The 115343-nt window shown below is 34.4% G+C and carries 107 protein-coding genes, 11 tRNA genes, 1 other RNA gene, 3 pseudogenes and 3 other annotated features (2 of these 125 only partly in view); of the genes and pseudogenes, 106 read left to right on the top strand and 16 right to left on the bottom strand.

From position 1 onward, the window contains the following. The 21 genes from EB239_RS11305 to pepV all read left to right on the top strand — a co-directional run. Nucleotides 1-296, top strand: the end of a protein-coding gene (locus tag EB239_RS11305; protein ID WP_003870201.1) for a sugar-binding transcriptional regulator. 727 nt of this gene lie to the left of the window's left edge; the window shows 296 of its 1023 coding nt (coding positions 728-1023); its start codon lies beyond the left edge, outside the window; the stop codon is at nt 294-296. A gap of 48 nt (nt 297-344) precedes the next feature. Continuing rightward, nucleotides 345-1352, top strand: a complete 1008-nt coding sequence (gene gap / locus EB239_RS11300) for a type I glyceraldehyde-3-phosphate dehydrogenase (RefSeq protein ID WP_003870200.1) — start codon at nt 345-347, stop codon at nt 1350-1352. A 65-nt stretch (nt 1353-1417) separates the two neighbouring features. Next, nucleotides 1418-2599 carry a phosphoglycerate kinase gene (locus tag EB239_RS11295; RefSeq protein WP_003870199.1) on the top strand — a complete coding sequence of 394 codons (1182 nt, stop codon included), beginning with the start codon at nt 1418-1420 and terminating at the stop codon, nt 2597-2599. 13 nt (nt 2600-2612) lie between these two features. Next, on the top strand, nt 2613-3359 hold the full coding sequence (gene tpiA, locus EB239_RS11290) for a triose-phosphate isomerase (protein WP_012269154.1): 747 nt from the start codon (nt 2613-2615) through the stop codon (nt 3357-3359). A 12-nt stretch (nt 3360-3371) separates the two neighbouring features. After that, a complete protein-coding gene (gene gpmI / locus EB239_RS11285; protein WP_003870197.1) occupies nt 3372-4916 on the top strand; it encodes a 2,3-bisphosphoglycerate-independent phosphoglycerate mutase in 1545 nt (514 codons plus the stop codon). Nucleotides 4917-4954: 38 nt separating this feature from the next. Next, the gene (eno, locus tag EB239_RS11280; RefSeq protein ID WP_003870196.1) at nt 4955-6244 is read left to right on the top strand and encodes a phosphopyruvate hydratase; all 1290 of its coding nucleotides are present in this window, start codon (nt 4955-4957) and stop codon (nt 6242-6244) included. A 358-nt stretch (nt 6245-6602) separates the two neighbouring features. Continuing rightward, nucleotides 6603-6842: a preprotein translocase subunit SecG gene (gene secG / locus EB239_RS11275; RefSeq protein WP_003870195.1), complete on the top strand. Its 240-nt coding sequence runs from the start codon at nt 6603-6605 to the stop codon at nt 6840-6842. 80 nt (nt 6843-6922) lie between these two features. Then, on the top strand, nt 6923-7936 hold the full coding sequence (locus tag EB239_RS11270) for a deoxyguanosinetriphosphate triphosphohydrolase (RefSeq protein ID WP_003870194.1): 1014 nt from the start codon (nt 6923-6925) through the stop codon (nt 7934-7936). 136 nt (nt 7937-8072) lie between these two features. Continuing rightward, entirely contained in the window at nt 8073-9863 is a 1791-nt protein-coding gene (gene dnaG / locus EB239_RS11265; protein WP_003870193.1) for a DNA primase, read from the top strand. Between the two features lie 31 nt (nt 9864-9894). Next, on the top strand, nt 9895-10968 hold the full coding sequence (rpoD, locus tag EB239_RS11260) for an RNA polymerase sigma factor RpoD (RefSeq protein WP_003867211.1): 1074 nt from the start codon (nt 9895-9897) through the stop codon (nt 10966-10968). 48 nt (nt 10969-11016) lie between these two features. Then, nucleotides 11017-11091 (top strand) — tRNA-Asn (locus EB239_RS11255). A gap of 6 nt (nt 11092-11097) precedes the next feature. Continuing rightward, a tRNA-Ile gene (locus tag EB239_RS11250) sits at nt 11098-11173 on the top strand. Between the two features lie 64 nt (nt 11174-11237). Continuing rightward, on the top strand, nt 11238-11942 hold the full coding sequence (locus EB239_RS11245) for a tRNA (adenine(22)-N(1))-methyltransferase (protein ID WP_003870192.1): 705 nt from the start codon (nt 11238-11240) through the stop codon (nt 11940-11942). Further along, complete coding sequence (locus EB239_RS11240; RefSeq protein WP_003870191.1) at nt 11902-13017, top strand: Nif3-like dinuclear metal center hexameric protein; 1116 nt, start codon at nt 11902-11904, stop codon at nt 13015-13017. The genes EB239_RS11245 and EB239_RS11240 overlap by 41 nt, the downstream gene beginning before the upstream one ends. A 77-nt stretch (nt 13018-13094) precedes the next feature. After that, an RNA gene (gene rnpB / locus EB239_RS11235) (RNase P RNA component class A) lies at nt 13095-13443 on the top strand. Between the two features lie 150 nt (nt 13444-13593). Further along, entirely contained in the window at nt 13594-14295 is a 702-nt protein-coding gene (gene deoD / locus EB239_RS11230; RefSeq protein ID WP_003870190.1) for a purine-nucleoside phosphorylase, read from the top strand. A gap of 65 nt (nt 14296-14360) precedes the next feature. After that, nucleotides 14361-15317, top strand: coding sequence for a mannose-6-phosphate isomerase, class I (gene manA, locus EB239_RS11225; protein WP_003870189.1), 957 nt, complete (start codon nt 14361-14363; stop codon nt 15315-15317). Between the two features lie 56 nt (nt 15318-15373). After that, a tRNA-Val gene (locus tag EB239_RS11220) sits at nt 15374-15450 on the top strand. Nucleotides 15451-15470: 20 nt separating this feature from the next. Then, nucleotides 15471-15546: transfer RNA gene (locus EB239_RS11215), tRNA-Ala, on the top strand. Nucleotides 15547-15635: 89 nt separating this feature from the next. Continuing rightward, the gene (locus EB239_RS11210; protein ID WP_003870188.1) at nt 15636-16721 is read left to right on the top strand and encodes a glycosyl hydrolase family 18 protein; all 1086 of its coding nucleotides are present in this window, start codon (nt 15636-15638) and stop codon (nt 16719-16721) included. Nucleotides 16722-16792: 71 nt separating this feature from the next. Continuing rightward, nucleotides 16793-18187, top strand: a complete 1395-nt coding sequence (gene pepV, locus EB239_RS11205; protein WP_003870187.1) for a dipeptidase PepV — start codon at nt 16793-16795, stop codon at nt 18185-18187. 20 nt (nt 18188-18207) lie between these two features. Here pepV and EB239_RS11200 read toward each other — a convergent pair whose 3' ends face one another. Further along, entirely contained in the window at nt 18208-18639 is a 432-nt protein-coding gene (locus EB239_RS11200) for a hypothetical protein (protein ID WP_003870186.1), read from the bottom strand. Nucleotides 18640-18823: 184 nt separating this feature from the next. Here EB239_RS11200 and EB239_RS11195 point away from each other — a divergent pair. The 21 genes from EB239_RS11195 (at nt 18824) to ytxC (ending at nt 31834) form a co-directional block, all read left to right on the top strand. Next, a tRNA-Val gene (locus tag EB239_RS11195) sits at nt 18824-18900 on the top strand. Between the two features lie 466 nt (nt 18901-19366). Next, a complete protein-coding gene (gene ltrA, locus EB239_RS11190) occupies nt 19367-20779 on the top strand; it encodes a group II intron reverse transcriptase/maturase (RefSeq protein ID WP_129545075.1) in 1413 nt (470 codons plus the stop codon). 443 nt (nt 20780-21222) lie between these two features. Then, nucleotides 21223-21654, top strand: a complete 432-nt coding sequence (locus EB239_RS15365) for a zinc-binding metallopeptidase family protein (protein ID WP_003870184.1) — start codon at nt 21223-21225, stop codon at nt 21652-21654. Nucleotide 21655: 1 nt separating this feature from the next. Next, nucleotides 21656-22396 carry a peptidase dimerization domain-containing protein gene (locus tag EB239_RS15360; protein ID WP_318261373.1) on the top strand — a complete coding sequence of 247 codons (741 nt, stop codon included), beginning with the start codon at nt 21656-21658 and terminating at the stop codon, nt 22394-22396. A gap of 253 nt (nt 22397-22649) precedes the next feature. After that, nucleotides 22650-23423: a prolipoprotein diacylglyceryl transferase gene (locus EB239_RS11180; RefSeq protein WP_003870182.1), complete on the top strand. Its 774-nt coding sequence runs from the start codon at nt 22650-22652 to the stop codon at nt 23421-23423. A gap of 142 nt (nt 23424-23565) precedes the next feature. Beyond that, nucleotides 23566-24030 (top strand): GAF domain-containing protein, encoded by a 465-nt coding sequence (locus EB239_RS11175; protein ID WP_003870181.1) that lies wholly within the window; start codon nt 23566-23568, stop codon nt 24028-24030. 52 nt (nt 24031-24082) lie between these two features. Further along, nucleotides 24083-24304 (top strand): NifU family protein, encoded by a 222-nt coding sequence (locus EB239_RS11170; protein ID WP_003870180.1) that lies wholly within the window; start codon nt 24083-24085, stop codon nt 24302-24304. Nucleotides 24305-24400: 96 nt separating this feature from the next. Continuing rightward, the gene (locus EB239_RS11165) at nt 24401-25882 is read left to right on the top strand and encodes a hypothetical protein (RefSeq protein ID WP_003870179.1); all 1482 of its coding nucleotides are present in this window, start codon (nt 24401-24403) and stop codon (nt 25880-25882) included. Nucleotides 25883-25885: 3 nt separating this feature from the next. Next, entirely contained in the window at nt 25886-26056 is a 171-nt protein-coding gene (locus tag EB239_RS11160) for a small, acid-soluble spore protein, alpha/beta type (RefSeq protein WP_003870178.1), read from the top strand. A gap of 25 nt (nt 26057-26081) precedes the next feature. Continuing rightward, nucleotides 26082-26828: an NAD-dependent protein deacylase gene (locus EB239_RS11155; RefSeq protein WP_003870177.1), complete on the top strand. Its 747-nt coding sequence runs from the start codon at nt 26082-26084 to the stop codon at nt 26826-26828. A 74-nt stretch (nt 26829-26902) separates the two neighbouring features. Beyond that, entirely contained in the window at nt 26903-27106 is a 204-nt protein-coding gene (locus tag EB239_RS11150; protein WP_003867228.1) for a cold-shock protein, read from the top strand. A gap of 60 nt (nt 27107-27166) precedes the next feature. Further along, nucleotides 27167-28051, top strand: a complete 885-nt coding sequence (gene hslO, locus EB239_RS11145; protein ID WP_003870176.1) for an Hsp33 family molecular chaperone HslO — start codon at nt 27167-27169, stop codon at nt 28049-28051. 125 nt (nt 28052-28176) lie between these two features. Then, a tRNA-Val gene (locus tag EB239_RS11140) sits at nt 28177-28252 on the top strand. Nucleotide 28253: 1 nt separating this feature from the next. Next, nucleotides 28254-28330: transfer RNA gene (locus tag EB239_RS11135), tRNA-Asp, on the top strand. Nucleotides 28331-28335: 5 nt separating this feature from the next. Beyond that, a tRNA-Phe gene (locus EB239_RS11130) sits at nt 28336-28411 on the top strand. A gap of 4 nt (nt 28412-28415) precedes the next feature. Next, nucleotides 28416-28491 (top strand) — tRNA-Gly (locus EB239_RS11125). 4 nt (nt 28492-28495) lie between these two features. Next, nucleotides 28496-28570: transfer RNA gene (locus EB239_RS11120), tRNA-Cys, on the top strand. Nucleotides 28571-28680: 110 nt separating this feature from the next. Beyond that, nucleotides 28681-29016, top strand: a complete 336-nt coding sequence (locus EB239_RS11115; RefSeq protein WP_003870175.1) for a thioredoxin family protein — start codon at nt 28681-28683, stop codon at nt 29014-29016. A 122-nt stretch (nt 29017-29138) separates the two neighbouring features. Next, nucleotides 29139-30071 (top strand): GGDEF domain-containing response regulator, encoded by a 933-nt coding sequence (locus tag EB239_RS11110; RefSeq protein WP_003867231.1) that lies wholly within the window; start codon nt 29139-29141, stop codon nt 30069-30071. 94 nt (nt 30072-30165) lie between these two features. Further along, a complete protein-coding gene (locus EB239_RS11105; RefSeq protein WP_003867232.1) occupies nt 30166-30900 on the top strand; it encodes a DUF6873 family GME fold protein in 735 nt (244 codons plus the stop codon). A 55-nt stretch (nt 30901-30955) separates the two neighbouring features. Continuing rightward, the gene (gene ytxC / locus EB239_RS11100) at nt 30956-31834 is read left to right on the top strand and encodes a putative sporulation protein YtxC (RefSeq protein ID WP_003870174.1); all 879 of its coding nucleotides are present in this window, start codon (nt 30956-30958) and stop codon (nt 31832-31834) included. Nucleotides 31835-32102: 268 nt separating this feature from the next. Here the strand turns inward: ytxC and EB239_RS11095 are convergent, their stop codons facing one another. Next, the gene (locus EB239_RS11095) at nt 32103-33380 is read right to left on the bottom strand and encodes a transposase (protein WP_003869069.1); all 1278 of its coding nucleotides are present in this window, start codon (nt 33378-33380) and stop codon (nt 32103-32105) included. Between the two features lie 191 nt (nt 33381-33571). Here EB239_RS11095 and EB239_RS11090 point away from each other — a divergent pair, with 191 nt between their 5' ends. The 19 genes from EB239_RS11090 (at nt 33572) to EB239_RS11000 (ending at nt 54420) form a co-directional block, all read left to right on the top strand. Next, nucleotides 33572-34171 (top strand): DUF445 domain-containing protein, encoded by a 600-nt coding sequence (locus EB239_RS11090; RefSeq protein WP_003871462.1) that lies wholly within the window; start codon nt 33572-33574, stop codon nt 34169-34171. A gap of 52 nt (nt 34172-34223) precedes the next feature. Beyond that, nucleotides 34224-34415: a binding site (T-box leader), on the top strand. A 53-nt stretch (nt 34416-34468) separates the two neighbouring features. Continuing rightward, entirely contained in the window at nt 34469-36373 is a 1905-nt protein-coding gene (gene thrS / locus EB239_RS11085) for a threonine--tRNA ligase (protein WP_003871461.1), read from the top strand. A 97-nt stretch (nt 36374-36470) separates the two neighbouring features. After that, nucleotides 36471-37715: an MFS transporter gene (locus EB239_RS11080; RefSeq protein ID WP_003871460.1), complete on the top strand. Its 1245-nt coding sequence runs from the start codon at nt 36471-36473 to the stop codon at nt 37713-37715. Nucleotides 37716-37726: 11 nt separating this feature from the next. Continuing rightward, nucleotides 37727-38779: a chorismate synthase gene (locus EB239_RS11075; protein WP_003871459.1), complete on the top strand. Its 1053-nt coding sequence runs from the start codon at nt 37727-37729 to the stop codon at nt 38777-38779. A gap of 108 nt (nt 38780-38887) precedes the next feature. Next, nucleotides 38888-39931: an IS30 family transposase gene (locus EB239_RS11070; RefSeq protein ID WP_129545147.1), complete on the top strand. Its 1044-nt coding sequence runs from the start codon at nt 38888-38890 to the stop codon at nt 39929-39931. 264 nt (nt 39932-40195) lie between these two features. After that, nucleotides 40196-40318 (top strand) — a sequence feature (ribosomal protein L20 leader region). Further along, nucleotides 40299-40850: a translation initiation factor IF-3 gene (gene infC, locus EB239_RS11065; RefSeq protein WP_004401900.1), complete on the top strand. Its 552-nt coding sequence runs from the start codon at nt 40299-40301 to the stop codon at nt 40848-40850. Its footprint overlaps the feature before it by 20 nt. Nucleotides 40851-40877: 27 nt before the next feature. Beyond that, nucleotides 40878-41075, top strand: a complete 198-nt coding sequence (gene rpmI, locus EB239_RS11060; RefSeq protein WP_003871006.1) for a 50S ribosomal protein L35 — start codon at nt 40878-40880, stop codon at nt 41073-41075. A 20-nt stretch (nt 41076-41095) separates the two neighbouring features. Then, nucleotides 41096-41455, top strand: coding sequence for a 50S ribosomal protein L20 (rplT, locus tag EB239_RS11055; RefSeq protein ID WP_003871005.1), 360 nt, complete (start codon nt 41096-41098; stop codon nt 41453-41455). A gap of 53 nt (nt 41456-41508) precedes the next feature. After that, nucleotides 41509-42273, top strand: a complete 765-nt coding sequence (locus EB239_RS11050; RefSeq protein WP_003871004.1) for a TrmH family RNA methyltransferase — start codon at nt 41509-41511, stop codon at nt 42271-42273. 26 nt (nt 42274-42299) lie between these two features. Next, nucleotides 42300-42515, top strand: a binding site (T-box leader). Between the two features lie 52 nt (nt 42516-42567). Further along, nucleotides 42568-43587, top strand: coding sequence for a phenylalanine--tRNA ligase subunit alpha (gene pheS / locus EB239_RS11045; protein ID WP_003871003.1), 1020 nt, complete (start codon nt 42568-42570; stop codon nt 43585-43587). A 12-nt stretch (nt 43588-43599) separates the two neighbouring features. Next, entirely contained in the window at nt 43600-45984 is a 2385-nt protein-coding gene (gene pheT, locus EB239_RS11040) for a phenylalanine--tRNA ligase subunit beta (protein WP_042835587.1), read from the top strand. 105 nt (nt 45985-46089) lie between these two features. Continuing rightward, the gene (zapA, locus tag EB239_RS11035; protein WP_003867245.1) at nt 46090-46464 is read left to right on the top strand and encodes a cell division protein ZapA; all 375 of its coding nucleotides are present in this window, start codon (nt 46090-46092) and stop codon (nt 46462-46464) included. Nucleotides 46465-46474: 10 nt separating this feature from the next. Further along, the gene (locus EB239_RS11030; protein WP_003871001.1) at nt 46475-48826 is read left to right on the top strand and encodes a DUF3656 domain-containing U32 family peptidase; all 2352 of its coding nucleotides are present in this window, start codon (nt 46475-46477) and stop codon (nt 48824-48826) included. Next, nucleotides 48826-51201 carry an endonuclease MutS2 gene (locus tag EB239_RS11025; protein ID WP_003871000.1) on the top strand — a complete coding sequence of 792 codons (2376 nt, stop codon included), beginning with the start codon at nt 48826-48828 and terminating at the stop codon, nt 51199-51201. Before EB239_RS11030 ends, EB239_RS11025 begins: the two co-directional genes overlap by 1 nt. A gap of 11 nt (nt 51202-51212) precedes the next feature. Beyond that, nucleotides 51213-51647 carry a DUF523 domain-containing protein gene (locus tag EB239_RS11020; protein WP_003870999.1) on the top strand — a complete coding sequence of 145 codons (435 nt, stop codon included), beginning with the start codon at nt 51213-51215 and terminating at the stop codon, nt 51645-51647. Nucleotides 51648-51691: 44 nt separating this feature from the next. Next, a complete protein-coding gene (yunB, locus tag EB239_RS11015; protein WP_003870998.1) occupies nt 51692-52387 on the top strand; it encodes a sporulation protein YunB in 696 nt (231 codons plus the stop codon). A gap of 49 nt (nt 52388-52436) precedes the next feature. Continuing rightward, nucleotides 52437-52512 (top strand) — tRNA-Ala (locus EB239_RS11010). A gap of 137 nt (nt 52513-52649) precedes the next feature. Then, the gene (locus tag EB239_RS11005; RefSeq protein WP_003870997.1) at nt 52650-53816 is read left to right on the top strand and encodes a sensor histidine kinase; all 1167 of its coding nucleotides are present in this window, start codon (nt 52650-52652) and stop codon (nt 53814-53816) included. Then, nucleotides 53794-54420 carry a response regulator gene (locus EB239_RS11000; RefSeq protein WP_003870996.1) on the top strand — a complete coding sequence of 209 codons (627 nt, stop codon included), beginning with the start codon at nt 53794-53796 and terminating at the stop codon, nt 54418-54420. The genes EB239_RS11005 and EB239_RS11000 overlap by 23 nt, the downstream gene beginning before the upstream one ends. 189 nt (nt 54421-54609) lie before the next feature. On the opposite strand, the gene EB239_RS10995 is transcribed toward EB239_RS11000, so the two are convergent. Further along, nucleotides 54610-55653: an IS30 family transposase gene (locus EB239_RS10995; protein ID WP_129545120.1), complete on the bottom strand. Its 1044-nt coding sequence runs from the start codon at nt 55651-55653 to the stop codon at nt 54610-54612. A 222-nt stretch (nt 55654-55875) separates the two neighbouring features. On the opposite strand from EB239_RS10995, the gene EB239_RS10990 reads away from it, so the two are divergent. Beyond that, nucleotides 55876-57279, top strand: coding sequence for an aminopeptidase (locus EB239_RS10990; protein ID WP_003871497.1), 1404 nt, complete (start codon nt 55876-55878; stop codon nt 57277-57279). Nucleotides 57280-57298: 19 nt separating this feature from the next. Here EB239_RS10990 and EB239_RS10985 read toward each other — a convergent pair whose 3' ends face one another. Beyond that, a complete protein-coding gene (locus EB239_RS10985) occupies nt 57299-57979 on the bottom strand; it encodes a CAP domain-containing protein (protein ID WP_003871498.1) in 681 nt (226 codons plus the stop codon). A gap of 128 nt (nt 57980-58107) precedes the next feature. Here EB239_RS10985 and EB239_RS10980 point away from each other — a divergent pair, with 128 nt between their 5' ends. Next, nucleotides 58108-58365, top strand: a complete 258-nt coding sequence (locus EB239_RS10980) for a DUF3343 domain-containing protein (RefSeq protein WP_003871499.1) — start codon at nt 58108-58110, stop codon at nt 58363-58365. Here EB239_RS10980 and EB239_RS10975 read toward each other — a convergent pair. Both EB239_RS10975 and EB239_RS10970 read right to left on the bottom strand, forming a co-directional pair. Further along, nucleotides 58362-59747 carry a coiled-coil domain-containing protein gene (locus EB239_RS10975; RefSeq protein WP_003871500.1) on the bottom strand — a complete coding sequence of 462 codons (1386 nt, stop codon included), beginning with the start codon at nt 59745-59747 and terminating at the stop codon, nt 58362-58364. The two genes, EB239_RS10980 and EB239_RS10975, sit on opposite strands and share 4 nt — an antisense overlap. Before the next feature lie 286 nt (nt 59748-60033). Beyond that, nucleotides 60034-61272, bottom strand: coding sequence for an IS110 family RNA-guided transposase (locus EB239_RS10970; RefSeq protein WP_201035670.1), 1239 nt, complete (start codon nt 61270-61272; stop codon nt 60034-60036). A 507-nt stretch (nt 61273-61779) separates the two neighbouring features. Between EB239_RS10970 and lpdA the strand changes: the two genes are divergently transcribed. After that, complete coding sequence (gene lpdA, locus EB239_RS10960; protein ID WP_003871640.1) at nt 61780-63132, top strand: dihydrolipoyl dehydrogenase; 1353 nt, start codon at nt 61780-61782, stop codon at nt 63130-63132. 204 nt (nt 63133-63336) lie between these two features. Here the strand turns inward: lpdA and EB239_RS10955 are convergent, their stop codons facing one another. Further along, nucleotides 63337-64614, bottom strand: coding sequence for a transposase (locus EB239_RS10955; RefSeq protein ID WP_129545146.1), 1278 nt, complete (start codon nt 64612-64614; stop codon nt 63337-63339). A 193-nt stretch (nt 64615-64807) separates the two neighbouring features. Between EB239_RS10955 and lipB the strand changes: the two genes are divergently transcribed. The 6 genes and pseudogenes from lipB to EB239_RS10925 all read left to right on the top strand — a co-directional run. Further along, nucleotides 64808-65494 carry a lipoyl(octanoyl) transferase LipB gene (gene lipB, locus EB239_RS10950; protein ID WP_042835477.1) on the top strand — a complete coding sequence of 229 codons (687 nt, stop codon included), beginning with the start codon at nt 64808-64810 and terminating at the stop codon, nt 65492-65494. Further along, a complete protein-coding gene (gene lipA / locus EB239_RS10945; protein ID WP_003870171.1) occupies nt 65481-66329 on the top strand; it encodes a lipoyl synthase in 849 nt (282 codons plus the stop codon). Before lipB ends, lipA begins: the two co-directional genes overlap by 14 nt. 58 nt (nt 66330-66387) lie before the next feature. Further along, complete coding sequence (locus EB239_RS10940) at nt 66388-68355, top strand: sigma-54-dependent Fis family transcriptional regulator (protein WP_003870170.1); 1968 nt, start codon at nt 66388-66390, stop codon at nt 68353-68355. Between the two features lie 144 nt (nt 68356-68499). Continuing rightward, nucleotides 68500-68865, top strand: a complete 366-nt coding sequence (locus EB239_RS10935) for a Lin0512 family protein (RefSeq protein ID WP_003867261.1) — start codon at nt 68500-68502, stop codon at nt 68863-68865. A 17-nt stretch (nt 68866-68882) separates the two neighbouring features. Next, nucleotides 68883-69869, top strand: a complete 987-nt coding sequence (pdhA, locus tag EB239_RS10930) for a pyruvate dehydrogenase (acetyl-transferring) E1 component subunit alpha (protein WP_003870169.1) — start codon at nt 68883-68885, stop codon at nt 69867-69869. After that, nucleotides 69866-70120: pseudogene (locus EB239_RS10925) on the top strand (hypothetical protein); the annotation flags it as partial. The gene pdhA and the pseudogene EB239_RS10925, both read left to right, overlap by 4 nt. 2 nt (nt 70121-70122) lie before the next feature. Here EB239_RS10925 and EB239_RS10920 read toward each other — a convergent pair. The 3 genes and pseudogenes from EB239_RS10920 to EB239_RS10910 all read right to left on the bottom strand — a co-directional run. Further along, nucleotides 70123-70536 (bottom strand): annotated as a pseudogene (locus EB239_RS10920) (alpha-ketoacid dehydrogenase subunit beta); the annotation flags it as partial. After that, entirely contained in the window at nt 70532-70783 is a 252-nt protein-coding gene (locus tag EB239_RS10915; protein WP_003870167.1) for a hypothetical protein, read from the bottom strand. The gene EB239_RS10915 and the pseudogene EB239_RS10920, both read right to left, overlap by 5 nt. Nucleotides 70784-70823: 40 nt before the next feature. Beyond that, nucleotides 70824-70982, bottom strand: a pseudogene (locus EB239_RS10910) (alpha-ketoacid dehydrogenase subunit beta); the annotation flags it as partial. A 31-nt stretch (nt 70983-71013) separates the two neighbouring features. On the opposite strand from EB239_RS10910, the gene EB239_RS10905 reads away from it, so the two are divergent. The 12 genes from EB239_RS10905 to EB239_RS10840 all read left to right on the top strand — a co-directional run bounded on the left by EB239_RS10905 (nt 71014) and on the right by EB239_RS10840 (nt 82457). Next, nucleotides 71014-71631 (top strand): hypothetical protein, encoded by a 618-nt coding sequence (locus tag EB239_RS10905; protein WP_003870166.1) that lies wholly within the window; start codon nt 71014-71016, stop codon nt 71629-71631. A gap of 4 nt (nt 71632-71635) precedes the next feature. Next, entirely contained in the window at nt 71636-72784 is a 1149-nt protein-coding gene (locus EB239_RS10900) for a dihydrolipoamide acetyltransferase family protein (protein ID WP_003870165.1), read from the top strand. A 175-nt stretch (nt 72785-72959) separates the two neighbouring features. Next, nucleotides 72960-73271, top strand: a complete 312-nt coding sequence (locus EB239_RS10895; RefSeq protein WP_003870164.1) for a ferritin family protein — start codon at nt 72960-72962, stop codon at nt 73269-73271. Between the two features lie 190 nt (nt 73272-73461). Continuing rightward, nucleotides 73462-74133: a hypothetical protein gene (locus EB239_RS10890; protein WP_003870163.1), complete on the top strand. Its 672-nt coding sequence runs from the start codon at nt 73462-73464 to the stop codon at nt 74131-74133. Between the two features lie 448 nt (nt 74134-74581). Next, nucleotides 74582-75994 carry a group II intron reverse transcriptase/maturase gene (gene ltrA / locus EB239_RS10880; protein WP_129545145.1) on the top strand — a complete coding sequence of 471 codons (1413 nt, stop codon included), beginning with the start codon at nt 74582-74584 and terminating at the stop codon, nt 75992-75994. Nucleotides 75995-76493: 499 nt separating this feature from the next. Further along, nucleotides 76494-77663 (top strand): group II intron reverse transcriptase/maturase, encoded by a 1170-nt coding sequence (locus EB239_RS10870; RefSeq protein ID WP_129545144.1) that lies wholly within the window; start codon nt 76494-76496, stop codon nt 77661-77663. Nucleotides 77664-77818: 155 nt separating this feature from the next. Further along, the gene (locus EB239_RS10865) at nt 77819-78085 is read left to right on the top strand and encodes a metal-sensitive transcriptional regulator (protein ID WP_003870161.1); all 267 of its coding nucleotides are present in this window, start codon (nt 77819-77821) and stop codon (nt 78083-78085) included. 18 nt (nt 78086-78103) lie between these two features. After that, nucleotides 78104-79255, top strand: a complete 1152-nt coding sequence (locus tag EB239_RS10860) for a cysteine desulfurase family protein (protein ID WP_003870160.1) — start codon at nt 78104-78106, stop codon at nt 79253-79255. 3 nt (nt 79256-79258) lie between these two features. Further along, nucleotides 79259-80401 carry a tRNA uracil 4-sulfurtransferase ThiI gene (gene thiI, locus EB239_RS10855; protein WP_003870159.1) on the top strand — a complete coding sequence of 381 codons (1143 nt, stop codon included), beginning with the start codon at nt 79259-79261 and terminating at the stop codon, nt 80399-80401. 177 nt (nt 80402-80578) lie between these two features. Then, the gene (locus EB239_RS10850) at nt 80579-80938 is read left to right on the top strand and encodes a DUF2089 domain-containing protein (RefSeq protein ID WP_003870158.1); all 360 of its coding nucleotides are present in this window, start codon (nt 80579-80581) and stop codon (nt 80936-80938) included. A gap of 22 nt (nt 80939-80960) precedes the next feature. Beyond that, nucleotides 80961-82061, top strand: coding sequence for a DUF4097 family beta strand repeat-containing protein (locus EB239_RS10845; protein WP_003870157.1), 1101 nt, complete (start codon nt 80961-80963; stop codon nt 82059-82061). 12 nt (nt 82062-82073) lie between these two features. Next, nucleotides 82074-82457: an SHOCT-like domain-containing protein gene (locus tag EB239_RS10840; RefSeq protein WP_003870156.1), complete on the top strand. Its 384-nt coding sequence runs from the start codon at nt 82074-82076 to the stop codon at nt 82455-82457. A 29-nt stretch (nt 82458-82486) separates the two neighbouring features. Here the strand turns inward: EB239_RS10840 and ychF are convergent, their stop codons facing one another. Further along, on the bottom strand, nt 82487-83578 hold the full coding sequence (gene ychF / locus EB239_RS10835) for a redox-regulated ATPase YchF (RefSeq protein ID WP_129545143.1): 1092 nt from the start codon (nt 83576-83578) through the stop codon (nt 82487-82489). Between the two features lie 142 nt (nt 83579-83720). Here ychF and EB239_RS10830 point away from each other — a divergent pair, with 142 nt between their 5' ends. Then, nucleotides 83721-84272 carry a YhcN/YlaJ family sporulation lipoprotein gene (locus EB239_RS10830; protein ID WP_003870154.1) on the top strand — a complete coding sequence of 184 codons (552 nt, stop codon included), beginning with the start codon at nt 83721-83723 and terminating at the stop codon, nt 84270-84272. 139 nt (nt 84273-84411) lie between these two features. Here the strand turns inward: EB239_RS10830 and EB239_RS15040 are convergent, their stop codons facing one another. From EB239_RS15040 to yfmF, 5 genes are all read right to left on the bottom strand, one after another. Next, nucleotides 84412-84795 carry a DUF6262 family protein gene (locus EB239_RS15040; RefSeq protein WP_129545142.1) on the bottom strand — a complete coding sequence of 128 codons (384 nt, stop codon included), beginning with the start codon at nt 84793-84795 and terminating at the stop codon, nt 84412-84414. Further along, on the bottom strand, nt 84785-86743 hold the full coding sequence (locus EB239_RS10820; RefSeq protein ID WP_003870888.1) for a tyrosine-type recombinase/integrase: 1959 nt from the start codon (nt 86741-86743) through the stop codon (nt 84785-84787). The genes EB239_RS15040 and EB239_RS10820 overlap by 11 nt, the downstream gene beginning before the upstream one ends. Continuing rightward, nucleotides 86740-87864, bottom strand: a complete 1125-nt coding sequence (locus EB239_RS10815) for a tyrosine-type recombinase/integrase (RefSeq protein ID WP_318261371.1) — start codon at nt 87862-87864, stop codon at nt 86740-86742. The genes EB239_RS10820 and EB239_RS10815 overlap by 4 nt, the downstream gene beginning before the upstream one ends. 173 nt (nt 87865-88037) lie before the next feature. Then, nucleotides 88038-89315, bottom strand: coding sequence for an EF-P 5-aminopentanol modification-associated protein YfmH (gene yfmH, locus EB239_RS10810; RefSeq protein WP_003871538.1), 1278 nt, complete (start codon nt 89313-89315; stop codon nt 88038-88040). A gap of 2 nt (nt 89316-89317) precedes the next feature. Then, nucleotides 89318-90583: an EF-P 5-aminopentanol modification-associated protein YfmF gene (gene yfmF, locus EB239_RS10805; RefSeq protein ID WP_003871537.1), complete on the bottom strand. Its 1266-nt coding sequence runs from the start codon at nt 90581-90583 to the stop codon at nt 89318-89320. Nucleotides 90584-90833: 250 nt separating this feature from the next. Between yfmF and EB239_RS10800 the strand changes: the two genes are divergently transcribed. From EB239_RS10800 to EB239_RS10690, 23 genes are all read left to right on the top strand, one after another. Continuing rightward, nucleotides 90834-91958, top strand: coding sequence for a tyrosine-type recombinase/integrase (locus EB239_RS10800; RefSeq protein ID WP_318261371.1), 1125 nt, complete (start codon nt 90834-90836; stop codon nt 91956-91958). Then, nucleotides 91955-93913 (top strand): tyrosine-type recombinase/integrase, encoded by a 1959-nt coding sequence (locus EB239_RS10795; RefSeq protein ID WP_003870888.1) that lies wholly within the window; start codon nt 91955-91957, stop codon nt 93911-93913. Before EB239_RS10800 ends, EB239_RS10795 begins: the two co-directional genes overlap by 4 nt. Beyond that, nucleotides 93903-94286 (top strand): DUF6262 family protein, encoded by a 384-nt coding sequence (locus EB239_RS15035; RefSeq protein ID WP_129545142.1) that lies wholly within the window; start codon nt 93903-93905, stop codon nt 94284-94286. The genes EB239_RS10795 and EB239_RS15035 overlap by 11 nt, the downstream gene beginning before the upstream one ends. Nucleotides 94287-94539: 253 nt before the next feature. Next, complete coding sequence (mraZ, locus tag EB239_RS10785; protein WP_019907797.1) at nt 94540-94971, top strand: division/cell wall cluster transcriptional repressor MraZ; 432 nt, start codon at nt 94540-94542, stop codon at nt 94969-94971. Nucleotides 94972-94983: 12 nt separating this feature from the next. Then, complete coding sequence (gene rsmH, locus EB239_RS10780) at nt 94984-95910, top strand: 16S rRNA (cytosine(1402)-N(4))-methyltransferase RsmH (RefSeq protein ID WP_003871198.1); 927 nt, start codon at nt 94984-94986, stop codon at nt 95908-95910. Between the two features lie 28 nt (nt 95911-95938). Further along, on the top strand, nt 95939-96382 hold the full coding sequence (ftsL, locus tag EB239_RS10775; RefSeq protein WP_003871199.1) for a cell division protein FtsL: 444 nt from the start codon (nt 95939-95941) through the stop codon (nt 96380-96382). A 12-nt stretch (nt 96383-96394) separates the two neighbouring features. After that, nucleotides 96395-98470 (top strand): stage V sporulation protein D, encoded by a 2076-nt coding sequence (locus EB239_RS10770; protein ID WP_042835619.1) that lies wholly within the window; start codon nt 96395-96397, stop codon nt 98468-98470. Between the two features lie 83 nt (nt 98471-98553). Then, complete coding sequence (locus tag EB239_RS10765; RefSeq protein ID WP_003871201.1) at nt 98554-100005, top strand: UDP-N-acetylmuramoyl-L-alanyl-D-glutamate--2,6-diaminopimelate ligase; 1452 nt, start codon at nt 98554-98556, stop codon at nt 100003-100005. Next, nucleotides 100002-101387 carry a UDP-N-acetylmuramoyl-tripeptide--D-alanyl-D-alanine ligase gene (locus EB239_RS10760; protein ID WP_003871202.1) on the top strand — a complete coding sequence of 462 codons (1386 nt, stop codon included), beginning with the start codon at nt 100002-100004 and terminating at the stop codon, nt 101385-101387. The genes EB239_RS10765 and EB239_RS10760 overlap by 4 nt, the downstream gene beginning before the upstream one ends. A gap of 1 nt (nt 101388) precedes the next feature. Beyond that, on the top strand, nt 101389-102339 hold the full coding sequence (gene mraY, locus EB239_RS10755) for a phospho-N-acetylmuramoyl-pentapeptide-transferase (protein ID WP_003871203.1): 951 nt from the start codon (nt 101389-101391) through the stop codon (nt 102337-102339). Nucleotides 102340-102351: 12 nt separating this feature from the next. Further along, nucleotides 102352-103716, top strand: coding sequence for a UDP-N-acetylmuramoyl-L-alanine--D-glutamate ligase (murD, locus tag EB239_RS10750; RefSeq protein ID WP_003871204.1), 1365 nt, complete (start codon nt 102352-102354; stop codon nt 103714-103716). A 4-nt stretch (nt 103717-103720) separates the two neighbouring features. After that, on the top strand, nt 103721-104827 hold the full coding sequence (gene spoVE / locus EB239_RS10745; protein WP_003871205.1) for a stage V sporulation protein E: 1107 nt from the start codon (nt 103721-103723) through the stop codon (nt 104825-104827). Nucleotides 104828-104833: 6 nt separating this feature from the next. Beyond that, a complete protein-coding gene (murG, locus tag EB239_RS10740) occupies nt 104834-105928 on the top strand; it encodes an undecaprenyldiphospho-muramoylpentapeptide beta-N-acetylglucosaminyltransferase (RefSeq protein WP_003871206.1) in 1095 nt (364 codons plus the stop codon). Nucleotides 105929-106001: 73 nt separating this feature from the next. Further along, a complete protein-coding gene (gene murA, locus EB239_RS10735) occupies nt 106002-107255 on the top strand; it encodes a UDP-N-acetylglucosamine 1-carboxyvinyltransferase (protein ID WP_003871207.1) in 1254 nt (417 codons plus the stop codon). A gap of 57 nt (nt 107256-107312) precedes the next feature. Beyond that, a complete protein-coding gene (locus EB239_RS10730; RefSeq protein ID WP_003871208.1) occupies nt 107313-108026 on the top strand; it encodes a cell division protein FtsQ/DivIB in 714 nt (237 codons plus the stop codon). Between the two features lie 15 nt (nt 108027-108041). Then, the gene (locus EB239_RS10725) at nt 108042-108764 is read left to right on the top strand and encodes a DUF881 domain-containing protein (RefSeq protein WP_003871209.1); all 723 of its coding nucleotides are present in this window, start codon (nt 108042-108044) and stop codon (nt 108762-108764) included. After that, nucleotides 108764-109108 carry a small basic family protein gene (locus tag EB239_RS10720; protein ID WP_003871210.1) on the top strand — a complete coding sequence of 115 codons (345 nt, stop codon included), beginning with the start codon at nt 108764-108766 and terminating at the stop codon, nt 109106-109108. Before EB239_RS10725 ends, EB239_RS10720 begins: the two co-directional genes overlap by 1 nt. A gap of 25 nt (nt 109109-109133) precedes the next feature. Further along, entirely contained in the window at nt 109134-110360 is a 1227-nt protein-coding gene (ftsA, locus tag EB239_RS10715) for a cell division protein FtsA (RefSeq protein WP_003871211.1), read from the top strand. Between the two features lie 15 nt (nt 110361-110375). Next, nucleotides 110376-111449, top strand: a complete 1074-nt coding sequence (gene ftsZ, locus EB239_RS10710; RefSeq protein ID WP_003871212.1) for a cell division protein FtsZ — start codon at nt 110376-110378, stop codon at nt 111447-111449. Between the two features lie 530 nt (nt 111450-111979). Then, nucleotides 111980-112810, top strand: coding sequence for a sigma-E processing peptidase SpoIIGA (gene spoIIGA, locus EB239_RS10705; protein WP_003871581.1), 831 nt, complete (start codon nt 111980-111982; stop codon nt 112808-112810). A 14-nt stretch (nt 112811-112824) separates the two neighbouring features. Next, a complete protein-coding gene (gene sigE, locus EB239_RS10700) occupies nt 112825-113550 on the top strand; it encodes an RNA polymerase sporulation sigma factor SigE (protein ID WP_003871580.1) in 726 nt (241 codons plus the stop codon). A gap of 69 nt (nt 113551-113619) precedes the next feature. Then, on the top strand, nt 113620-114390 hold the full coding sequence (gene sigG, locus EB239_RS10695) for an RNA polymerase sporulation sigma factor SigG (protein WP_003871579.1): 771 nt from the start codon (nt 113620-113622) through the stop codon (nt 114388-114390). Nucleotides 114391-114508: 118 nt separating this feature from the next. Then, a protein-coding gene (locus EB239_RS10690; RefSeq protein ID WP_129545141.1) for an IS1182 family transposase crosses the window boundary here: on the top strand, nt 114509-115343 show its 5' portion. Its footprint extends 659 nt past the window's final position; the window shows 835 of its 1494 coding nt (coding positions 1-835); its start codon is at nt 114509-114511; its stop codon lies beyond the right edge, outside the window.

The raw sequence follows: 115343 nt of genomic DNA, 5'->3' as shown, positions 1-115343 counted from the left end.
GCGCAGATATAATGGCAGAGAGAAGGAATTTACCACAAGATATTAGAGATTTTTTAGAAGCGAACAATGCTACAGCTGAAGCTTTAGGCTATTACTTTGATAAAGAAGGGAAAGTAGTCTATGCTACACCAAGTATTTTTCTGACTTTAGAAGACCTAAAGTTTGTTAAAAATTTAATAGCAGTATCTGGCGGAAAAGGTAAAGCAGAAGCTATTGTTTCTACTTGCAGAAGTGGCAATGTACAAGTGCTTGTCACTGATGAAGGAGCTGCTTTTGAGATTTTAAAAATTGTTTAAAACACCTTTTCAGGTGTTTATAAAATAAAAATCAAGGAGGAATACATAATGGGTGTTAAAGTTGCTATCAATGGTTTTGGAAGAATTGGAAGAAATGTATTCAGAGCTGCATTTAAGAAAAATGTTGACCTTGAATTTGTAGCTATCAACGATTTAACAGATGCAAAAACATTGGCTCATCTATTAAAATACGATTCTACTTTTGGTAAATTTGAAGGAGAAGTATCTTATACGGATGATGCGTTAATTGTAAATGGCAAGGAAATTAAAATTTTCAAAGAAACTGACCCTGCAAAGCTTCCATGGGGAGAATTAGGAGTAGACATTGTAATTGAATCCACAGGAAGATTTACAAACAAAGATGATGCTATAAAGCACATCCATGCTGGAGCTAAAAAAGTTATAATTTCTGCACCTGCTAAGAATGAGGACATAACAATTGTTATGGGTGTTAATGAAAACATGTATGACCCAGCTAACCATCATGTAATTTCAAATGCTTCTTGTACAACCAACTGCTTAGCACCAATAGCTAAGGTTATTAACGACAAATTCCGCATTAAAAAAGGTATGATGACAACAGTTCACTCTTACACAAATGACCAAAGAATACTTGACTTACCTCACAGCGATTTGAGAAGAGCAAGGTCTGCGGCTATGTCAATAATACCTACTACAACAGGTGCAGCAAAGGCTATTCACTTAGTAATTCCTGAATTAAAAGGAAAAATGAATGGTTTTGCGATGAGGGTTCCAACTCCAGACGTATCTGTTGTTGATCTTGTTGCAGAAGTTGAAGTACCTGTTACAGTTGAAGAGGTTAATGCAGCATTAAAAGAAGCTTCTGAAACATATATGAAAGGCATTTTAGGTTATTCTGAAGAGCCATTAGTTTCAATGGACTATAAAGGAGACGACAGATCTTCTATAGTTGATGCACCTCTTACAATGGTAATTGAAGGAACATTAGTGAAAGTTGTTTCTTGGTATGACAATGAATGGGGTTATTCCAACAGAGTTGTTGACCTTGCAAAATATATTGCTGACAGACTCTAAGTAGTAAAGGGTCCGTGTCCTTTGTGGACCGGACCTTTAAATCCTAATATAAGGAGGTTTTTGTGATGAAAAAGACAGTGCGTGATATAGATGTGGCAGGAAAAAGAGTTTTAGTGAGAGTAGATTTTAATGTGCCTATGGATGAAAACAAAAATATAACAGATGACACTCGTATAAAAGCAGCACTTCCTACTATTGAGTATTTAATAAATCACAATGCTAAAGTAATACTGGTATCCCATTTAGGAAGACCAAAGGGCAAAGTAAATCCAGAATATTCTTTAAAACCTGTTGCAAAAAGGTTGTCAGAGCTTTTAGGCAAACAAGTCATTATGGCAGAGGATGTAATTGGAGATGATGCTAAAACAAAAGCAGCTGCATTAAAAGAAGGAGAAGTATTGCTTTTAGAAAATGTGAGATTCCACGCAGAAGAAGAGAAAAATGACACTCAATTTGCAAAAGAGTTAGCTTCTTTAGCAGATATATATGTAAATGATGCTTTTGGCACAGCTCACAGGGCCCATGCTTCTACAGCAGGCGTTGCAGCTTATTTGCCGGCAGTATCAGGCTTTTTAATTGAAAAAGAACTTACTATTATGGGAGAAGCTTTAGAAAATCCAAAGAGACCATTTGTCGCTATATTAGGAGGAGCTAAAGTTTCTGACAAAATAGGGGTTATAACAAACCTATTAGAAAAAGTAGATAGCCTTTTAATTGGCGGTGGTATGGCTTACACCTTTATAAAAGCAAAAGGATATGAAATTGGTAAGTCGCTTTTAGAAGAGGATAAAATAGAGTTAGCTAAAGAATTAATGGAGAAGGCTAAGCAAAAAGGTGTTAATTTGATGCTTCCTGTTGATACAGTTATTGCTAAAGAATTGAAATCAGGCGTACCTTATGAAGTAGTCGATATAGACAAAATGCCTCAAGACCAAATAGGAGTAGACATTGGACCTAAGACTATTGAAGAATACTCAAAAGTGATAAAACACGCCATGACAGTAGTGTGGAATGGGCCTATGGGAGTTTTTGAAATTCCTGAGTTTGCAAAAGGTACAGAGGCTATTGCGAAAGCTTTGAGTGAATGCAAAGGTACTACTATAGTAGGCGGTGGTGATTCTGCAGCTGCTATAGAGCAATTAGGATATGCGGATAAAGTCACTCATATTTCTACTGGAGGAGGAGCTTCTCTAGAGTTTTTGGAAGGCAAAGTATTGCCAGGAATTGATGTTTTAAATGATAAGTAAAGGGGTGTTTGTTTTGAGAAGACCAATAATTGCAGGTAACTGGAAAATGCACATGACCCCTTCTGAAGCGGTGAAGTTAGTTGAGGAATTGATACCTCAAGTGAAAGACGCAAAAGCAGAAGTTGTAGTAATACCTCCTTTTGTTGACTTGACAGAGGTAAATAAAGTAATTCAAGGTACTAATATTCTTCTCGGAGCACAAGATATGTTTTGGGAAGAAAAGGGCGCATATACGGGGGAAATTTCACCTTTAATGCTTAAAGAGATTGGGGTGAAATATGTTGTAATAGGCCACTCTGAAAGAAGGCAGTATTTTGGTGAGACTGATGAAATGGTGAATAAAAAAGTTTTATCCGCTCTATCTCACGGCTTAAGTCCTATTGTGTGTGTAGGAGAATCTCTTTCTCAAAGAGAAGAAGGAAAAACTTTTGAAGTAGTTTTAAATCAAACTAAAGAGGCTTTAAAAGGTGTTTCCCACGATGATATTGTAAATGTAGTAATAGCTTATGAGCCAATTTGGGCTATAGGTACTGGCAAAACTGCTACAGCTAAAGATGCCAATGAAGTGATAAAAGCTTTAAGGAATACTATAGCTTCCCTTTATGGAAAAGAAAAAGCAAGTTTAGTTAGGATACAGTATGGGGGGAGTGTAAAGCCCGAGAACATTTCTGAACTCATGGCAGAGAGCGATATAGACGGGGCTTTAGTAGGGGGAGCAAGTCTTGTAGCATCAGATTTTGCAAAGATTGTCAATTATTAAGGAGAGGATTATATGCCTGAAAAATTAACCATGCTAGTTATACTGGATGGGTTTGGACTATCAGACAAAAAAGAAGGAAATGCAGTATATCAAGCTAATACTCCAAATTTAGATTTTTACTTTAAAAACTATCCCCATACGATTCTTTCCGCCAGTGGCCTTGCAGTAGGACTTCCTGAGGGACAAATGGGAAACTCAGAAGTAGGGCACTTAAATATTGGAGCGGGAAGAATAGTATATCAAGAACTTACGAGAATTAGTAAAGATATAAAAGAAGGTACTTTTTTTAAGAAAAAAGAATTTTTAGATGCGATAGAAAATGTAAAGAAAAACAACTCAAAACTACATCTTTTTGGCCTTTTGTCAGATGGAGGGGTTCACAGCCACATAACTCATTTATTTGCTTTAATGAAATTGGCAAAAGAACATGGGTTAAAAGAAATATATATTCATGCTTTCTTAGATGGAAGAGATGTTCCACCCGCCTGTGCAAAGGAATATATAAAGCAGTTTGAAGAAGAGTCAAACAGGATTGGCATAGGAAAAATTGCAACGATTTCTGGAAGATATTATGCAATGGATAGAGACAAAAGATGGGATAGAACTAAAAAGGCTTATGATGCAATAGTGTTGGGAAAAGGTGTTTATGCTAATTCACCAATGGAAGCAATAGATATAGCTTATTCAAAAGACCAAACTGACGAGTTTGTAGAACCAACGGTAATTTTAGAAAATGGAAAGCCAGTTGCTACGGTAGAAGCGGGGGATTCTATAATATTCTTCAATTTTAGACCTGACAGAGCAAGGCAACTTACCAGAGCTTTTATTGACGAGGTATTTAACCATTTTGAAAGAGAAAAAGGGTATTTGCCTGTATTCTTTGTGTCTATGACGCAATATGATGAAACCTTTGAAAACACACATGTGGCGTATAAGCCAGAAAGACTGGAGAATACTCTTGGTGAATACTTAAGTAAAAAAGGGATTAAACAGCTTAGAATTGCAGAAACAGAAAAATACGCCCATGTGACTTTCTTCTTCAACGGTGGCGTAGAAGAGCCAAATGAAGGGGAAGAAAGAATTTTAGTTCCTTCGCCTAAAGTAGCTACTTACGACCTAAAGCCAGAAATGAGCGCTTATGAGGTTACAGATACTGTAATACCTAAGATTATGTCAGATCAATATGGCTTTATTCTTTTAAACTTTGCAAATCCTGATATGGTAGGGCATACAGGAGTTTTAAATGCTGCAATAAAAGCGATTGAAGCAATAGATGAGTGCCTTGGAAGAATAGTAAATGCTGTTCAAAGTGTAGGAGGGACAATAATTATAACAGCTGACCATGGCAATGCGGAAGAGATGATTGACCCTGTGACAAAAGAGCCACAGACAGCTCATACTACAAACCCAGTTCCATTTATTGTTATAGGTGAGGGAGATATTGATTTAAGAAAAGATGGGATACTGGCTGACATTGCTCCTACAATTTTGGACATAATGAAACTACCAGTTCCTAAAGAGATGACGGGAAAATCTTTAATCATTGGAAGAAGATAAAATTTAAAATAAAATTTAAAAAGAAAGGAGAAATTGTCATGTCATCAATAATTGATATTTTTGCAAGAGAAATACTTGACTCCCGTGGAAATCCCACAGTTGAAGTAGAGGTAGAGTTAGATAGCGGTGCCGTAGGAAGAGCTGCTGTGCCTTCAGGGGCTTCTACAGGAGCTTTTGAAGCAGTTGAGTTACGAGATGGAGATAAATCAAGATATTTGGGAAAAGGAGTGCTAAAAGCTGTTCAAAATGTCAATGACATTATTGCTCCTGAGCTAATTGGCATGGAAGCACAAGACCAAGTAGCAATTGACAAAGCGATGATTGAACTAGATGGAACTCCCAATAAGAGCAAATTAGGAGCAAATGCTATCTTAGGGGTATCTTTGGCAGTGGCAAAGGCAGCAGCTGAGGAATGTGGTTTACCTTTGTATCAATACATTGGTGGAGTAAATGCAAAAACTCTTCCTGTGCCAATGATGAACATATTAAACGGTGGAAAACACGCTGATAACAATGTAGATATACAAGAGTTTATGATAATGCCTGTTGGTGCTCCAAACTTCCGTGAAGCATTAAGAATGTGTTCAGAAGTTTATCACAATTTGAAAAACGTGTTACATTCTAAAGGGTTAAGTACAACAGTTGGTGATGAAGGAGGTTTTGCTCCCAACCTTACCTCAAATGAAGAAGCTATACAAGTCATATTGGAAGCTATAGAAAAAGCGGGATATGTGCCAGGAGAAGATATAGTATTAGCATTAGATCCTGCTTCAACAGAGCTTTATAAAGAGGATGGGAAATATCATTTTGAAGGAGAAGGAATTGTAAGAACCCCCGAAGAAATGGTAGATTTTTGGGAACAACTTGTTAACAAATATCCTATTGTCTCTATTGAAGACGGTCTTGCAGAAGAAGACTGGAACGGATGGAAACTATTGACTGAAAGATTAGGCAAGAAGATACAGCTTGTAGGAGACGACTTATTTGTAACGAATACTCAAAGACTTTCAAAAGGTATAAGCATGGGAGTAGCAAATTCAATCCTTATAAAACTCAATCAAATAGGAACTTTAACAGAAACTCTTGATGCTATTGAAATGGCAAAAAGAGCAGGATATACAGCTGTTGTGTCTCACCGCTCAGGAGAGACAGAAGATTCAACAATTGCAGACCTTGTAGTTGGAGTAAATGCAGGGCAAATTAAAACTGGAGCACCTGCAAGAACTGACAGAGTCGTAAAATACAATCAGCTTTTAAGAATTGAAGAAGCTTTAGGAAGCACAGCTCAATATCTTGGCAAAAATGCTTTTTACAATGTAAAAAAGTAATTAAAAGGGGATCCAAATGGGTTCCCTTTTTTAATAGTCCGTGTAAAATTATAAGTTAGGTAATATTGCTGACATTTTGCACAAGAGAAGCGACTTGACAGCCCGGCACTCAACCGAAAATGTTAAAAAAGGAGAATAAGAGAAAGGACCAGCCCGTTCAGTTGAGTGCCGGGAAACTTAGCGAGACCGAAAGACGGAAGCGGGGCCGAAGCCAAGGATGGCGGAGGCGGGCAACTATTAACTTTTGACACACACTTTTTAATAAAACCTCTTGATTAAGAGATACATTATAGATATAATATAGTATGTGGTATTGTGTTTTTGACAGAGCAAAAATTAGAGATAAGGCGGTGTAAATATGCTAAAAACTGTACTTATGGTTATACAAATTTTGGTTAGCATTTTCTTAATAGTAGTTATACTTTTACAAAAGGGCAAAAGTGCAGGTATTTCTGGTGTAATTGCAGGAGGAGCAGAAACATTTTTTGGGAAAAATAAAGCTCGAACTATGGAGGGGACATTAGAAAGGCTTACAACTATAGCGGCGGCGTTGTTTATAATTTTGTCTATGGTATTGACTATAATGATGGCTAAATAAAAAAGACAGTGCATTTAGAAATTAAGAAACCCTTTATGGGTTTTTATTTTTACCACCATTAAAAAAGGCTAGGTGGTCAAATGAAAATTAGAGAAATTACAGAGGAATTAGAATATCAGCTGCTTTCTCCTTATGCGACAAAAAGCCGTGAAACTCGCGGCAGGGATAAAGAAGAGGAAAAATGCGATATAAGGACAGAATTTCAAAGAGATAGAGACAGGATTATTCATAGCAAAGCTTTTAGAAGATTGAGCCATAAAACACAAGTCTTTATTTCTCCAGAAGGTGACCATTATAGAACAAGGCTAACTCATACTTTAGAAGTAGCTCAGATTGCAAGAACAATTGCAAGAGCTTTGAGGTTAAACGAAGATTTGACAGAAGCTATTGCTTTAGGTCATGATTTAGGACATACTCCTTTTGGCCATTCTGGTGAGGAAGTTTTAAATAGACTTTTAAAAGATGGCTTTAGACATAATGAACAAAGCATTAGAGTGGTTGAGGTTTTAGAAAATGATGGAAAGGGTCTTAATTTGACTTGGGAAGTTAAGGATGGCATATGTAACCACTCTACCGCAGGAAATCCTCAGACTTTAGAGGGACAAGTAGTACAAATTTCTGATAAAATAGCATACATTAATCATGATATAGATGATGCAATAAGGGGAAAAGTTTTAAAGCCGGAGGATTTGCCAAAAGATTTAATAGGAATTTTGGGAGATAAGCATAGTAAGAGAATAGATACAATGGTAAAAGATGTTATAAATAATAGCTTAGGGAAGCCAAGAGTTTCAATGAGTAAAGAGATTTATGAGGCTACTTATAGCTTGAGGGATTTTTTATTCAAAAAAGTTTATATTGGGTCAAAAGCTAAAAAAGATGAGGAAAAAGCCAAAAGAGTAGTAGAGCAATTGTTTTATTACTTTTATGACAATATTGACAAGATGCCTCAAGAATTTATAAAACTTGCTGAGATTTATGGAAGAGAAAGAGCTGTTGCTGATTATATTGCTGGTATGACAGACAAATATGCTCTTTTAAAATACAAAGAGATTTTTTTGCCCAGTCCTTGGTTTGAGCAAAATATTTTTTGATTTTAATAAAAATTTAATAAAACCAAAGAAGGATTTTTAAATCTTTTGTCGAATATATATTGGTCGCTACTAATAAATTAATTTGGTAAAGAGGAATTTAACAATTTTTGTCGAATAGAATAATTAGGTGATATTGATGGCTTACTCAAGAGAAATGATTGAAAAGGTCATAGAAGCAAATGACATAGTAGATGTTATATCAGAGTATGTAGAACTAAAAAAAGCGGGAAAAGAATTTAAAGGTCTGTGTCCTTTTCATAGAGAAAAAACCCCATCTTTTATGGTCAGTCAAGAAAAACAGGTTTATCACTGTTTTGGCTGTAATGCCAGTGGAAATGTTGTTACTTTTATAATGGATATTGAAAATTTGACTTTTAAAGAAGCAATTGAATTTTTAGCAGATAGAGTGGGAATAACTCTTGAAGAAAGCCAACTAAGTGATCAGGAGTACCGAAGAAAGAAGCTTATTGACGAAATATATAAAATAAATAAATTAGCAGCTATGTATTTTTATAATAAGCTTTTTTCTGAAGAAGGTAGACAGGCTTTAGCTTATATAAGAAAAAGAGGTTTGACAGAAGCAACGATAAAAAAATTTGGAATAGGTTATTCACCACCTCAAGGAAATGGACTTTTAAATTTTTTAAAGGAAAAAGGCTATACAGAAAGTTTTCTGGTAAAGGCGGGACTTTTGTCTCAAAAAAATAACCGCTATTACGACAGGTTTAGAAATAGAGTAATGTTTCCTATTATAGATGTAAAGGGTAATGTTATAGGTTTTGGAGGCCGCTCTATTGATGATAGTTTGCCTAAATACTTAAACACTCCGGAGACAGAGGTCTTTAAAAAAGGCAAAACGCTATTTGCAATAAATTTTGCTAAAAAAACTCAACAAGACAAATTTATTATTGTAGAAGGATACATGGACGCTATTTCCTTACACCAAGCTGGAATAGATTGTGCTGTAGCATCTTTAGGAACCGCTTTGACAGGGGACCAAGCAAGACTCATAAAAAGGTATAAAGGAAATGTTGTAATTGCTTATGATGCGGATGAAGCTGGTATTAGTGCCGCATTAAGAGGACTTGACATTCTTGATGAATTGAATTTAAATATAAAAGTACTGACTATTCCTTATGGGAAAGACCCTGATGAGTTTATAAAAAAAGAAGGAGTAGAAGCATTTAATCAATTAATAGAAAATGCCGATAGTTTAATTGAGTTTAAAGCAAAGGTATATAGAAAAAATCTCGACCTTGATAACCCTCAAGATAGAATAATATATGTTAAAAAAATTGCAAAAGATATTGCAAAACTTTCTGATGAAGTGAAAAGGGAAGTCTATATTTCTTCAGTGGCTAAAGTTGCTCAAATATCTGAGAATGCAGTGAGAACAGAGGTTGCTCGTTTTGTCAATAGGGAAATTGAAAAAAATCAAAAAAATATGTATATGGCTGGCAAGATAAGGCATAATATATACAGTAGCAGTAGTAAAATATCACCAGAAAAGTACTTAATTGCATTGCTACTGTATGATAATAATCTTTACAAAAGGGTGAAAGAAACAATTACTGCCGATATGCTGGAGAATGTTAAATTAAAGCCAATTTTTGAAGAAATAATGTCAAGGTTGGAGGATGGGAAAAAAACTCAAATAAATGATATTGTTTATTTATTACAAGACGAAAATCTCATATCTGATTTTAACGATATTATTAAAGCTTTTTACGAGAGTGAAAATATTACTGAACAAGCTATTGATGATATTATAAACAAGATTCTCATTAACAGTTTGGCAGTTAAAAGAGAAAAGATTAAAAGAGCCATCAATGAAGCTCATATGTTGGGGGATATAGATAAAGAAAGGCAACTTTTAATAGAATTACAAAATTGTGAAAAGGAGATGCTAAAGATAAAAAATGGCTAAAAAGAAAGAAACCCATAGGGAGGGGAAACCTATGAACAACGAAGAATTGTCTAAAGAAGCCATTACAGAACTTATCAATAAAGGAAAAAAAACTGGGATGCTCACCTACAATGAGATAATGGATTCTTTAGAAGATATTGATTTAAATCCTGACCAAATTGAGAAGGTATATGATGCTTTTGAAGACATGGGAATTGAAATTGTTGGGGAAGAACCTCGTCAGGAAGAAATAACTGAAGAAGATTTAGACTTAGACCTTTCTCTTCCTGAAGGAATCAGTATAGATGACCCTGTGAGAATGTATTTGAAGGAGATAGGCAAGATTCCTCTTCTCACTCCTGAAGAAGAGATTGAATTGGCAAAAAGAATCGAACAAGGAGACGAAGAAGCTAAAAAAAGACTTATAGAAGCCAATTTAAGATTGGTTGTAAGCATAGCAAAAAGATACGTAGGAAGAGGAATGCTTTTCTTAGATTTGATACAAGAGGGAAATTTAGGGTTACTCAAAGCAGTTGAAAAATTTGACTATAGAAAAGGCTACAAATTCAGTACTTATGCCACATGGTGGATAAGACAGGCTATCACAAGAGCTATTGCAGACCAAGCAAGAACCATAAGAATCCCTGTACACATGGTAGAAACTATCAACAAATTGATAAGAGTTCAAAGGCAATTGCTGCAGGAATTAGGTCGCGAACCTACCCCTGAAGAGTTGGCAAAAGAGATGGGTATGCCAGAAGAAAAAGTAAGAGAGATAATGAAAATAGCGCAAGAACCTGTATCTTTAGAAACTCCTATTGGGGAAGAGGAAGACAGCCACTTAGGAGATTTTATACCCGATGAAGATGCACCAGCTCCAGCAGAAGCTGCTGCTTTTACAATGCTAAAAGAACAATTGATGGATGTTCTTGATACTCTAACGCCAAGGGAAGAGAAAGTACTAAGACTTAGATTTGGCCTTGATGACGGCCGAGCAAGAACTTTAGAGGAAGTAGGAAAAGAGTTTAATGTTACAAGAGAACGCATAAGACAAATTGAGGCAAAAGCATTAAGAAAATTGAGGCATCCCAGCAGAAGCAAAAAATTAAAAGATTTCCTTGATTAAATAAGCTTCTTGACAATGGGGCAAAAATCTGTATAATTATTATTGTATTCCTCAGTAGCTCAAGGGTAGAGCAACCGGCTGTTAACCGGTAGGTTGTAGGTTCGAATCCTACCTGAGGAGCCACTTTTTGGGCCTTTAGCTCAGCTGGCAGAGCGGTCGGCTCATAACTGATTGGTCCGGGGTTCAAATCCCTGAAGGCCCACCATTTTGATAAAAAAGCATTTAGCTTTAAATGCTTTTTTATTTTTTTATACTTTTAGGAGGATTACATGAAACTTACAGAGCGATTAGGGAAAATTGCTGAATATATTCCTCATGGGTCAAAAGTTGCAGACATAGGTACTGACCATGGTTTTATTCCTGTTTACCTTATTGAAAACAAAATAGCTACCTATGTCGTTGCTTCAGATTTAAATAAAGGTTCCTTAAATAAAGCTGTAAAAGAAGTTCAGAAGCGAAATTTGCAATCTTTGATAGACACAAGGTTAGGGAATGGTCTTAATGTTTTATCTCCAGGGGAAGTAGACGTAGTTGTCATTGCAGGTATGGGAGGAATTTTGATTACAAAAATATTAGAGGAAGGAAAAGATACTGCAAAAACTATTAAGAAATTTATACTTCAACCTATGAGAGATTCAACATATTTGAGGAAATACTTAATAGAAAATGGATATAAAATTTGTGATGAGGAATTAGTGAAGGAAAATCAAAAATATTATGAAATAATAGTAGCAGAACATGGTAGACAAAAAGTCAAAAATGACATATATTATCAAGTAGGGGAAAAACTCATACAAAAAAAACATCCACTGTTAAAAGAATTTTTGCAGTATAAAATCGACAAAATGAAGAAAATCATAAATAAACTTCCTGAAACCAATGAAAAGCGTAAGCAATTAGAGGAAAAAGTAAAGAAATTCGAGGTGTTGATAAATGGGCTTGAAATGCCAAGTAATAGCTTCCATAATGGATAAACTTGCACCGCGTAAATTTGCTGAAGAGTGGGATAACGTGGGATTATTAATAGGAGATGGTTCTAAAGATATCTCAAAAGTTTTAGTAGCTTTGGATGCTACTTCTGAAGTAATTAAAGAAGCGGTTGACAAAAAAGTAGATATGATTGTAACTCATCATCCGTTAATTTTTAAGCCAATAAAAAATGTCAGAGCTGATAATCCAGTGGGCTCATTGTTAATACAACTTATTAAAAATGATATCTCGCTTTATGCAGCCCATACCTCTTTTGATATAGCTCCAAATGGGGTGAATGATATTTTGTGTAATGTCTTAGGAATATACGATAGGGAAGTTTTGGATGTCACTTATTCCGAAGGATATAAAAAAATTGCAGTTTATGTGCCACAAGGATATGAAGAAGTGGTAAGAAATGCTATGTGCAGTGCAGGCGCTGGTTTTGTTGGGAATTATAGTGATGCTACTTTTCAGGCGCGAGGCATTGGAACTTATAGACCTTTAGAAGGAACAAACCCATTCATTGGTGAAACAGGGAAACTAGAAAAAACAGAAGAAGTAAAGATAGAAACTATAGTACCTCAGAGATATTTAGAAAAAGTGGTAACTGCAATGCTGAATGTTCATCCCTATGAAGAGGTTGCTTATGATATTTATTCTTTGGAAAATGTTAAAGAAGAATATGGGCTTGGAAGAATTGGAATTATTTCAGAAACTACTTTGCAAGAATTAGCTTTACAAGTAAAAGCAAAACTTAAAATTAATAATTTAAGAGTGGTAGGAGACCTAAATAAAAAGATCAGAAAAGTGGCTGTATGTGGTGGAAGCGGTGCAAGTCTTATTCACAAAGCTGTTTCTAAAGGAGCGGATGTTTTAATAACAGCAGATATTGGCTATCACGATGCAGTAGAAGCCCAACACCTCGGATTGGCTTTAATTGATGCTGGACATTTTGCTACGGAGAATATTGCAGTCAGGTTTATTGCAGAATATATAATCGATGAAACTCAGAAACAGGGACACGAAATAGAAGTATTAATTAGTGAAAGTCAAAAAGATCCTTTTATGTATCTATAATTAGGTTGACAAAAACAGATATATATGATAATATATACTCGACTGATATTAGAAAAATATATATGAAATAACGCATGTGAGTAAGTCGGATGGCCGCGTGCGATTTCGCACGAGGAAAGTCCGAGCTCCACAGGGCAGGGTGCCGGGTAACACCCGGTGGAGGCGACTCCAAGGAAAGTGCAACAGAGATATACCGCCTGGCACTCAACTTGTTTAGTGCCAGGTAAGGGTGGAAAGGTGAGGTAAGAGCTCACCAGGGACCAGGCGACTGGTCTGCTCTGCAAACCCCACCTGGAGCAAGGCGAATAGGAGGGAGTAGGTGGCCCGCCGTTTCCCTCGGGTTATGCCGCTAGAGGTGTCAGGCAACTGACCCCCTAGATAGATGGCCATCCTCGACAGAACTCGGCTTATAGACTTGCTCACATGCATTTAAAATACCATGATTTTGTGGTATTTTTTATTTTTTATTTATACAAAATTAAAAAATTGTTTGGTCCATAAATTTTTGTTTGATTTAAAAGCTGTTTTTTGCTAATATTATATATGGGCAAAACTATTATAGAAGGAGAGATTCAGATGAGCATACATATTGGGGCTAAAGAAAACGAAATCGCTCAAACAGTGTTATTGCCAGGAGATCCTTTAAGGGCTAAATACATAGCAGAAAATTTTCTTGAAGATGTAAAATGTTACAATGAAGTTAGAGGAATGTATGGTTTTACAGGATATTATAAAGGGAAAAGAGTGTCAGTTCAAGGGACAGGCATGGGAGTACCTTCTTTATCTATTTATGTAAATGAGCTTATAACCAGTTACAACGTGAAAAATCTTATAAGAATAGGTACTTGTGGTTCTTTGCAGCCAGATATCAAACTCAGAGATATAGTAATTGCCATGAGCTCTTCAACAGACTCTGCAATAAATAAGATTAGATTTAATGGCATGGATTATGCTCCTACAGCAAGTTTTAAATTATTGAAAAAAGCCTATGATAAAGCAATGGAGTTAGGAATACAACCTAAAGTAGGAAATATTCTTACAACGGATACTTTTTATAATGATGACCCAGACAGTTGGAAACTATGGGCGAAGTTTGGTGTTTTGGCAGTAGAAATGGAAACTGCAGGACTATATACTTTGGCTGCTAAGTACAATGTAGATGCTCTTACAATATTGACAGTGAGCGATAGCTTGGTTACCGGAGAAGCAACGACAGCTGAAGAAAGGCAAAAGACTTTTATGGACATGGTGAAAATTGCACTAGAAATAGCTGAATAATTTTTTAAAAGAGGATAACCTTGTTTATCCTCTTTTAAAATAATTGAAAAAGGAGCTGATAGTTGATGAAACCTTTAAAATTTAAGCCTATTTTTATGGAGAGAATATGGGGAGGTACTGCATTAAGAGATAAATTTGGATTTGATATTCCCGAGGGTAAAAAAATTGGAGAATTGTGGACAATATCTGACAATAGAACAGCTGTTAGTGTAATTGAAGGTGGAGAATTTAATGGCCAAAAACTAAGTGATATAGCCTACAAATTTTTTGAGGATATATACGGTAAAGGGGTAAATTATGAGAGATTTCCTTTACTTATCAAAATAATTGATGCACAAGACAAACTTTCTGTCCAAGTTCATCCAGATGATGAATATGCTTTTAAATACGAAAATGGCGATTCTGGAAAAACAGAGATGTGGTATATAATAGATGCAAAACCAGGGGCTAAACTTGTATGTGGTTTAAAGGAAGGAACTACAAAAGAAGAATTTAAAAGGCTATTGGAGGAAGAAAGATTAGAAGAATGTTTAAAAGAAATAGAAGTAAAGCCAGGAGATGTGGTTTACATACCTTCAGGGATGGTGCATGCTATAGGTGAAAGCATACTTATTTGTGAAATTCAACAAAATTCAGACCTCACCTATAGAGTATATGATTACAATAGAGTAGATGAATTCGGGAGGAAAAGGAAGTTACATATAGAAAAAGCATTAGATGTTATAGATTTTAATTTAAAAACAGATAAAATAATACCTGAATTTAAAGGAATACAAGGCGGACGCATATCTCATGTTGTTAAATCTCCATATTTTCAGGTAAGTATAATTGAAATAAATGAAGAAGTAAAAATAGATACAGAAGGAAAATTTAACACTTTAACAGCTGTAGAAGGAAATTGTAAAATTGACTATTATGAAGGTACTGTTGAATTAAAGGCAGGAGAAACTGTATTAATACCTGCTTCTATTCCAAGTTATACAATAGAGGGCAATTGCAAGGTGCTCAAAGCTTATATATAGAAAGCGTAAATATTGACAACCTTTTATTAAAATTGTATAATAAAAAAGCAAGAAGTGGGGTTATAGCTCAGCTGGTCAGAGCGCTACGTTGACATCGTAGAGGTCACAGGTTCGATCCCTGTTAACCCCACCATTTTTTTATATGGGTTACATGGGGATATAGCTCAGTAGGGAGAGCGCATGCCTCGCATGCATGAGGTCAGGGGTTCGAATCCCCTTATCTCCACCAAACTGAAAATAAAATATTTTTATACATAAAATTTATTTTTTATCAAAAGATATAACCGAATCATAAAAATGAGGAGGTTATATCTTTTTATGTGGAAAAAATTGAGATTGATATCAATCTTGATAATTTTGCTATTAACCATATCAATATCTTTGAGCGGATGTAAAAGTACAGCTCAAAAACCCTTTTTCAAACCTTTTAGTAAGATAGGAGTAAAAAAACTTCAAGTAGTAGGATTTTATGTTGATTCTGCTGGCCCAGATAATTCATATCAATCATTGGTAAAATATTCAAGATATATTGATACACTTTCTCCCTTGTGGCTTACTGTAGAAGGAGACGGGACAGTAAAAGATTCTACAAACCCTCAAGTGCTGGATTATGCGAAAAAACAAGGGATAAAAGTAGTTCCTCTTGTTAATGTGGCTAACAGCAAAGATGAAGTTCTTTTGGATCCAAATATCCGAGAAAAGGCTATTTCTCAATTAATGGCTTTATTAAAAAAACATGATTTTGACGGTTACAACATAGATTTTGAGTTTATTCCTCATGGAACTAAAAATTATGTTCAGGACAAAGATTATCTTACGGCTTTTATAAGCAAAATAAGACCGCTTATCAAAAAAGAAGGTAAAATTCTTGACATTTCCGTTATACCTCATTATCAGGTACCTAAAGAAATATCAGGTATATACGACTATCACGAATTAGCGCCTTTAGTGGACCATGTCACCTTGATGACCTATGATAGGCATAATGCTTCTTCACCGCCGGGACCTGTTTCTCCTGAGCAGTGGGTGGAGTACAACGTCAAAGATGCACTAAATGAAGGTTTTAAACCTGAACAAATATGTTTAGGAGTAGCTACTTATGGATATGATTGGCCTGCAAGTAAAAGTGGTGGTTTCTCTCGCCCTACAAAAGAAATACTTACAAAAGCACAAATTCAAGGAATTCAAATAAAGTGGAGCGACCAATACCAAGAGCCTTATTATGTCTATTATGACAAAAACACGGGAATAACGAGAGAGGTATGGTTTGAAAACTCTGCCACTTTAGCTGAGAAGATAGAAGTTGCTAAAAGGTATAATTTACATGGCATATGTGTGTGGAGGATTGGCTTTGAAACCCCTTCCTTTTGGAATGTTATAGGTAAGAAAATAGGAAGCAGATAGAAAAATATTGAAAACATTTAAGTAAAGGTATATAATAGAGATGTGATTACCAAATTATTGGGGGGATTTTTATGGATTTAAATTCCTACATAGACAATATGAGAGATGACATTATAAAATCTGTTCAAGAGTTAGTCAAGATAAAAAGCGTACAAGATGAACCGAAACCAGGAATGCCTTATGGAGAAGGTGTTGCTAAGGCATTGGACAAAGCTTTAGAGATTGCACAAAGTTTAGGCTTTAGGACTAAAAACGTGGATGGCTATGTAGGGTATGCAGAATACGGCGAAGGAGAAGAAATGATAGGAGTTTTGGGACATTTAGATGTAGTTCCAGAAGGTGATGGGTGGACTTATCCACCTTATGGTGCTGAAATACATGATGGAAAGATATATGGGAGAGGTACTGTAGATGATAAGGGCCCTATAATTGCTGCTTTATACGGGCTAAAGGCTATAAAAGACGCTGGGTTAAAGCTTTCTAAAAGAGTGAGAATTTTATTTGGAACAAATGAAGAGACAGGTTCTCACGAGATTGCTTATTATTTAAAACACGATGAAGCTCCTACAATGGGCTTTACTCCTGATGCTCAATATCCAATTATATATGCAGAAAAAGGAATAACAATGTTTAATGTGGTAAAAGACTTTAATAAAAAGTCCAGCAACATTGTTATAAAATACATCAAAGGTGGAGAAAGGCCTAATGTAGTACCAGGCTATTGTGAAGCTGGATTAGAGGTAAAAGAGGCAAATAAGAAGAAAGAAATTCAAGATAAGTTAGAAGCCTTCATAAAAGAGACTGGTTACAATTTGAAGGCTGAAGAAAAAGACGAAATGCTTGTAATCAAATCAGTAGGGGTTTCGGCTCATGGCAGCCTTCCACACTTAGGGAAAAATGCTATAATGCAGCTATTTCTCTTCCTTGACAGAATAGATTTAGAGGATAGCGATGTCAAAGATTTTATACATTTCTTTGCTACAAATGTGGGAATGGAAACAGATGGAAAAACTTTTGGGATATACTTAAAAGATGAAACAGGAGAATTGACTTTTAACGTTGGTACTATTCAATTAGATGAAAACAAAGGAGTATTAGGATTAAATATTCGATATCCTGTAAAATATAAATATGAGGATTGGATGAATATTTTTGAAGAAAAAATCAAAACTAATGGGATGAGAATAGAAGACATGCTCCATCAACCACCTTTGTATTTCCCACCAGACCATCCTTTGATAAAAACTTTGAGCAAAGTTTATGAAGAACAGACGGGACAGAAAGCAGAGCTTTTAGCAATAGGTGGAGGAACTTATGCGAAAGAGATGCCTAACACAGTAGCATTTGGGCCTGTTTTTCCAGGCAAGCCAGAGTTAGCACATCAAGCGGATGAATATATAGAAATTGAAGATTTGATATTAAATGCAAAAATTTATGCTCACGCTATATATGAATTAGCAAAATAAAATCCCTCTTTTGAGGGGTTTTATTTTAAACTAAAATATAATTTATTTTCTTCTAGCATAAATCCTAATTCTTCCCAAGGCAAAGATGTATTATTAGAATATACTGAAATGACACCAATATCGCGTAAAAACTCAGAAACAGTTTTTATAATTTGTTTTTCTAGTTCTTTTTTGTCAATTTCTTTTTCAAAAGACACAGAAAGTTCATTAATTATAATTCTATTAACTGGTTCATAAGAGTCTTGGAAAATTGTCAGCCAAAGTCGAAAGTTTTTTTCTATTCCATTTAGAAGAATAAACCATTCAGTATCGTCTTCATATTTTAGAATATGTTGTATCAAGTTAATTTGTAAAATTTTTTCTATTTCCCACTTCATGAGGGAAAGGTATTCGTCGCTAAGAATTTCGCTCAAAGTAATGTTTATGCATCTCAATGATAATAAGTCATTCATGATATCCCTCTTTTTATAAAATGATATTCTTATTTGGTGATTTTTACTATATAGTATATGTTATTATGCAAGTAAGTGGTTTTATATTATAAATTCTATTAAAACGTTTAAAGTCCTTCTTTGTATTAAAAAATTTGTGATTGACATATTTTAGAGAGATGTATATAATAAAAATATAGAAAGTGGGGTTATAGCTCAGCTGGTCAGAGCGCTACGCTCACATCGTAGAGGTCACAGGTTCGATCCCTGTTAACCCCACCAATAATATGAAGATTTTCCGGCATTGTATAGATGCCGGGATTTTTATGTGCGCCCGGCATGGGCGATAACTAGGCGGTGAAAGTCCGCTGTGGGCTTGGTAGTGGGAACCACTAGCCAAGAGCAAGGGTGTCCATCGTGAGGTGGAATCTGAAGGAAGCTTAAGGCAAAATCTCGGTCTGATGAACAAGAACCAGATAAGAGGCTGAATTGGGATGGATGAGTTTGCGTAACAAAACGAAGTCCAACACTACCCGAATCCCATACAGTAAATCTGGCAGATATATGAGATGAAAGTTATCGTTCTTACCCGGGGAGGTCTCAAGGATAAGTCATGGAAGTAAAATCTGAAGTGACAACCCATGCAGTGATGTATGGCTGAACCTTGAGAAGTCAGCAGAGGTCATAGTACTTATCTAGACATGAATAGATAAGGAAGGACCGAACGTTAGGAGGTTTTGGAAATCTTATGGACTCGAAAGATATGCAGAGACTGCAGACAACTCAACAAAGAGGCTATCCGTTGAATAGAGAAATGGAATTTCAAAAGACAACGGAAGTGCATAGTATATCATCGGCGTCGGAAGATGGAAGAAACGAAGTACAAAGATATACCAGCAAGATGCTTGAAATGATAGTAGAACGAGGAAACATGAGAGCAGCATACAAGCGCGTTGTTGCAAATAAAGGAAGCCATGGAGTCGATGGGATGGAAGTAGATGAACTTCTACCGTATCTCAAAGAAAACTGGCCAACCATAAAACAACAACTGCTGGAGGGGAAATACAAACCACAACCAGTGCGAAGAGTAGAAATTCCCAAACCAGATGGAGGAGTAAGACTACTAGGAATACCTACAGTACTAGACAGACTAATACAACAAGCAATAGCCCAAATACTGAATAAAGTCTACAACCATACATTTTCTGATAGCAGTTATGGATTCAGACCAGGACGCAGTGCAAAAGACGCAATAAAAGCCGCAGAAGCATACATAAATGAAGGATACACATGGGTTGTAGATATGGACTTAGAAAAGTTCTTTGACAGAGTAAACCACGACATAATAATGTCCAAACTAGAAAAGCGGATAGGAGACAAAAGAGTACTAAAGTTAATACGAAGATACCTAGAATCGGGAGTAATGATAAACGGAATCAAAGTATCAACAGAAGAAGGGACACCCCAAGGAGGGCCATTAAGTCCCCTATTAGCAAACATAATGTTGGATGAACTAGACAAAGAACTTGAAAAGAGAGGGCACAAATTCTGCCGATACGCAGATGACTGCAACATATATGTAAGAAGCAGGTCTGCAGGAAACAGAGTAATGAAGAGCATAAAGAAATTCATAGAAAGCAAATTAAAACTAAAAGTCAACGAAGCAAAAAGTGCTGTAGATAGACCATGGAGAAGAAAATTTCTTGGATTTTCATTCTATACAAAAGAAAACGAAGTAAGAATAAGAATCCATGAAAAATCCATCAAAAGGTTTAAGGAAAAAGTAAGAGAAATAACCAATCGGAACAAGGGAATAAGCATGGAAAACAGAATAAAAAGACTAAATCAAATAACAACAGGATGGGTCAACTATTTTGGATTAGCAGACGCGAAAAGCATAATGAAAACCCTTGACGAATGGATAAGGCGAAGACTAAGGGCATGTATATGGAAACAATGGAAGAAGATAAAAACGAAGCATGATAACTTAGTAAAACTAGGAGTAGAAGAACAAAAAGCCTGGGAATACGCCAATACAAGGAAAGGCTACTGGAGAATATCCAATAGCCCAATCCTAAATAAGACTCTTACAAATAAATACTTTGAAAGCATAGGTTATAAGAGTTTATCCCAAAGATATCTAATTGTACACAATTCCTAATGAACCGCCGTATACCGAACGGTACGTACGGTGGTGTGAGAGGACGCTGAATAAAATAATTATTCAGCTCCTACTCGATTTTTTGATGTTTATGCAGGAATGGTAATATTTTGCCCCTGTTGCCCAAGGAGGCAGCTCTATTCTTTTTATGTGTTTTCTTCTTCAATGTTTTTGTAATTATTCTCTAAGTGGTAAATATGTCTATACCTATTTGAGGGAGATACAAAAAGGTTCTTGACTTTACAGTTTTAAATTGATAACATAAATTACAACATGTTATACACAATAGTAATCATTACTTTCGTTATCCTTGGCTGGGATTATGGTTAAATCAACAGAACCGTAAATCCCCTTATTCTAAATGAAGAAATGCTTATAGACTGCTTAGTGATATTGATAAACATTTTTGTAAAATTCATATAGGTTAGGAAGGAGTTATAGGTGTGGAAGAATTGAAAAAGAAGGTCATTTCTTTTATCGATAGTATTAAGGGGGAGATTTTTGAAATTGCTGATGAGATATACAAAAATCCTGAGCTTGGAAATCAAGAATTTAAAGCTTCAAAACTATTAAAGGAAAAAATAAACGGTTATGGTTTTTTAGTAAATGAAGTCGAAGGCCTGCCAACTGCTTTTTTGGCACAGAAAAAAGGTAAAAAACCTGGTCCCAAGGTGGCGCTTTTGGCTGAGTATGATGCTCTTCCAGAAATAGGTCACGCTTGTGGTCATAACTTAATTGCAGCTGCAAGTTTTGGAGCTGCAGCAGCCTTAGGGGCATTAGATGAAGAGCTTTTCGGCGAAGTGATGTTAGTAGGTTCCCCTGCAGAAGAAACTGACGGTGCCAAGGTAATACTAGTAGAAAGAGGTATTTTTTGATGTGGATGCAGCTATGATGGTACATCCTGGCAATAGAACTACTGTATATACTACTTCCCTTGCCATAGAACCTCTGGAGTTTACATATACGGGTAAAGCAGCGCATGCCGCCGTTGCACCTCACCTAGGCATAAATGCTCTGGACGCGGTCATCCTTCTTTTCAACGGTATCAATGCCTTAAGGCAGCAGTTGAGACCTGATGCGAGAATCCATGGGATAATTACCGAAGGAGGATACACTCCCAATATTATTCCCGAAAGAGCTGTCGCCCGCTTTTACGTGAGGGCAAAAGAAAAAAAATACATGCTGGAGGTAAAGGAAAAAGTAATAGCCTGTGCCAAGGGTGCTGAGGTGGCAACTGGAGCAAAGCTTTCATATAGAAATTTTGAGCTTGGCTTTGACAACCTAATAACCAATAAAACTATGGTTGAGACATTTAAAGCTAATTTAAAGGAACTGGGTTATCATGATATAAGCGATAAGGAAGAGGGCGTTGGCTCAACGGACATGGGAAATGTAAGCCAGGTTGTGCCTTCTATCCATCCCCACATTGCCATAGCTGAAGAGGACATAGCACCTCATAGCTTGGAATTTTTGAAAGCTGCAGGTTCAGAGAGGGGAAAGGAGGCAGCCGTACTTGCAGCCAAAGCTCTGGCTATGACTGCGGTAGATATAATGACAAAAGAGGAATTGCTAAAGAAGATAAAAGAGGAGTTTAAAAAAACGGTTGAAATTTCTTAAATATTCCTCGCGAGCAATTTCTTATACCAATCAGAGTAGAAGGAAGCTTGCTGCCTTTATTTTTATGTAATTTAGGTTTGGTGCCAAAACTTTTTATGTTGAGGATAGATTTTTTTATTTCAGAGTCATATAAAAGCATTATAAGGAAATAAAAGTCACCTCTTGACATATTATCGAAATGCTGTAGAATGATATTATAATGAAAATCTTATCAGAGTTTTCTGTTTAAAAACTATTGTATGGAGGTTGTATGATGTACATTCCGACAATTAGCCCTTATGCTTTTAAAATTGGTCCAATTGCTGTTCATTGGTATGGAATTTTTATGGCTATTTCTATTGCTATTGGTGGATATTATTTGTACAAAGAGGCAATGAAATTAAATTACGATGAAGACTTTTTATTAAATCTATTAATGATTGTAGTAATTTCTGGTGTTATAGGTGCTCGATTGATGTTTGTATTGGCAAATTATCCTGAGTGGTTTATTAAAAATCCTATTCAAGTGTTAAAGATTTATGAAGGTGGACTTTCATGGCATGGTGCAGTTTTAGGTGGTTTTTTAGCAGGGCTTTATTATTGTCGTAAAAAAGGTGTGAGGATAAATCCTCTAGAGGATTTCGCAGTTTTAGGACTTTCAATTGGTAATATATTAGTCAGAATAGGAAATATATTTAACCAAGAAGTATTAGGAAGGCCGACTGAGTTTGCCTTTGGGAGATGGCCTGCGCAATTAGTAGGAGTTGCTATGGGAGTAATACTTCTCATAAGATATTTTTATATACAAAAAAAGCACATGCCTGATGGATATCAATTTTGGTCTTTTATATTTTATTATCAATTAATGAGAGGTTTAATTGAAGAAACCGTAAGGGACAATCCTTTAATATGGCCTGTATATTTAAATGAAAAATGGGGAATAGGATTTTTTACTTTAACTCAGTTAGTAACACCTTTTATTTTGATATTGGCATACTGGATGATTAGAAGGGTTTTAAATGACCCCAATAAACAATTTTACAATTAAACTGCCTTTGAGGCAGTTTTCTTATTTAAGGCAAATTGAATTAATCTTTAACTATTGATAAATCTAAAAGGGAACTACTTTATTTTATAACATTTTAATGGTAAAATTATATTGATAAATTTTTTACAGAGGAGCTGAAAAGATGGAAAAAAGAAAAGTTTTTGATGACTTATTAGTTAGGATTGACCAAAAGGCAAGAGAAATTGATGATATGGATGAATTTTATGGTGAAGTTGTTAAGATATTAGCAGACAATGTTCCTTACTATAATTGGACAGGTTTTTATTTCATGAAGGATGGAGAGTTAGTAATAGGACCTTATATTGGTAGACCTACAGAACATGTGAAAATTAAAGTAGGACAGGGGGTTTGTGGAAGAGCTGTTGCAGAAAAAAATACTATAATTGTAGATGATGTAACAAAAGAAGATAATTATTTGGCTTGTAGTCTTGAGACGAAATCGGAAATTGTAGTGCCAATATGGGTTAATGGCGACATAATAGGAGAAATAGATATTGACAGCGATGATTTAGCTGCTTTTGATGAAGAAGACAAAAGATTTTTAGAAAAAGTTGCAGAAATTATAAGTCGAAAACTCAAAAAATAGATTTCCATTGATTTTTGTGGTATAATAATTGTGTCAGGAAGGAGGATAGGCTATGAGAGAAAGAGTAGAAGAAGTATTAGAGCTTCTAAGACCATCTCTTCAAGCAGACGGAGGAAATGTGGAACTTATTGACGTTACAGAGGATGGAATTGTAAAGGTAAGGCTGACAGGTGCTTGTGGAGGATGCCCTTTTGCTACGTTGACGCTGAAAGAAGGCATTGAAAGGGCTATCAAAGAAGAAATTCCTGAAGTGAGGGAAGTAATAGCAGTTTAAAAATCCGGGTTATCCGGATTTTTTTGTTATATAAGCAGGAATTTTTAACCATACATAGAATAGTATATATGGGAATATTTTCAAGGAGGTCTATGTATGGTTAAAAAATTTTGTTTAGCAGGATTGATTGCCTTGATATTATTTTTAAATTTATCAAGTGCCTATTCAGAAGCTAATCCTTATTCAGAAGAAAAAATATTACAAGAAATAATAATGAAGGTACCTTTTACAAGGGGATTAAAATTGGTAGAACATAAGTTGCAAAATGGGTTATATAGCTTTAAATTTGAAGGAAGTAATCCCTTTAAGAATTTAAAAATTGTATACAATAGTGACAATGATAAATTGGAGTATATAGATTACTATGAAAATACTTTTACACCTTTTGACAAAAATTTATCAGCAAAATATTCAAAAAGTGAGTCGATAATTTTAGCCCACAATTTGATATCTTCAATTACAGGAGAAGAATATCAATTTGTAAAAAGCCTTTCAGATGATGAGTATATTGATGAAAGTTTAGAAAAACCATATATTTATAAGTTAATTTTTAAAAAAGTGATAAATCACCTGATAGTGGATAATAGAGAAATAGTTGTGTACATAGATTCTCATTCAGGAGAAGTTGTTAAATTTTTTGGTGAAAATCTTTCGGAAAAAGTGGAATATGAGGGGACAAAGGATATTAAAAGTATTGGCGAAATAAAAAGCCTATACCAAAGATATATTGTTCCTCAGCTTATGGCTTATAAAGAGGGCAAAAAGTATCAGTTAGTGTATATTTCCTCTTTGAATCCTTTGTTTTATGGGATTGATGCCAAAAGTGGTATTTTTATTGATTATAAGGGAAATGATATTAAAGAAGAAATGATTACACTGGATTTTGCAAAGTTAAAAGACGATTGTTTTAATTTAAAAAATCCAGAGACAATTGCTCAAGATATAGCAAAAAATTTAAAAATAGATAAAATTTCTTTACTCAAATCCGGTTATGTGAATAATTTTTATTTGACGGGTAAACCGGCTGTGACCTATGATTGGAATTTTACAAGTTTAAAAGACAAAATTTTAAATATAAATGTAGCAATTGATTCTCACGACCAAAATATTCTTCACTTAGGTTTTGGTTATTGGAATTATAATGAGAAAAATTTTAGAATACTTGATATTGAAGAGGCAAAGACATATGTGAAAGAACATCTTTATAATTATTTGTCTTGTGATTTTTTGGTAGCATATCCTATGAATTATCGAGATAATAAAATTTATACTTTTTATAGACAAACAAACAATACGATAATTTCTAATAATTATATAACCATTGAAACAAATGAGGAAGGAATAGTTAAAAAAATAATTTTTAATTGGGATTATATTGATTTTCCAAAGATAGACAATACTATCAATACACAAGTTGCTCAAAATATTTTTATAGATAGTGGTTTTAAACTGTACTATTTTATAACAGAGAATAAAAAAGGTAAATTAGTGTATATACCTAACTCTTTGGAGTTTATGATAGATGCCAGCACAGGGAAAAAGATATATTACAGTTCTTTAAATTGGGAGGAGCATTAGAGAATGGACAATGAAATTTTGAAACTTGAAGCGGCTGAAGAATTAGGACTTCTTGAAAAGGTAAAAAAAGTTGGATGGTCTAAGTTATCTGCCCAAGAAACTGGGAAGATAGGTTCAATAGTTAAGAAAAAGATGAAAATGCAACAGGAGGTAGGAAAAAAAGAAAAGTTGTGATATACTCTATTTGAGGTGAATTGCCATGGGGGATAAAAATTTGTTTGAAGAGGCTGCTCGCCTCATTAAGCAGTCAAGAAAAAATATTGTATTGACAGGAGCAGGTATATCAACGGAAAGTGGTATACCTGATTTTAGAAGCCCAGGAAGGGGTCTGTGGGAGAAGTTAGATCCAATGGAGGTTTTGTCAACGGGAGTATTGTACAATTTCCCGGAGGAATTTTATAAAGTTGGTTTCAAGATTTTGTCTTCAATGAGAAATGCTGAGCCTAATGAAGCTCATTACATATTAAGCGAAATGGAGAAAGAAGGTATAATTTTTGGAGTAATTACACAAAATATAGACAATCTTCATCAAAAAGCTGGTTCTAAAAATGTATTCGAAGTTCACGGCAATACGAGAGAAGGAAGTTGTTTACATTGTGGAAAAAAAGTCTCTTTTGAAGTTTTAGAGGAAAAAGTAAATAAAAAACAAATTCCTCCTCGCTGCGATGAGTGTGGTGGGTTACTGCGGCCTGATGTAGTACTATTTGGAGATCCTATGCCTTATGTTTTTGATTTGGCAGTAAAAGAAGTAAAGTCCAGCGATTTGTTAATAGTCATAGGTTCTTCTTTGGCAGTTTCGCCAGTGAACTTTTTGCCAGATATAGTAAGACATTTAATAATTATAAATGCGACAGAGACTCCTTATGACTATAAAGCTGATGTAGTTATAAGGGAAAAAGCAAGCTATGCGCTTAGAAATATATGGGATATTATAAAATTTCAATAAAAAATTTGACAATTTGATATATAAGTGCTATGATAGAGAAGTAAATTATTTATCAAGTTTGGAGGAAGATATAAATGGTAAGAGGTAAAGTAAAATGGTTTAATGCCGAGAAAGGCTATGGCTTTATTGAAAGGGAGGATGGCACAGACGTATTTGTCCATTACTCAGCAATTGAAGGTGATGGCTTTAAGACATTAGAGGAAGGACAAAAAGTTGAGTTCGAGGTAGTTGAAGCTGCAAAAGGACCACAAGCTTCTAAGGTAAGAAAGGTAAACTGACGTGAAATTAAACCCTAACATTAAATATGTTAGGGTTTTTTGATATAGGAGGTATTTACTATGAGTGATTACATTGTAAGAGCTACAGCTTATAATAATAAAATATTAGCTATTGCAGCTTTTTCAACACAAACTACCCAGAAGGCTAAAGAAATTCACAATCTCACACCTACCACTTGTGCAGCTTTAGGAAGAGCTTTGACAGCTGTCGCTATGATGCGAGTTATGATGAAGGATGAAAAAGACAAGGTCACTTTAGTTATAAAAGGTGATGGGCCTATAGGGAATATTGTTGCAGTGTCAAATTACCCGGGAATTGTCAAAGGGTATGTAGGAAATCCTACAGTGGATTTACCACTGTCTGAAAAAGGAAAATTAGATGTAGGCAAAGCTGTTGGTAAAAATGGATATGTGACTGTTATAAAAGATATAGGTTTAAAGGAACCTTACATTGGAACTGTAGAGCTTCAAACTGGGGAAATCGGGGAAGATATAGCCTATTATTTTTATGCCTCTGAGCAGGTACCTTCTGCTGTTGGGGTAGGAGTGTTAGTGGGAAAAGAAGGAAATGTTTTAGCTTCTGGAGGCTTTATTATACAGTTATTGCCTAATGTTGAAGAAGAAGTTGTAGCAAAGCTAGAGGAAGCACTCAGGAATATTTCTTCAGTTACAGAATTGTTAAGGAATGGATATCTGCCAGAAGATATATTGAACCATATATTAGGGGAGATGGGACTTAATATTTTAGAAAGAGTAGATTTAAAATATGAATGTGATTGTTCACAAGAAAGATTTGAAACTGCTATAATTGCTCTTGGAAAAGAGGAGATAGAAAAACTTATTTCAGAAGGACAATTTGTTGAAGCTGTATGCCATTTTTGTGGTAAAAAGTATTTGATAGAGGAAAGTAGGCTTAAAGAATTGCTGAGAATTGCAGAGGAATAAAGCAAATTTAAGAGAATCATCGATATTTTTTATTTTTAATTAGACATAAAGGCGAAAAAATCCTCAAAATAGTGTTGACTAATAGCAGTTTTTTATGTATACTATTACTTGCACGGCAGTAGAATGGTCGTATAGCTCAGCTGGGAGAGCACCTGCCTTACAAGCAGGGGGTCATAGGTTCGAGTCCTATTGCGACCACCACGGCCCAATAGCTCAGTTGGTTAGAGCGCCAGCCTGTCACGCTGGAGGTCGAGGGTTCAAGTCCCTTTTGGGTCGCCAGTTATGCCTCGATAGCTCAGTTGGTAGAGCAAGGGACTGAAAATCCCTGTGTCAGTGGTTCGATTCCACTTCGAGGCACCATTATGCGGACATAGCTCAGTTGGTAGAGCATCACCTTGCCAAGGTGAGGGTCGCGAGTTCGAGTCTCGTTGTCCGCTCCAATATGGCGACATAGCCAAGTGGTAAGGCAGAGGTCTGCAAAACCTTTATTCCCCGGTTCGAATCCGGGTGTCGCCTCCATAAAAATATGAAACTTTAGTGAATCAGGTTATGAAAAAGCCCTAGAAGGGGCTTATATTTTTTAATTTTAAAATCTAATCGTTTGTAGTCTTTTGGATAGGAGGGAAATTATGGATAAAATTAACGACATAGAAAATATAGAACAAATTATAAAGGAAAATGATATGGTATTTCTTTATTTTTCTACACAAGATTGCGGAATATGTACATCATTACTTCCTAAACTTGAAGAAATGCTAGTAAACTATCCAAAAATAAAAAGTTTTCACATTCCTATTGATGAGATTCCGCTGGCTTCTGGTAAGTTTTCTGTTTTTACTGTTCCTACTGTAATAGTTTATGTGGATGGAAAAGAGGCAATAAGAGAGGCTCGTTTTATAAGTATGGACACATTGGAAGAAAAAATTTCAAAATATTACTCTCTTTTCTTTGAAGAAACTGCATAAAATTTTATGTAAAATTTTTTCATTTTTAATTTAAATTTAATTTGCTAAAGTAGTAGTTTTTTTGCCAAAATTTTTATATAATATTATGGGGTTGTTAAATGTTTTTTTGTGGAGGAAGCATTGTGAAGGGGAGAAACATTCTTATTGTCGATGATAACAAACTTACAAGGAAAATTTTGAAAGATATTTTAGAAAATGCTGGGTATGGGGTGCTAGAGGCTAAAGATGGAGAAGAGGCTTTACAAATATACAGGAATAAACTACCTGATATGGTAATATTAGATATAGTTATGCCAGGCATGAATGGCTTTGACCTTTTAAGAATTTTGAGGAAAGAAGAAGAAAATTTGATGCTTCCTATAATACTTTTGACTTCACAGGACAATTTTGAAGAAAAAATTAAAGGGTTGGAATTGGGTGCAGATGATTATTTAGTGAAACCTTTTAATGACAAAGAACTTCTGTTTAAAGTCAATAATTTGTTTCAGCGGATAGAACACAACAGAATGGCCAACCCTCTTACTGGTCTTAGAGGAAATATTGACATTAAAGAAGAAATAAAAAGGCGAATTAAAGAAAACAAGCCTTATGCCATTTTGTATATTGATTTGGACAATTTTAAGTCTTATAATGATTACTATGGTTTTCTAAGAGGAGATAATGTAATAAAACTTACAGCCAAAATTTTATCAGATGCTGTAAATCTGATTGGAAATGAAAGAGATTTTTTGGGACACATAGGTGGAGATGATTTTGTGATAATTACTACTCCTGATAAAGCTGAAGAGATGTGTAAGTATATAATTTCTCGCTTTGATGAGGAAATAAAGTATTTATATGACGATGAAGATAGAAAACGGGGTTACATAGAGACAATTGGTAGGACTGGCGAAAAGATGATGTTTCCACTGGTATCAATTTCTATTGCTATTGTCACAAATGAATTTAGAGATTTTAAAAATGATTTGGAAATAAGTGCAGTAGCTGCTGAATTGAAAAAGAAATTAAAGACAATGGATGGAAGTTGTTATTTAAAAGATAGAAGAAAAGGTTAAAGAAAAGGTTAAAGAAAAGGTTAAAGAAAAGGTTAAAGAAAAGGTTAAGGGCATACAACAGTATGCCCTATCTTTGTATAAAAGAGGTGAAAAAATGTCTAATCCCTTTGTTCCCCATGGCAATTTTAAATGGGTTGTAATTGATGGAAGAGAGAGGGAAATTGGAGATAGTTTGTCTAAGTTAGGGATAAAAGTCTTATATACTGAAAAATGTGCAGATTTATACGATGCTATTTCTTTTCATCCCGATATACTTTTGCATCCCTTAGGAGACAGAGAAATCATTGTAGCTCCCAATGTGACACCAGAGTTTATACGCAAATTGAAATTAATAGGTTTAAAAGTAAAAATAGGACAAACTTTTTTGAAACGTAACTATCCTTATGATATCGCATATAATGTAGCAAGATTGGGAAACACAGCTTTTCACAATTTCAAGTACACAGATCCTGTTTTGAGAGAGTCCTTAGAAAAAAAAGGTGTCAAGTTTTTAAATGTAAAGCAAGGTTATACAAAATGTAATATGGCAATCATAGATGATAATAGCTTTATAACTTCAGACAAAGGAATATTTGAGGTAGCAGTTAGCAATGGTTTTGAAGCGCTTTTGATAGAACCCGGAGGTGTTTTTTTAAAGGGTTTTGAATACGGGTTTATTGGCGGTGCAATGGGGCTTATAGGAGAGAAAAAATTAGCAGTAACTGGTGTATTTAATTCACATAAAAATTATGAAAAAATTATTGAATTTTTAAATAAAAAAGGAATTGAAATTGTTTATCTTACTTTTAAACAAATAAAAGACATTGGTTCCATCATTCCACTGATTTAAAACAGATAAAAATGATAAAAAGACACATATACTATTAACGAAGGGAGTGAGAAAATTGCAACTATTTTCCATAGGTGTTTCAAAGGATTTAAAACTAGATGTAGAAAATTTAAAACATGGCTTAAAAAATTTAGCTGAAAATGGTATAAAGATTGCGATAAATTCTAATGTGTGTGGCTCAGTTACCTATTATAGCTTAAAAGTGGAGGATAAACAAGGCTTTAGCAATGTTGCGAGAATAAGAAATTATATAGCGGAAGCTATTTCAGATATAATTGTTAACCAAATTGACAAACGGATAATAAAAAAATTAATCAATAAATATTACCATTATTTTTCAGAAGATGAAAAGGAGGAAATAGAAAAAATCGCTTACAATATTTTAGAAGATGATGTGAATAAAGAGACATTTAAATTAGCAAAAAAAGAGCAAATTTTTGTATTGGTAAGAGATTTTTTAAAAGAGAGTGATTATATAGACTTAGAAGGGTTTGTGAACTTTAGACTGAGGGATTTTATTGGTGAACTTAGCGAAGTAACAGATAAGGCTGTTGATGAATTTTTAATGAAAAAAGAGTACAATGAGTTTATAGGTTTACTTAAATACTTCGTCGAATTACAGGATTCAAAAGTTGAAATATTGAATATCATTGTCGATAAAAATGGCAAATTTAAACTTTATGATGAAAATGACAAACCAATATCTAATGATTTTATTAATGAAATAGTTGCTGAATTAAAAGATGGTGTTATAAGTGATGAAGATGCTTTGATAAGCACGCTTATAACCATTGCTCCTAAAAAAATATTTTTTCATTCTATTAACAATATGAGAGATAATGAAATTCTAGAGACGGTTAAAAAAGTTTTTAATGACAAAGTAGAAATTTGCTATGGTTGTGAATTGTGTTCAAAGATTAAATGTGAAAAATAGCCCAGCTTAAGGCTGGGTTTTAAAATTCGTCAAAATCTGATATTATTATATTTGTGATTTTTTATAGGGATGTGCAAAATTAATTAAAATAATCATAATCAAAAACCAAAATATGTATTACATACAATATATAGTAATCAACACTGACAATCAAACATAAAGGAAGTGGTAAGGGAAAAGAAAAGACAAAAAGAGGAGCTAAAAAAGGGCATAAATATCCTGTAGAAGTCAAATGTTAAAAAATGGCATGAAATAGATTCAATAAAAATTAGGCCGATTGCATCAAAGCAACAAGAGATCTAAACTCATCATATTTGCCCAATTTAATAGCTACAATAGCGACAGTAAGCAAAGTAATATGGCCAAAAGTATTAAGGTTGCTCACAGAATTAATATTTCTAACATAAGCCTTTTCAAAATCCAGAGCTTTAAAGCGGGAATTATATCTTTCTGATTCAATTCTCAATTTGTAGACGGCCTTAAAATATAGGGAGTCTCTATTAATAGAGGACCTATAATCAGAAGATATAATAGCATACTTAGTACAGCCTCTATGCTTTTTGCCATTAAAATATTTAGGATGATTTATAGGGCAGGCAGAATCATCCTTAGAATTACAGAACTTGCAAACAAATTTTTGCTTAATAAAACCATCAAAATATTGCTTGCCATCTTTAAGCATTTTAATACCCGCTTCACAGACCATATAACCATCATCAGTCAGAGGGGGATTTTTAGAATTACGCTTGTTAAGAGGAATAAAGCAATGACCGTGGAGAATATTTCTAACATAATTATAAAGTTTCTTAACATCATAGCCTTTATCAGCAATAAAATTAACATACTTAAGGTTAAACCACTTATTAGTCTTCTCAAGCAAAGATAAAGCGGCTTCAAAATCAGGGGCATCAGCGGGGGTAGTAGTTTCAGCGATGGGTAAACCAGAGATAGCATCAACAATAATGTGATTTTTATAGCCCCAATAAAACTTATAGCGTTTATTAGAAGAATCGTTAGAAGCAGAATAAACGCCTAATTTACAATCCTTATCTGACTTAGGCTGATTATCTTTAGAGAATTTATTTTTAGAAAAAGACTTAGGGTTATTTAACTTAGTGTTAGCTTTAATAGGGGTAGAATCCATGGAAATAAACTCACCGGAGATAATACCCATATTTTTGAGGATATTGACCTGATTTTGAAAAATAGAGGTCAAATAATCATGAGAGAAGTCATTAATAAAACGGCGAAAAGTCCAATAAGAAGGAAGAGGTTTAGAAATGTCGAAGCCACAAAGATGAGCAATGATAAGATTATTGCGGAGATAATCTAAAAGGTCAGAAATTGTGCCGAATCTTTCAGCTTTCATGACAATAAAAGCTCTAAAAAGTGCATGGTGAGAATAACCCTTACGGCCAGGACTAGAGGAAGGGAATTCAGGTATTGAAGACAGGTCAAGATTTTCAAACATAGAAGAATAGAAATCAATTTTAGACTGAGAGGTAAAGAGTTCAGGTATATTTAAAAGCAATTGAAGCTGGTACATGTAGGATTTCCTCCTCCTTAAGAAATATTTTCATGCTGTATATATAATAATTCGACAAATGGGAGGTGAAATCCTACATAAAAGATAAAAAATTCAAGAGTGATAGGAAAAAAGTATGTCTGTAGAATGGCTTAAATTAAGGCTTCTGAATTTTGCACAAGTCTAATTTTTTAAAATTTAGAGGTGGTGGAATGCAATTTTTAACAAGGATGCTATTTTTAGCTTTTGTAGGAGCAGCTATTGGATGGCTTACGAATTTTGTCGCCGTTAAAATGCTATTTAAGCCTTTGAAACCTGTAAAAATTTTCGGTATTACGTTACAAGGACTTATCCCTAAAAGAAAATATGAAATTGCTAAATCAATAGGTGAAATTGTGGAAAGGGAATTGTTATCTTTTAATGATTTATGGGACAGGCTTTTAACAGAAGAAAATCGCAAGTTTCTATTATCGAATTTGGACTTAAAAGTTAAAGAAGTTACAGAAAATAAACTTCCTTCTTTTCTTCCCAAGGCTATAAAAGAGATGATATCAAACTACATTGGTGATATTATAAATAGAGAAGTAGAAGTATTTTTAAATTCTCCTTCTAATGAAGTGGTAGAGATTATTTCAAAAAAACTTAAAATATCAGAAATTGTAGAGGAAAAAATAAAAAGCTTCAAATTAGAAAAATTGGAGGAGGTGGTGATAAAAATTGCTCACAGTGAACTTTATATGATAGAGATTATGGGGGGAGTTTTAGGGTTTCTAATAGGAGTATTGCAAGCAATTGTGATACAATTTTTATAAATTATTATTGACAAATGTCCGAGAGGAAGATATAATGATTAAAAAATTAAATATTAAAGCAATGAGGGGGAAAGTAGATATTTAAAGAACATCACAGAGATTGAATGACATAGGCTGAGATCATTCAAATGTTCTGAATATCGAAGACCACCCCGGAGCTGCGGATGATGAATCCGAACGGTTATTCCGATATAATACCAGAGTATAAAAAAGAGTGGAACCGCAGATAACCTCTGCCTCTTTACGGGGTAAGAGGTTTTTTATTTAAGAGAAAAATTTTACAAAGGAGGTAATTGAATGATTATAACATTAAAGGATGGCACACAAAGAGAATTTGAAAAGGGTATGACAGTTTATGAAATAGCTAAAAGTATAAGTGAAAGGTTAGCAAAAGAAGCCGTCGGTGGAAAATTTAATGGCAAAGTGGTGGAACTTAATACAAAAATTGAGGAGGACGGAAAATTAGAAATTTTGACTTTTGATGATGAAGAAGGGAAAAAGATTTATTGGCACACTTCTTCCCATATTTTAGCACAGGCTGTAAAAAGGCTTTTTAAAGATGTGAAATTGGCAATTGGTCCGGCTATAGACAATGGTTTTTATTATGACTTTGATACAGAAAGGCCTTTTACCACAGAAGACTTTGAAGCTATAGAACAGGAAATGAATAGAATTATAAAAGAAGATTATAAGTTGGAAAGGTTTGTCCTTCCAAAAGATGAAGCGATAAAATTGATGAAAGAAAAAGATGAACCTTATAAAGTGGAGCTAATTGAAGAAATACCAGAAGGAGAGGAAATTTCTTTTTACAAGCAAGGAGAATTTACTGACCTTTGTGCTGGGCCCCATCTTATGTCAACAGGCATGGTAAAAACTATTAAATTGTTGTCAGTTGCTGGAGCCTACTGGAAAGGCGACGAAAAAAATAAAATGCTTCAAAGAATATATGGAATAAGCTTTCCCAAAAAAAGCATGTTAGATCAATATTTACATATGTTAGAGGAAGCTAAAAAGAGAGACCATAGAAAATTAGGGAAAGAGTTAGATTTGTTTAGTATCCACCCTGAAGGACCTGGTTTTCCTTTTTTCCATCCTAAGGGAATGATTATAAGAAACATTTTAGAAGATTTTTGGCGAAAAGAACATATAAAGCATGGTTATCAGGAAATAAAAACTCCCATAATTTTGAATGAAGAATTATGGCGTAGGTCAGGACACTGGGACCACTATAAAGAGAATATGTATTTCACTGAAATAGACGGAGAGACTTATGCAATAAAGCCTATGAATTGCCCTGGAGCAATGCTTGTTTACAAGTCTACAATGCACAGTTACAGGGATTTGCCTTTGAGACTTTGTGAATTGGGTTTAGTGCATAGACATGAACTCTCAGGAGTTTTGCATGGGCTTATGAGAGTAAGAAGTTTTACTCAGGATGATGCTCACTTGTTTATGACTCCTGAGCAGGTTGAAGATGAAATTTTAGGGGTTATAAATTTAGTGGATTATTTCTATAAAATTTTTGGCTTTGAGTATTTTGTTGAATTGTCTACACGTCCTGAAAATTCTATGGGGTCTGATGAAGACTGGGAATTGGCTACAAATGCTTTGATTTCTGCTTTAAATCGCGTGAATTTACCATATAAAGTTAATGAGGGGGATGGTGCATTTTACGGACCCAAAATAGATTTTCATTTAAAAGACAGCATAGGTCGTACATGGCAATGTGGAACTATCCAATTGGATTTCCAGATGCCTGAAAGGTTTGAACTGGAGTATATAGGCCCAGATGGAGAAAAACACAGACCTATAATGTTGCACAGGGTAATTTACGGAAGTATAGAAAGATTTATTGGAATTCTTACTGAACATTTTGCAGGGGCTTTCCCAACTTGGCTGGCGCCAGTACAAGTTAGAGTTTTGCCTATATCTGATAAACACTATGCTTATGCCCAAAATGTATACGGGCGTCTGTTGGAAAATGACATAAGAGCTGAATTAGACGACAGGAATGAAAAAATAGGATACAAAATACGAGAGGCACAACTTCAAAAGATTCCTTACATGCTGATTGTAGGGGATAAAGAAGTGGAACAAGGAACAGTATCTTTAAGGTCAAGAAAAGAAGGGGACTTAGGCGCTATTTCCTTAAATGAGTTTATAGAAAAAATTCTTAAAGAAATCGCTACAAAAGCTTTATAAAATCAAAATGCTCCTTTAAAGGGGCATTTTGATTTATTGAAAGAATTTAAAAAACGTGGTAATCTAAAATTAAAATATTAATTTTGAGGGAAGAGGTATGAAAAAGGACGCAGAAGTTTACAAATATTTAAGACATAACATAAAAATGAATATGATAAATGGTCTTGCATGGGCTATAGGCTTTAATATGGTCAACCCTTTTATTGGCATATATGCTATAAAATTAGGAGCAAATGACTTTCAAGTGTCTCTTTTAAATTCTTTACCTGCCCTTATGGTGGTAATTGGAGTTATTCCTGTAACATATTTGATTAATAAATTAAAAGAGGTTCACAAATTTTCTTATATTGTACTTTATATCGCAAGAACTTTTTATTTTTTACTTGCTCTTGCTCCGCTTTTTAGTAAACAACTTCAACCGTGGATTGTAGTTATATTAGTGGGAATAATGAATTTACCTTCTATGACAGTTGGCATGTGTTGGCAATCATTTATGAGTGAATTAATTCCTCCAGAATATAGAAGTAAAGTTTTCGCTGACAGAAATTTTTGGACGACAATTGTGGCAACAATTACAGTTTTGGTAACAGGATGGTTGCTTGATAAAATAGTTTTCCCTATTAATTATCAAGTAATATTTACTGTTGCATTTATTTTCGGATTAATAGAATCTTATTATTTTTCAAGGTTTCATGTGGTAAAAAGGGATTTGGATGAAGCCAAGTCCGGAAGTTTTTATGAAGCTTTTAGAAACATGTTTGAGTCTAAGAAATTTATATATTTTAATGTAACTTCTTTTATATATTATTTTGCATGGATGATGGCTTGGCCCATTTTTACCATATATAAGGTAAATTTTTTGCATGCTAACAATGCATGGATGAGTATATTTACTATTGTTTCCTCTATTGGGTCTATTTTAGCTTTTTATAAATGGGCTGACCTGTCCAACAAAAGGGGAAACGGATTTGCTGTTGCATTAAGTGCATTGCTTCTAGGATTTATTCCCCTCATGTGGGCTACAGCTAAAAACCTTTATGTTGGCGCTATTTTTGATTTTTTAGGGGGTATAGCTGTAGGAGGTTATAACATGTTGCTCTTAAATTGGTTGCTAGAGCTTTTACCTCCTACTTCAGAAAAAATGAGTTACATCGCCGTGTTTACATTAATTACTCAAATTTCCGCTTTTATTGCTCCTATGTTTGGAATGTGGCTTTATACACAAATGGGTTATGTAGCTTTTATGATTTTAACAGGTATTGCAAGAATAGTAGTAAGTATTTTGTACTTTTTAGTAGCTAATTATGAAGATGAGATTAAAGAAATTGAAGCAAAGCAGTGAGGAGGAAAAATATGAGGTATATTACTGCAGGGGAATCCCATGGAGAAGCTTTAATTGCTATTATTGAAGGCCTTCCATCAAATCTCTTTATTGACGTAGAATTTATAAATAATGAGCTTAAAAGAAGGCAAGGGGGTTATGGAAGAGGGGGAAGAATGGCTATTGAAAAAGATGAAGTACACATCTTGAGTGGAGTAAGACATGGCAAGACTATCGGAGCACCTCTTACATTGGAGATTATAAATAGAGATTATACAAATTGGAAAGATAAAGAAATTCCGCCTATAACAAGACCACGCCCTGGTCATGCAGACCTTGCTGGTGCTATTAAATACAATCAAAGAGATATTAGAAATATTTTAGAGCGTTCTAGTGCCCGTGAGACCGCGGCAAGAGTGGCTATAGGAAGTGTGGCAAAATTGCTTTTAAAAGAACTAAATGTTTCAGTAAAAAGCAAAGTATTAGAAATAGGTGGTGCAAAAACAGAGGAAGAGTGGATTAAAGTAATTGAAGAGGCAAAGGCTAAAGGCGATACTTTAGGAGGTATAATAGAAATAGTAATTGAAGGGGTGCCTATAGGATTAGGCAGCCATACTCAATGGGACAGGAAATTAGATGCTCTGCTTTCTTATCATATAATGAGTGTTCAAGCAATTAAGGGAGTAGAATTTGGTTTAGGCTTTGAGGCAGCCAAAAGACCCGGTTCCTTAGTCCATGATGAAATTTATTATGAGGGAGATAAAGGTTTTTACAGAAAGACAAATAATGCAGGAGGAATTGAAGGAGGAATATCTAACGGTAGCCCTATAGTGATAAGAGCTGCCATGAAACCAATTCCTACTCTTTTAAAACCCCTTACTTCTATTGACATAAATACTAAAGTGGAAGTAAAAGCTGCTTATGAGCGTTCAGATGTGACTGCTGTTGAAGCTGCTGCCTGTGTTTTAGAAGCAGTTTGTGCTTGGGTGATTGCTGATGAAAGCCTTAAAAAGTTTGGTGGAGACTCAATTGATGAGCTAAAAAGAAATTATATTTCTTACTTGGAGTATGTGAGAAATTTTTAGGGTGGTTAGTTGTATAATTAAATGCAACAGATAAAAAAATAGAAACCATAGTGAAAATCGTGTATGATATAGGTGTCAACTAAACATCATACAAGGAGGATTTTCACTATGGTTCATAATAATGATACCACAAAAAAGCGTTCTTTTAAACACTTAAGTAGCTATGAACGAGGAGAGATCTATGCATTACTCAAAGAAGGAAGAAGTATTCGGTATATTGCTAAAAAACTTAATCGATCTCCAAGCACTATAAGCCGTGAAATTAAACGTGGAACTACTACACAACTTAGAAGTGATTTATCTTCTTATACAAGCTATTTTCCTGAAACCGGTCAAGCTATCTACGAAAAAAATCGTTCAAATTGCGGAGCTAAATTTAAAGTAGCTAAAGCAGAAGATTTCTTGAAATATGCTGAAAATAAAATATTAAATGAAAAATGGTCACCAGATGCAGTTGTAGGCTATTGTAAAAAAGACCCAAGCTGGAATAATAAAACTATTGTTTGTACTAAAACACTGTACAACTATATAGATAGAGGATTATTAGAAGTTAAAAACATTGATTTACCTTTAAAACTACGTTTAAAACCAAGGAAGAAACAAAATCGTAAAAATAAACGTATTATGGGTAAAAGTATTGATTTTAGGCCTAAAGAAGTTGAAAGCCGTGAAGTTTTTGGGCATTGGGAAATAGATACGTTAATTGGCAAGAAATCTAATGACAAGGTCCTTTTAACATTAATAGAGCGTAAGACTCGCCATGAAATAATATTCTTATTAGATGCAAAAGACAATAAATCTGTTAAAGATGCACTATCAAAATTAAAAGATATGTTTGGTGACAATTTAAGCAAGGTCTTTAAAACAATAACATCTGATAATGGTACAGAGTTTAGTGATTTAGAAAGTGCTCTTTTAGAATATGGCGTAGAAGTATATTATACACATCCATATTCATCTTGGGAAAGAGCTACAAATGAACGACATAACGGTCTTATACGACGTTTCATCCCTAAAGGTAAAAGTATTAAAGATTTATCTATAGATACGATAAAGAGAGTAGAAAACTGGCTTAATAACCTTCCACGAAAATTGTTAAATTACAAAACGCCTAAGGAATACTTTTATGAAGAGCTGGCAAAAATCTGTTAAGCCCATCCCTTATAAAGTTTAGAGCTCGTTCGTGATTTGTCAAGGGGCAGGCTTCGCCTGACTTTAACCCTTGACAAATCACGACCTTCGCTCAATTTGTTAACTAAGATGGGCTTAAGGTTATATATGATTTGTTCCAAATCCTATATCTACATGATTTTCATTAGGTGTTGCATTTAATATTGCAATTTATAAAATTTTTAGGGTTTAGCAAACATAAAAATAAATATTGACAAAAAAATAAAATAATGATAAACTAAAAAAGCGAATAAGTAGAAGCGCCCGCTTCTCACCTTTCACCGAAGGTGCAAAGGTTTCTTCAAAAGTATTTATCTTTGTTTTATTGTAAAGAAGCGGGTATTTCTATATCCGCTTTTATTTTTTCATAATTTTTAGGAGGTGCGTATTTATTAACAAAGAGCTGCAGGTCAATGAGGAAATAAGGGACAAAGAGGTAAGGCTGATTGACCAAGACGGTAAGCAAATAGGTATAATGTCGGCAAAGGAAGCTTATAAAATTGCTCAAGAGCGACATCTTGATTTGGTTAAGATTGCCCCTCAAGCCAATCCGCCCGTGTGCAAATTGATGGATTTTGGTAAGTATAGGTATGAACTTAGTAAAAGAGAAAAAGAGGCAAAGAAAAAGCAAAAGATTATAAATGTAAAAGAAATAAGGATGTCCCCGACTATTGAAGACCATGACTTTGGTGTAAAGTTAAAAAGTGCTATTAAGTTTTTAAAAGAAGGTAATAAAGTAAAAGTTACTATAAGATTTAGAGGAAGGGAAGCAGCTCACACTTCGTTGGCAGAAGACCTTTTAAAAAGGTTTGCAAATGAGCTCAGTGAGTATGGCGTTATAGAAAAAGCTCCTAATATTGAGGGGCGAAATTTAATGATGGTATTAACACCAAAAAGTTAGCAAAAATTACAGAAGGAGGATATATTTATGCCTAAAATGAAAACACATAGAGGAGCAGCAAAAAGGTTTAAAGTGTTAAAGTCAGGAAAAGTTAAAAGGTCGAGAGCTTATAAAAGTCACCTTTTGACACATAAAAATGCAAAAAGAAAAAGAAGATTGAGAAAAGCTACTTATTTGATAGGTGCGGATGCTAAAAATATCAAACGCTTATTACCTTATTCATAATAGATTAGGAGGTTTTTAAAATGGCTAGAGTAAAATTTGGGAAAGTGACGAGGAGAAGACGCAAGAAAATATTGAAGCTTGCAAAAGGTTATTTTGGAGCTAAGAGCAAGCTTTTTAGAGTTGCCAATCAAGCAGTAATGAAATCTTTAATGTATGCTTATATTGGCAGAAAATTAAGAAAGAGAGATTTTAGAAAGCTTTGGATAACAAGAATAAATGCTGCTGCAAGAGCCCACGGAATTTCCTACAGCAGGTTTATAAATGGGCTTAAAAAGGCTGGAATAGAAATTAACAGGAAGATGCTTTCAGAAATGGCGATAAACGACGAAAAAGCCTTTGCAGAATTAGTAAATATAGCTAAGCAGCAGTTAAACGCATAAGGCCAGTTTGTATGGCCTTTTGCTTTAACTAATTTTGTAAAAGAGTGGTTGAAATGTTAATTACGAGTGAAAACAATGACCTTATAAAAAAAATAAAAAAGCTAAAAGACAAAAAGGGCCGATACGAAGAAGGACTGTTTTTTGTAGAGGGTACTACAAGTGTATTGGAGGCTTTAAAAAGTGACTTTGAAATAGAGTACATAGTTATGGGGGAAGGGGTTAAAATAGATATTCCCAAAGGTGATTTTGAAATTGCACATACTACTGAAAGAATCTTTAAGAAACTAAGTGATACAGTAACTCCACAAATGGTGATGGCGATTATAAAAATACCAAAATATGAAGAAAATACGTATATAAAAGAAAAGGGTGTATATGTTATAGCAGACAATATTCAAGACCCAGGAAATTTAGGTACTATAATACGTACGGCTGATGCGTTTGGGGTTAGTGCTATTTTTACTATAAACAACTGTGTGGATATTTTTAATCCAAAGGTTTTAAGAGCCTCTATGGGTTCTATTTTTCACATTCCTGTCATAGCTACTACTTCACAAATTTTGTTAAAACTTAAGCGAAGAGGAATAAAAGTTTTTGCAACTCACTTAAAAGCTCAAAAATTAGTTCATGAATGCAATATTTCGGATAAAATAGCTTTTGTTTTGGGAAATGAAGCAAAAGGTGTCAGTGTTGTAGATCTGGTTGATGACTTTGTGAAAATACCTATGACAGGGGAGGCAGAGTCTTTAAATGTTTCAATCGCTGCTAGTATATTTTTATACGAATCTCAAAGGCAGAGGTTGATAAAAAATAATTAGGATGGTATAATCTTAAAAAAATATTTCAAAATGCTATGAAGGAGTAAAGTACATTATCGAAAATCACAGGGAGATAACACCGTAGACTGAGAGTGTTATCGTTAGGTAGATAATGGAAAGTTCCCTCCGGAGCAGCGTGCTGAACTAATAGTAGGCATTGCCGGTCATACCGTTATCCAAATGAGTGAGCATTTTTTATAAAATGCTAATTTAGGTGGTACCGCGGATTCTTCGTCCTATTGACGGAGGATTTTTTATTTTAACTAATACACCAAAAGAGGGGTTGGTTTAAAGATGGAAGAATTGTTGCGCAAGCTTTATGAAGATGCACAAAAAGAAATTCTGTCAGCTGATAGTTTACAGCAAATTGAAAACTTAAGAGTTAAATACTTAGGTAAAAAAGGCGAATTGACGCAAATTTTAAGGGGAATGGGAAGCTTAAAGCCTGAAGAAAGACCTGTAATTGGTCAAATTGCCAATGAAATTAGAGAGAAAATTGAGGGTTTACTCACAGAAACAAAAAATAAAATTGCCCAATTAGAAAAAGAAAAGAGGATAAAAAATGAGTACATAGACATAACTATGCCGGGTAAACCTTATGAGTACGGTCACAAACATCCCATGACACAAGTATTGGATGAAATTAAAAAGATATTTTTAGGATTAGGCTTTTCTATTGCAGAAGGGCCAGAAATAGAGTTTACTTATTACAACTTTGAGGCATTAAATACTCCAGAGGACCATCCAGCTAGAGACTTACAGGATACCTTTTATGTGACTTCTGATATACTTTTGAGGACTCAAACATCCCCGGTACAAGTAAGGACTATGGAGAAAAATAAGCCTCCAATAAGGGTTATATCTCCTGGAAGGGTTTATAGGTCTGATGAGATAGATGCAACTCACTCTCCAGTATTTCATCAGATGGAAGGGCTTGTAGTAGATGAAGGAATAACTATGGGAGATTTAAAAGGAGTTTTGAATATATTTGCGAAAAAATTTTTTGGAGAAGACACTCAAACCAAATTTAGACCTCATTATTTTCCCTTTACAGAACCCAGTGCAGAAATGGACGTGAGCTGTTTTGCTTGCGGTGGAAAAGGTTGTAGAGTTTGCGGTTATACTGGTTGGATTGAAATTTTAGGTGCAGGCATGGTACATCCTAATGTTTTGAGAATGTCTGGTATTGATCCTGAAAAATACAGTGGATTTGCTTTTGGATTGGGGATAGATAGGATTACAATGCTGAAATACGGAATAGAAGATTTGAGACTTCTTTTTGAAAATGATTTAAGGTTTATACAACAGTTTTAAAGGGGTGGTCGTATGTTAGTGTCACTTTCGTGGTTGAAAGAGTTTGTTGACATAGATGAAGATGCGAAAGCTATTGCTGAAGGCCTTACTATGTCAGGGTCAAAGGTAGAGACTATAACAAGTTATGGGAAAGAAATTTCAAATGTGGTGGTAGGGAAAATTATTTCATTAGAAAAGCACCCTAATGCTGATAAATTGTTAGTTGGTATTGTAGATGTAGGCACTGAAAAACTACAAATTGTAACCGGAGCACAAAATATTAAAGTGGGGGATTACATACCAGTAGCACTTCATGGCGCAACTCTTCCTGGAGGAGTTAAGATAAAAAGAGGCAAATTAAGAGGAATAGAATCCAATGGCATGATGTGTTCTGCTGAAGAGCTAGGACTTGATGAAAGCCTGCTGCCAGAATATCAAAGAAACGGAATTTTTATATTACCACCTTTTCCATTAGGAATGGATATAAATGAAGCTCTTCAGCTAAAAGACGATGTATTGGAATTTGAGATAACGCCCAACAGACCTGATTGTTTGTCAATGGTAGGAATAGCGAGAGAGGTAGCTGCGACTTTTAAGAAAAAATTTAAAATGCCAGTGGTAGAAGTTAATGAAAGCGAAGAACAAAATCCTGCAAAAGTGACTATTGAGGCTACGGATTTGTGCTTTAGATATGTAGCAAGGGTCGTTAAGAATGTGAAGATAGGTCCTTCTCCTATGTGGATGCAGATGCGTCTTTTAAAAGCTGGAATAAGACCTATAAATAACGTGGTGGATGTTACAAACTATGTGATGTTAGAATTAGGTCAGCCCTTACACGCTTTTGATTTGGACAAAGTTGAAAACAAGCGTATAATTGTGAGAAGGGCAAAAGAAGGAGAAAAATTAGTTACATTGGATGGAAAAGAGAGAACTTTAGACAGCTCAATGTTGGTTATTGCTGATGAGAAGAAAGCTATAGGTTTGGCAGGTGTAATGGGAGGAGAAAATACGGAGATAACTGACACTACTGTAAATATTTTAATAGAAAGTGCTAATTTTAAAGGAAGCAATATAAGGCATACTTCTAAGAAATTGGGTTTAAGAAGTGAAGCTTCTTCAAGATTTGAAAAAGGTTTAGACCCAGAGATTACAGTTTTAGCTTGTGAAAGAGCAGCACAGCTTATGGAAAAATACTGTGGTGGTACAGTTTTAAAAGGGCTTGTGGACGAGTATCCAAAGCCAATTGAAAAAACAGTTTTAACTGTAAATCCTCACAGGATTAATAGATTTTTAGGCACAGAGCTTCCGACATCTCAAATGATTGAAATATTGGAGTCTTTAGAGTTTAAAGTTCTACAAAAAGGCGATGACCTTGAGATAACAGTTCCGCATTTTCGCAGAGATGTGACAATGGAGGCAGACATTGCAGAAGAAATAGCGAGGTTATTTGGATACAACAACATACAAGATAGCTTAATGAAAAACGCTCAAACGACATTGGGGGCAATGACAAAAGAACAGGAATTAGAGGAAAAAATAAAAGAAGTGCTGTTGGCTTGCGGATTGAATGAAATAGTTACGATATCTTTTATGGGAAGCAAAGACTTAGATAAAATCAATGTGCCTTTAGACAGTCCATTGAGGAAAGCAGTTAAAATTATAAATCCTTTGGGAGAAGACCAAAGCCTTATGAGAACTACTCTACTGCCTTTTATATTGAATGTAGCTTATACCAACTATAGTAGAAAAGTACAAGATTTCAAAGTTTTTGAAATATCTAAAGTCTTTATGCCAAAAGAATTACCCTTAAAAGAATTACCACAGGAAATAAAGACTATTGCAATAGGAATGTACGGGAAAGATGTGGATTTTTACTCATTAAAAGGAGTAATAGAAGCACTTTTTGAAGTAATGGGTATAAAAGGAGTAGAATATGTAAGGGCAGAAGATCCTTCCTATCATCCAGGAAGGTCTGCAAAAATTCTCCTAGGTGACGAAACATTAGGTATATTTGGAGAGATACACCCTGATGTTTTAGAAAATTACGACATACCTGTTAGAGTCTACGGTGGAGAAATAAACTTAGATAAAGTAATACAATATGCTAATGTAGAAAAGAGGTACATGCCTCTTCCCAAGTATCCAGCTGTAGAAAGGGATATAGCAGTTTTAGTAGATAGAGATATTTTTGTAAAAGATGTGGAAAAAGTTATACTTGAAACAGGAGGAAAACTTATAGATAAAGTCGAATTGTTTGACGTCTATAAAGGTCCTAACATCCCTGAAGGCAAAAAAAGCGTCGCTTTCTCTATCTGGTATAGGTCTTATGAAAGGACTTTGACAGATGAAGAGGTAAATGTAATTCACAACAACATTGTAGAGGCTCTTGACAAAAAATTAGGAGCCAAATTAAGATAAAAAAGGCTATTTTACAGCCTTTTTTATCTTTTATCTTAATTAAGAAGGAAATTGCACTTTAATGTAGAAGTAAATAAAATAACAAAAGATTAAGGGGATGTTTTTGTGGAGTTAAATAAAGTTACCGTGATTATCAATGGGAATGAATATATTTTAAAATCTGATTATCCTGAAGAGCATGTAATAAAACTTGCCAATTATGTAGACAATGTAATTAAAGAATTGCTCCAAAACTACGAAAAGTTATCACAAATGCAACTACTACTTTTGTCGTCTTTAAATATTGCAGATGAACTTTTTATTGCAAAAGAAGAAAATAATGCTATCAAAAAGGAATTGCTTTCTTTAAAAGCAGAATTAGAAGAAAAAAATCGCTATATAAAACAATTAGAGGAGGAGCTTACTAAAACTAAACAACAGCTTTTAGAGACAGAGGAAGAGTTTCGGCAGTTTATAGAAACTTTTGATGAAGAAAAGTAAAGGTGATTGGATGAAAAAAGTTGAATTATTAGCTCCAGCAGGAGATTATGAGGCTTTAACGAGTGCAGTTAATGCAGGATGCGATGCAGTGTATCTAGGAGGAAAAAATTTTGGTGCAAGAGCTTATGCAACCAATTTTGACTATGATGATTTAAAATCTGCTGTAGAATTCTGCCATTTAAGAGATGTCAAGGTATACGTTACTGTAAATACCCTTGTAGCGAATGAAGAATTTGAAAAGCTGGTGAACTATTTAGATTTTTTGTATTCTATAGGTGTTGATGCAGTTATAGTGCAGGATATGGGAGTATTAAAGTTTTTACGAGAAAATTATCCTGATTTAAAAGTTCATGCCAGTACTCAAATGACAGTTCATAATTTAGAAGGAGTACAGGAATTAGCTCAAAAGGGAGTTTCACGGGTTATTTTATCAAGAGAGCTTACATTAAAGGAAATAAAGGATATAGTTCAAAATTCTAACATTGAAATAGAAGTTTTTGTTCATGGAGCTCTCTGCGTCAGTTATTCCGGACAGTGCTTTATGAGTAGTATACTAGGAGGAAGAAGCGGAAACAGGGGAAGATGTGCACAACCCTGCCGTTTAAAGTATTCTCTTGTAGATAAAGAGGGAAAAGTTTTAGAAAAGGATTTACACCTTTTGAGTATGGCGGATTTATGTACTATAGAACATATACCAAAACTCATTGAGGCGGGAATCACTTCTTTTAAAATAGAAGGTAGGATGAAAAATGCCGAGTACGTCGCTTCGGTTGTAAAAGCCTACAGAGAAGCTATTGACAGTTTTTATGAGAGCAAAGCTTTTGATTCAGGTAAAGCTATAGAAGAGATGTCTCGAATTTTTAATAGAGGATTTTCTACTGGCTATCTTTTTGGAGTTAAACCCTCTAAAATGAGTTATATTTCCCCTAAAAACACGGGAGTTGCTGCTGCAGAAGTGATAAGTGTAACTTCAAAAACTTCAAAACTGAGGCTTTTAAGGGATATTGCAAAAGGTGATGGGATTTCTGATGAAAAAGGAGAAAAAGGACAAAAAGTTGAAATAATATTTAAAAATGGGAAGAAGGTAGATAGAGCTTATGAAGGAGACATAATAGAACTACCTCTTAAGTTTTATGTAAAAGAAGGAGAAATATTAAATAAAACTTATGATGCATTGTTAAATGACAAGCTGAAAAACTTACCTTCCAAAAAGATTCCTATAAAAATTTATGCGGAGTTAAAAAAAGGCAAACCTTTGTATATAAAGATACAAGAAGGAATTCGTACAGTAGAAGCTTATAGTGATGAAATAAGTCAGATAGCAGAAAAAGTTTCTATTGATGAAGATTTTTTGAAGGATAAACTTACTCAAATAAATGATACAGCCTTCTACGTAGAAGAAATAGAGGTAGTAGTTGAAAAAGGCCTTTACATGTCTGTAAAGGGAATAAAAGAGGCGCGAAGAAAAGCAATAGAAATGTTAGAAAAGAGAAAGTTAGACTATTATAAAAGAGAAGAAAAGCATACCTTTTTTATTCTGCCTTCTTTCAAGGAGAAAAAGGAAGAAGTAAGTTTAACTTTTTATACTGATAAGCTTGAACATTTGAAGATGGCCAGCCAATTGGGTATAGAATACGTCTATTTCAATTACAAGCTTGATATAAAACTTTTTAAAAAAGGTTTAGAACTGACAAAAGATTCAAAGACAACGGTTATAGCTGCTTTCCCTTCTATATTGAGGGAAGAGATAAAAAGAATAAAGCCTCAATTAGAATTTTTACAAGATATGGGGATAAACAAAATTTTGGTTTCAAATTTAGGGCTTTATCATATTGCAAAAAATTATGACTTTGAGATATTTATAGATTATCCTTTGAATATTTTCAACAATTTAGCTGTAGATTACTTTAAACCTTACGCTGTGACTTTATCTTATGAACTTACGCTGGAGCAGATTAAAGATATTGCCAAAAGAAGTGATGTAAAATTTGAAGCTTTAATATATGGTAGACTGCCTCTTATGACAATGGAATATTGTCCAATAAGAAATTTAGTAGGCTGTGACAGAGAAAGGTGTGAAAAAGGTTATTATTTTCTAAAAGACAGAAAAGGCAAATTAATGCCTCTTAAAAGCAATGGTTTTTGCAGGATGCAGATTTTAAACGCAGATGTGCTTTTAATGTTAAGCATAAAGGAGCTTAAACAAGCTGGACTTTCTTTTTTGAGGATACATGATACAATAGAAAAAGATGAAGAAATAGAGAAAGTTTTAAAAATGCATATTGAAGCTTTAAAAGGGAATGAAATTGAAATTTTAGAAGGAAAATATACAAAAGGACATTTTTACAGAGGAGTTTTGTGATGGTGAGAGGAATTAATAGTAGAGCAATAAAAAGTCTTGAATTTGACAAGATAGTGGAGTTTATTGTTGGCTATTGTGATTCGGATTTAGGCAAACAAAAAGCTTCAGATATTGTCATAAAAAAAGACATAGAGGAAATAGAGAGGGAATTAGATTTACTGAATGAGGCAATTAGCTTTATTTCCTCCTATGGAGGTATTTCTTTTGCTTTTGAGGACATAAGGGATTATATAAAAAAAGCACAAATAGATTCCGTGCTTTATAACCAAGAGCTTTTAAAGATAAAGAAATTTCTTAACTTGGTAAGCCAAATAAAAGGCTATTTTAAAAATCTTCAAGAAAGTGATAGATTTGTAAGGTTAAAAGAATATGATAAAAAAGTCTTACCGATAAAAAATTTGGAAAAAAGGATTGAAAATATAATAATTTCAGAAGATGAAATAGCAGATGATGCTTCTCCAATGCTTAAAGCTTTAAGAAGGCAGAAATTGAGCATAAATGAAAAAATAAGGGCGACATTGAATTCAATAATTTCTACACGTCAAAAAGAATTGCAAGAGCCTATTATAACTGTAAGACAGGGAAGATACGTTGTACCTGTAAAACAAGAATATCGCAGCACTTTTAAAGGTATCGTCCACGACCAATCCTCCAGTGGTGCTACTCTTTTTATTGAACCTATGCAAGTGGTTGACTTAAACAACGAATTGAGACAAGTGGAATTAAAAGAGAAGCAGGAGATACAGAGAATACTTTTTGAACTTTCTCAAGAGGTCAAAAAGTATTCACAAATTTTATTTGATGACATTGAAATAGTTTCAGACTTAGATTTTATATTTGCTAAGGCTAAATATTCTTTAAAGCTAAAAGCCGTAAGGCCAGAGCTAAACACAATGGGATATATTAATTTAAAAAAAGCAAGGCATCCTCTCATAAATCAGGAAGTAATTGTCCCTATAGATATATATATAGGAGACCAATTTAATACTTTAGTCATTACTGGCCCTAATACAGGTGGGAAAACTGTAACTTTAAAAACAGTGGGACTTTTAACTTTAATGGCAATGGCGGGGCTTAATATTCCTGCGGAAGAAAGGTCACAGGTTTCAATATTTGAGGAAGTTTTTGTGGATATAGGAGATGAGCAGAGTATTGAACAAAGCTTAAGCACTTTTTCTTCTCATATGACGAATATTGTAAGTATACTCCAAAAAGTAAACAAAAATTGCCTTGTTTTGTTAGATGAATTAGGGGCAGGTACAGACCCTATAGAAGGTGCTGCTTTGGCTATGAGTATTCTTGATACCTTGCATAAGATTGGTGCGAAGACAATAGCTACTACCCATTATAGTGAGCTAAAGCAGTATGCCTTAAAAGCACCAGGAGTAGAAAATGCCAGTGTGGAATTTGATGTTGAAACTTTAAAGCCTACCTATAAACTTATAATAGGTCTTCCTGGGAAAAGCAATGCCTTTGAAATATCTAAAAGATTAGGACTTCCTCAGCAAATAATAGAAAATGCGAGAAAGTATATTTCAGGAGAAGCTTTAAAATTTGAAGACATAATTGCAGACGTCGAAAGTAAAAGAAGGGAATTGGAAAAGGCAAATCAAGAAATAGCTTTTTTAAAGAAAGATGTAGAAATTTTAAAAGAGGAATTAGAAAAAGAAAAGAAAAAATTGCAAAGTGAAAGGGATAAAATATTAAAAGAGGCGAAAGAAAAGGCGAGAAAAATAATACAAGAGGCGAAATTTACCGCCGAGGAAATAATTAAAAAAATAAAAGAGGCAGAAGAAAGCACACAAAATAAAGACAGGATAATACAAGAAGTAAGAGAAGAATTAAAGAAAAATTTAGAAGAATTAGAAGAAGAAGTTTTAAAACCTAAAGAGGCTCACTACAGCAGAATCCCTGATAATTTAAAAGAGGGACAGACAGTCTATATAGTACCTTTGGACCAAAATGGGATTGTACTTTCTCTTCCTGACAAATCGGGAAATGTAGAAATACAGGCAGGAATTTTAAAGATGACAGTTCATATAAGTAATTTGAGGGTAGCAGAGGAGAAAGAAGATGAGGAAGTAAAAAAAGGCTACAGCAAATTTGTACACGAAAAGTCTCAATCTATAAGCACTTCCATAGATGTAAGAGGTAAAAACCTTGACGATGCTTTATTAGAGGTGGAAAAATATATAGACGATGCTTATTTAGCCGGACTTAAGGAGGTGACAATTATTCACGGACGTGGTACAGGGGTGTTAAGGACAGGGATATCACAATTTTTAAGAAGCAATAAGCATGTTAAATCTTTTAGATTAGGTAAATACGGTGAAGGAGGAGACGGCGTTACTATAGTAGAATTAGCTGATAAATAGGGGATGGTAAAATGTATTTGGTAAGTGCTTGTCTTGCCGGAGTTAACTGTAAATACGATGGGGGAAACAATGAAAAAGAAGAAATAAAAAGATTAGTAGAAGAAGGGAAGGCTATTTTAGTTTGTCCTGAGCAATTAGGTGGACTTCCAACTCCGCGTCTACCCTCTGAGATAAAAGGTGATAAGGTTTTTAACATTGAAGGAGAAGAGGTTACAGAAAATTTCTATAGAGGAGCCTATGAGACTTTAAAAATTGCTAAAATGTACAAGATAAATGAGGCAATTTTTAAGGCTAAAAGCCCTTCTTGCGGCTGTGGAGAAATTTACGATGGCACTTTTTCGGGAAATTTGATAGATGGAAATGGAATTACCACAAGGATTTTAAAGGAAAATGGGATATCTGTTATGACAGAACATGATTTTTATAAAAAAATAAAAAATGAGTAACCAAAACACCTCCTCTAACATAAAATATAGGGGAGGTGTTTTGCTTGAAAAGGAAAAAATGGGGACTGAGGCGCGTTAATTCGTTTTACATATATTTGATTTACATAGTTGTTTTATTTGCGATTTTATACTATTTTACAGAATATCGATTAAAACCGGCTATTATAGCAGTAAGTGAAACTTTAGCAAAAGAAACAGCTGTAAATACTATAAATGATGCTATAAATGAAAAAGTGTTAAAAGGAATAGAGTATAAAGATTTAATCTATGTGAGAACTGATAACAATGGCAAGGTATCTATGCTTCAAGCAAATACTATTGAGATGAATCTTTTAGCTGCCAAGATAACAAAAGAAGTCAAGGAAAATTTAAACAATATAGGACCTTTGCATGCCAAAATTCCCTTAGGTTCTGTGTTTTCCAGTGATTTATTTGCAAATGTAGGACCTAAAATAAAAATTGGGCTTTTGCCTGTGGGAGCAGTGGATGTGGATTTTAGTTCAGAGTTTGAACCTGCAGGGATAAATCAGACAAGGCATAGAATATATTTAGACATACAAACTACAATACGCATAATTGCACCATTAGCATCAGATAAAGTAGCAGTTACACTTCACATGCCAATAGCAGAAAGTATAATAGTAGGAGATGTGCCTGCCAGCTATGTGGATGTAAATGGCGACAAATTTACGATTCCTGTACCTCAATCACCAAATTCAAAAGTAGAAATACAAAAATAGCTATTGAATTTTTAAAAGGATGTGGTATAATAAAAAACGTGTGATATGTGGGGGTGTAGCTCAGTTGGGAGAGCACCTGCCTTGCAAGCAGGGGGTCAGGAGTTCGAATCTCCTCATCTCCACCAATTAAAGATAAAGATTACCCGAGAAGGGTATTTTTTTTTGCTTTTTTTCTTTACCTTAGCAATTTTTTCTTTAAAATGCAGGATTTTTTTGTTCTTTGTCGAATTATAAAAGAAGTGAGGCTCAGGAGGTGAAATACATGAGTCTTAACATGGAAGTTGCTTATAAAAAGCGATTAGATAATATCGTAGAAAAAACTATTGAAGTGATTGAAAACAGCAAGGAGCAAATTTTTGATATTTTAGAAAAAGCAAAAGAAGAAGCGAGAAAGTTAGAAGGGCAATTAGAAGAGCTAAAAGTCCAAGTTGTAAATGTGATAAAAGAAGTAGAACTGTGTGAGAGAAGAGAAAAAAAGTGCAGGTTAAAGCTGGCATTCGTAAGCAAACAATTTGGCCACCTCTCTGAGCAAGCTATAAAAGAAGCCTATGAAGAGGCAAAAGAAGCACAAATAGAGTTGGCATTAAAAAGACGGGAGGAAAAAGAATTAATTGAAAAAAGGAATGAATTAGAAAGGAAACTTTTAGATACCAAAGCCATTATAGAAAAAGCTGAAAAACTTGCATCACAAATTAATATAGCTCTTAATTATTTAAACAGTGATTTGAAAGAAATGAATATGCGGTTTGAACAGTTAAAGGACAAGCAAGCTTTGAGCGTAAAAATTATTGAGGCTCAAGAAGAAGAAAGAAAAAGAATTGCAAGGGAAATTCACGATGGTCCCGCACAAGCTATGGCAAATGTGCTTTTAAAGTCTGAGCTTTGTGAAAGGTTGATAACTAAAGATGTTGAACAGGCGAAAGTGGAGCTCAAAAATTTAAAGGATATAGTGCAGCAGTCGTTGAAAGAAGTGAGGAAAATAATATACGATTTAAGACCTTCAGCTCTTGACGATTTAGGACTTATTCCTGCTCTTTCAAGGTATATAAAAAATTTTTCAGAAGAAACGGGCATTGCTGTTGATTTTACTGTTTTATCAGATTATAAAAGACTCAGTCCTGAGATTGAGATAACCTGTTTTAGGGTTATTCAAGAAGCTCTTACAAATATAAAAAAGCATTCTAGGGCGAAAAATGCCTCTGTTAAATTTGAATTTGGCATGCGATTTATCAGCATAATTATCAAAGACGATGGCATTGGATTTGATAAAGAAAATATTGGGCAAGGATATGGTCTAATGGGCATGAAGGAAAGAGTAGAAATTTTAAATGGCAAATTTGAAATAAGCAGTTTTAAAAATAAAGGGACTCAAATTTATATTTCTATACCTGTAAGGGGTGTTGAGGATGATCAGATTATTAGTGGCTGATGACCATGCCTTGATAAGAAAAGGATTAGTCCAGCTTATTGAAATGGAAAATGATATAAAAGTTATCTCTCAGGCTTCGAATGGGGAAGAGGCTTATAAACTTGCAAAGAAATTTATGCCTGATTTAATACTTATGGATGTGAATATGCCCGTGATGAATGGTATAAAGGCAGCAAAGATGTTAAAAGAAGAAAAACATCCAAGTAAAGTGTTGTTTTTAACTATTTACAATGACAGAGAGTATCTTTTAGAAGCGCTTAAATTAGGAGTAGAAGGGTACATATTAAAGGATGCGGAATATGACGATTTAATAAAAGCGATAAGGACTATTTACAATGGAGGAGTTTATATTCATCCTTCTTTAATGGAAGAAATAGACAACATAGACCATGAAAACTTGAAAAAAGACCTCACACCAAGAGAGATAGAGATTCTTAAACTTATTTCTAAAGGGTATAGCAATAAAGAAATTGCACAAAAACTATTTTTAAGCGAGAAAACTGTCAAGAACCACGTTTACAATATTTTCAAAAAATTAGATGTGAAGGACAGAACTCAAGCTGCTATTTATATGCTTAAAAATGAGACAATTTTACAAATATAAATTGCAATATTAAATGCAACACCTAATGAAAATCATGTAGATATAGGATTTGGAACAAATCATATATAACCTTAAGCCCATCTTAGTTAACAAATTGAGCGAAGGTCGTGATTTGTCAAGGGTTAAAGTCAGGCGAAGCCTGCCCCTTGACAAATCACGAACGAGCTCTAAACTTTATAAGGGATGGGCTTAACAGATTTTTGCCAGCTCTTCATAAAAGTATTCCTTAGGCGTTTTGTAATTTAACAATTTTCGTGGAAGGTTATTAAGCCAGTTTTCTACTCTCTTTATCGTATCTATAGATAAATCTTTAATACTTTTACCTTTAGGGATGAAACGTCGTATAAGACCGTTATGTCGTTCATTTGTAGCTCTTTCCCAAGATGAATATGGATGTGTATAATATACTTCTACGCCATATTCTAAAAGAGCACTTTCTAAATCACTAAACTCTGTACCATTATCAGATGTTATTGTTTTAAATACTTTGTTTAAATTGTCACCAAACATATCTTTTAATTTTGATAATGCATCTTTAACAGATTTATTGTCTTTTGCATCTAATAAGAATATTATTTCATGGCGAGTCTTACGCTCTATTAATGTTAAAAGGACCTTGTCATTAGATTTCTTGCCAATTAACGTATCTATTTCCCAATGCCCAAAAACTTCACGGCTTTCAACTTCTTTAGGCCTAAAATCAATACTTTTACCCATAATACGTTTATTTTTACGATTTTGTTTCTTCCTTGGTTTTAAACGTAGTTTTAAAGGTAAATCAATGTTTTTAACTTTTAATAATCCTCTATCTATATAGTTGTACAGTGTTTTAGTACAAACAATGGTTTTATTATTCCAGCTTGGGTCTTTTTTACAATAGCCTACAACTGCATCTGGTGACCATTTTTCATTTAATATTTTATTTTCAGCATATTTCAAGAAATCTTCTGCTTTAGCTACTTTAAATTTAGCTCCGCAATTTGAACGATTTTTTTCGTAGATAGCTTGACCGGTTTCAGGAAAATAGCTTGTATAAGAAGATAAATCACTTCTAAGTTGTGTAGTAGTTCCACGTTTAATTTCACGGCTTATAGTGCTTGGAGATCGATTAAGTTTTTTAGCAATATACCGAATACTTCTTCCTTCTTTGAGTAATGCATAGATCTCTCCTCGTTCATAGCTACTTAAGTGTTTAAAAGAACGCTTTTTTGTGGTATCATTATTATGAACCATAGTGAAAATCCTCCTTGTATGATGTTTAGTTGACACCTATATCATACACGATTTTCACTATGGTTTCTATTTTTTTATCTGTTGCATTTAATTATACAACTAACCACAATTTTACAAAACTAATCTTTTATAAGGCTAAATTTGACTTTTATACAAAAAAAGCGTATCATATTGTTGATACAGAGTGTCATCCATACAAAAAACCACGGGGGGGTAATTTCATTGGAAGAAAAAGATTTAAAGGAAATTGAAAAGCGTTTAGGTTACAAAAACGTAGATGCATGGACAAAAATTTCTGATGAGGAAAAAGAAAAAGTTTATCAGTTTGGAGAAGACTACAAAGACTTTATGACAAAATGTAAGACAGAAAGAGAAACGGCAGAGAAGATTATAGAAATAGCAGAAAAGAATGGCTTTATCAATATTGAAAAAGTTACAAATTTAAAGCCGGGCAGCAAAGTGTATTACAACAACAAGGGGAAATCAGTAGTTTTAGCTGTAATTGGTAAAGAGTCAATGCAAAAGGGGATAAAGGCGGTAGCATCCCATATTGATTCTCCGAGAATTGACCTAAAGCCTAATCCAATGTATGAAGATGGCGGCTTGGCTTTATTTAAAACCCATTACTATGGCGGTGTTAAAAAATACCAGTGGGTGACAATTCCTTTGGCTCTCCATGGAGTAATTGTCAAAGCAAACGGTGAGAAGATAAACATTGTAGTGGGAGAAGATGAAAATGACCCTGTCCTTTACATAACAGATTTATTGCCTCACTTAGGGAAAGACCAGATGGAGAAAAAAGCAGCAGAAGTGGTTACAGGAGAAGCATTAAATGCTGTAATTGGAAGCATTCCTCTTTCTGAGGAAGTCAGCGTGAAACCTAATATTTTGAAATATTTAAATGAAAAATATGGCATAGTGGAGGAGGACTTTTTAAGTGCTGAGTTAGAATTAGTGCCTGCCTATAAGCCTCGCGATATAGGTTTTGACAGAAGTATGATTGGGGCTTATGGTCAAGATGACAGGGTTTGTGCTTATACTTCTTTAAGAGCTATTCTTGAGCTTGAGGTGCCAGAGAGAACGGCTGTTGCGATATTTACTGATAAAGAAGAGATTGGAAGTATGGGCAATACTGGTTTGCAATCAAGATTTTTCGAAAATGCTATTGCAGAAATATTAGAAAAATACGAAGGAAGTACAGATATTAAATTGAGAAGGGTTTTGGCTAATTCTGAACTGCTATCTGCTGATGTAAATGCTGCATTTGATCCTACTTATCCAGAAGTCAGTGAAAAGCAAAACACTGCTTATTTAGGAAAAGGCGTATGCATTACTAAATACACTGGTTCAAGAGGAAAAGCAGGGTCAAATGATGCAAATGCTGAGTTTGTCGGCAAAGTGAGAAAACTCTTCAATGAAAATGGAGTAGTATGGCAGACAGGTGAGCTGGGCAAAGTTGACATGGGAGGCGGCGGTACAGTTGCCCAATACGTTGCAAATTATGGCATGGAAGTTTTAGACTGTGGCGTTGCACTTTTAAGCATGCATGCGCCTTATGAGTTATCTTCTAAAGTAGATGTGTATATGGCTTATAAGGCCTATAAAGTATTTATGGAAAAAGATTAAATCCGGGATTTACCCGGATTTAATCTTTTATAAACATTTCTACCACTATTATGCCATTGCCTTCTTTATTTTTTACTATTCCAACTCCAATTTTATTATAATAGGGATTTAAAATGTTTGCCCTGTGTCCTTCTGAGTTCATTAAAGAATAGTGAGCTTTTATAACATTTGAATTTAAGGCTATATTTTCACCTGCCAAATAATAATTTATTCCAAATTTTTTCATCATGTCGAAAGGTGAGCCGTAGGTTGGAGAAGTATGAGAGAAATAGTTATTTTCTTTCATGTCTTCTGCTTTTAGTCTGGCAACTTTACAGAGATTTTCATCTACCTGAAGAGGATTTAAGTTACGGCTTATTCTTTCCTGATTTATTAATTCTATTAAAGTTTTTTCCTCTTGGGAAAGAGAAATATTTGTTGTTTGAAGTGTTACCCCTTTATTTTGCGAAGTAGAACCATTGCTAGTAGTGGTATTAGAAGCATTTGATGGGTTTGATGTTGTTTGTTTAGCTGTGACATTATAAGAAACTGGTTGTTTTATAGTTATTAAGTTCTTTGAATTAGAAAATCTTATTGAATTATTTGCTACAGTATTTTTAGTGAAATATCCATAAGAATAAAAAATTGAAGCACTGGCAGGATTTAAAGAAAAAATTATAGTTATTGCTATTAATACTGTTATTATTGATTTTATTTTCATTTTTATTACCTCCTCAAAATCATATATTCTACAGACAGCTGTAAATTCCTTCAAGTAATTTATGGTGAGATAGGAACATTGTATCAACTTTTGCTTTGTTGGAATATACTGATTTTGAGGTGGTATTAGTGAAATATGGATTGATTGTCTTTTACTCTTATCAGCATGGTTTAATGGCAGAAAAAATGTTAAAGAAAAATAATATTCCGGTGGAATTTGTACCAACTCCCAGAAGTATCACGGAAAGCTGTAGCCATTCTCTCAAGTTTGGATTGGAATCTTTGCGAGTAGTACAAAACCTTTTGCAAAGGCTCAACATTCCTTACAAGGGGATATACGAAGTAGAAAGAATTCCTGCAGGATATAAAATAGTCAAAATTATTTAATGTTCATCACTTTTTATAAATATACTTTTTATTTTTTGAAAAGTGCTGACATTTTGTAGATTTTCCAGTTTAGCATTTAAAATTATTATTTGATTTTGTAAGTCTTTTATTTGTTTTTTAAGATTTTCATTTTCTCTTATCAAACTATTTACCATTGTATTGTAATTGTCCGCTTTAAGGGCAATTTTCATTTTTTCATCATTTATTTGTTTTAATAATTCTTGTAAATCGGCTATATTTTTGTTTTTTATTGTAATTTCAACATTTTTTCTGCTTAGTTCTTCTTCTAATCTTGTTTTTTCCTCCTTGATAGTTTCCAGTTTTTTTATTAGGATGTTTAAATACTCCTGAACTTCTTTTATATAAAAAGTGAAGTAAGAATCTTTTTCTCCGTTTTTCCTGGTTAATTTGTATTGCAAAGAAGGAATTACTTCTCCGTTATCGTTTATAAATAAATAATTGCTTTGAAATTTGTCTATTGGGCTTTTTAACTTAAAAAAGTTGTATTCAGAAAAAGAAGGAGGAATTTTAAAAGGCTTGCACCAACTATTTCCTCCATCAGAGGACATGGTGGCAAAAAAGCTATCGTTTTGAAGGTAAGTGCACCATAAAGTATTTTCTAAAAGGGAGATATAGCAATTTTTAATATTTGTAGAATAAGCCAAAGTTATGGGACTACCCCAACTGCCTTTTGGCCAGCTTCCAGCGGTTTTCTTTCTATATTTTATTTCTTGAATTATATCTTCTTCTACCCATAAGGTATGTACATTTTTTTGCGAATCTACAGTTATTGTAGGATAGAATATTCCTTCTGCTTCTGAAATTAGAAATTTTGGCGACCAGTTATCTTTTACGTAGTAAAGATAATAAAGTTGGTTTTTATTTTTTTCTTTTGTAACATAAATTAAATGAATATTTTCCTCTTCATCAATGAATAAGTCATAAAAAGGAGTGAAAGAAATATTTTTTATAAGAGCTATATTATTGCCGCTCCAATTTTTGGCCCATTTTTGGTGTATTAAATGGACTTCTCTAGGATTATTAGAATTACTAATTGTAAAAAATATGTGAAGCGTTTTATTTTTTGTTAAAAGGTTAAAATTGCTTATATACGTTTTTTTATCTTTATAAGTGTATAAAGCTTTTCCTACCCATCCTTCTTTCTTTTGAATTAAAAAAACTATTTCTCCTTGTGAATTATAGTATATCAGGTTTAGTTTTCCTTCTTCGTCGTAACAAGCGTCAAAATCACTTAAACAGTCTTTTACAATGATTTCTTCTGTTGTTTTTCCATTTTCTATAGTGTTCAATAGGATTTTTCTATCTTTAAGATAAAGATACTGTAAAAAATCCTCATCTTTTTTAGTCACAATCTTGTCCATAAATTTCCCTCCCTTTGCTAAAATATATGCATAATGATTATTGAATAGAATTGACATGTTATTGACATGATGAAAGAAGGATTTTTGAGGTTAAGTGTAGAAATAAATAAAAAGATAAATCAAGCATCAATACACTCAAAAAGTATTTCGGTAATATGTCAAGAGGGTGATAAAAAAAATTCAAAAAAAAATTTAATAAAATAACCTAAAAAAGGGCATAGCAAAGCTAACCATCACGCAATAAGCTGATGGAAATTAATGTAAAATATGGTTATGGGATAATATGTTAACTTATACAATCATCTCCTTTCATTATTGGGGATTTATAAAGTTTTTCTTCGCGCAGCAGAGCGAAGACTAACCTTACAGTTTTACGTGCAGTCAATACAAGAGCACGTTTATGCTTGTGAGTTTTGCTTTCTTTAAATTTGCGGGCATAGTATTGTGAGAACTCAGGTAAATACTTCCTGAGCTGGTCAGCTGCTTGAATAAAATAATATCTGAGATACTCATTACCAGTACGCTTGAGATATGTGTCCTCCGCTTTAAAATCAGCAGACTGGTACTCTGACCAATAAAGGCCGGAAAACTTTGCAAGGGCATTATCATTATCAAACCTTGAAATTCCGCCTATCTCAGATATTAAGCCGGCTGCGATGGTTGGGCCAATACCTTTTACTGAGGTAAGACAAAGGAATTCATTGTTAAATCCTTTTACCTCATTAATAATGGCTTTTTCTACAGCTTTCTTCTGTTTTTCAAGGGACTGTAGATTATCAAAGCAAGACTTGATAACAAAGTTTAAAGAATCATCTACAGTAGCATTAATTCTATAAGACTTGTGAACAGCCTCTTGAAGCAATTTAGCTGTAGCTTCTGGATCATCAAAGCGATCTTTACTCTTGTCAACCAAAAAGCCGGCAAGCTCATCAAGCGGTCGAGCCGCAATATCATCAAGGGTGAAAAACTCATTAAATATTTCAGTAGCAGTTGCTCCAAAATTATTACTAAAGACTTTATTTTGGCACAAACCGCTAAACTTAAGGAACAAATTGCTGAGGAAATAATTTTTTTCTCTAACAATACTATTAACAATGTGAAAGCGATGGCGAGTAAGCCTCTGGAGAGCAAGATATCTAAAATCTACAGAACAAGATTTGGGGAGTCTACCGAATCTCAGTTTTTCAGCAATAGCAAAGGCATCAATCCAGTCATTTTTAGGTAAATTGCCGAGAGACTTTTTAAAAGCATTAATAATATTAGCATTAAAAGTAGTAATAGAAGGTTGATAAGGCTTAAGAGCAGAATGATCAGCCAAATAATACTGGAGGTGCCAGCCATAGACTGAAGTAGATTCCAAACCAATAAAGACCTTTTGGATATTGTATTTATTACAACACTCCAAGATACGGGAAACTATAACATCACAACCATGAGGGTTATTTTCTACAGAAAAACGAGAGGAAGCATCATTACCCTCCTGGTCGAGAATATGAACCTTGACATCATTCAGGCTTACATCCATACCAACAAAAAGCTTATTCAAGATTGTTACACCTCCTTTCAAAATTGATAAAGTAAGTACAAGTAAAAGTTAATTTGAGATAACCCTAGCAACCAGATTATGTAGCAACCTCGCAATTAGCTCTTAATATATAAGCCTGAATCCTCTGCTGCCAGGGGCTTATATATGACAAAGCAGATTTCGCGTAAGAAAAGGCAAATCTGGTGTAGGGACCACACTTTAAAGAGCGGTCAAGCCGCATGGAGGACGAAAGCCTGTCCCACATTAACTTTACAGTATAATAATGCTACAAGTTATCTCAAAAGTAAATAATAAGGCCGAAAAAAGATGAGACGGCCGCGCCATGAATCCTGCATATTGCGCAATATTACGGATTCATGGCAATAGATAAGATTTTAGACAAGATGAGAATATTAAAGATTTCCAGTTATGAATGCGCTTTATTAAATTTTTAAGAAGTGAGACAAATTTATTGTCTTTAAAATTAATTATACGAGGAGGATAAAAATGGATTACGATGTAATAGTTTTAGGCGGAGGGCCTGGTGGCTATACTGCTGCTATTAGACTCAGCGAATTAGGGAAAAAAGTCGCTGTTGTAGAAGAAGATTCGTTAGGGGGTACTTGTTTAAACAGAGGTTGCATACCGACGAAAGTCTATTCTCATGCGGCAGAGCTTATAAATGCCATAAAAGATGCTAAAGACTTTGGAATAATGGCACAGTATACATTGGATATTGCAAAACTTCGTCAGAAAAAAGAAAGAGTAGTAAAAAGACTTGTCGGTGGAGTAGGTTATTTAATGAACTTACACCATATAGATGTTATAAAAGGGAGAGGTAGGTTTGTTGATGAAAACACTATAGAAGTTGATAAAAGATACACAGCAGAAAATTTTATAATTGCAACAGGTTCAAAGGTGTTTTTACCTCCTATTGAAGGGATTAACTTAGAAGGTGTTATTACAAGTGATAAAGCGTTAGAACTTGAAAGAATTCCTGAAAAAATTGTCATCATAGGGGCGGGAATTATAGGATTGGAATTTGCAAATATTTATTCTGCTTTAGGAAGTAAAGTTGTCATCATTGAAATGCTTCCTCAACTTTTGCCTATGTTAGATAGAGACATAGCAGATACGATGGAAAAAATTTTGAGGCATAAAAAAATTGAACTACATTTAAACAGTAAAGTAGAAAAGATAGAAGAAGGTTTAAAGGTAGTTTATACTACAGAAGGGAATACTCGGGTAGTGGAATGCGATACTGTTTTAGTCGCTGTAGGAAGAGTTGCCAATGTAAATGGAATTGAAGCTTTAAACCTTGATATGGATAAAAAGGGCATAAAAGTGGACTCTCACATGAGGACAAGCATAAAAAATATATATGCAATTGGAGATGTTACAGGAGGTATACAACTGGCTCACGTGGCTTCTTATCAAGGTATTGTAGCTGTTCACAATATAGCAGGAGAAGAAAAGGAAGCGGATTTAAATGCAGTGCCTAATTGCCTTTATACAAGTCCTGAAATAGCGTGGGTAGGTTTGAATGAAGTTCAAGCAAGAGAAAAATTTGGAGATGTAAAAATAGGCACTTTTCCTTATACGGCTTTAGGACGAGCTATGACTATGGGGCAAAACGATGGATTTGTTAAAATAATCGCAGAAGCAAAATACAATAGGGTAGTGGGGATGGAAATAATAGGGGCTGGTGCTACAGAGATAATTCATGAGGGTGTACTTGCCATAAAAGAAGAGTTCACATTAGAAGAATTAGCAGATGCAATTCATGCTCATCCTACGCTTTCAGAAAGCGTAAAAGAGGCAGCAGAAGACGCATTAGGAATGCCTATAAATAAAGGATAATAGGGATGTGCAAAATTAATAAAAATAATCACGATCAAAAACCAGAATATGTATGATATACAATATATAGTAATCAAAACTGACAATAAAACATAAAGAAAGTGGTAAGGGAAAAGAAAAGACAAAAAGAGGAGCTAAAAAAGGGCATAAATATCCTGTAGAAGTCAAATGTTAAAAAATGGCATGAACTAAATTCAGTAAAAGTTAAGCCGATTGCATCAGACCAATAAGGGACTTAAACTCATCAAATTTACCCAGTTTAATAGCTACAATAGCGACAGTAAGCAAAGTAATATGGCCAAAAGTATTAAGGTTGCTGACAGAATTAATATTTCTAACATAAGCTTTTTCAAAATCTAGAGCTTTAAAGCGGGAATTATATCTTTCTGATTCAATCCTCAATTTATAGACAGCCTTAAAATATAGGGAGTCTCTATTAATAGAGGACCTATAATCAGAAGATATAATAGCATACTTAGTACAGCCTCTATGCTTTTTGCCATTAAAATATTTAGGATGCTGAATAGGGCAGGCAGAGTCATCTTTAGAATTACAGAACTTGCAAACAAATTTTTGCTTAATAAAACCATCAAAATATTGCTTGCCGTCTTTGAGCATTTTAATACCTGCTTCACAAACCATATAACCATCATCAGTCAGTGGGGGATTTTTAGAATTACGCTTGTTAAGAGGAATAAAACAATGACCATGGAGAGTATCTCTAACAAAATTATAAACTCTCTTAACATCATACCCCTTATCGGCAATAAAATTAACATACTTAAGGTTAAACCACTTATTAGTCTTCTCAAGCAAAGATAAAGCGACTTCAAAATCAGGGGCATCAGCGGGGGTAGTAGTTTCAGCGATGGGTAAACCAGAGATAGCATCAACAATAATGTGATTTTTATAGCCCCAATAAAACTTATAGCGTTTATTAGAAGAATCATTAGAAGCAGAATAAACGCCTAATTTACAATCCTTATCAGACTTAGGCTGATTATCTTTAGAGAATTTATTTTTAGAAAAAGACTTAGGGTTATTTAACTTAGTGTTAGCTTTAATAGGGGTAGAGTCCATGGAAATAAACTCACCAGAGATAATGCCCATATTTTTGAGGATATTGACTTGATTTTGAAAGATAGAGGTCAAATAATCATGAGAGAACTCATTAATAAAACGGCGGAAAGTCCAATAAGAAGGAAGAGGTTTAAGGATGTTAAAGCCACAAAGATGAGCAATGATAAGATTATTGCGGAGATAATCTAAAAAGTCAGAAATTGTACCGAATCTTTCAGCTTTCATAACAATAAAAGCTCTAAACATTGCATGATGAGAATAACCCTTACGGCCAGGACTAGAGGAAGGGAATTCAGGTATTGAAGACAAGTCTAGATTTTTAAACATAGAAGAATAGAAATCAATTTTAGACAGAGAAGTAAAGAGTTCAGGTATATTTAAAAGTAATTGAAGCTGGTACATGTAGGATTTCCCCCTCCTTAAAAAATATTTTTATACGGTATATATAATAATTCGACAAATGGGAGGGGAAATCCTACATAAAAGATAAAAAATTCAAGAGTGATAGGAAAAAAGTATGTCTGTAGAATGGCTTAAATGAAGGCTTCTGAATTTTGCACAAGTCTATAAAGGATAAGTTAAAGGAGTGATTATGTTGAGAAAGGGAGAAGTTTTAAAACTGGGAATTGTACCTTATATGGAAGGAAAAGAGATACAGCTTAAAGCCTTTGAAAGAGTTAAAAATGGCGAGACGGACGGGATTCTTATATTGCTTCAACATCCACCAGTATATACTATAGGAGTTTCAGGTGGTTTTGACGAAAACATCCTTGTGCCTTTAGAGGAACTTATGAAAAAAGCGGAGCTTTATAAAGTAGAAAGGGGAGGTAAAATAACTTTTCACGGACCAGGACAAATAGTTGCCTATCCTATATTTAATTTGGCAAAGTGGCAAAAAGATGTTCATCTTTTTGTTTATAAATTAGAAGAGACGATTATAAAACTCCTGGAGGAGTATGGTATAAAAGCGGGAAGGAAGCCTAAATACACCGGAGTATGGGTAGGAGATGAAAAGATATGCGCCATAGGTATCGCTGTTAGGCGCTGGATTACTTGGCATGGAATAGCCTTTAATGTAAATACTGACCTTTCATATTTTGGCTTAATAAATGCCTGCGGCATTACTGAGTTTGGAGTTACTTCTATGCAAAAACTCGGAATAAATGAAGACATAGAAAAAGTAAAAGAAAAAATGGTTGATAAATTTAGTGAAGTATTTGGTATACACTTTAATGAGATAACTTTAGATAGATTGGCGGTGATTGATAATGCAAAAGCCTGAATGGCTCAAAGTGAGGCTATTAAACGAAGATTTAAACAGGATGGAAGCTTTTTTAAAAAGTATGTCTTTAAACACAGTTTGTCAAAGTGCCAATTGTCCCAACATGGGGGAATGCTTTGCGAGAAAGACAGCTACTTTTATGATTATGGGAAATATATGTACACGAAACTGTAGGTTTTGTGCGGTAGAAAAAGGCCATCCTCAGCCTCTTGATGAGGATGAACCGAGAAGAGTAGCTGAGGCTGCTCAAAAATTAGGATTAAAGCATGTGGTGGTTACTTGTGTTACAAGAGATGATTTGCCGGATGGTGGGGCATCACATTTTGCAAAGACAATCTATGAACTTAAAAAATTGCCAGGAGTTACAGTCGAGGTACTTGTATCTGATTTCATGGGCAAAGAGGAGTCTATTGCTAAAGTAGTAGAAGCCAAGCCGGATATAATAAATCACAATATAGAAACAGTGCCTAGACTTTATTCAAAAGTGAGGCCAAAAGCTGATTATTCAAGGTCTTTAAACCTTTTAAAAAAGTCAAAAGAACTAGACCCTTATATTCTTACTAAGTCAGGAATTATGGTGGGGCTTGGGGAAACAGAAGAAGAGGTTATACAAGTTATGAAAGACTTAAGAAGTGTTGATTGTGACATGATGACTATAGGACAGTATTTGAGACCTTCAGCAAAACATATAGAAGTAGCAGAATATGTTACTCCACAGCAATTTGAGAGATATGAAGAGATAGGATATGAATTAGGTTTTAAATACGTAGCTTCTGGTCCCTTAGTCAGAAGTTCTTATCATGCTGATGAGGGGTTGAAGGTGACAAAGGCTTAGTTTTTAAGCCTTTGTTTTTGCTTGAGGAGAATTTTAAAATGATTTAAGGGGGAGTGTCATGAAAGATTTTATATCTTTTATGGAGAGGGCTTGGTGGAGATACGTTAATGAGGGGGTAATTACTGAAGGTGTTAAAGAAGAGGTTAGAGAGTCATGGGAGCTTTGTAAGTTCTACGGTGTAGACCCTTTTGGAGGCGTTGGAGAAATATTAGATGAAGATAACATGAAAATAAGGTTGAGGCAAAATGAGGATTTAATATCTGTTGCACATCCTATTATGGAAAATGTATATAAACAAGTAACTGGCTCGGGTTTTTTGTTTGTTCTGGTGGACAGGGACGGTTATCTTATTGACAGAATTGGCGATGATAGTATAATGGGAGAGACGAGAAAATTAAACTTTGTTGAAGGGGCTTTATGGACAGAAGAGGCAGTGGGGACTAATGCGATTGCTTTGGCTTTAAGACTTAATAAACCTATACAACTGGTGGGAGCCGAACATTATTGCATTACCCATCACATAGCCACATGTTCTGCAGCACCTATTCATGATGAAAACGGCAATATTATAGGATGCCTTGATATGACTGGATTAAAAGAAGACGCACATCCACATAATTTAGGTATTGTACTTGCTGGAGCTTGTTCTATTGAAAAGCAACTTGCGCTTATCAAATCTCATAAACTTATAGACGCTACTTTTGATTCTATTCACGAAGGCATGCTTATAATGGACCATAATTTTGTTGTTCAGAGGGTTAATGAAATAGCATTAAAGATATTAAATATTTCAAAGAAGGAAATTATAGGCATGCATATACAGTCCATACTTGAAGATGTGGATATAATTGAAGATATACTAAGTCAGACAGAACCCTATTACGATGTTGAATGTGTTTTTTATGGTCGAAACCAAAAAATACCATGTCGTATAAATGCTGTTCCTATAGTAGCTAACAGAAAAATTATAGGTACTGTTATAACTTTTAGAGAAGAGAAATATGTTCGTAATGTTGTTAATAAATTAGCAGGATTTAAAGCGAGTTATACATTTGAAGATATAATCACAAATGATGAAAATATGAAAAAAATCATAGAAACTGCTAAAAAAGCTGCGAGGAGTGATTGCAATATCCTTATAGAGGGCGAAAGTGGAACAGGTAAAGAACTTTTTGCGCAAGCAATACATAACTATAGTAAACGTTCAAAAGGGCCATTTATTGCAGTAAACTGTGCTTCTATACCACGAGAATTAGTAGAAAGTGAGCTTTTTGGGTACGAAAGAGGAGCGTTTACTGGGGCAAATAAAGAAGGTAAACCTGGTAAATTTGAACTTGCTGACAATGGAACGATATTTTTAGATGAAATTGGAGAGTTGCCCTATGAGGTGCAATCTAAACTTTTAAGAGTCCTGGATAACCATAAAATTGTAAGGGTAGGCGGTACTGAGGAAAAGAAATTGAATGTAAGGGTTATTGCGGCAACTAATAGGAATTTAAGTGAAGAAGTGAATAAAAAGAATTTTAGAAATGATTTATATTATAGGATAAATGTCATAAAAATAAACATCCCTCCTTTAAGAGAGAGAAAAGGAGACGTTGAACTTCTTGCTAAAGTGTTTGTAGAACGACTTAATAGATATAATGCTTTAAGCGTTTCAGATTATAAGGTTTTAAGCGAATCGTTTATAGAACGATTGATGAATTACAACTGGCCAGGAAATGTTCGAGAGTTACAAAATGTTATCGACAGGGCGTATTACCTTACGGAAGGCAAAGTAATTATCGAAGAGTATTTCCCTGAAAATATAAGTGAAAATAGTAATGCACAACAGGAAAATAATACTACAGTCTTTCCAATTGAAGTTATTGAAGAAAAAAACATAAGAGAAGCACTAAAAATAGCCAAGGGTAATATATTGAAGGCAGCTGAAATGTTAAATTTGAGTAGAGCTACTATTTATAGAAAGATAAAAAAATACAATATAAGTGTAAAGGAATTGCTGTCTCAAATTGAGACTAAATAAAAGGAATCTCAAAATGAGACAAATGATTTTGTATAAATATGAGATTGATAATTTATTAACCCTTAATTTAAGGGGTTTTTTATTTTGGCATGAAATTTGAATATTAATTTTAATAGCATTGTTTTTGATAAAAAATTTTAAGAAATGGAGGCGGTACTTATTAAAAGGTTTATAGTCGAGTTTGGATATGGAGTAGATTTACACGGTCAAGATGTCAATAAAGCTGCTCAAAAGGCAGTAAAAGATGCGATATCTCATAGTTGTCTATGTGGACTTACGGAAATATTGGGTGTTGACTTAAATGAGATAGTTGTAGAGGCTACAGTGGCAGTATCAAGGCCAGAAGAAATTGAAGAAGAAGGAATAAAGGCTGTACTTCCCATTGGGGAAAAATATGTAAAAGCAATAAAAGGGGGGATGAGGGTAGCAGGAATAAAAGAGCCGGAATTTGGAGACAAAGATGACACCATTGAAGTTGCAGTGGCTTGCATAACGGTAAATATAAAATGAGGAGGAGATGAATAGTTATGGAAATTTCAAGAGATGTTCTTCTTGATATGTACACCAGAATGGTTAAAATCAGGAAGTTTGAAGAAAAAGTCGCGGAACTATTTGCTCAGGGGAAGGTTTTAGGTTTTGTACATTTATACATTGGTGAAGAGGCTACAGCTGTCGGTGTATGCGAAAATTTAGAGGATAAAGACTATATTACCAGTACTCACAGAGGTCATGGTCATTTAATAGCAAAAGGTGGCGATCTAAAATATATGATGGCCGAATTATATGGCAAAGAAACGGGATACTGTAAAGGGAAAGGCGGATCTATGCATATAGCGGATGCCACTAAAGGAATTTTAGGAGCTAATGGTATTGTAGGTGGAGGTTTTCCTATTGCAGCGGGTGCAGCTCTTTCCGCTAAAATGAGAGGAACTGATCAGGTGACAGTATGTTTCTTTGGTGATGGCGCCTCCAACCAGAGTACTTTTCACGAGGCGTTGAATATAGCCTCTATATGGAAGTTACCAGTAGTGTTTGTCTGTGAAAACAACCTTTATGGTATATCTATGAGGCAGGATAAGCACCAAGCTATCAAAGATGTAGCTGACAGAGCTATTGGTTATGGTATTCCTGGGGTTACGGTGGATGGAAACGATGTATTGGCAGTGTATGAAGTAGCAAAAGAAGCTATAAACAGGGCTAGAAGTGGCGCCGGTCCGACTTTAGTTGAATGTAAAACGTATAGATATAGAGGGCATTTTGAAGGGGATCCTACTATTTATAGGTCTAAAGAAGAAGTGGAAGAATGGTTGGCAAAAGATCCAATACTTCGATTAAGTAAACATATACTCGACAATGATGTGGCAACTGAGAAAGAATTAAAAGATATAGAGGCAAGGATAGTTGAAGAGGTAGAAGAAGCGGTAAGGTTTGCTGAAGAAAGCCCATATCCAAAAGAAGAGGCAGCGGTAGAGGATGTTTATACAGATATAGTAGAGGAGGTAAGGGTAAGATGAGGAATATGACGTATGCAGAGGCTTTAAGAGAAGCTATTTTAAATGAGATGAGAAGAGACCCGGCAGTGTTTTTATTAGGAGAAGATATTGGGAGATTTGGAGGGACTTTTGGCGTAACTCGCGGCTTGATAGATGAATTTGGAGAGGACAGAGTAAGAGATACTCCTATTTCAGAAACAGCAATTACAGGTGTTTCGATAGGAGCTGCAGCTACTGGCATGCGACCTGTTGCTGAGCTTATGTTTATGGATACACCGCCCCAGCTACCCCTCTTAACTTCTTCTGTAACTATTACTATCTTGTGAGTCTTTTTTAGGGAATTAAAAATTTTTTCTTTGTCAAGAGGGAACAAAGTCCTCGGGTCTATTACTTCCACTTCTATACCCTCTTTTGACAATATTTCTGCTGCTTTTAACGCTTTATGGACCATGAGACCTGTTGCAACTACGGTAACGTCGCTGCCTTCTCTTTTGATATCTGCTACTCCAAGAGGTATGGGTTCATTAGTATCAGGAACATCCCCTTTCATACTGTACAAAACTTTATGTTCCACAAAAACCACCGGGTTGTCATCACGTATTGCAGATATCATTAGACCTAAAGCATCTTTAGGAGTAGAAGGATAAACCACCTTTAATCCCGGCACATGAGTAAACCACGCTTCAAGTCATATCAAGTATCTCCACATCTATTCCCAATTGTTTTAAATAAATTAAGTTATTTTTGGCTTTATATCCAATTTCATAAGTGTCAGGCATTATATATATTTTCTCAGTACCAAATTTTTGAGCAGCCAATATAATTCTTTCTACTATGTTTACCTTTTCATAATTATCAATTACCGTCGCATGTGCAACCAATCGCCTTATATCTTTCCCCGATGACGGATTTGCAATTATCCCTATGGTTTTCATGTCTGCCTCCTTATATTTATCAAACAAAATGCTTTACGTCCTATGCTATTGCCCTTACCGCCTTTATTATATCTTCTTCATTAGGGATTACAACATTCTCAAGAACCGTCGTAAATGGAATTGGTGTATTTAAAGCTCCAATGCGTACTATCTGTGCATCTAGATAATCAAACATTTCTTCAGCTATCAATGCTGCTAACATTGCAAAAGTGATTAACGAGACACCACTTTTGCCAATTTCGACAGGTACCAATAATGTATATCCTATGATGTTGGAAGGAACTATAGCTGGAATTGTAGCTTCTGTAGTATCTTCTGGTAAATTTGGCAAAGAGATATTGTGTAAAAGAGATAAAAGATTAGAAATATACAAAAACGGTAAGTTAATAGACATTGCTTTGATAGATGCTGTAATCTCTAAAGAGAACTTTACAGGTACTAGGGCAATTTGGGATATATCGACAATAACTGATATTTTTGTTACAAGGGCTCACCCTAATAACATCGGCTTTTCTTCTGTAGCTGGTTATAAAACAACATTGTCAGAAGATGAGGATGGAGGTATATATGTAAAAATAGGGGAAAGCCCGGAGTCGGTCATGGCGCCTATAGCTCCGGGCGTCGTTGAAAAAGTAGGGATAATTGATTGTAAAAGATTGAACATGGATACAGATTATTCTTATGAGGTGATGGAAAAAGGTACTATTGCGTTGGATGGAGAAAGAGAAGTGATAATAAAAGAAGGTGATATATTAATTTTTAGAATATCGCGGAATGGACCTTATCGAGTTAATGTAACAAAAACGCTTGAAATTGCACAGCAAATAGGATTTTTTGTAAAGAGGTGATTTTATGCCGGTAAATGTAGTGATGCCTAAATTGGGACTTACAATGAAAGAAGGCAGAGTAGATAGATGGCTTAAAAAAGTTGGTGATATTGTAAAAAAAGGAGAAGAGATTGTCGAGGTTTCTACAGATAAGATTACCAATGTTGTAGAATCTCCAGCGGATGGAATTTTGGCGAAGATCTTAGTAAATGAAGGAGAAATTGTACCAGTAGCTACTCCTATTGGAATAATTACAGCTGAAGGGGAAAAGTTAGAAGAAGTAGAAAAAAGTGAGGAAAAGTTTATAAAAGCTACTCCAGTAGCAAAAAGGTTGGCGAAGGAGAATAACATAGACCTTTCTTTAATAACTGGAACAGGACCAGGTGGAAGGATTACTGAAGAAGACGTAAAAAAGTTTATTTCTGAGCAAAAAGTAAAAACAGAAGAAGAGGGACCAAAAAAAGAAGTAGCAATAATAGAAGGTCAAGCATTGGAAAAAGTTGAAAGAATGCCAATGGACAATATTCGCAAAACCATAAGTCAAAGGATGAAAAAAAGCTGGTCAGAAATTCCTCATGTTACAGAAGATATTAAAGTGGATGTCACAGAACTGGTTAACTTAAGAGAAAATTTAAATCATATTAGCGATAATAAATTTACTTATACCGATTTAATTGCAAAAGCATGTGTAATAGCTATAAAGAAAAATCCTGTAGTTAACTGGTCTATAGAAGGAGAATATATAATTAAAAATAGCAGTATAAATCTCGGAATTGCAGTGGCTTTAGATAATGGTTTAATAGTTCCTGTAGTGAAAGAGGCGGACAAAAAGAGTCTATTAGAATTGTCAAAAAATATAAAAGAATTAAGCGAAAGAGCGAGAAATAATAAGCTTACTCCAGACGAAATAATCGGAAGTACATTTACTATCACTAACCTTGGAATGTATGAAATAGATAGTTTCACGCCTATTATAAATCCGCCCGAAAGTGCTATATTGGGTGTCAACAAAATATATAAAGAACCAGTTGTTCTAGACGACAATATTGTTATAAGGCATATTATGAAACTTAGCCTTTCTTTTGACCATCGATTAATAGATGGGGCTACCGCTGCTAAATTTTTGCTTGACTTAAAGAAAACATTAGAGAATCCACTATCTTTACTTATTTAAATTAAAATTTTAAATAAAGCAAGCTGATGTTGAAAATAAAGTTATATTTTCACATTGGCTTGTTTTATTTGATGCTGAAATAAATAACAAATACGTTGAGTTGATTCGACTTTTTGAAATTTTTTGATATTACATGAATTTATGATATAATAAAATCAATACATAAGGAGAGGGGATGTTAGTTATGCCTGAGTTTGGAACTCCTTTTTCTGGACTCACTGAAAAAAGGAAGGTCACCCATGAAGAGTTGGTACGGGCTATACGCTTTATGGTGGCGGCAGAGTATGAGGCAATTCAACTTTATACTCAGTTGGCAGAAGCTACTGATAATGAATTAGCAAAAGCAGTTTTAATGGACATAGCAGATGAGGAAAAAGTGCATGCGGGAGAGTTTTTGAGGCTTTTGAAAGAACTAGCTCCTGATGAGGAAAAATTTTACGAAGAAGGGGCAAAAGAAGTAGAAGAAATGATTGAAAAGATTAAATAAAAGAAGGAGTTTGCGTTTATAGATGATTGAAAAATCAGGAACAATTTATGTGGCAAGCTAAAATAAGTGCCTCAATCGAGGTACTTATTTTTTTGATTTTTTGTAACAGTCTAATACATTAAAACGTATATTGTAGATAGATAAGATAATTTAAGTTAATAAAAGCTGTAACTGTAAAGGGGGAAATAATATGGCTTTTTCTAAAAAAATGGTGGGGCAGCAAGAGATAGTGCCAGGCCCTGTACAGCCAGGGCAACTTCCAGAACCTACAGAAATAGCTTGCATTGAAGTGACTAAGATATATGATGCTTGTTCGCAGAGACTATGCCTTGATAATATACCTCCTATTACGTTTGTACCAACAAGTCTAACTTTAACTCCTTCTTTTGGAGGATGTGAAAATATAACAGTATCTTTGGTAACGCCGCCGGGTTTTGTGATAACTCCACTTCCGGATAGGCCAGGATTTGCGAGGGTAGAAGCAACTTTTCAAGTGACTTATGATATTGTGATTAACTATCCGGATGGAACCACACAAACATTGCCAGGAAATATTACTACTTTCAACAAAGATATTGTACTTTACGTGCCAGACCCAAATGTAGCGATAATGAAATACGAGGCGTTAGCAGAGTGCTTGTATGGAAAGGTTAATCTAGGAGTTACTACCACTGTAGAAGTGATAATTGGAGTATGGATTGTGATAAAATCCGCAGTAGATGTACAATTATTAGTTCCTTCTTATGGATTCTGTCCTACTCCAGCAGCTTGTGAAGAATTTACAACAGATGTATGTGAGATTTTCTACAAAAAGCCTTTCCCATCTTTTGAGCCGCCACAAATGTATCAAAATCCTTATTAAAAGCCAGCAAATTAGCTGGCTTTTTTACGTGCGCCCGGCATGGGCGATAACTAGGCGGTGAAAGTCCGCTGTGGGCTTGGTAGTGGGAACCACTAGCCAAGAGCAAGGGTGTCCATCGTGAGGTGGAATCTGAAGGAAGCTTAAGGCAAAATCTCGGTCTGATGAACAAGAACCAGATAAGAGGCTGAATTGGGATGGATGAGTTTGCGTAACAAAACGAAGTCCAACACTACCCGAATCCCATACAGTAAATCTGGCAGATATATGAGATGAAAGTTATCGTTCTTACCCGGGGAGGTCTCAAGTATAAGTCATGGAAGTAAAATCTGAAGTGACAACCCATGCAGTGATGTATGGCTGAACCTTGAGAAGTCAGCAGAGGTCATAGTACTTATCTAGACATGAATAGATAAGGAAGGACCGAACGTTAGGAGGTTTTGGAAATCTTATGGACTCGAAAGATATGCAGAGACTGCAGACAACTCAACCAAGAGGCTATCCGTTGAATAGAGAAATGGAATTTCAAAAGACAACGGAAGTGCATAGTATATCATCGGCGTCGGAAGATGGAAGAAACGAAGTACAAAGATATACCAGCAAGATGCTTGAAATGATAGTAGAACGAAGGAACATGGAAGCAGCATACAAGCGCGTTGTTGCAAATAAAGGAAGCCATGGAGTCGATGGGATGGAAGTAGATGAACTTCTACCGTATCTCAAAGAAAACTTGGCAACCATAAAACAACAACTGCTGGAGGGGAAATACAAACCACAACCAGTGCGAAGAGTAGAAATTCCCAAACCTGATGGAGGAAAAAGACTACTAGGAATACCTACAGTACTAGACAGACTAATACAACAAGCAATAGCCCAAATACTAAATAAAGTCTACAACCATACATTTTCTGATAGCAGTTATGGATTCAGACCAGGACGCAGTGCAAAAGACGCAATAAAAGCCGCAGAAGCATACATAAATGAAGGATACACATGGGTTGTAGATATGGACTTAGAAAAGTTCTTTGACAGAGTAAACCACGACATAATAATGTCCAAACTAGAAAAGCGGATAGGAGATAAAAGGGTACTAAAGTTAATACGAAGATACCTAGAATCAGGAGTAATGATAAACGGAATCAAAGTATCAACAGAAGAAGGGACACCCCAAGGAGGACCATTAAGTCCCCTATTAGCAAACATAATGTTGGACGAACTAGACAAAGAACTTGAGAAACGAGGGCATAAATTCTGCCGATATGCAGATGACTGCAACATATATGTAAAAAGCAGGTCTGCAGGAGACAGAGTAATGAAGAGCATAAAGAAATTCATAGAAAGCAAATTAAAACTAAAAGTCAACGAAGCAAAAAGTGCTGTAGATAGACCATGGAGAAGAAAATTTCTTGGATTTTCATTCTATACAAAAGAAAACGAAGTAAGAATAAGAATCCATGAAAAATCCATCAAAAGGTTTAAGGAAAAAGTAAGAGAAATAACCAATCGGAACAAGGGAATAAGCATGGAAAACAGAATAAAAAGACTAAATCAAATAACAACAGGATGGGTCAACTATTTTGGATTAGCAGACGCGAAAAGCATAATGAAAACCCTTGACGAATGGATAAGGCGAAGACTAAGGGCATGTATATGGAAACAATGGAAGAAGATAAAAACGAAGCATGATAACTTAGTAAAACTAGGAGTAGAAGAACAAAAAGCCTGGGAATACGCCAATACAAGGAAAGGCTACTGGAGAATATCCAATAGCCCAATCCTAAATAAGACTCTTACAAATAAATACTTTGAAAGCATAGGTTATAAGAGTTTATCCCAAAGATATCTAATTGTACACAATTCCTAATGAACCGCCGTATACCGAACGGTACGTACGGTGGTGTGAGAGGACGCTGAATAAAATAATTATTCAGCTCCTACTCGATGTGCGCCCGGCATGGGCGATAACTAGGCGGTGAAAGTCCGCTGTGGGCTTGGTAGTGGGAACCACTAGCCAAGAGCAAGGGTGTCCATCGTGAGGTGGAATCTGAAGGAAGCTTAAGGCAAAATCTCGGTCTGATGAACAAGAACCAGATAAGAGGCTGAATTGGGATGGATGAGTTTGCGTAACAAAACGAAGTCCAACACTACCCGAATCCCATACAGTAAATCTGGCAGATATATGAGATGAAAGTTATCGTTCTTACCCGGGGAGGTCTCAAGGATAAGTCATGGAAGTAAAATCTGAAGTGACAACCCATGCAGTGATGTATGGCTGAACCTTGAGAAGTCAGCAGAGGTCATAGTACTTATCTAGACATGAATAGATAAGGAAGGACCGAACGTTAGGAGGTTTTGGAAATCTTATGGACTCGAAAGATATGCAGAGACTGCAGACAACTCAACAAAGAGGCTATCCGTTGAATAGAGAAATGGAATTTCAAAAGACAACGGAAGTGCATAGTATATCATCGGCGTCGGAAGATGGAAGAAACGAAGTACAAAGATATACCAGCAAGATGCTTGAAATGATAGTAGAACGAGGAAACATGAGAGCAGCATACAAGCGCGTTGTTGCAAATAAAGGAAGCCATGGAGTCGATGGGATGGAAGTAGATGAACTTCTACCGTATCTCAAAGAAAACTGGCCAACCATAAAACAACAACTGCTGGAGGGGAAATACAAACCACAACCAGTGCGAAGAGTAGAAATTCCCAAACCAGATGGAGGAGTAAGACTACTAGGAATACCTACAGTACTAGACAGACTAATACGAAGATACCTAGAATCGGGAGTAATGATAAACGGAATCAAAGTATCAACAGAAGAAGGGACACCCCAAGGAGGGCCATTAAGTCCCCTATTAGCAAACATAATGTTGGATGAACTAGACAAAGAACTTGAAAAGAGAGGGCACAAATTCTGCCGATACGCAGATGACTGCAACATATATGTAAGAAGCAGGTCTGCAGGAAACAGAGTAATGAAGAGCATAAAGAAATTCATAGAAAGCAAATTAAAACTAAAAGTCAACGAAGCAAAAAGTGCTGTAGATAGACCATGGAGAAGAAAATTTCTTGGATTTTCATTCTATACAAAAGAAAACGAAGTAAGAATAAGAATCCATGAAAAATCCATCAAAAGGTTTAAGGAAAAAGTAAGAGAAATAACCAATCGGAACAAGGGAATAAGCATGGAAAACAGAATAAAAAGACTAAATCAAATAACAACAGGATGGGTCAACTATTTTGGATTAGCAGACGCGAAAAGCATAATGAAAACCCTTGACGAATGGATAAGGCGAAGACTAAGGGCATGTATATGGAAACAATGGAAGAAGATAAAAACGAAGCATGATAACTTAGTAAAACTAGGAGTAGAAGAACAAAAAGCCTGGGAATACGCCAATACAAGGAAAGGCTACTGGAGAATATCCAATAGCCCAATCCTAAATAAGACTCTTACAAATAAATACTTTGAAAGCATAGGTTATAAGAGTTTATCCCAAAGATATCTAATTGTACACAATTCCTAATGAACCGCCGTATACCGAACGGTACGTACGGTGGTGTGAGAGGACGCTGAATAAAATAATTATTCAGCTCCTACTCGATATAGGAATTGACTCTTTGCAAATTTTGTGGCAAAGTTAATATATAAGGAATTAAATTAGTAAAGGGTGTGTTGTAAATGGGCGATAATTTGAGAAATGATATTTTGATGAGATTAAAGACGATAAAAGGGCACATAGCAGGGATAGAAAAAATGGTAGAAGAGTCAAAAAGTTGTGAGGAAATTTTATTGCAGATAGCAGCTGTAAAAGCTTCTTTAGAAAAAGTGGGCATGTCTATAATACAAGAGCATGCTAAGGAGTGTATATTAGCAAGTGAAGATGGAAAGGCTACCTATGAAGAAGTACAGCGAACTATTAATTTGTTAATCAAGTTTGCAAAATAGATAAAAGGGATGATGTCTATGGAAGTATACCTTGACAACAGTGCTACTACACGAGTTAGGAAAGAAGTTATAGAGAAAATGGTAGAGGTTTTAGAAAATGAATATGGCAATCCTTCTTCGTTACATTTGAAAGGGTATCAGGCTGAAAAATTGATGAAGGAAGCAAGAGAAAATGTTGCTAAACTAATTAACGGAGATATTGAGGGGATTGTTTTTACTTCTGGTGGTACAGAATCGAACAATCTTGCTTTAATTGGAGTAGCGGAGAGTTTGAGAAAAAAGGGTAATCATATAATTTCTTCCGCTATTGAACATCCCTCTGTACTTAATGTGCTAAAATATTTAGAGGAAAATGGCTTTGAAGTAACCTATTTAGCTGTGGATAAAACAGGAAAAGTAGATGTAAAAGACTTAAAAAGAGCTATAACTGACAAAACGATTCTCATTTCAATTATGGCTGTTAACAATGAAATAGGTACGATTGAGCCAATAGAGGAAATAGGTGAAATAGTAAAGGAAAGAGGTATAATTTTTCATGTTGATGCTATACAGGCAGTGGGAAAAATAAATATAGATGTAAAAAAGCAAAATTTAGATATGATTTCTTTAAGCAGTCATAAAATACACGGCCCTAAAGGTGTAGGAGCCTTATATATTGATAAATCAGTAAAGATTAGGCCAATAATTTTTGGAGGAGGACAAGAAAAAAATTTAAGGTCTGGGACAGAAAATATGCCAGGAATTGTGGGATTTGGTGTGGCTAGCAAATTAGCCAAAGAAAATTTCCACGGTAATGTAAGCAAATTAATGACCTTAAAGAAGCGACTTTATCAAGGCATAGTTTCTGAAATAAAAGATGTTCATTTAAACGGGCCAAATGTTGAAGAGGGAGCGCCACATATACTCAATATTTCTTTTGCCGGTGTGAGGGGAGAGGTGCTTTTACACGCTCTTGAAGAAAAGGGCATATATGTTTCTACGGGATCGGCTTGTTCTTCCAAAAAGAAAGGACAAAGTCATGTTTTAAAAGCGATAGGTCTTAAAGAGGACCTTATTGAAAGCGCTATAAGATTTTCCATTGGAATTTTTAATACAGAAGAAGAAATTGACTATACTATATCAGTGTTAAAAGAAAAAGTGAATTTTTTAAGAAAGTATAAACGGAGGTAAAATATGCAAGACATATTATTGATTAAATATGGAGAATTAGCTTTAAAAGGAGATAATAGGTCTTTTTTTGAAAATAAATTGATAAAAAATATAAAACATGCTCTTTCTGACTTTAAGGAAGTTAAAGTTGAAAAAACTCATGGCAGAATTTATGTAGAATGTGATGGAGATATTGAAGAGGTAATAGAAAGATTAAAAAAAGTCTTTGGTATTGTAGGAATAACAAAAGCTAAAAAAACCGATTTAAACTTGGATGAAATATTTAAAGCTGCAGTAGAACTTATGAAAGGACACGAAGGAAAGACTTTTAAAGTAGAGACTAAGAGGCCAAATAAGTCTTTTCCTTATAACAGCATGGAGGTCAGCCGCAGAGTAGGAGCAGCAGTATTGAAAAATATCAAAAACTTAAAAGTAGATGTCCATAATCCTGATGTGCTTTTAAATGTAGAGATAAGAGAAATGGCTTTTGTATACGCGGGAGTGATTGAGGGAATAGGAGGCCTTCCTCTTGGGACAAACGGTAAAGCGACTGTACTTTTGTCAGGAGGCATTGACAGCCCTGTAGCTGCTTGGATGATGATGAAAAGAGGCGTAGAAGTAGAAGCGGTTTATTTTCACAGTCCTCCTTATACCTCTGAAAGAGCTAAAGACAAGGTTGTAGATTTGTGCGAAGTCCTTTCTCAGTATGGCCAAAAGATAAAATTACATGTAGTGCATTTTACTGATTTGCAATTGGAAATTTATGAAAAGTGTCCACCAAGATTTACTACTATAATCATGAGAAGGATGATGATGAAGATAGCAGAAAAAATTGCTCAAAAGAATGGTTCTATGGCTCTAATCACTGGGGAAAGTTTAGGACAAGTTGCAAGTCAAACGATTGAAAGTTTATATGTAACCAATGCTTCTGTGTCTATGCCAATATTTAGGCCTCTCATTGGAATGGATAAGACAGAGATTATAGATTTAGCTCAAAAGATTGGTACTTTTGAGATCTCTATAAGACCGTATGAAGACTGCTGCACTATTTTTGTGCCAAAACATCCTGCTACAAAGCCTAAGTTAGACAAAGTAATAGAAGCAGAACAAAAAATGGAGTATCAAAAATATATTGATGATTTTGAAGAAGAGGTTGTAGAAGTTTAAGCCAAGCAGCTTTGCTTGGTTTATTTTTATCCTTTAAAAAATTAATTTTTTTAAACTAAAATTTAAAATAATTTAAAATTTTTATTGACATTTTTAAAATAAGTGTTATAATAAAAACAAGATGACGAATGTGAGCAGGCTTTTTATAATAAACTTGCCTTTTAAGAGGTGATATTAATGAATGAAGTAATAGGTAGATGTCCAGTTTGCAGTGAAAAAATGGTGGTAACAAGGCTGGAATGTCCTCAATGTGGAACAGCAATTGAAGGTAAATTTGAACTTTGTAAATTTTGCTATTTGTCAAAAGAGCAAAGAGATTTTTTGGAACTTTTCATACGGACGAGGGGAAATATAAGGGAAATGGAAAAAGAATTAGGCTTATCTTATCCTACAATTAGAAACAAATTGGACAATTTGATTGCTGCTTTGGGATATGAAGTTGAAAGAAGGCCTACAGTAGACAAAAAAGAAGTCCTGAAGAAGTTAGAAAGTGGTGAAATAACTGTTCAAGAAGCTTTGAAACTTTTAAAAGAATAGTAAGGATTAGGGGGCAAGCTCTATGAATGAAGAAAAAGAATTGATTTTAAAAATGCTAGAGGAGGGGAAGATAACAGCAGAGGAAGCGGCTCAATTGCTTGAAGCGATAGAGGGAGAAGAATTTTTTTATGAAGAAGAATTAGAAGAGGTAGAAGAGAAAGAGAAGGCAAATAAAAAAGAGGAAAGTTTTTCAAAGCTAGAAGAAATTCCTTTTAAAATAGAAGAGAAAATTGATAAGGCAATCTCTACAGTAAGAGAGAAAGAAAGAGAAATTTCTACTTTTGAGAGGACAGTTGACCGGCTGCTGGATACTTTTTTAGGAATATCTTTAGGAAAGACAATTGAAAAAGAATTTCGATGCGATAGTGTAGCGGAAAATACTAATATAAGAATAGAAGGGAGAAATGGAGAAATTTATATTGAAACGTGGGAAGAAGAGTATGCTTCTATTACCACAAGATATGTAGTTCCCAGAAATGGAGAAGAAGAAATTATATACAATTGCCAAAATGGAATATTAGAAGTAAAGAAGACTCCAAAGATAAAGGCTTTGAGTGTTAAAATGTATCTTCCTAAGGTTAAATATAAAAATATAACACTTTCTACTACAAATGGCAGAATTTCCATAGAAGGTATTGAAGGAGAAAGTCTGCAGGCTTACACTACCAATGGAAGCATTTACTTAGAAGAGATAAAGTTTTATCAAATAGAGAACCACACTACAAATGCGAAGATAGAGGTGGATGATGCTACTTGTGAAAGGGTTGTTTGTCGCACTTCTAATGGCAGTATAGCAGTAGAGGACAGTACTTTCAACGATGCAGATTTAAACACAATAAATGGTAAAATTATTGTAGAGGATTTTAAAGTCAATTCAAGCAATTCTTCCCTAAAGGCAAGTACTACTAATGGCAGTATCGAAATGGAGATTGCTGATGAAAAGGTTGGCGTTTCTTTTGATTTGAGCACAGTAAATGGCAAGTGTCAAGTGAAATTGCCAAGTATGTTTTATGAGGTAAGAGGAGCTACTCATCTTAAAGGGAAAACTCAAGACTATGAAAAGGCTTATAATAAAATAAATATAGTAGCTCGTACTGTCAATGGGAATGTTCATTTAGAGTGAGGGGGTATTTTTATGGAAGAAGAAAAAATGAGAATTTTAAAGATGTTAGAAGAGGGCAAAATAACAGCTGAAGAAGCGGCTGAGCTATTGAAAGCTATCGATGATAATGGGGGAGAAGAAATAAGTTCCAAAACAAGTCAAAAAAATAAATTCAAATGGATGAAGATAAAGGTTTATGACATAGTTAACAATAGATTAAAGGTGAATCTTGCAATACCATATAGTCTTGTCAACTTGGGAATGAAAATAGGAGGAAAATTTATTCCTTCTGAAGTTACAAATGCAGGTATAAATTTAGAAGAAATTCTTGAGGCGCTAGAAAAAGGAGAAACAGGGAAAATAATAGATGTATATGATGAAGAAGATGGGGAACATGTAGAAATAAGTCTGGAGTAACGTATAAAAATCGCCTTTTATGGCGATTTTTATACGTTAAATCTGAAGACTACTATATCCCCATCCTGCATCACATAATCTTTTCCTTCCAGTCTCATAAGTCCCATTTCTCTTGCTGCTGCCTGTGAACCAGCTTTTACTAAATCTTCATACGAGATCACTTCTGCCCTTATAAATCCTTTTTCAAAATCTGAATGAATTTTTCCTGCTGCTTGAGGTGCTTTTGTGCCTTTTTTTATTGTCCAAGCGTGGACTTCTTTTGGTCCAGCGGTGAAAAAGGTTATAAGTCCAAGGAGAGAGTAACCATGCCTTATTATGTTGTTAAGGCCAGGTTCGGCAAGGCCGTATTCTCTCAAAAGTTCATTTCTTTCTTCATCACTTAAAGAAGCTAATTCTTCTTCAATTTTTGCACTTATAACTAAAACTTGGGAATTCTCATTTTCAGCATATTCTTTTAGTTGCTTTACATATTGATTTTCTTCTCCTGAAATTAAGTCTTCTTCTGATATATTTGCTACATACATAACAGGTTTATAGGTAAGCAACATAAGTTGACTTACAAAACTTTTTTCTTCTTCAGTAAATTGAAGAGCCCTTACAGGTTTCCCTTCATCTAATCCTTTTTTTATTTTTTCAAGTACTTCCACTTCAAAGGCTGCTTTTTTATCATTTCGCGCAAGTTTTGATGTTTTTTGAAGACGCCTTTCAATAACTTCCATGTCAGCAAGTATAAGCTCTAAAGTTATTATTTCAACATCTCTTATAGGATCAATACTTCCTTCTACATGGACAATGTTGCTATCTTCAAAGCATCTTACCACGTTTAATATAGCATCAACTTCCCTAATATGAGAAAGAAATTTATTTCCTAAACCCTCTCCTTTACTTGCCCCTTTTACAAGTCCTGCTATGTCAACAAATTTTATAGTTGCAGGTATGATTTTTTGGGGATTTTCAATTTTTGACAAAAAATCTAACCTTTCATCAGGCACAGATACAATTCCGACATTTGGCTCAATAGTGCAAAAGGGGTAATTTGCACATTCTGCACCTGCTTTTGTAATTGCGTTAAACAAAGTGCTTTTACCGACGTTAGGTAGTCCAACAATTCCTATTTCCATTTCATCTTCCCTCCAATAGTTTTACATATGCATTATATATTACTCACAAAATTTTTTCAAATGTTTTTCATAAAAATTCCATAATTTAGCATAATACTTTTTAATAAAAGTGCAAAAATATATTTTGAGGAGGTGCATAGCTTTGAAAAAAATAAAAAGTATAATTACAATAATGCTTATTGGGATAATGATAATGGTTTCAATGGCAGGATGCAAAACTGCGACTAAAAAGCCTACTCCTGCCCGTTATACACCAGCCCCTACAAGGACTACTCCTGCGCCTTCTAAGACAGCCCCAGGATATACTGCACCTGCACCGACAACACCTACACCTGCTCCAACTGCTGTAAGAAAACCGACACCTGAGAGTGTAAGGGCTTCTAAGATAGCTTCAAATGTTGCCAAAATACCAGAAGTAAACAAGGCTACAGTGGTAATTTCAGGGACAAATGCTATTGTAGGTGTGGATATGAAGGCAAGGGTACAAGGCGCTCATGAAACTGATGTGAAAAAGAAAATAGAAAAAACAGTAAAAGACACAGATAAGTCTATAAAAAGAGTTTATATAACTGCTGACCCAGATTTGTACAAGAGAATAGATAATATTGCTAAGGGTATTTCAGAGGGAAGACCAGTTTCTGAATTTGCAAAACAGATATCAGAAATTATTAAGCGCATAACGCCTGGCATGTAAAAAACCTGGGAGTAAATTATCTGAACTCCAAATGAGGCAGGTCTTATAAACAAAGGCCTGCCTCATTGTATATATGTAAACAATGTAAAACTAAACTGTAATAATAGATAGGGTGCATGATGCATTATACGAATGAACCTTAAATACCTTTATCGTAATCTTCGCCATATCTACGTGCCAAAATGCCTTTTAAGCGTTGGACTTCTTTCTCTAACTCTTTTATACGCTTGTTTTTTGCAGCGATAAGGACATCTTTGCTTGCATCCGTCATCTCCCGTTTTACTTGCTTTAGAGAAGGTAGTCCTTCTTGCTGTTTTCGGAGTGTATCAATACGGTCATAATGGTTATCATAAAGGTATTTTTTTGAAACATTGGCTCTTTCAGCAACACTATTAAAGTTAATCTTCTCTTTTTCCTTCAAAAGTTGCTGTATGGCTTTATCAACTCTTTCCTGACATTTTTCCGACTTCTTTTCTCTGGCTTTAGCAAGACCTTCAGTATTTCGCTTATGGTCACTTGTCATTGTTTCTTTCCTCCCCGATATACTCACGACCTTTTTTACCTGCTTTATGGTGTATCTTTCCTTCCTTTAGTACCTTTAAAATCTCTTCATAACGCTTTAAAAGGCTCATATTCTTCTCAACCCATACAGTACGTCCTTGTGCTTTACCACGTTCAATAAGGGCCTTTGTCTCCTGTATTTCAAGTTCATACTGTGGTATAAAATCTGGAGTGGTACAAAGGTTTCTACAGGTAAGGCAAGGATTTAATTGTGTATGACATTCCTGCTTTTTAGGCTTCATGCAATACCCAAGAGGCATTCTCACAGCATCAAGATTGTGTCGGATGTACTCCCATTCAATTACATCCTCATTCTGTATGTCAGAAATATTAATTTTTTTGATTTTACCTGATTCGTCAATCTTGAATAGCCCCTGTTTTGTTGCTTCTTCCCATGATTTGCGCATGGTTGTATCAAGAATTTTAGCATAACAGAGTGTCATTTCAGGGGAAGCATGAGCCATCCACTTCTGAACATGCAAGATGTTCATTCCGTTATTGATTAATTCAACTCCTTTGGTATGGCGAAAAGCATGGTTGCCAAAGTGAAATACATTACCTTGGTCATCAGTAATATTTTGATTTTTAGAAAGACGATTAAGTGCCTGTTGTATTAAATATCCTTGAGGGCAACGGCCTTTTCTTTTTCCATCAAACCTGACAAACAATAGATGATTGGGATTGTTGTCATCTGTACTTTTTTCTTTGACTTCATCAACTACTGCTTGTACAACTGCATAGACTTCATCGGTAATTGGTATACGATGGTTTAAAATCTGTGTTTTTAGAATATCTCCACAAAGATACCAACCTTGGGAAGTACGGTCTAAACAAGTATCATAACGCAAATTAAGAATATCCGATATTCGCCAGCCACTGGCTCTTAATAGAAAAACAATTGGGATGTATTCAGAAGGTGTTAAATGCTCCAGATTATCTTCCAACTGTTGAAGAACTCTTTCAGGAATATATTTAATATCATTTTCGGGCTTTTGAGGTTTTCTTGGAATATCCTCTTTGAATAATAAACATACAGATGGTAATTCAGGTGCTTCTGGATACATAGCACGTTGAATATAATCAAGGAAGATTCGTAAGGAAATTAGATATTCAATGTGCCTTTTTTTCCAACCAATTGTATATTCTCTATACCAGGATAAATAGTTCTCCATATGTTTTCGTGTCAGCATAGTTAAGTTTTTCCATGTAGGCTCTTGAGCATGAATGTATTTTGTAAATAGGCGTAGAGCCATAATGTCTGCTTCGCATTGTCCCTGTGAATTGTTGGTTGTTCTAAATTTTATAAATTTTTTAACTAATTCTCGAAATTCTACTGGTATATCTGAAAAATTGAGGTAATAATTAGATTTATTTTCTGTTATCTTTGCTCCAGGTATCTTTCGGCAATCCCAAATATCCTTTTCATATTCATCACGAGTATCATAAAGATTGGTAAAGAAAGAATATAATTGGTTAAAAACCGTCTCGTATTGCTTATTTGAAATTTCTCCGTCATCATTTATACTCATACCCTTGTCAACAAGAAAAGAACGCCATTGTAACAGAGCCTTGTCATATGTAATATCTACAATACTGGCTATGTGAGGATAATATTCATTAAGAAATTCAGCAAAACGGTTTAATGCAATACCATATGCAACAACGGTAATGAGCCTAATTTCCTTTTCCTGCAATCGGTAAGCATACATATACTTAACTTCATTTTTGATTGAAGAGCTAAAGGATGAAAAGTCAATAGTTTTATTGGATAAACTCCACTTTGCAGGGCGTAAGTCATCAAAAAAGGAATCTCTAATATCCCAAACATCATTACCCCAATAACCACTCAATAACTTCCTAATTTCTTGCTTTTTTTCTACTGTTGGTTTAACTTGATATGCAACACTCACTTTTTATCATTCTCCTTGGTTTTATTTTTTAACTTCATACGTTTTTCAGCCTGTTCCCAGTCTTTACGCATTTCTTCTTCGTCTGGATGTGAATATATCTGCATAGGTGTTTGAACATTCGACCATCCGCCACGTTGCTTAATCTTTTCAAATCCCCAACCTTGCTTCCGAAGTGTATCAAAATGACTGTGACGAAACATATGGGGAGTTACATATATGCCCGTTTTTTCACGTAACCTTTTAAATAGTGAAGCCACATCAGGATATTCCATAGGTTGATACTTGTTTTTTCCTGAAAGTTTAATAAAGACATGGTTTGTATCTACTTCATCAGTGTGATACTCTGCAACATAGTCCATATACAGGTTCATTAGGTCAGCAGATACATCTATCCTTCTTGGACTGCAAACTGTTTTAATATCAGCAAGGTTAGGCAATTCACCCCTGTCTTTAAGGTCAATCTTCCTTGCATCAATGATGAAATCCTCAAGCCATAAGGATAAACACTCACCTATACGGAATCCACTTTCCCAGAGCAGTTGTATAAGGAACTTGTCCCTCAAATTAGAACAAGCATCTATCAATATAGCGATTTTCTCTTTTGAAATGGTTTTTGGGCGTTTTTTTGGGACTTTAACCTTTAAAATTTTCGTATTGTAATCCCTGTTCTTGTTAATATGATATAAGAAATCCTTAAATTCTCTCCGAGAACCTGGTATCTGCTTTTTAAGCCTTTGAGATAATTGTATAGAATAATCATCAATCTTCATTAGATAGTCATAAAACTCAATAACACTTGATATGTAGGCATTAACAGTATTTGCTTGTAAAACATCTTGCGAAGGCTTTATTGATGATACTTTTACATTCCTATGTGGTGTTTGTAGCCATCTCATGAACTCTGCCATATCGTCTATGCTTATATCACGATAATCTCTGTCTTTTTGTTGAAGAAACTCAAAAAACTCCTTCAAATGATAACAGTATGCACGAAGAGTGTTCCTTGCTTTTCCAGCATTATCTTTAAATTTTAAAAACCTATACACTGACTCTACTGGCTCACCGTCATCATCAACAAGCAAGTATCGCTTCTGTCCTCCTAGTATAACTATTTCCTCCACTCTCAAGGGAACACCTCCTATGCAAAAATATTAATATACCAAGTATACTAAATATACTACAATTATTCAATATATATTAATATTTACTTATGTATAAAAATAATAGATAGAGCATACACAAAATACTGTGTAGCCTATCTATTATCATAGTTTAGTTAATTTGCGCCTGATTTTTATTTTTTAATAGGATTCACAACGGAAAGCACACTATTCTCTTCTCTCAGATGATTTTGAAATCTTTCTCTAACATCTTCAAAGCTTATACTATAAAGCAGATCTAAATAATCCAGTAAATTTATTTCCTTCATATAAAAGTTTATAAAACTGTAAGCTATACTATCGACCGAATTAAATGTTCTTAAAAATTTTCCTATGTATTTTTTCTTTATTCTCTCAAAATCTTCTTCCTTTAAAAATTGTAGATTATTTATTGCATTTAAAATGATATCTCTCACTTTAAAAGGATCTTTAGATTGACCTCCTATTATAGAATAACCGTAATCTATCTCTCCACCGTAATCAAAGCTAAAAGTGCTGTCAATAAGCCCTTCATTGTAAAGCCTCTCATACAAGTCAGAACTTCTGCCTAATGCCATTTCCAAACCTATTTGTATCTCTAAATTTTTCTTTAATAATTTCTTTCCCCCAAAACCCACATCTGTATCTTTAAAACCTAGATTAAAAAGAGGAATGGATACTTGCATATCTTGTACAACTTCTTTTTTATAAACGCTTGAAGGCTCTTTAGGATATATCCTTTCTATTTCTCCCTGTTTTTTATCCTGTCTCACATTTTCTTTTATAACGTCAAGAGTTTTATCTATATCAATATCTCCTACAGCAAACAATACCATATTTTCAGGATGATAAAATGTGTAATAACATTTATACAAGATTTCTTTATTTATTTGCGAAATTGATTCAATCGTACCAGCTATGTCTTTTCTAACTGGATGTACATGATAAAGAGCCTCTAATGCGTTAAAATAAACTCTCCAATTGGGGTCATCTTGATACATCCTTATTTCTTGAGCTATTATTCCCTTTTCTTTTTCCACATTTTCATCTGTAAAATAAGGATTTTGTACAAACTTCACTAAAAGTTTTAGATTTTCATAGAAGTTTTCAGTACTCGCAAATAAATAAGCAGTTGTAGTAAAATTTGTATAAGCGTTAGCTGAAGCCCCTAATTTTGAAAACTGCTCAAAAATACTACCTTCTTCCTCTTCGAACATTTTGTGCTCCAAAAAATGCGCAACCCCATCAGGTACCTCCGTTACATTAGTATCCCCTGGAGCGATAAACTTACTGTCATTAGAACCAAAATGGGTAGCAAATATTGCAAACTGCTTTGTATAACCTCTTTTTGGCATTATATACACTTTCAGGCCATTATCCAATTCTTGTAAAAGTATTTTTTCGTCTATTCTCTCATTGTACAACTGCTGCATAATTATTCCTCCTTTTTGCCGGTCATAAAATACACCGTATCTAATTTAACCTTTTTAGCAACTTCCACTACGTCCTCTTTTGTCACCTTTTCTACTTTTTTAATAAATTCTTCTATATTTAAATCTGCTCCTGCAATTTTTTGTGACAAATAGTAGTCAGATTTAGAAGTAGCATTGTCTTTCATTGCATTCAAAGAGGTCTTTAAGGCTTTTATTGTGGAATCTAATTCATAATCTGAGATATTACCTTCTTCAATTTCTTTTAACTGTTTAAGTATTATATCAAGAGCTTTGTTGTAATTTTCTATCTCTATGCCGCAACTTACCACCATTAAACCTTTAAATCTCTCAAGCCTTGAATAAGCATAATAAGCAAGACTTGCCTTTTCCCTCACATTCATAAAAAGTTTAGAAAAAGGTCCTCCTCCTAATACACCACTGTATACCAAAAGAGGAAAATATTCCTCACTGTTAGCCGGCACATTAGTTCTAAAGCCAAGAGTAAGCTTCCCCTGGGTTACTTCTAAATTTTCTGTCACATATTTTACTTCCTTTACTTCTTTATATATATTTGGGGAAGGAATATTTAATATTTGTCCTCTTTGAAAAGCAAAATATTTTCTAAAAACCTCTTCTACATATTTAGGGTCTACGTTTCCCACTACATATATATCCATCGGCAAAGTATTAATACAATTTTGATAATAGTGGTAAAGATTTTTTTCATCAATAACCTCTAAGTCTTCACTCTTGCCTAATTCGAATATAGCAAAAGGCTCCCCTTTACACATCTCTTCATAACAACGGTCTACCGCATATTTGGTTTTGTCATTTATTCTTGAATCTATTAAATTTTTGTGAATCTCTTTTTCTTGAAGTACATAATCTTTATTAAAAGCATTTCCTTCTGTAAGAGGGTTGAAAACTAACTCTTTTAAAAATTTTACTCCCTCTTCTAAAATATTCTCTTTTATGTACTCCTCTTGAGGTAATTCCAATCTATATTGTTGAAGGTGCCTTTCTCCTTTTTTATACACAGAAACAGCCATAGTAGTGCCGTATAAGTTTTCTAAAAACTTCACCATTTCTTTATAGGTTTTAATACTAGAAGTACCCCTTTTTAAAACAGCAGGCAGCAAAGCGTATTTTGTAGCCTCTTTTCCTAATTGATTGTGGATATAAAGATTAATTGTCACTGTTTTAAATTTGTCTGTAGTATCTATGTACAAATTTATTCCGTTGTTTAATTGTTTCTCAATTAATTCCATGGAATCAACTCCTTCTAAAATAATCCAATTATTTTTTGATTATATGATAATTGTATCACAAAGTCAATAATACATAAACCCGGGGAAAAACTTAACTAAACTATGATAATAGATAGGCTACACAGTATTTTGTGTATGCTCTATCTATTATTTTTATACATAAGTAAATATTAATATATATTGAATAATTGTAGTATATTTAGTATACTTGGTATATTAATATTTTTGCATAGGAGGTGTTCCCTTGAGAGTGGAGGAAATAGTTATACTAGGAGGACAGAAGCGATACTTGCTTGTTGATGATGACGGTGAGCCAGTAGAGTCAGTGTATAGGTTTTTAAAATTTAAAGATAATGCTGGAAAAGCAAGGAACACTCTTCGTGCATACTGTTATCATTTGAAGGAGTTTTTTGAGTTTCTTCAACAAAAAGACAGAGATTATCGTGATATAAGCATAGACGATATGGCAGAGTTCATGAGATGGCTACAAACACCACATAGGAATGTAAAAGTATCATCAATAAAGCCTTCGCAAGATGTTTTACAAGCAAATACTGTTAATGCCTACATATCAAGTGTTATTGAGTTTTATGACTATCTAATGAAGATTGATGATTATTCTATACAATTATCTCAAAGGCTTAAAAAGCAGATACCAGGTTCTCGGAGAGAATTTAAGGATTTCTTATATCATATTAACAAGAACAGGGATTACAATACGAAAATTTTAAAGGTTAAAGTCCCAAAAAAACGCCCAAAAACCATTTCAAAAGAGAAAATCGCTATATTGATAGATGCTTGTTCTAATTTGAGGGACAAGTTCCTTATACAACTGCTCTGGGAAAGTGGATTCCGTATAGGTGAGTGTTTATCCTTATGGCTTGAGGATTTCATCATTGATGCAAGGAAGATTGACCTTAAAGACAGGGGTGAATTGCCTAACCTTGCTGATATTAAAACAGTTTGCAGTCCAAGAAGGATAGATGTATCTGCTGACCTAATGAACCTGTATATGGACTATGTTGCAGAGTATCACACTGATGAAGTAGATACAAACCATGTCTTTATTAAACTTTCAGGAAAAAACAAGTATCAACCTATGGAATATCCTGATGTGGCTTCACTATTTAAAAGGTTACGTGAAAAAACGGGCATATATGTAACTCCCCATATGTTTCGTCACAGTCATTTTGATACACTTCGGAAGCAAGGTTGGGGATTTGAAAAGATTAAGCAACGTGGCGGATGGTCGAATGTTCAAACACCTATGCAGATATATTCACATCCAGACGAAGAAGAAATGCGTAAAGACTGGGAACAGGCTGAAAAACGTATGAAGTTAAAAAATAAAACCAAGGAGAATGATAAAAAGTGAGTGTTGCATATCAAGTTAAACCAACAGTAGAAAAAAAGCAAGAAATTAGGAAGTTATTGAGTGGTTATTGGGGTAATGATGTTTGGGATATTAGAGATTCCTTTTTTGATGACTTACGCCCTGCAAAGTGGAGTTTATCCAATAAAACTATTGACTTTTCATCCTTTAGCTCTTCAATCAAAAATGAAGTTAAGTATATGTATGCTTACCGATTGCAGGAAAAGGAAATTAGGCTCATTACCGTTGTTGCATATGGTATTGCATTAAACCGTTTTGCTGAATTTCTTAATGAATATTATCCTCACATAGCCAGTATTGTAGATATTACATATGACAAGGCTCTGTTACAATGGCGTTCTTTTCTTGTTGACAAGGGTATGAGTATAAATGATGACGGAGAAATTTCAAATAAGCAATACGAGACGGTTTTTAACCAATTATATTCTTTCTTTACCAATCTTTATGATACTCGTGATGAATATGAAAAGGATATTTGGGATTGCCGAAAGATACCTGGAGCAAAGATAACAGAAAATAAATCTAATTATTACCTCAATTTTTCAGATATACCAGTAGAATTTCGAGAATTAGTTAAAAAATTTATAAAATTTAGAACAACCAACAATTCACAGGGACAATGCGAAGCAGACATTATGGCTCTACGCCTATTTACAAAATACATTCATGCTCAAGAGCCTACATGGAAAAACTTAACTATGCTGACACGAAAACATATGGAGAACTATTTATCCTGGTATAGAGAATATACAATTGGTTGGAAAAAAAGGCACATTGAATATCTAATTTCCTTACGAATCTTCCTTGATTATATTCAACGTGCTATGTATCCAGAAGCACCTGAATTACCATCTGTATGTTTATTATTCAAAGAGGATATTCCAAGAAAACCTCAAAAGCCCGAAAATGATATTAAATATATTCCTGAAAGAGTTCTTCAACAGTTGGAAGATAATCTGGAGCATTTAACACCTTCTGAATACATCCCAATTGTTTTTCTATTAAGAGCCAGTGGCTGGCGAATATCGGATATTCTTAATTTGCGTTATGATACTTGTTTAGACCGTACTTCCCAAGGTTGGTATCTTTGTGGAGATATTCTAAAAACACAGATTTTAAACCATCGTATACCAATTACCGATGAAGTCTATGCAGTTGTACAAGCAGTAGTTGATGAAGTCAAAGAAAAAAGTACAGATGACAACAATCCCAATCATCTATTGTTTGTCAGGTTTGATGGAAAAAGAAAAGGCCGTTGCCCTCAAGGATATTTAATACAACAGGCACTTAATCGTCTTTCTAAAAATCAAAATATTACTGATGACCAAGGTAATGTATTTCACTTTGGCAACCATGCTTTTCGCCATACCAAAGGAGTTGAATTAATCAATAACGGAATGAACATCTTGCATGTTCAGAAGTGGATGGCTCATGCTTCCCCTGAAATGACACTCTGTTATGCTAAAATTCTTGATACAACCATGCGCAAATCATGGGAAGAAGCAACAAAACAGGGGCTATTCAAGATTGACGAATCAGGTAAAATCAAAAAAATTAATATTTCTGACATACAGAATGAGGATGTAATTGAATGGGAGTACATCCGACACAATCTTGATGCTGTGAGAATGCCTCTTGGGTATTGCATGAAGCCTAAAAAGCAGGAATGTCATACACAATTAAATCCTTGCCTTACCTGTAGAAACCTTTGTACCACTCCAGATTTTATACCACAGTATGAACTTGAAATACAGGAGACAAAGGCCCTTATTGAACGTGGTAAAGCACAAGGACGTACTGTATGGGTTGAGAAGAATATGAGCCTTTTAAAGCGTTATGAAGAGATTTTAAAGGTACTAAAGGAAGGAAAGATACACCATAAAGCAGGTAAAAAAGGTCGTGAGTATATCGGGGAGGAAAGAAACAATGACAAGTGACCATAAGCGAAATACTGAAGGTCTTGCTAAAGCCAGAGAAAAGAAGTCGGAAAAATGTCAGGAAAGAGTTGATAAAGCCATACAGCAACTTTTGAAGGAAAAAGAGAAGATTAACTTTAATAGTGTTGCTGAAAGAGCCAATGTTTCAAAAAAATACCTTTATGATAACCATTATGACCGTATTGATACACTCCGAAAACAGCAAGAAGGACTACCTTCTCTAAAGCAAGTAAAACGGGAGATGACGGATGCAAGCAAAGATGTCCTTATCGCTGCAAAAAACAAGCGTATAAAAGAGTTAGAGAAAGAAGTCCAACGCTTAAAAGGCATTTTGGCACGTAGATATGGCGAAGATTACGATAAAGGTATTTAAGGTTCATTCGTATAATGCATCATGCACCCTATCTATTATTACAGTTTAGTTTTACATTGTTTACATATATACAATGAGGCAGGCCTTTGTTTATAAGACCTGCCTCATTTGGAGTTCAGATAATTCATAGCCTGTTTTTTTTATTTTTTTATAAAAATTTAGCAGGATTTTTTAAATTTATATAGAATAACATATTAAGTGGTGCAATGTGGTGGTAAGTGGGAGAATGTGAAGGGAAAGTTTGGTGTTTTGTATGTTGATGGGTCAATACGAACACACAATTGATGCAAAAGGAAGAGTCATAATCCCCGCTAAATTCAGAGAAGAGCTGGGGGATAGGTTTGTATTGACTAAAGGATTGGACAATTGCTTATTCGTATATTCACTGGATGAGTGGAAAAATATTGAGGCCAAACTTAAAACTTTGCCACTTACCAAAAAAGACGCAAGAGCATTTACGAGATTTTTCTTAGCTGGAGCTGTGGAATGTGAAATTGATAAACAGGGAAGAATACTTATACCTGCTAATTTAAGAGAGCATGCCAAAATAGAAAAAGATGTTATATTTATTGGAGTTTCTACAAGGGTTGAGATTTGGAGTAAAGAGGTTTGGGAAGAGTATTCTAATAATACAGATGTTTCTTTTGAAGAGATTGCTGAGCATCTTGACGACTTAAATATATAGGTGTGATAAAGAATGGAATACAGCCATAAAAGTGTTTTGCTTAAGGAGACAATTGAATATTTAAATATAAAACCAGAGGGAATATATGTAGATGGTACTTTAGGTGGTGGAGGTCATTCTGAAGAAATATTAAAAAGGCTTACCACCGGAAAGTTAATTGCGATAGATAGAGATTTGGATGCGATAAAAGCTAGCAAAGAAAGGCTTAAAAATTACAAAAATGTAGAGTACATAAATGATAATTTTAAAAATATAAAAGAGATACTTAAAAGTTTGGATATTGACAAGGTTGATGGCATCCTTTTGGATTTGGGGGTATCTTCTTATCAATTAGAAGAAGTTGAACGCGGTTTTTCTTATATGAAAGATGCTCCGCTGGATATGAGAATGGACAAAAATTCACCTTTTTCTGCCTATGATGTGGTGAACAAGTATTCACAGCAAGAATTAGAAAGAGTGATAAGAGAATATGGAGAAGAGAAATGGGCATCGCGTATTGCTAAATTTATTGCAAAAGAAAGAGAAAAAGGAGAAATAAAAACTACTTTCCAATTAGTAGAGATTATAAAAAATGCTGTTCCTGCCTCTGCCAGGAGAGAAGGACCACATCCAGCAAAAAGAACATTTCAAGCCATACGAATAGAAGTCAATGAAGAACTTAAAGGTTTAGATAAGGCGATTGAGGATATGGTAGAGGTATTACGGGGGAAAGGGCGCATTGCGATAATCACATTTCACTCTTTGGAAGATAGAATTGTGAAGAATACTTTTAAAAAATTAGAAAATCCCTGCACTTGTCCACATAATATGCCTTGTACTTGTGGCAAAGAACCTTTGATAAAAATCATCACAAAAAAACCGGTACTACCTTCCAAAGAGGAAATAGAGACAAATTCAAGGTCTCGCAGTGCAAAACTTAGAGTTGCAGAAAAACTGTAAGTTCTAAAAGAAATGGAGGTAGAATAAATTGATAGTAGCACAAAGAAAATATAATTACGAGTATCCCCCATATACCTCAGAAAAGAAAGAGCAAATAAGAAAAACTAAAAAAAACAGGAAATTAAAGAATTTACTTTTTGTAGTTTTTATAAGTTCTCTAAGCATTTTGATACTTTACAGGTATACTGTAATTTATCAAAGGTCAATTGCTTTAGATAAAATGGAAAAACAAGTACAATATACAGAAAATTTAAATCAACAATTAAAAGCCCAAATTGCTTCTTTAAGCAATCCTGCTCGAATTGAAGAGATTGCAAAAGAAAAATTAGGAATGCAATTGCCAGAAGAAAATCAGATAGTCTATATAAATGTGGGAGAAAAGCCTAAAGTAGCTGAAGAGAAAAAAGGTGAAGAGAAATCACAAGATAGAAGTAACTTTTTTATGAGGATATTGGGGGTGTTGAATAGATAGGGGGGATAATAAATATATCCAACCATATCTGTAAAGAGAAGAATTCTTTTTTTACTTTTTTTATCTTCTATAGTAGTTTTTGGACTTATACTTAGACTTTTTTGGATACAGGTTGTAAAAAGTGAAGAATATCAAAAGATGGCACTTCCTCAATGGACTTTAGACGTATCTGTTAGCGACAAAAGGGGAAATATATTTGATAGAAATGGCAAAGTATTAGCAGAAAATATAAGTGTTAATAAAATAAGTGTTATCCCCAAAGAAATACCTGATTCTCAAAGAGAAGCAGTAGCTGAAGCTTTAGCCCAAATATTAAATTTAGATAAAGGAAAAGTTCTTCAAAAGATTTCTAATAAAAACTTACAAGAAGTGTTAATTGCTAAACAAGTTGATGACGAAAAGGCAGCAGAGATAAGAAAGCTTAATATAGATGGAATAATAATTTCTGAGGACATGAAAAGATTTTATCCAAATAATACTCTTGCATCTCATGTCTTGGGCTTTACTGGAATTGACAACCAAGGTTTAGATGGTATTGAATTAGCATTTGACAACTTTTTAAGAGGTATTCCGGGAAGAATTTCTACTCCAATGGATGCTATAGGTAGAAAGATGGATGTGGGAGAGGATGAGTATTTTGAACCTCTTCCAGGTTATAACGTAGTGCTTACAATAGATGAAACTATTCAGCATTTTGCAGAAAAGGCTCTTAACCAAGCGATGGTTCATTCTAAGCCTTCAAAAGGAGCAGTAGCCATTGTTATGGACCCCAAAACAGGGGAAATATTGGCTTTGGCTAATAGACCAAATTTTAATCCTAATAATCCTTTTGAAGGACCGCAGGAGGAATGGTATAAAGCTTGGCGAAATAAAGCTATTTCTGATTCTTATGAACCTGGTTCTGTTTTTAAGACAATTACTGCTTCTGCAGCTTTAGAAGAAAAACTTGTAGGTCTTAATGAACAGTTTTATTGTCCGGGCTATACTATAGTTTCTGGACATAGAATAAATTGCTGGGCTACCCATGGCAGTGAAAATTTTGTTCAAGGTGTTCAAAATTCCTGCAACGCAGTTTTTGTGACGTTAGGACAAAGGCTAGGAGTAGAAAAACTCTATAAATACATACATGATTTTGGATTTGGACAAAGGACAGGAATACTTCTTCCTGGTGAAGCTCCAGGTCTTGTATTGGCAGAAAGTAGTGTTGGGCCTGTTGAGTTAGCCACTAATTCTTTTGGGCAAGGTATTGCTGTGACGCCTCTTCAGATGATTACTGCTGTCTCCGCAATAGCCAATGGAGGAAAATTGATGCAACCTCTAATTGTGAAATCAATTGTAGATTCAAATGGAAAAGTAGTGAAGGAATTTAAACCAAAAGTAGTGAGGCAAGTCATTTCTGAACAGACCTCTTCTACAATGAGAGAAATACTAAAAAGTGTAGTGTCAGAGGGAACAGGCAAAGCAGGATATATTGAAGGATTTGATGTAGCTGGAAAGACTGGTACTACAGAAAAATATATGCCAGGCAAATATGTGGCATCTTTTATAGGTTTTGCACCAGCGGAGGATCCAAAAGTTATTGTGTTGGTGGTAATAGATGAGCCTAATAATCCGGAAACCCATTTTGGAAGCCAATTGGCTGCACCTGTAGTAAAGAGCATTTTAGAAGATACCTTAAGATATTTGGAAGTACAGCCAAGAGGAATAGAAAAACCTGCGTCGGTTGTGGTACCGGATGTGAGGAATATGAAACTTTATGAAGCAGAAAACATTATTTTGTCGAATAGGCTTAATTTTATAATAGAAGGAAATGGAGATACTGTTTTTGACCAAATGCCTAAACCAGGAGCAATTGTAGAAGAAAACACACAAGTTATTTTGTACTTAAATGCTGAAAAAATACAAGAAGTAGTAGTTCCTGATTTAACTGGTAAGAGTGTAAAAGAAGCCACAGAAATTCTAAATTCTTTAGGGCTTAAAATAAAAATAAAAGGCAGTGGTTTTGCTGTGAATCAAAGTCCGAAAGAAGGCACGATTTTGAAAAAAGGTGAAACTGTAGAAGTGGAGTTTAGGCCTAAGGAAAATTAAACTTCCTCTATGCAAAATCTATAATTGTGCTATACTATTTAGTGGTGGTATGCTTTTTAGATATTTTTGTGAGGAGGCCTAACATGAAACTTATAGATATTTTAAAAGGAGTCAACTGCGAGATAAAAGGAGATCCTAATATAGACATCAGTGGGGTGTGTTACGATTCCCGTAAATCTAAAAATAAATATTTATTTATCGCTATAAAAGGGTTTAAAACCGATGGTATTTTCTATGTGGAAGAGGCTATTAAAAATGGGGCAGTTGCTGTTGTTACAGATAGGGAAATAAAAGAATATCCCGGAATTACAACAGTATTAGTAGAAGATGCTCGAGCTGCCATGGCAAAAATAGCTTCTAATTTTTACAATAACCCCACCAGCAAACTTACTTTAATTGGTGTAACAGGAACAAATGGTAAAACCTCTGTTACTTATATGCTAAAAGCGATTTTAGAAAGGCAAAATAATAAAGTGGGATTAGTAGGGACTATACAAAATATGATAGGGGATGAAGTGATACCTTCTGTACATACCACACCTGAATCGTTGGATTTGCAGGAACTTTTTAGTATTATGGTGAACAAAGGTGTTAAGTATGTGGTTATGGAGGTATCATCTCATTCTTTAGCATTAAATAGAGTAGACGAATGTGAATTTGATATAGCAGTTTTTACCAACTTATCCCAAGACCATTTAGATTTTCACCAGAACATGGAAGAGTATGCTAAGACAAAGAGTAAGTTATTCAAGATGGCGAAGAGTGCGTCGGTCATCAATATAGATGATAAATACTCTTCTATGATGATTGAGAGTTCTAAAGCAAAAGTTTTGACTTATGGTATAAAAGATTTTGCTTATGTTATGGCAAAGGATATTAGGAATAGTTTAGATGGTGTAAAGTTTAAAGTTCAGATTGAAGATAAAAAAGAAGAGATTTCATTAAAAATTCCAGGAATTTTTAGCGTCTACAATGCTTTAGCTGCCATTACAGTGGCTGATTTTCTTGGTATTTCTTTGCGAAGTGTGAGAGAGGCTTTAAGTCAGGTCACAGTAAAAGGTCGATTTGAACTGGTGGAGACAGGAAAAGACTTTTATGTGATTATAGATTATGCCCATACTCCTGACGGAATACAGAATATAATGGAAGCCTTGAAGGAATATAAAACTGGAAGAAAAATACTTCTTTTCGGTGCTGGAGGAGATAGAGATAAAACTAAAAGGCCTTTGATGGGAGAAGTTGCAGGGAAGTATGCGGATTTTTGCATTTTGACTTCGGATAATCCTCGTTCGGAAGACCCAAGAGAAATAATTTCACAAATTGAGGAAGGCATAAAAAAGACTAATTGCCCTTATGTTGTAATAGAAAATAGAAAAGAAGCGATAAGCTACGCTCTGACTAATGCTCAAAAAGACGATGTAATAATACTTGCAGGTAAAGGACACGAAACTTATCAAATTATAGGAGATAAGGTTATTCACTTTGATGAGAGAGAAATAGTTAAAGAAATTTTGTCTGAAGGCGGTAATAGATGATGGAACTTTTAATAGATGAAATTGTAAGAGCTACTGAGGGAAAATTGATAAAAGGAAGTTTAAAGGATAAAGTAATAGGAATTTCAACTGATTCGAGAAAAGTCAAAAAAGATGAATTATTTATCCCTTTGAAAGGGGAAAAATACGATGGAGAAGATTTCGTAAAAGATGCAATAGACAAAGGTGCTATTGCAGTTATTACTGCGAGGTTGGAAAATGTAGAGTGTTTGAAAGATTTTTCAGTTGATGTCATTTACGTTAATGAGACTTTAGAAGCTTTGCATAAAATTGCTTCTTATTATAGAAAAAAATTCAATATTCCTTTTATTGCTGTGACAGGTAGCAGTGGAAAAACTACTACGAAAGATATGATTGCACAAATATTGTCTAAAAAGTATAAAGTTTTGAAAACAGAGGGAAATTTTAATAATGAAATTGGCTTGCCATTGACAATTTTTAATTTGGAAGATACTCATCAGATTGCGGTAGTGGAAATGGGAATGAGTGGTTTTGGAGAAATTAGGAGGCTAAAGAATATTGCAGAGCCTCAAGTAGCAGTTTTTACAAATATAGGAGTTGCTCATATCGAAAAATTAGGCTCAAGAGAAAATATATTAAAAGCAAAAACTGAGTTAATTGAAAATTTTAAAGAGGAAAATGTGATTGTATTAAATGCAGATGATGATATGCTATCAAAAATTCCTCTGCAGTATTCAAGTAAGTATTACAGATATGGTATAAAAAGTGGAGAAATTAAAGCTTGCGATATAGAAAAAGGAGAAAAAGATATAAAATATACTTTAAAATATAAAAATTTGGAGAAAGAAATAAAGCTTTCGATTCCTGGTATTCATAATGTGTACAATTCTCTTGCTGCTATTTGTGTTGGATTAGAGTTTGGTATCAATGTAGAGGACATGGCAGAGGCTTTAAAAGATTTTCAACCAGGCAAAAGGAGACTCAATATAATAGAAATAGGTGATATAAAAATTATTGACGATGTATATAATGCTAATCCGGATTCTATGAAAGCAGCTTTAAGCGTATTAAGGGATTTACCTGCTAAGAGAAAAATAGCAGTTTTAGGAGATATGCTGGAATTAGGTGAGTATGCAGTAGAAGCACACAAAGAAATAGGAAAATTGGTGGCAGATAGCCATATAGATATTTTGATAACGTCTGGTGATATGTCGAAATATATTGCAGAAGAATCCAAGGTTTGTGGGATGAAAGGGAACAATATTTTTGTTTGTAACACTAATGAAGAGGTTAATGAAATTTTGAAAGATATTATCAAAGAAGGGGATTCAATTTTAGTAAAAGGTTCAAGAGGTATGAAAATGGAACAAATAGTACAATTTTTGCAGGAGAGGGTAAAGTAAAATGTTACAAAAGATAATTTTGGCTACAGTTGTTGCTTTTGTGCTAAGCTTGGTGTCTGGTCCTCTTTTTATACCTTATCTTAGAAAATTAAAATTTGGGCAAAAAGTAAGGGAAGATGGGCCTAAAAGCCATTTAAAAAAATCTGGAACCCCTACAATGGGGGGAATAATGTTTATTACAGCCACAGTTATTTCTACTTTAATTTTTTCTCATTGGAACAAATATTTAGCTATTTTGTTATTAGGTTTTTTGGGATATGGTTTAATAGGATTTGCAGATGATTTTCTAAAGGTTTATTTTAAAAGGCCTTTAGGTTTGAGAGCGAGAGAAAAACTTATTGGACAGTTTTTACTTGCGATAATCATTTCATATTTTGCTCAAAAATATGTAGGAACAGAAGTGATTTTTCCTTTTTTAAAAACTTCTATTGACCTTGGCAATTTTTATATTCCTTTTATGGTTTTTGTAATAGTTGGAACAGTAAATAGCGTAAACTTGACAGATGGGCTTGATGGATTAGCAGCAGGTGTATCTTTTATTGTTATGGCTTTTTTCACTATGACAGCTTTATTTTTGAATAATATAACTTATGGAGCTTTTAGCGCTGCTTTGACAGGAGGATTGTTAGGATTTTTGAGGTATAATCGTCATCCTGCAGAGGTTTTTATGGGAGATACTGGTTCCTTAGCTATTGGAGGAGCTATAGCTACTGCCGCGGTTTTGACTAAATTGCCCTTGATTTTGCCCTTATTAGGCATTATTTATGTGGCTGAAGCTCTTTCAGTGATTATTCAGGTATTGTCTTTTAGATTGTTTGGTAAAAGGGTTTTTAAAATGAGTCCTTTACACCATCATTTTGAATTGTCAGGTTGGCAAGAACAAAATGTAGTCTACGCTTTTTGGATTGTTACTCTAATTGCTATGTTTATATCTTTTTATAGTTTAAGCTAAGGAGTGCAAATTATGGAGCTAAAGGGTAAAAAAATTTTTGTAGCAGGTTTAGGAGTTAGCGGAATAGCTTTGTGTAAAGTGTTGGACAGCTTGAAAGCGAAAGTAATAGCTTATGATGGAAAAGAATATGATGTATTAAAAGAAAATTTAGAAGAAATTAAAAGTTTGTCCATAGATTTTAGGTTTGGTAAATTCAAAAAGGAATTTTTAGAAGGCATAGATTTGGTCGTTTTAAGTCCAGGTGTTCCTATTGATTCGGATATAGTAAAAACAGCACAAGAAAAGAAAATTGAAGTATTGGGAGAAGTGGAGTTTGCATATAGGTTTTCTAAAGCTCCTATTTATGCAATTACAGGTACAAATGGCAAAACAACTACTACTTCTTTATTAGGCGAAATGTTTAAAAATGCAGGGAGAAAGGTATATGTTGCTGGGAATATAGGTTATCCACTTATTTATGCTGTCATGGAAGCGACAGAGGGGGATTTCATAGTAGCAGAGATTAGTAGCTTTCAATTAGAAACTATAAAAGAGTTTAAACCTAAAATAAGCTGTATAATAAATATTACCCCTGATCATTTAAACAGGCATAAGACTTTTGAAAGTTATAGAGATATAAAAGGAAGAATTTTTGAAAATCAACGAGGCGATGAATATACTGTTCTAAATTTCGATGACCCTGTTACGTGGAGTCTAAAAAATAAGGCTAAATGCAGAGTTTTTCCTTTTAGTAGAAAAAGTTCATTAGAAAATGGGGCATATGTAAAAGATGGCAGTATTTATATAAGCGTTAATGGAAATGCTAAAAAAATTATTGACATAGAGGAAATTTATATTCCTGGAGAACACAATTTAGAGAATGCATTGGCTGCTTCTTCAGTAGCATATCTTTCAGGGATTAGTGCAAATGTTATTGCAAGTACTTTAAAGTCTTTTAAAGGTGTAGAACATAGGATTGAGTTTGTTGATGAAATAAATGGTGTAAAATTTTATAACGATTCTAAAGGGACTAACCCAGACGCTTCAATTAAAGCAATACAGGCCTTAAAAACCCCTATAGTTTTAATTGCTGGTGGTTATGATAAAGGTAGTGAATTTGATGAGTTTGTAAAAGCCTTTAATGGGAAAGTAAAGAAATTGATTTTGATAGGGCAAACTGCAAAAAAAATCAGAGATACTGCAAGGAAGTATTCTTATCCTGAGGATGACATACTTTTTGCTGGTACCTTAGAAGAAGCTGTTAAAAAAGCTTATGAAAGTGCGAAAGAGGGAGATAGTGTACTTTTATCACCAGCTTGTGCCAGTTGGGATATGTTTAGGAATTTTGAAGAGAGGGGAAGAATCTTTAAAAAGGCAGTGGCAGAGTTGAGGAGGTAAAATAATGAAAAAAAAGTACCCTGTGGATTATGGCATTTTACTCACAGTTTTAATACTAGTCTCCATTGGTGTAATTATGGTCTTTAGTGCTAGTTCTGCCAGTGCTGAGTATATGTATAATGATGCCTATTATTTTTTAAAAAGGCAATTGTTATGGGTAATATTGGGCTTTTTTGCTATGGTTTTTATGATGAATTTTGATTACACTATTTTAAAAAAGTTAGCTGGTCCTTTACTTATTATTTCGATTGGATTGCTTATTGCAGTCTTGATTCCTGGAATAGGAGTTGAAAGGTATAATGCGACCAGATGGATAGGAGTTGGAAGCTTTACAATCCAGCCTTCTGAATTGGCAAAATATGCTCTTATTATATACTTGGCAAAATATTTTGACAAACATCCCGATTATGCAAAGAGTTTCAAAAAGGGAGTTATGCCTGTCTTAGGATTGGCAGGGTTGCTTTTTGGCCTTATAATGTTGCAGCCTAATTTTAGTACAGCTGGTATTATATTTATTGTGGCTGTAATAATTCTCTTTGTAGCAGGTGCTAAATTATCTTTTATGGGAGCTTTATTTGGAGCAGGAATTGGGGCAGCTATCGTTGTTTTTTCATCTTTTAAGTATATACGGGAAAGGGTATTTACATTTTTAAATCCGTGGCAGGATATTCAAAAATCTGGATATCAAATCGTACAATCCCTTTATGCATTAGGTTCGGGAGGACTATTTGGAGTTGGACTCGGAGGAAGCAGGCAAAAACTTATGTATCTGCCTATGCCTTACAATGATTTTATATTTTCCATAATTGGAGAAGAATTAGGACTTGTTGGTACAGTCACTATACTTTTGATGTTTTTATACCTTATTTTGCGAGGTTTGAGAGTGGCTGCAAAAGCTCCAGATATGTTTGGATGTCTTTTAGCTACAGGAATTACAAGTCTTATAGGAGTTCAAACACTTATAAATGTTGCGGTTGTAACTTCTTCTATGCCACCTACAGGGGTGTCTCTTCCTTTTATAAGTTATGGAGGTACTTCTACTGTTATTATGATGGCAGGAGTAGGAATACTATTAAATATTTCACGATCTGCAAATTTAGATAGGAGTTGATGATAATTGAAATATTTGTTTGCTGGTGGAGGTACTGGAGGACATATTTATCCTGCCATAGCCATTGCTAAAGAAATATTAAAAAATGAAAAAGATGCTCAAATTTTATTTGTAGGTACAAAAAAAGGTTTAGAGAATGAATTGGTACCAAGAGAAGGTTTTGAATTAAAGACAATTACTGTGCAAGGATTTAAAAGGAAATTATCATTGGATACATTAAAAACTATTTATAAAGCAATGGTGGGGCTTAAGGAAGCAAATGATATTTTAAAAGAATTTAAACCAGATGTAGTAATTGGAACAGGGGGATATGTTGGTGGTCCTGTTTTAATGATGGCGGCTTTAAAAGGGATACCTACTTTGATTCATGAACAAAATGCTTTTCCAGGCCTTACAAATAAGGTACTATCACGATTTGTGAAGGTAGTAGCGGTAAGTTTTGAAGAATCAGTTAAATATTTTAAAAATAAAGAAAAAGTTGTGGTAACAGGTAATCCAATTAGAAGAGAATTGCTAAAAATTACTAAAGAGGAAGGTTTAAAAAATTTGGGTTTTTATTCTGATAAACCTTTAATAGTATCAGTAGGGGGAAGTAGAGGAGCAGAAAAAATAAATTTTACAATGGTAGAATTTTTAAAGCAAAAGGATAAAAACCTGCAAGTTTTAATAATTACAGGAGCTAATCAATATGAAAAAGTGTTGGAAAAAGTTAAAACTGAAACTATAAACATAGATGAAACAGTTAAAATAATTCCTTATTGTCACAATATGCAGGATGTATATGCTGCTACAGACATTATAATCTGTAGGGCTGGTGCTATTACTTTGGCAGAAATTACTGCAAAAGGTGTTGCTTCAATCTTGATTCCTTCTCCTTATGTTGCTAATAATCACCAAGAGTATAATGCCCGGGTGTTAGAAAAAGCCGGAGCTTCTTATGTTATTTTAGAGAAGGATTTGATAGCAGAAGAATTGTACAAAAAAATCAAATATCTTCTTGATAATCCTCAAGTACTCTCTAGAATGAGAGATAATGCCCGAAAAATTTCTAAAATTGATGCTGCGGAGAAGATATACAAGCTTATAAAAAGCATAACTTAATACCTTATGTAACACCCCATCTTATTTATGCATAGTATATGGTGTAAGCTGTATTAAATTTAGGGGTGATAAGATGGGGAAATTTAAAATTAATGGAGGGAACAGGCTGTATGGTGAGTTAAAGGTAAATGGCGCTAAAAATTCTGTTTTACCCATCCTTGCAGCATCAATTTTAAATGAAGGGATTTCTGTAATACATGATTGTCCAAAATTAAAAGATGTTTATTCAATGATAGAAATTTTAGAACATTTAGGGTGTAAGATAACTTTTAAAGGCAGAGATATTATTGTAGATGCAAGGGATGTAAAAGATAGTGAAATACCTGATAGCTTAATGAGAACCATGAGGTCATCTATATTCTTGATGGGGGCTTTAATATCAAGAAACAAAAAAGCTTTGATGAGTTTTCCAGGAGGTTGTGATATAGGACACAGACCTATAGATTTACATCTTAAGGGTTTGAGAAGATTAGGAGTTAAAATTGAAGAGTCTTATGGATATATTAAATGTGAAGGTGGGAAGATAAGAGGAAATGAAATTCACTTAGACCTTCCTAGTGTAGGAGCTACAGAAAATATTATGTTGGCGGGAGTTTTTGCAGAAGGTATTACCATCATTAGAAATGCGGCAAAAGAACCGGAAATAGAAGACTTGCAGAATTTCTTAAACTCTATGGGGGCGAAAATATCAGGAGCTGGTACTAACACGATTATCATAGAAGGAGTAAAAAGATTGCATGATGCGGAATACACCATAATTCCAGATAGAATTGTTGCAGGTACTTATCTTTGTGCTGCGGCGATGACACGAGGAGAATTAACAGTAGTAAATGCTTTAAAAGAACATTTAGAACCATTGCTGTCAAAATTGAGAGAGACGGGATGCGAAATACATGCCGGAAATGATTATATAAAAATTATAGGCGATAAGCGCCCCAAAGCAGTAGATATGATTGTTACATTGCCATACCCTGGCTATCCCACAGATTTGCAGCCTCAGATGGTTTCGGTTTTATCTGTAGCAGATGGGACATCTATTGTTACGGAGACAATATTTGATAATAGATTTAAATACACAGAAGAACTTATACGAATGGGAGCAGATATAAAAGTGGATGGAAGAGTAGCGGTAATACGTGGTGTTGAGAAGCTAATGGGTGCAAAAGTAGTAGCAAGAGATTTAAGGGGAGGAGCTGCTTTGATTATTGCAGGTTTGGGGGCAGTAGGTGCTACAATAGTAGAAGAAGCAGAACACATTGATAGAGGATATGAATCAATCGAAAAGGCTTTAAAAAGTGTGGGAGGGGATATTGTAAGAATAATGTAAAACAGCGTCATGCTGTTTTACATATGCGAAAGAAAAGTACAAGCAGGGGATGGTTTAATGGTTAAAAGGGCTTTTAAGAAGCGGTTTTTAATATTTATGTTTGTGATGCTAGTATTTATAGTTTTGCTTTACCTTTTTATGTTTCAATCAAATTATTTTGAGATTAAAACTATAAAAGTTGTAGGCAATCAAATTTTATCTTTTAATGATATTAAAGAGTTGGCTATGATAGATTATGGAATGAATATTTTTAAAGTTACTCCTAAAAAAATAGAAAGTAATTTACTTGCTAACCCCTATATAAAAGAAAGCAAAGTAAAAATTCAATATCCTGATACTGTAGAAATATTTATAAAAGAAAGACAAATAGTTGCACAAGTCAAATATCAAAAAGACTATTTAATGATAGATAAAGAAGGAGTGGTAATAAAAAAGGACGATTATAACCCTGAACTTCCTGTTATAGAAGGAATAAAAGTTGAGAAATATCAAATTGGCAAAAAGTTGAATGATATTTTTGAAAAAAGTTATTTGGGAACGCTTTTAGAACTCATAGAAGGTACTGATTTTTGTTCTGTTATAAAATATATGAATGAAAGACAAATTATATTAGTTACAAAAAATGGCATAGATATATCTTTTGACAATCCTTCTGATATTAATTATTCTTTCAAATTTGCCGAATTAATATTAAAAGATTTGGTTGAAAAAGGGTATCATAAAGGTACAATTCAAATTATTGGAGACAGCAATCCAGTATTTATGCCATAGAGGATGGGGGTACTTATGAAAAAAAGTGTATATATTTCCGTAGCTTTAGTTTCAATAGTATTAGGAATAATGCTTTCTACTCAATTTAAAATAGTAAAAAAAAGCGGCGTAGTTACTGTGCAGAGAGCAGAAGAATTGGCAGCTCAATTAAAGGAACTGCAGTCGGAAAAAGATGCTCTTCTAAAACAGATTAATGATTTAGAAACAAAAATAAATGCTTACGAAGATTCTGCGTCCAAGAATAGCGTAATTACTCAAACTTTGAAAAATGATGTAGAAAAATATAAAGAATTAGCAGGACTGACTGACCTTCAAGGTCCAGGAGTAATTGTAACTATAAATGATAGCAAACAAGCCGTTCCCCCAGGACAAGACCCTAATTTATTTCTGGTCCACGATGAGGATTTATTGCGAGTTGTAAATGAGCTAAGAGCGGCAGGAGCGGAGGCCATATCTTTAAATGACCAAAGATTAATTGCTACTTCAGAAATTAGGTGCGTTGGCCCTACAGTAAATGTAAATTCTGTGCGTTTTTCTGCGCCGTATGTCATAAAGGCTATTGGAGACCCTGATACATTAGAGGCTGCTCTTAAGCTAAAGGGTGGAGTAGTAGATACTTTAGCTACTTGGGGAATAGAGGTAAATATCAAAAAATCGGACAATATATTGATTAAAAAATATGACGGAGTGATAAAGTTTAGATATGCAAAACCTTTAGTTGAAGGAGAGAACAAGTAATGGCTTATATTATAATAGTTAGTTTATTAATAGGAATAGTGATAGGTTTTATTTTGCCAATTAATATCCCCAGCACTTATGTTTCTTATTTATCTGTTGCTATTCTTGCAGCGTTGGATTCAGTTTTTGGTGGTATTAGAGCTAGTCTTGAAGAGAAGTTTGATAATCTTATTTTTATAACTGGCTTTTTTGGCAATGCGATATTGGCAGGAGGCCTTGCTTATATTGGAGATGTGTTAGGAGTTCCTATTTATCTTGCGGCAATTTTTGTATTTGGAAGCAGGCTATTTGTCAATTTTGCATATATAAGGAGATATCTGATAGACAAGATGCGAAAAAGATAGCAGTCTCCTGAAGGAGGATTTGATAATGGGTGATTTAATAGTTGGTTTAGACATTGGCACATCTAAAGTATGTACAATTATTGGAGAAGGGGATAAAAATGGAGAACTGCATATTGTTGGGATTGGCTATTATCCGTGTTATGGGGTTAAAAAAGGGGTTATTGTAGATATAGATGAAACTGCCTATTCTATAAAAAAGTCTGTAGAGCAAGCGGAAAGAATGGCCAACCAAAAAATATCCTCTGTGTATTTGAAAATATATGGAGGGTTGACGACTATATATAAAAACAATGGAGTAGTAGCAGTATCGAGAGAAGATAGAGAAATAACAAAACAAGATGTGGATAGAGTTTTACAAGCTGCTAAAATCATTGCTATTCCTTCTGATAAAGAAATTATCGATGTTATACCATTAGAATATGTTGTGGATGGGTATGGGGAAATAAAAGACCCTGTTGGAATGGCGGGTATAAGGTTAGAGGTAAATGCCGCTATAGTAACAGGTAGTGTTACCGCTATTCAAAATATGGAAAAGTGCGTTAAAAAAGCAGGGTTAGAGGTAGAGGGAATAATTGTAGGCCCTTTAGCTACAGGAGAAGCAGTACTTTTAAAAGATGAAAAAGAGTTGGGGGTTGCATTAATTGATGTGGGTGCAGGAGTGACTGATATTTCTGTTTTCAAGTATGGCAGCCTTATTTATTCATCTATGATAGCAGTCGGTGGATGGCATATCACAAACGATTTATCTATAGGGTTAAAGATTTCTTTTGAAGAAGCCGAAAATATAAAGAAGAAATATGGAACTTTAGAAAAATTATCCCCTGAAAAGCTGGAACCAATTAAAATTGCTAGTTTAGCAGGTAAAAGCAAATCAGCTACAGATGTAAATGAAATATCTGATATAATAGAAGCGAGGGTTTCTGAACTTTTAATGCTTGTGTATGAGAGATTGGAAGAAGCAAAAGTTCTGGAAGACATTGTTACAAATGTAGTCATAACAGGTGGAGGCATTTCCTTTTTAAAAGGAAATATAGAGTTGGCACAAAAAATTTTTAATAGAAACATTCGCATTGGTTCTCCGCAAAATATCGGAGTAGCAACTCCTATTTACTCGGCAGGGGTAGGAGTGGTAAAATATGTATATAACAATAAGAGGTTTATGCATAATGCCCAACCGACTGATAAAAAAGAGAAAAAGAGTTCTAAATTAGTTGATAAACTCAAAGAAATATTTAGCGATTTTTGGGCGTAAAGAGGAGGGTTTTTTGTGATAGGTATAGAAACTGATATGGAACAATTTGCTGCTATTAAAGTAATAGGAGTTGGTGGTGGAGGCGGAAATGCTGTAAATCGAATGATTGATGCTGGCCTTCGCGGTGTTGAGTTTATTGCAATTAATACAGACAAGCAGGCTCTTTATTTATCGAAAGCTGAAATAAAAATACAAATTGGTGAAAAATTAACAAAAGGGTTAGGAGCAGGAGCAAACCCTGAAATTGGGAAAAAAGCTGCTGAAGAATCTAGAGAAGAAATAGAACGAGTTATAAAAGGTGCTGATATGATATTTATCACTTCTGGCATGGGAGGAGGCACAGGCACAGGAGCTGCTCCTGTTGTGGCAGAAATAGCAAAAGAATTAGGAATTTTGACTGTAGGAGTAGTTACCAAGCCTTTTACCTTTGAAGGGAGAAAAAGGATGGCCCATGCAGAAATGGGCATTGAAGAACTTAAAAAACATGTAGATGCTCTTATTACTATTCCTAATGATAGATTATTGCAAGTTGTTGAAAAAAAGACTTCAATGATTGATGCTTTTAAATTAGCAGATGATGTTTTAAGACAGGGTGTTCAAGGTATATCCGACCTTATCGCAGTCCCTGGACTTGTAAATGTGGATTTTGCTGATGTTAAAACTATTATGACAAATACAGGACTTGCACATATGGGAATAGGTATAGCTTCTGGGGAGAATAAAGCGACTGAGGCAGCGAAACAAGCAATCCATAGTCCATTATTAGAGACTTCAATTGAAGGCTCAAGAGGAATATTACTTAATATTGCAGGAGGTCCAAATTTAACCATATTTGAAGTTAATGAAGCGGCTAATTTTATCTATGAAGCTGCAGACCCTGATGCAAATATTATATTTGGTGCAGTAATAGACGAGGCATTAGAGGACCAAATAAGGATTACTGTTATAGCTACAGGATTTGAAAGAAATGAAAAATCTAAGGATACAGCAAAGAAAAAAGACACTAGGGAGCCTGAAGTAAAATTAGAAAATGTTATAGACAGTGATGATTTAGATATACCTACTTTTTTAAGAAGAGGGAGACGATAAATCTGCAAAGGTTTCTTTGCAGATCAGTTTGTTGACAAAGTTAAAAAATATTCAAAGGAGATATTTTGCATCGTCGCTCCGATGTTCCAAAGCGACAAAACTAAAGCTCGACCTTCGGGCTCCGGCAGGGTACCGGGCACAATCGGCCTCCTTGCCTCAGGTGCCCGCCTTCGCCATCCATGGCTTCGGCCCTGCCTCCACCCTCGGTCTTGCTAAGTTTCCCGGCACTCAAGTAAGTATGCTTGTTTTTTCTATTTTTGCTTATATCAAACTCTCTTACTTGAGTGCCGGGCCGCTTTGTAACAAGTCGCTCCTTATGCAAAATATCTCCTTTACGAAAGTTTGTCTACAGTCTGATCTGCAAAGGTTTCTTTGCAGATTTTTTTATGCAAAAATTCTACAAAAACAACCTTATTTTTATTCCAAAATATTACAATAAATTTGAGATTTTTATTTTATAATATGAATAAAATAAGCAAATGGGAATATACATTGTATAAGGATTAAAAGAGTCCCCGGGGATGGTATGAATGTATTTAGACGTAATTTTTTTCGAAAATTTAATTATTAACTATCTTATTTTATCCCTTACACGAAAATTTTCTAAAAAGGGCAGCAAACCTATTAAGCTTTTTTTAGGTGCATTATTGGGAGCGTGTTATGTCCTAATATTTTTTTTGTTACCTTATAAGATGATTCACGAAGTTTTCGCAAAAATTATTTTATCTCTCTTAATAATATATATGGCATTTACTCCAAAAACATTAAAAGAATTTTTGAGAATTTTAGCAGTTTTTTATCTAATTTCTTTTGCGATAGGTGGGACAATTTTTGCAGTTTTGTATACGGCAAAATTTAATTTACACAGTTTATGGATTGGAATATTGATAGCTATTTTACTTTTCTATACTAATTGGGATTATATAGTGAGAAAATCAAAAGAGGAAAAAATGTTATACAGCATAAAAATAGAAATTTTTCAAAAACAAATAGAGATAAAAGGATTATTAGATACTGGAAATAGATTATACGACCCTTTAACTAAATCGCCTGTTGTGGTAGTAGAGTTTTTGGCTATGAAAAATATACTTCCTGATAATATGGAAATTTTATTAAATGAAGAGAAGATAGATTTTAACAAAATTTTTGAAGTTTTGAAAGAGGAAAGATGGTTATCAAGGATAAGGTTAATACCCTTTATATCAGTAGGACAGTCTAAAGGAATAATGTTAGGATTTAAGCCAGATAAATTAGTGGTAGGTGAAAAAGAGATAAGGAATGTAATAGTAGGAGTATACAAAAGCCAAATAGATAAATGTGGTAATTATGCGGCGTTGTTAGCACCAGAAATTTTAGTATAATGGGGGTGTTGGAAGTGCAACTAAAAACAAAAGTAAAAATAGAAATGCTATTGTTGTGGAAAAAAATCCTTGATTTTTTAGATTTATCTGAAGGCATATTTTATATTGGAGGAAGTGAAGCATTACCTCCACCTCTTTCTGTAGAAGAAGAAATATATTTAATTTCAAAAATGGAAAAAGGAGATAATGAAGCAAAAACGGTACTTATTGAAAGAAATTTAAGATTGGTAGTATATATAGCAAAAAAATTTGAAAACACAGGAGTAGGAATCGAAGATTTAATATCTATTGGCACGATTGGACTTATAAAAGCTATTAATACTTTCAATCCTAAGAAAAAAATAAAATTAGCTACTTATGCTTCTCGATGCATTGAGAATGAGATATTAATGTATTTAAGAAGGAATAGCAAAACTAAATTAGAGGTTTCTTTTGATGAACCTTTAAATGTAGATTGGGATGGAAATGAACTTTTGCTTTCAGATATTTTAGGCACTGATAACGAAACAGTTTATAAATATATCGAAGATGAAGTAGAAAAGGAATTATTGACTTCTGCATTAAAGAAATTACCAGATAGAGAAAAAAAGATAATAGGACTTAGATTTGGATTAGAGGGTGGAGTAGAAAAGACTCAAAAAGAAGTGGCAGATATGTTGGGAATTTCACAGTCCTATATTTCTCGCTTAGAAAAAAAGATTTTAAAAAGATTAAAAAAAGAAATGAATAGACTAGTTTAAGCGTTTCTGTATATTTTTTTATCCTGCCGGCAATACTGTTAATAAGCTAAACATGTGGGGGCAGGATTTATGAATAACAAAGTTGAAATTTGCGGTGTCAATACCTCTAAGTTACCTGTTTTAAAACCTTCCAAGCAAAAAGAGCTACTGCAGCGGATGAAAAATGGAGACGAAAAAGCGAGAGAAGAATTTATAAATGGGAATTTGCGATTGGTACTAAGCGTTATTCAACGGTTTAATAATCGCGGAGAGTACGTAGACGATTTGTTTCAAGTAGGATGTATAGGGCTTATAAAAGCTATTGACAATTTTGACTTAAATCAAAATGTAAAATTTTCTACTTATGCTGTTCCAATGATAATTGGAGAAATAAGAAGATACTTAAGAGATAACACTCCTATAAGGGTGAGCCGATCTTTAAGAGATATAGCCTATAAAGCATTACAGGTAAGGGACAAATTAGTATCGGAAAATTCCAAAGAGCCGACAGTAGGCGAAATAGCTAAAGAGCTGGACCTTCCAAGAGAGGAAGTGGTAATGGCTCTTGATGCTATTCAAGAACCGGTTTCTTTGTTTGAACCTATATATCATGATGGTGGAGATGCAATTTATGTGATGGACCAAGTCAGCGATGACAAAAATATGGATGAAGTGTGGCTAGAGAAAATTGCATTAAAAGAAGCAATACAAAAACTAAGCGAAAGGGAAAAAATGATATTGACGATGAGATTTTTTGAAGGGAAAACCCAGATGGAGGTAGCAAAAGAGATAGGAATATCTCAAGCACAAGTTTCAAGATTAGAAAAAGCGGCTTTAAATCACATGAGGAAATACATCTAGCTTATCAGGAATGATAAGCTAGATTCAGACTGTTGACAAAATATCGGGAACCCGTTATGATGAGAAGGGTTCCTTGTTATTTTAGTGGTATAAAGCAAAAGAGGAGAGGAGAAGGAAGATGTTAACAAAGAAACAGGATGCAAGACATCAAATAGAATTTGTAAGCATAGATCAATTAGTACCAAAAGACCACCTTTTAAGAAAGATAGAAAAAGTCATAGACTTTAGCTTCATATACGATTTAGTAAAGGACAAATATTCCGAAGATCACGGCAGACCAAGTATAGATCCAGTAGTATTGATAAAAATACTGTTCATTCAATATCTTTTTGGTATACCGTCGATAAGAAGAACAATAGCAGAAATAAAAACAAACGTTGCATATAGATGGTTTTTAGGGTATGGACTAACAGAAGAAATACCTCATTTTTCAACATTTAGCCAGAACTACATAAGAAGATTCAAAGGGACAGACATATTTGAGAAAATATTTACGAAGATTTTAGAAGAAGCAATAAGGCATGGGTTAGTAAATGCAGAGGAAGTATTCATAGATTCCACTCACGTAAAAGCAAGTGCCAATAAGAAAAAATATACAAAAGAAATAATAGAACAAGAAGCCAAGACTTACCAAGAAAAACTAGAAGAAGAAATAAACAAAGATAGAGAAGCTCATGGAAAAAAGCCATTAAAGAAAATCAAGACGATAAAGACGAAAGAAGTAAAAGTAAGCAAAACAGACCCAGATAGTGGAATGTTAAACAAAAATGAAAAAGAAAAATGTTTTGCATATTCCTTTCACACAGCCTGCGATAAAAACGGATTTGTATTAGGAGTAAAAGTTGAAGCAGCGAATGTACACGACAGCGTAATGTTTGAAGAAGTACTAAAAGAAGTTGAAAATAGGGTAGGAAAACCGAAAGCAATAGCAGTAGATGCAGGATACAAAAATC

It is taken from the genome of Thermoanaerobacter ethanolicus JW 200, assembly GCF_003722315.1.
Lineage (GTDB): Bacteria > Bacillota > Thermoanaerobacteria > Thermoanaerobacterales > Thermoanaerobacteraceae > Thermoanaerobacter > Thermoanaerobacter ethanolicus.
Note: the sequence above shows the minus strand (reverse complement) of the source record. Positions and strands in the feature narration are given on the sequence as shown.

Bases quoted from the DNA above. Each gene is read 5' to 3' on its own strand.
- EB239_RS11150 (WP_003867228.1), top strand. From the start codon at position 26,903: ATGGTAAGAGGTAAAGTAAAATGGTTTAATGCCGAGAAAGGCTATGGC.
- ltrA (WP_129545145.1), top strand. From the start codon at position 74,582: ATGGACTCGAAAGATATGCAGAGACTGCAGACAACTCAACCAAGAGGC.
- EB239_RS11175 (WP_003870181.1), top strand. From the start codon at position 23,566: ATGGAAAAAAGAAAAGTTTTTGATGACTTATTAGTTAGGATTGACCAA.
- rsmH (WP_003871198.1), top strand. From the start codon at position 94,984: ATGGAATACAGCCATAAAAGTGTTTTGCTTAAGGAGACAATTGAATAT.
- EB239_RS10970 (WP_201035670.1), bottom strand. From the start codon at position 61,272: ATGGATGTAAGCCTGAATGATGTCAAGGTTCATATTCTCGACCAGGAG.
- EB239_RS11075 (WP_003871459.1), top strand. From the start codon at position 37,727: ATGAGGTATATTACTGCAGGGGAATCCCATGGAGAAGCTTTAATTGCT.
- yfmH (WP_003871538.1), bottom strand. From the start codon at position 89,315: ATGCAGCAGTTGTACAATGAGAGAATAGACGAAAAAATACTTTTACAA.
- manA (WP_003870189.1), top strand. From the start codon at position 14,361: ATGAAACCTTTAAAATTTAAGCCTATTTTTATGGAGAGAATATGGGGA.
- EB239_RS10725 (WP_003871209.1), top strand. From the start codon at position 108,042: ATGAAAAAAAGTGTATATATTTCCGTAGCTTTAGTTTCAATAGTATTA.
- gpmI (WP_003870197.1), top strand. From the start codon at position 3,372: ATGCCTGAAAAATTAACCATGCTAGTTATACTGGATGGGTTTGGACTA.
- EB239_RS11030 (WP_003871001.1), top strand. From the start codon at position 46,475: ATGAAAAAAGTTGAATTATTAGCTCCAGCAGGAGATTATGAGGCTTTA.
- rplT (WP_003871005.1), top strand. From the start codon at position 41,096: ATGGCTAGAGTAAAATTTGGGAAAGTGACGAGGAGAAGACGCAAGAAA.
- EB239_RS10915 (WP_003870167.1), bottom strand. From the start codon at position 70,783: ATGAAAACCATAGGGATAATTGCAAATCCGTCATCGGGGAAAGATATA.
- EB239_RS10720 (WP_003871210.1), top strand. From the start codon at position 108,764: ATGGCTTATATTATAATAGTTAGTTTATTAATAGGAATAGTGATAGGT.
- EB239_RS11020 (WP_003870999.1), top strand. From the start codon at position 51,213: ATGTATTTGGTAAGTGCTTGTCTTGCCGGAGTTAACTGTAAATACGAT.
- EB239_RS10940 (WP_003870170.1), top strand. From the start codon at position 66,388: ATGAAAGATTTTATATCTTTTATGGAGAGGGCTTGGTGGAGATACGTT.
- murD (WP_003871204.1), top strand. From the start codon at position 102,352: ATGGAGCTAAAGGGTAAAAAAATTTTTGTAGCAGGTTTAGGAGTTAGC.
- EB239_RS11115 (WP_003870175.1), top strand. From the start codon at position 28,681: ATGGATAAAATTAACGACATAGAAAATATAGAACAAATTATAAAGGAA.
- EB239_RS11245 (WP_003870192.1), top strand. From the start codon at position 11,238: ATGAAACTTACAGAGCGATTAGGGAAAATTGCTGAATATATTCCTCAT.
- EB239_RS11165 (WP_003870179.1), top strand. From the start codon at position 24,401: ATGGTTAAAAAATTTTGTTTAGCAGGATTGATTGCCTTGATATTATTT.
- EB239_RS11295 (WP_003870199.1), top strand. From the start codon at position 1,418: ATGAAAAAGACAGTGCGTGATATAGATGTGGCAGGAAAAAGAGTTTTA.
- EB239_RS10850 (WP_003870158.1), top strand. From the start codon at position 80,579: ATGAATGAAGTAATAGGTAGATGTCCAGTTTGCAGTGAAAAAATGGTG.
- hslO (WP_003870176.1), top strand. From the start codon at position 27,167: ATGAGTGATTACATTGTAAGAGCTACAGCTTATAATAATAAAATATTA.
- pepV (WP_003870187.1), top strand. From the start codon at position 16,793: ATGGATTTAAATTCCTACATAGACAATATGAGAGATGACATTATAAAA.
- pheS (WP_003871003.1), top strand. From the start codon at position 42,568: ATGGAAGAATTGTTGCGCAAGCTTTATGAAGATGCACAAAAAGAAATT.
- mraY (WP_003871203.1), top strand. From the start codon at position 101,389: ATGTTACAAAAGATAATTTTGGCTACAGTTGTTGCTTTTGTGCTAAGC.
- lipA (WP_003870171.1), top strand. From the start codon at position 65,481: ATGCAAAAGCCTGAATGGCTCAAAGTGAGGCTATTAAACGAAGATTTA.
- ftsA (WP_003871211.1), top strand. From the start codon at position 109,134: ATGGGTGATTTAATAGTTGGTTTAGACATTGGCACATCTAAAGTATGT.
- gap (WP_003870200.1), top strand. From the start codon at position 345: ATGGGTGTTAAAGTTGCTATCAATGGTTTTGGAAGAATTGGAAGAAAT.
- pdhA (WP_003870169.1), top strand. From the start codon at position 68,883: ATGGAAATTTCAAGAGATGTTCTTCTTGATATGTACACCAGAATGGTT.
- EB239_RS10975 (WP_003871500.1), bottom strand. From the start codon at position 59,747: ATGGACAAGATTGTGACTAAAAAAGATGAGGATTTTTTACAGTATCTT.
- EB239_RS10955 (WP_129545146.1), bottom strand. From the start codon at position 64,614: ATGTACCAGCTTCAATTACTTTTAAATATACCTGAACTCTTTACTTCT.
- pheT (WP_042835587.1), top strand. From the start codon at position 43,600: ATGTTAGTGTCACTTTCGTGGTTGAAAGAGTTTGTTGACATAGATGAA.
- EB239_RS11155 (WP_003870177.1), top strand. From the start codon at position 26,082: ATGGGGGATAAAAATTTGTTTGAAGAGGCTGCTCGCCTCATTAAGCAG.
- EB239_RS10995 (WP_129545120.1), bottom strand. From the start codon at position 55,653: ATGGTTCATAATAATGATACCACAAAAAAGCGTTCTTTTAAACACTTA.
- sigG (WP_003871579.1), top strand. From the start codon at position 113,620: ATGAATAACAAAGTTGAAATTTGCGGTGTCAATACCTCTAAGTTACCT.
- EB239_RS10900 (WP_003870165.1), top strand. From the start codon at position 71,636: ATGCCGGTAAATGTAGTGATGCCTAAATTGGGACTTACAATGAAAGAA.
- eno (WP_003870196.1), top strand. From the start codon at position 4,955: ATGTCATCAATAATTGATATTTTTGCAAGAGAAATACTTGACTCCCGT.
- spoVE (WP_003871205.1), top strand. From the start codon at position 103,721: ATGAAAAAAAAGTACCCTGTGGATTATGGCATTTTACTCACAGTTTTA.
- EB239_RS15035 (WP_129545142.1), top strand. From the start codon at position 93,903: ATGACAAGTGACCATAAGCGAAATACTGAAGGTCTTGCTAAAGCCAGA.
- rpoD (WP_003867211.1), top strand. From the start codon at position 9,895: ATGAACAACGAAGAATTGTCTAAAGAAGCCATTACAGAACTTATCAAT.
- dnaG (WP_003870193.1), top strand. From the start codon at position 8,073: ATGGCTTACTCAAGAGAAATGATTGAAAAGGTCATAGAAGCAAATGAC.
- EB239_RS10985 (WP_003871498.1), bottom strand. From the start codon at position 57,979: ATGAAAATAAAATCAATAATAACAGTATTAATAGCAATAACTATAATT.
- EB239_RS11005 (WP_003870997.1), top strand. From the start codon at position 52,650: ATGAGTCTTAACATGGAAGTTGCTTATAAAAAGCGATTAGATAATATC.
- ychF (WP_129545143.1), bottom strand. From the start codon at position 83,578: ATGGAAATAGGAATTGTTGGACTACCTAACGTCGGTAAAAGCACTTTG.
- EB239_RS10840 (WP_003870156.1), top strand. From the start codon at position 82,074: ATGGAAGAAGAAAAAATGAGAATTTTAAAGATGTTAGAAGAGGGCAAA.
- EB239_RS11210 (WP_003870188.1), top strand. From the start codon at position 15,636: ATGTGGAAAAAATTGAGATTGATATCAATCTTGATAATTTTGCTATTA.
- EB239_RS11095 (WP_003869069.1), bottom strand. From the start codon at position 33,380: ATGTACCAGCTTCAATTGCTTTTAAATATACCTGAACTCTTTACCTCT.
- EB239_RS10870 (WP_129545144.1), top strand. From the start codon at position 76,494: ATGGACTCGAAAGATATGCAGAGACTGCAGACAACTCAACAAAGAGGC.
- thiI (WP_003870159.1), top strand. From the start codon at position 79,259: ATGCAAGACATATTATTGATTAAATATGGAGAATTAGCTTTAAAAGGA.
- EB239_RS11240 (WP_003870191.1), top strand. From the start codon at position 11,902: ATGGGCTTGAAATGCCAAGTAATAGCTTCCATAATGGATAAACTTGCA.
- EB239_RS10765 (WP_003871201.1), top strand. From the start codon at position 98,554: ATGAAACTTATAGATATTTTAAAAGGAGTCAACTGCGAGATAAAAGGA.
- EB239_RS10860 (WP_003870160.1), top strand. From the start codon at position 78,104: ATGGAAGTATACCTTGACAACAGTGCTACTACACGAGTTAGGAAAGAA.
- EB239_RS10865 (WP_003870161.1), top strand. From the start codon at position 77,819: ATGGGCGATAATTTGAGAAATGATATTTTGATGAGATTAAAGACGATA.
- EB239_RS11070 (WP_129545147.1), top strand. From the start codon at position 38,888: ATGGTTCATAATAATGATACCACAAAAAAGCGTTCTTTTAAACACTTA.
- EB239_RS10845 (WP_003870157.1), top strand. From the start codon at position 80,961: ATGAATGAAGAAAAAGAATTGATTTTAAAAATGCTAGAGGAGGGGAAG.
- EB239_RS10935 (WP_003867261.1), top strand. From the start codon at position 68,500: ATGGAGGCGGTACTTATTAAAAGGTTTATAGTCGAGTTTGGATATGGA.
- EB239_RS11200 (WP_003870186.1), bottom strand. From the start codon at position 18,639: ATGAATGACTTATTATCATTGAGATGCATAAACATTACTTTGAGCGAA.
- EB239_RS10890 (WP_003870163.1), top strand. From the start codon at position 73,462: ATGGCTTTTTCTAAAAAAATGGTGGGGCAGCAAGAGATAGTGCCAGGC.
- EB239_RS10760 (WP_003871202.1), top strand. From the start codon at position 100,002: ATGATGGAACTTTTAATAGATGAAATTGTAAGAGCTACTGAGGGAAAA.
- murA (WP_003871207.1), top strand. From the start codon at position 106,002: ATGGGGAAATTTAAAATTAATGGAGGGAACAGGCTGTATGGTGAGTTA.
- EB239_RS15040 (WP_129545142.1), bottom strand. From the start codon at position 84,795: ATGACAAGTGACCATAAGCGAAATACTGAAGGTCTTGCTAAAGCCAGA.
- yfmF (WP_003871537.1), bottom strand. From the start codon at position 90,583: ATGGAATTAATTGAGAAACAATTAAACAACGGAATAAATTTGTACATA.
- EB239_RS11160 (WP_003870178.1), top strand. From the start codon at position 25,886: ATGGACAATGAAATTTTGAAACTTGAAGCGGCTGAAGAATTAGGACTT.
- secG (WP_003870195.1), top strand. From the start codon at position 6,603: ATGCTAAAAACTGTACTTATGGTTATACAAATTTTGGTTAGCATTTTC.
- lpdA (WP_003871640.1), top strand. From the start codon at position 61,780: ATGGATTACGATGTAATAGTTTTAGGCGGAGGGCCTGGTGGCTATACT.
- EB239_RS11025 (WP_003871000.1), top strand. From the start codon at position 48,826: ATGGTGAGAGGAATTAATAGTAGAGCAATAAAAAGTCTTGAATTTGAC.
- rpmI (WP_003871006.1), top strand. From the start codon at position 40,878: ATGCCTAAAATGAAAACACATAGAGGAGCAGCAAAAAGGTTTAAAGTG.
- mraZ (WP_019907797.1), top strand. From the start codon at position 94,540: ATGTTGATGGGTCAATACGAACACACAATTGATGCAAAAGGAAGAGTC.
- deoD (WP_003870190.1), top strand. From the start codon at position 13,594: ATGAGCATACATATTGGGGCTAAAGAAAACGAAATCGCTCAAACAGTG.
- thrS (WP_003871461.1), top strand. From the start codon at position 34,469: ATGATTATAACATTAAAGGATGGCACACAAAGAGAATTTGAAAAGGGT.
- EB239_RS11080 (WP_003871460.1), top strand. From the start codon at position 36,471: ATGAAAAAGGACGCAGAAGTTTACAAATATTTAAGACATAACATAAAA.
- EB239_RS11180 (WP_003870182.1), top strand. From the start codon at position 22,650: ATGTACATTCCGACAATTAGCCCTTATGCTTTTAAAATTGGTCCAATT.
- EB239_RS11270 (WP_003870194.1), top strand. From the start codon at position 6,923: ATGAAAATTAGAGAAATTACAGAGGAATTAGAATATCAGCTGCTTTCT.
- EB239_RS11105 (WP_003867232.1), top strand. From the start codon at position 30,166: ATGTCTAATCCCTTTGTTCCCCATGGCAATTTTAAATGGGTTGTAATT.
- EB239_RS10895 (WP_003870164.1), top strand. From the start codon at position 72,960: ATGTTAGTTATGCCTGAGTTTGGAACTCCTTTTTCTGGACTCACTGAA.
- spoIIGA (WP_003871581.1), top strand. From the start codon at position 111,980: ATGTATTTAGACGTAATTTTTTTCGAAAATTTAATTATTAACTATCTT.
- EB239_RS11170 (WP_003870180.1), top strand. From the start codon at position 24,083: ATGAGAGAAAGAGTAGAAGAAGTATTAGAGCTTCTAAGACCATCTCTT.
- EB239_RS11090 (WP_003871462.1), top strand. From the start codon at position 33,572: ATGCAATTTTTAACAAGGATGCTATTTTTAGCTTTTGTAGGAGCAGCT.
- ltrA (WP_129545075.1), top strand. From the start codon at position 19,367: ATGGACTCGAAAGATATGCAGAGACTGCAGACAACTCAACAAAGAGGC.
- EB239_RS11000 (WP_003870996.1), top strand. From the start codon at position 53,794: ATGATCAGATTATTAGTGGCTGATGACCATGCCTTGATAAGAAAAGGA.
- EB239_RS11050 (WP_003871004.1), top strand. From the start codon at position 41,509: ATGTTAATTACGAGTGAAAACAATGACCTTATAAAAAAAATAAAAAAG.
- EB239_RS10730 (WP_003871208.1), top strand. From the start codon at position 107,313: ATGGTTAAAAGGGCTTTTAAGAAGCGGTTTTTAATATTTATGTTTGTG.